The sequence below is a fragment of the Neobacillus cucumis genome, from assembly GCF_016908975.1.
In the GTDB taxonomy this organism is placed as follows: domain Bacteria; phylum Bacillota; class Bacilli; order Bacillales; family Cytobacillaceae; genus Neobacillus; species Neobacillus cucumis.
This window is the reverse complement of the sequence record NZ_JAFBEX010000004.1, coordinates 1-115,343: the sequence shown is the minus strand read 5'-3', so window position 1 is coordinate 115,343 and position 115,343 is coordinate 1. Positions and strand designations below refer to the sequence as shown.

Below are 115,343 nucleotides of genomic sequence, written 5' to 3'. Positions count from 1 at the left end.
CCAGCGACTAGTGTACTTCGCTCATCTCCCTACGATAAGTCAACACGAAAAAGCTGACGCTCTTCGTGTTTCCTTTATCTCAGTCGATGAGCTCCAGTCCATACGTCGCTAAACGGGTGCTTCCGCTTTTATTCTTGACTCTCTTTATCTATTTAAGTACACTAATTGTTGATGTATAAAGGGGGAATGTCTGGTGCATATGAGCATTGTAGTCCTAATTATCTCTATCGTGCTATTTTTTGTATTGTTTTTTGGAATCGGTTTTATTCTGAATATGCTCCTAAGAATGTCATGGGTAATGGCCATTATTTATCCAATTATCGCTATTTTTATTGTAGATAAAGTGGAATTCGTAGCATATTTTACCAATAGTAAAATGGCCTTTAAAGATCTTGGGACAAGATTCAGCTCGCTTGCCACAGCAGACATTCTCATATTACTTAGCGGTTTAGCAGGCGCCATTGCGGCTGGAATTACGATTAAGCTATTACGAAAAAGTGGATATCAAATGTTTTAAGACTTTTACCGTGTGTAAAGGTCTTTTTTGTTATAAATTTTTCCTCCATTTGTATATTTCCCTTCACTTTGGGGATGAATATTTTTGGAGGAGTGAAAAATTCAATGAACAAATTGAAAAATGGGACGAAGCGGTTCGCGCTTGTTTGCCTGTTTGTTTTGGCTTTAGCCGCGACCTTTCAGTCCATTACTGGCGTGAATATTAAATCCATGATCATGCCATTTATTTCTGTAATTTCGTTTACTAAACCTGTTTCAGCTGCCCCCTCAACACCCTTACTTGAGGATGCCTTTGATTGGTCCAAGTACCCTAAACAAACAGTGACAGCTACAGGTTATACGGCAGGATATGAATCCACTGGGAAAAACCAGGGTCATCCTGAATATGGAATTACTTACTCAGGTGTCAAAGTAAAACGTGATTTATTTTCTACTGTTGCTGCTGATTTAAACGTTTTTCCGATTGGGACCATTCTATTTATCCCTGGTTATGGGTATGGAGTTGTGGCCGATAAGGGAGGTGCTATTAAAGGAAATGAGTTAGACCTATATTATAAGACGGTTGAAGATGTTTATAAGCAATGGGGCAAAAAGCAGGTGGATGTATATGTCGTCCAAAAAGGAAATGGCCACCTTACCGAAGAACAATTACAAACTTTAAATAATAATAAATCGCTCCAGGTGTTCCGTCAACAATATATTAGCTCGGAGAAAAGATAATATTTTTAAAAAAGGCAGGCATTTCGCCTGCTTTTACTATGCTCGAAATAAATAATCCTTTTCGTTATAATGGAGTTGTATATTTTGGAGGTGAAGTAACTTGTTTGCTGCAAAAAAAGAGTTAGATTTAACGACAAGTCATGCAAGTTTGGTTATTGGTTTATTTGAAAAACCAGAAAAATTTACGGGTGAATTAGCAGGTTTGGATGAAAGATTTGAGGGGCAGTTAACAGAATTAGTTAGGTCCGGTGATCTTTCCGCTAAACTTAAAAACATAACAAAAGTACATAGTTTTGGGAAAATAGGGGCAAAACGCCTCTACTTTGTGGGGCTCGGAAAAGAAAAGGAATTATCCTTCGATAAACTTCGGTCATCTTTCGGTAAGGTCTTCAAACAATTAAAAGCAAGTAAACTCGAGGAAACAGCGGTTTATTTAGATACGTTTGTGACGGAGGAAATAAGTAGTTTAGATGCCGCTCATGCGTTGAGTGAAGCGATGGCGCTCGCCACTTATCAATTCGATGGATATAAACAAAAATCAAATGAGCCGGAGAAAAGACTTGAGAAGGTTACCGTGTATTGTGCTTCCTTGGTAGAAGAGGATGTGAAAGCCTCGTTATCGGTCGGTTATGCCTTTGGAAGGGGAACCAATTCGGCCCGTACACTTGTCAATACGCCAGGTAATTTACTTACTGCTACAGACATGGCGAACTATGCTACAGACCTCGCCGTTAAATATGATTTCGATTTAGAAATTCTTGAAAAAGCGGAGATTGAGAAGCTTGGAATGGGAGCATTTCTTGCTGTCAATAAAGGATCTGAAGAGCCGCCAAAAATGATTGTTTTGAAATATCAAGGCAAAGAAGAATGGACAGATGTTATCGGACTTGTTGGGAAGGGTATTACCTTTGATACAGGAGGATATTCGATTAAAACGAAGGCAGGCATTGTCGGGATGAAAACCGATATGGGCGGTGCTGCTGCTGTTCTTGGCGCGATGGAAATTATCGGGGAAATTAGGCCAGAGCAAAATGTAGTGGCTGTGATTCCTTCAACAGACAATATGATTAGCGGCGGTGCCTTTAAGCCGGATGATGTGATTACCTCCATGAATGGAAAAACGATTGAGGTGTTAAACACGGATGCTGAAGGCCGGCTTGTTTTAGCAGATGCGGTGACATATGCCAAGCACCATGGGGCGAATTATTTAGTCGATGTTGCTACCTTAACAGGTGGAGTGATTACTGCGCTCGGATTGCATACGACGGGTGCCATGACCAATCATGATGGGTTGTATAAACAGGTATTGGATTCTGCTGTCGAAGCAGGGGAGCAGATGTGGCAGCTGCCGTTATTTGAAACGGAAAAGGAACGTGTTCGCAACAGTAAAGTCGCAGATTTAAATAATTCACCTGGAAGCGAAGGGCATGCCCTTGTGGCAGGTGCCTTTATTGGCGAATTTACGGAAGGCACTCCGTGGGTTCATTTAGATATAGCTGGCACGGCTACCACCTCTAAAGACCATGATCTTGGTCCAGCGGGTGCCACTGGTGTCATGACCCGTACCCTTGCCCTATTCGTAGAACGCTTTGAACCAATTGAGATATAACCTAAAAGCTGCTGGATTAGTTCCAGCAGCTTTTTTTACATACACCAATACCGCTAAACGGGCGCTTTCGCTTTTCTATTTGCCCACTCAAAACCCGCTGTTCTCGCATATGAAATAGTGTAGGCAAGTATACAAAAAGGAGGTAATACGGTATGTACCCATATCGAAGCCCGTACCCATACCCGGTCCAGGATCAGCGATTTTTCGGTTTTGGGCTGCCTTTAGCGATAGGTGGACTTAGCTTTTTAGGAGGATTAATTGGCGGGGGATTAGGTGCTTCATTTGCTGCCCGGCCATTTTACGGTTACCCTGGATTCGGATACCCTGGGATTGGTTATCCAGGATTTGGTGGATTCGGAGGATTCGGAGGATTTGGATACACTGGTTTTTATTGATTTTATAAGAAAACAGCTCTCGCAGCTGTTTTTTCTTTTTCTATAAAAGTAAGATACATAAAGGAATATGCAGCCTAGTAAAGAATAGGTTAATATGGAATCAATAATATATATCGGAGGGTAAAGATGATGATTGAGAATACATTAATTGAAGCACTCGGAATCGAAATTACAAAAATGGAGCCTGGAAAAGTGACAGCCACCATGCCGGTTGACCACCGGACAAAACAGCCATTTGGTCTTCTTCATGGAGGGGCTTCTGTCGCCTTAGCAGAGTCCGTAGCCAGTCTTGGAGCCTATCACCTTGTTGACAAAGAAACAGAAGCCGTAGCGGGATTAGAAATCAATGCCAATCATGTCCGCCCAAAAACAGAAGGAGTGGTCACGGCAGTAGCAACCATTTTGCACCAAGGTCGAACAACGATGGTCTGGGACATAAAAATCACTGATGAACAAGACCGGCTCATTTGTGTGTCCAGATGTACAATGGCCATCATTAAACGTAAAAAATAACTGGTTTATAAAAGAATGGATTTTCCATTCTTTTTGTGCCCATTGTACAAAAATTTAAAAAATTCTTGAGTGATTCGTGTTATAATGATAGATATAAAAAAATAGACAAAACGCACAATTTTTTGTACAGGTATCTTTATATAATGATAGTAAGATGGAAAAAAAGGCGGTGAAGACGATGAGAGCAAAAAAACAATATTTATTTATTGATTTTGAGTTTACAATGCCAGAGCGAAATGTTCGTATGAAGGATTTCTTTGCGGAAATAATCGAGGTTGGAATTGTAGCTGTTGTAGATGATCAAGTCATCGAACAATTTTCATCCTATGTAACCCCATTAAAGTTCCCCAAATTATCTGAACGCTGCAAATCATTTTTACATATCTCCCAGCAACAGGTGGATATGGGCTTATCCATATACGAACTAATTAAGAAATTGGCGGAATTCAATCAGGATAATGTTGATACAACCATCGTTACTTGGGGAAACATGGATATGAAGGTACTACGACAAAATTGTTTAATGGCTGGGGTTAATTTCCCATTTCATGGAGCGGAACTAGACTTATCAATGGAATATAAGCGCTTTTTTGGCGACCAAAATCAAACCGGTCTCTGGAAAGCCGTTCAGGAGTATGGAAAAGAAGGAACTGGTAAACATCATCGGGCATTGGATGATGCATTAACTACCTACAATATATTCAAACTAGTCGAAAAGGATAAACGATACTTGGAAAAACCAAAACCAACAACAATCGGTGACCGAATTGATTTTTCAAAACTTCTCAATGAATTCGCATAAAAGGCCAAATCAACTAAACTGATTTGGCCTTTATGTTTTTAAAATAACTTATAAAAATCTTTTTCTAATGAGTCTAATGCCTGAAGGCTCATGCTTGCCCATTCTGAACCAGCTTCGATTAATTCTTTTTTCATCTTTTCTAATGCCTCTTTTAAGGATTCCTGATAATCAGGGACCTCGCCCTCAAAGGGTTTCACCATCTGCTTCGGAATATTTGCTTGCTCTCTGTAACTTAATGCTTTTCGTTCATGAAAAAAAAGGACATCTGCATCCTTTGGATTATGTAGGTCACCTTGCATCGGATGTTTCATAACGGCAAGTACCCTGACCAAATAATGCTGCGGGCGTACCTCTGTGATTTCCCCGATATATTTCCCTGTTTTATAAATACCTGTTACCACATTGCCAACTTGCAATTCTGTCACATAAACCACCCCTTATTGATAAATTAACTTGATTCCACTCTTTCATTATGACTAAATTAAAATCATAGTGCAAAAAGTTTAAAGTTATGAATTGGAGGGATGATAAATGAGAAAGAAATGGTCATTTATTTTTATGTTTTTAACAGCTGTATTTTTGCTAGCATCATGCGGGACAAGCCAGAAGGAAGAAGCACCCAAGACATCTAAAACTACAGCGTCCAAAACAGAACAAAAGGAAGGAGCAACGCAAGTGAAAAGTACAGGGTATCCACAGCTTTCCACAGAAGTGGCTGAAAATGAAAAACTAGTGGAAATGGAAACATCAATGGGGACGATAAAAATTAAACTTTTTCCTGAGTATGCACCTAAGGCAGTTGAGAACTTTGTGAAACATAGCCAAGATGGCTATTACGATGGTTTGATTTTTCACCGGGTTATTAAGGATTTCATGATTCAAGGCGGTGACCCGAAAGGAAATGGAACGGGCGGTGAAAGTATTTGGGGGACCCCATTTAAAGATGAATTTTCGACCCATCTTTTCAATTTGCGAGGTGCTCTATCAATGGCAAATTCCGGAGCTAATACAAATGGAAGCCAGTTTTTTATTGTTCAATCAAGTAAACTGGATGCTTCCATGAAATCGCAGATGGAACAGGCGGGCTATCCAAAGGAAATCATCGATGCTTATGATAAGAATGGTGGAACACCATGGCTAGACCATCGTCACACCGTGTTTGGCCAAGTCATTGAGGGGATGGATATTGTCGATAAAATTGCAGAGACACCAGTAGATGCCAAGGACAAACCGAAAAAAGATGTAGTGATTAAAGGAATTAAGGTATTAAAGTAATCTAAGTATGGTTTCCTTTATTGGTAAGGAATGTTATTTGTTGATATAATAAGGTGAACTTATTAGGGGCCTTTATAGAAAGGGAGAATAAAAATGTTCTTACCATCTGTACTTGCATTATTTTTATACTTTCCTAAAGATAAATCAGAATACATCCCTGCGGGTATTACCTGTTTCATCTTTTTAATTGGTGCGCTTTTAACCATGCGCCTGATTATAATAATTTCGAAGCGGGAAGAAAAAAAGGCAAAAGAGTTAGAGGAACAATTAATAAAGAACCAAACGATCCAAAGGAACAGTTGATGTCAGCTGTTTCTTTTTTCTTTCAATGGCGGCAACTAAGGGCATACTCAATAGCTTGATTGCTTCTACTAATCTCTAAAATTGAATGAGCAAGGTATTCGGACACACCAAGAAGAAATCCCGTGCTTCTTGTCCGAAAGAGCAAGGTATTCGGACACGCCCAAGAGAAATCCCGTCCCATCTGTCCGAAAGAGCATCACATTCGGACAAGCCAAAGAGAAATCTCGTCCCTCCTGTCCGAAAGAGCAAGGTATTCGGACACGCCCAAGAGAAATTCCGTCAGTCCTGACCGAAAGAGCATCAGCGTATTCGTACATCCAAAGACAAAAACCATCAAATCCACAAACTCCAACTAATTAATATTTTTTCACCTTCCATAGGTATTCATCTAAGCTTATCCAAAAAATGGTACATACACTAGTAGTGAAATATTAGGAGGCGATTTTATGGAAGAGAAAAGACAATTTGGCGGATTTCCAGGACAAATGGGAGGATTCCCGCAAATGGGTGGATTCCCAGGACAAATGGGTGGATTCCCAGGACAAATGGGTGGATTCCCAGGACAAATGGGTGGATTCCCAGGACAAATGGGTGGATTCCCAGGACAAATGGGCGGATTCCCAGGACAAATGGGAGGATTCCCAGGACAAATGGCTGGATCCCCGCAAATGGGTGGATTCTCAGGACAAATGGGAGGATTCCCACATATGGGTGGACAGCAAATGGGAGGATTCCCGCAAATGGGCGGACAGCAAATGGGAGGATTCCCACATATGGGCGGTCAGCAAATGAGTGGGTTCCCGCAAATGGGCGGTCAGCAACAAATGGGAGGACTTCCACAAATGAGCGGACTCCCACAAATGGGTGGATTCATGGGTCAGCAGCCTACTTCCTCCGGCCAACGGAAAAAAGATAAGTAAATCAATGTAAAAAGTGAACCTGTCGTCCTTCCGAAATAAAGAACTCACTTGTCGGGGGCACGAGGGCAAATTGACAGTTGAAAGGGCATGCAAATTGCAGCATGCCTTTTTTGTTTTTTAGATTAAGGTTTAACGTCAATTTAGATGTCAGATAAAATGCTAAAACAAGTGTCAATTTGAGGTAATCGACTTATGAGTGGCAAGGGTAGATAAGACGAGTTCATAACTACCGAATCGCAAAGAAAATCAGGGCAAGTGTAGATAAGACGGGTTCATAACTACCGAACCGCAAAGAAAATCAGGGCAAGGGTAGATAAGACGGCTTCATAACTACCGAATCGTTAAGAAAATCAGGGCAACGGTCGATTAAACGTGTTCAACACGACCGAACTACCAAGAAAATCGGAGCACCGGTCGTATTGAACAAATAGCGCCAATACAATTAATTGAGGCACTCTGCTTAATGTTTATTTCTAAGTCAAAAAGAATGTCATTTAAGTTGCCAGAATAAGGCCATCTATCTCTTAAGTGTATTCTTTACCTCCACCAAAAAGGACAGGTTTTCTCTTTCGCTTGCTTTCATCCACAACTTTATAGACAATGAATACATCCACACAAAAAATTTCAGGGAGTCACAGCATGAAATCTAAACTCTATTATCAAGACCCATACATACAAACCTTCACTGCCCGTATTCTAAAACAGGAAAAAGATGAAACAGGAAGAAATTATCTTATCCTCGACCAAACCGCCTTCTACCCGACAGGGGGAGGGCAGCCATATGATACCGGTTTGATTGCCGACCAAACCGTAATTGATGTAGAAGAAGTAAATGGAGAAATACGCCACTATGTCAATGCGCCATTACAGGAAAATATAACGGAAGTCAACTGCACCATAGATTGGGACAGAAGATTTGATCATATGCAGCAGCATGCAGGACAACATATTTTATCCGCTGCATTTGACCATTTATTTGGCTACAAGACGGTTGGCTTTCATATGGGAGTCGATAACCTAACGATTGATTTAGAAACGGAAGAACTAACACAGGAGGAAGCTGAGAAGGCCGAGGAACTCGCCAACAAAATCATCCTCGAAAATCGACCGATTGAAACCAAATGGGTCACAGAAGAAGAAGTATCACAATATGATTTAAGAAAAGAAACAAAGGTAAAAGATAATATTAGACTCGTCATCATCCCCCATTTTGATTACAACGGATGCGGGGGAACTCATCCCAAAGCAACGGGTGAAGTATGTGCTGTGAAGATTTTAGATTGGGAGAAACAGCGAAAAAATATTCGCCTGCAATTTGCCTGCGGCCGGCGTGTGCTGAAAAAATTGGGGGAGAAACAAACCGTATTACAACAGTTAACGAAACTTTTAAATGCCCCAGAAAAGGACATGCAGCAGGCAATCATCCGTTTGTTAGAAAACGAAAAACAATTGGTAAAAGCATTGGAACAATCGAATGAAAAATTACTTCAATTCGAAGCAACTGCATTAGCAGCCGAAGGTCAGGAAGTCCTTGCAAAGGCGTTTGAAAATCGAACCATTCAAGAGCTTCAGAAACTAGCACGAATGATCACAGCAGAATATGAAAACAGCTTGGTTATATTTGCTTCAACAGATGGAACTCGGTTACAGGTTGTTTGTGCAAGAGGCAAAGCAAGAACAGAAAATATGAAAAAATTAATAGGTGAGATTTTACCAAAAATAAATGGCAGAGGCGGCGGCAACGAGTCGTTTGCTCAAGGCGGAGGAGAGGCAATTCTGACCTCTGACCAAATCCTAGATCAAATCTTAAGCGTAATCCAAAGCAGCATCATCGAAAATCAGGGTAAGGAGATATAGACATGCGAAAAGAGGTAGCAACCAATTTGCAGTTTGTGGACCTATTAAATCAATGGGACCCTTTTCATTTAGAACATGGTGATTATGAACCGGAAATTGCCGATACAATCCAAGCTGTCCATGAACTAGACGATCCGTTAAACTTGGCTAAACGGATTCAATCAATCTATGAGTTTTCATTTGAAAAAGTAATACCTATCGAAGAGTGTCTTCAAATTTCCAAGGACTTACTCGTCATTAAAGCCAACCAATCTTGTTCATTCTAAGAATCAGTAAGGCACAAAAAAAGAGGACAACCTATAGGTTGATCCTCTTCAAAAAGGGGGAATACTAGAAAGCTTTATAGTTCAAGCTTTTCCAGTTTCCCTGTCTTTATACATAAAAAACAAAAAAACGGTAAAAATACCGTTTTCAAACTGTTTATGCTAGTTAGTAGTAGCTGAATTAACATGGTTTGTCTTTGCTAATTCCGAAGCAGGTATATCAAGAGCAGTCGATAATTTTAAAAGTGTCTGATTACTTGGAATTTGTTCACCTGATTCATATTTTTCAATCGTATGCGTTCCAACTCGAACCTTTTGAGCTAGTTCTTCTTGGGTCAAATTAAGCATCTTACGGTACATTTTAATGGTTTGCCCAATTGAATTCATACCGTTCACCTCTTTTTTGAAAAATATAATACTCACTATTAATATATCATGAAATCGGTGTCTGCATTTAAACATATTTGAACTTTATGTTAAGTTTTAAATTTAAGGATTAGCGACTATTTGGTAGTTTTTTGATTAAAGTCATTGTTTGTGGTATAATTTTTTAATGCGTATATATGGGAAAAAATAATTATTAACTTAGGAGTGTTTTCATGACAGAAAAAATGGAAGTTGGCAGTATTTTAACAGGTAAAGTGACAGGAATTCAACCGTACGGAGCGTTTGTTGCATTAGACGAAAATACACAAGGTCTTGTTCATATCTCAGAAATCACGCACGGTTATGTAAAAGACATTAACGAGCATCTTAAAGTTGGCGATGAAATCAAGGTTAAGGTTTTATCAGTGGATGAAGGGGCAGGGAAAATCGGACTTTCCATTCGTGCGACAGAAGAAGCACCAGTTCAAACAGCTCCAAAGGCAAAGAAACCGCGCAAGCGCCTTGCTGCTGCGATTATTTCTGAAGCAGAAGAACAACAAGGTTTTAATACATTAAAAGATAAATTGCAAGAGTGGATTGACCAATCTTCACGTGAAGAAATTAAAAAGTAATGACAATCTAAGCCTAGTTTAAACATTGCATATGTTTGAACTAGGCTTATTTTTTTGAAAAAGTTTCCATAAAGAATCTTTGATAATATAGGAAAAAAGTGTTCATTCTTTACTAAGGCTCAGCTACAATAGAAGTGACTATACATAAAATTCAGAGCCAAAGGGGAGGAAATACATTGCCAAGCAAAAACAACACCAAAAACCTGATCGAGAAAACAGAGAAATATGGTGCCAAAAATTATCATCCACTGCCAATTGTTATTTCCCGCGCTGAAGGAGTTTGGGTAGAAGACCCAGAAGGTAACAAATACATGGATATGCTGAGTGCCTATTCTGCATTGAATCAAGGTCACCGCCATCCTAAAATTATCCAAGCGTTAAAAAACCAAGCAGACCAGGTTACGTTAACCTCTCGTGCTTTCCATAATGACCAGCTTGGTCCTTGGTATGAAAAGGTTAGCCAGTTAACGAACAAAAATATGGTCCTGCCTATGAATACAGGTGCAGAGGCTGTTGAAACTGCTGTAAAGGCGGCAAGACGATGGGGGTATGATGTAAAAGGCATTTGTGAGGACCAAGCGGAAATTATTGCTTGTGTTGGAAACTTCCACGGTCGAACGATGACTGCTGTTTCGTTATCGTCTGATGCAGAATACAAGCGCGGCTTTGGTCCGATGCTTCCAGGGATTAAATTAATACCCTATGGCGATTTAGAGGCGTTAAAAGCGGCCATTACGCCGAACACAGCAGCTTTTTTAATGGAGCCAATTCAAGGTGAAGCAGGGATTATCATTCCTCCAGATGGGTTTATGAAGGCGGCACATACGGTTTGTCAAGAAAACAATGTTCTCTTAATTGCTGATGAAATTCAGGCAGGATTAGCACGGACTGGTAAAATGTTTGCCTGCGAATGGGAGGGGATTGAACCGGATATGTACATCCTTGGAAAAGCGCTTGGCGGTGGTGTCTTCCCTATCTCGTGTGTGGCTGCAAACAAAGATATTTTAGGTGTGTTTAATCCTGGGTCCCATGGTTCGACCTTTGGAGGAAATCCAATGGCCTGTGCGGTTTCCTTAGCGGCCATTGATGTCCTGTTAGATGAAAAGCTGGCACAAAAATCATTGGAGCTTGGAAATTACTTTTTGGACAAATTAAAAGAAATAGAAAATCCAAAGATTAAGGAAGTTCGCGGCCGTGGTTTGTTTATAGGAGTAGAATTGACGGAATCTGCCCGTAAATATTGCGAAAAGCTTAAAGAATACGGCTTGCTTTGTAAAGAAACTCATGATACCGTCATACGCTTTGCTCCACCTCTTATCATTACAAAAGATGAATTAGACTGGGCTCTTGAACGGATTAGAAAAGTACTAGCGTAAGCGATCATGAATTAAAATAGGGGTGCCAATATGGTGACAATTGATGAGGATAGGGCAGCATCAGAGGATTTAAACCTTCTTACATCAACAAAGATTGTAATACATGATGCCTTAAAAAAACTAGGCTATCATCAAGACATGTTTCATTTACTAGAGGAACCGTTAAAATCTGTCACTGTCAGGATCCCTGTGCGGATGGATGATGGATCAACCAAAATTTTTAAAGGGTTTCGGGCCCAGCATAGTGATGCTGTCGGACCTACGATGGGGGGAATTCGATTCCATCCTAAAGTTACAGAGGATGAAGTAAAGGCATTATCCATGTGGATGAGCATGAAATTCGGCATTTGTGATTTGCCCTTTGGCGGTGGCAAGGGCGGGATTATTTGCAACCCGCGGACCATGTCCTTTGGGGAACTGGAACGATTAAGCAGGGGCTATGTTAGGGCCATCAGCCAAGTGATAGGACCCGCTAAGGATATTCCTTCCCCTGAATTGTATACGAACTCACAAATTATGGCTTGGATGCTAGATGAATACAGCCGGCTCCGAAAAAGTGACACTCCCTGTTTTATTACAGGAAAACCTTTAGTATTAGGGGGATCGGCTGGCTGGGAAGAGGCAGGAGCAATGGGAATTACCATTTGTGTCGAAGAAGCCGCCAAGAGGCGTGAAATTCCGATAAAAGGGGCTCGGGTTATTGTCCAAGGCTTTGGAAATGCCGGTGGATTTGTGTCCAAGTTTTTACATGACGCTGGAGCAATCATTATCGGGATTTCCGATGTTTATGGTGCTTTATATAATCCGGATGGATTACCTATTGATTATCTGCTCGACCGGCGCGATAGCTTTGGGACTATCACGGCGCTCTTTGATAATGTTATGTCTAATGAAGAGCTGCTTACAAAGGAATGTGATATATTAGTACCCGCAGCTGTTGCTAATCAAATAACGGCAGAAAATGCTTATAATATCAAGGCAAAAATTGTGGTTGAAGCGGCGAGTGGACCTACTACTCTTGAGGCGACAAATATTCTCGTAGACCGGGATATATTACTTGTACCTGATGTGTTGGCAGGTGCCGGAAGTGTGATTGTTTCCTATTTAGAATGGATGCAAAACAATCAAGGCCTTTACTGGGAAGAGGAAGAAATAGAAGAAAAATTACGCGTAACCATCGTCCAATCCTTTGATAGGATATACGAGCTTGCCCAAAACCGTAATGTTAATATGCGACTTGCTTCCTATATGGTGGGAATAAGGAAACTAGCTGAGGCTTCCCTTTATAGAGGGTGGATTTAACCTTGCATTATCTCGATAATGCAGGGTTTTTTTGTAAGAAAAGGGAGTATAAATTTCTACTTCGAATATTGTCCAGCTCGAGGCCCCATCTGCTCGAGGTCACAAGCCACTTAGGGAATGAAGGCAAAGAACGCCTTCTTTCCCTGAGCGTCTTATGCTTGTCGGGGCTGTTCAAGGCGCTTGCGCTTTTGTTCCTCGCTTTATTTTTTGCAAAAAGAACCATAATAAATGATAATAGGAAAAGTAAAGGAAGGTGTGAATTCATTGCAAAATTTTACATTTTTGAATCCAACGAAATTAATCTTTGGCAAAGGTCAGCTTGACCAATTAAAATCAGAAATCCCTCAATACGGGAAAAAGGTATTACTTGTCTATGGCGGCGGCAGTATCAAGAAAAGCGGCCTGTATGATCAAGTAATAGCCATCCTCGATGAAATAGGGGCTCAAGTGTTTGAACTTCCTGGTGTTGAACCCAATCCGCGCTTAACCACGGCAAGAATTGGGGTTGAAATCTGTAAACAAGAGGGGATTGACTTCCTGTTAGCGGTTGGCGGTGGAAGTGTGATTGACTGCACGAAATTAATTGCGGCAGGTGCTAAATATGATGGAGATCCTTGGGATATTGTCACTAAAAAGACGTTGGCAAAAGAAGCTCTACCATTTGGGACGGTACTGACCCTTGCGGCAACAGGCTCTGAAATGAATTCCGGCTCCGTCATCACCAATTGGGAAACCAATGAAAAATATGGGTGGGGCAGTGCAGTGACATTCCCTAAGTTTTCACTTTTGGATCCGGTCAATACGTTTACGGTCCCTCGAAACCAAACCATTTATGGGATTGTTGACATGATGTCACATACACTTGAACATTATTTTCATCTCGAAGAAAATACACCGTTTCAAGATCGCATGTGTGAAGGCTTGCTGATTACGATCATGGAAGCAGCGCCTAAACTGCTGGCAGATCTAGAAAATTACGAACACCGTGCGACCATTCTTTATGCAGGAACCATGGCCTTAAATGGGATTTTAAACATGGGTTACCGGGGCGATTGGGCAACGCACAATCTAGAGCACGCGGTATCGGCAGTCTATGATATTCCACATGGGGGCGGTTTAGCGATTCTTTTCCCACACTGGATGGAACATAATTTAAACGTCAAACCTGAGCGTTTTAAACAGCTCGCTGAGAGGGTATTTGGCGTGAATCCTGAAGGAAAAACAGCAGAGGAAGCAGGTTTAGAAGGAATTCAAAAACTTCGAGCGTTTTGGGACAGCATTGAGGCTCCTTCACGCCTGGCAGATTATGATATTGATGACAGTAAGCTCGATCTTATGACTGACCGTGCCATGGTGAATGGGGATTTTGGAAACTTTAAAAAATTAAATCGTGACGATGTACTAGCCATTTACCGAGCATCTTTATAAAAAGTTAAAAAATTTTCGTAAATGTTTACGTTTTCATTGGTTTGGGATTCTTGATAAATTTCTCATCTTTCTGTAAAGTGAAAATTGAAAATAAAATATTGGAGGATCATTCATGACACACGTTCGTTTTGATTACTCGAAGGCCCTCTCCTTTTTTGGAGAACATGAAATTACATATTTCCGTGATGCAGTAAAAGTTGCCCATCATTCACTTCATGAGGGAACAGGGGCAGGAAATGATTATTTAGGTTGGATTGAACTGCCTACTAATTATGACAAAGAAGAATTTTCACGCATTCAAAAATCAGCTGAAAAGATTAAATCAGATTCTGATATTCTGCTTGTGATCGGAATTGGCGGATCTTATCTTGGAGCAAGAGCAGCCATTGACATGCTTTCGCACAGCTTTTATAACGTTCTTCCAAAGGAAAAGCGCAATACTCCACAAATTATTTTTGTTGGAAACAGTATTAGCTCTACTTATATGCGTGATCTTATGGATCTACTTGATGGCAAGGATTTTTCTGTAAACGTCATCTCCAAATCAGGAACAACAACTGAGCCTGCGATTGCTTTCCGTATTTTCCGCAAGATTCTTGAAGAAAAATACGGAGTAGATGAAGCGCGTAAGCGCATTTATGCGACAACCGACAAAGCAAGAGGAGCTCTTAAAACGTTAGCAAACGAAGAAGGCTACGAGTCCTTTGTGATTCCGGATGATGTCGGCGGCCGTTATTCTGTTTTAACAGCCGTAGGTTTATTACCAATTGCTGTATCTGGTGCTGATATTGAGAAAATGATGGAGGGTGCCCGTCAAGCACAAAACGACTTCAGTCATTCTGAAATCGAAGAGAATCCAGCTTACCAATATGCTGCAGTAAGAAATGTTCTTTACAATAAAGGTAAAACAATTGAAATGCTCATTAACTACGAACCAGGCTTACAGTATTTTAATGAATGGTGGAAGCAATTGTTTGGTGAAAGTGAAGGGAAAGATCAAAAAGGTATTTACCCATCTTCAGCTAACTACTCAACGGACCTTCACTCCCTAGGGCAATATGTTCAAGAAGGACGCAGAGACATATTTGAAACCATTGTTAAAGTGGACAAGCCTCGTCATGACTTAACGATTGAAGCGTTCGAAAATGATTTAGATGGCTTAAATTACCTAGCTGGAGAAACTGTTGACTTTGTGAATAACAAAGCATTTGAAGGCACTATGCTTGCCCATACGGACGGCGGTGTACCAAACCTAATTGTGACCATTCCTTCCATGGATGAGTATTCATTTGGTTACCTTGTCTATTTCTTTGAAAAAGCAGTTGCCATGAGCGGCTACCTGCTTGGTGTGAATCCATTTGACCAACCAGGTGTTGAAGCTTATAAAGTCAATATGTTTGCACTATTAGGCAAGCCTGGCTTTGAAGAGAAGAAAGCAGAGTTAGAGAAACGCTTAAAATAATTTTAATGAAGAGTGCTGATGCGATTTGCATCAGCACTCTTTTGTTTGGAAAAACTAAAAGAAAAGCGTAAGGCGCTAAGCTTTCGGTGACAAGCACAAGACGAGCCGGCCTTTAACCTTTTGGTCGTTTTGGCTTGTGACCTCGAGCCGATGGCGCCTAGAGCTGGACAATTCTTGAGGTCCAAACTTATCTTTTAAAAAGGGAGGAATTTGTTCATGTTCGAGATTCCATCAAAAGTAGAAGGCAAACAGTTTGAGTTATATAAGCTGGAATTAAAATTAAAACCAATCGGCTATACGATTGGCGGAAATTGGGATTATGATCATGGTGCATTTGATTATAAACTAAATGATGAAGATAGCTATCAGTTTTTAAGGTTGCCATTTAGTACGATTGATGGTGAACTTGATTCAGGGGGCTGCAAAGTCGAAATCGGCCGGCCATATTTATTGTCACATCAATACGAAGCTGGGATTGATGAACATGGAGATACAGGGAATTTTTCAGGTACCTTAAATCAGTTTCAAGCCCCCACTGATCAGGATGCAGATATCCCCTCACCCTATATCGATAGGGGTAAGCGATTAGTGGCAGAGTTAGAAAAAGTCCTTCTATCTACGGAATAATTATTTAAATGTTAATAATTGATCATCTTCTTCAATGACCATAGTGTGGGGCGGATTGAGAATCATATCATCCCCCCTTTTTAATCCGATTAGTAAAAGGCCATCTTCCAAATGAGCTAGATTTATATTCCTGAAGTTTTCCCCAATAGCTGCTTTTTTTACGGGAGAGGACAAAAGCCTGCCCCCTTCTTGCAGTTGGTGAATCAAATTTAATAATAGTCCGTCTTCTTCTGAATGTAGACTATTCATCATAAAAACACTTGTTAATTTATTTGATTGAATGACCTCATCGGCTCCTGCTCGTTTAGCATTGACCACTTGCTCTGCCGTTAATATTTCAATAATGCACTTTACTTGAGTACATAGTCCTTTAATCGTGAGTAATGTTAAGATGCTGTTCATATCAGCTTGGAGCTCATCACTTCCACGATCTGCTGTAATTAATACCTTATCCGCATTTCTAATATCACTTTTAATAATGGTTTCATCCACATGTCCTTTCCCTTGAATAAAATGAACAAATCTTGATTTTACGGGATTGGATTCAAGTGTTTCATCAATTAAAACAATGAATTGCTGGGAGTTTCCACTCGTGAGCTTATGGATCAGTTCCTTTGATCTTTCATTCCAGCCTATGATAATCATATGACCTGTTCCTTTAAATGGGATTTTCCCTTCTGAGAGAGCATCTTGTTTGGTCACAGCCGCGGCGGCTAAAGTTCCAAAATAGGAAGAGACAAAGGCCACACCAAATAAAATTAAGATTAAAGCGGTTAATCTTCCCAAAATGGAGTGTGGCACATAATCACCATATCCGACAGTAGAGGCGGTAATAATCGCCCACCAAATTCCATCAAAGATGGTTGGAAAGGTATCGGGTTCTAAAAAATGGATGGAAATTCCGAATATTAAAAAGACCAATAAGGCCATCATGAGGATACGAACTAGAAGCGGCAAGCGTAAAAAGCCAATATAAACTTTGTTTGGCAAAAACTTTCACCTCGATTCTCTATTTCTATTATGGTCAAAAGTCTTAAGTCTCATAATCCTTACCAGATGTTTTCGGTTTATGGGTCAAAGTTCACAAAATGTTGGATTATCCAGTGGCAAACCTACTTGTTTTCTTTTGCAAAAATGAATAATAATATGGTTAGGTCAAAAAGTGAAAGAGGGTTGGGCAGATGAAAACAAGTATGTCTTCACTATTACTAAATATTGAAAGCACCAGATTAGAAATGATTCAGTTAGCCCATCAATTTGGCTATTCTAACCCAAACGTAGTTAAATGCAGCCAGAAACTCGATTCACTATTAAACGTTTATCATTGTAAGATGATCAAAAGATAAGCTCACTTAAACGAAACCTTCCAGGTAAACTTAAAGGGTTCCGTTTTCGGGTACTATTTTATTTAAAGACACAAGAATTGACATACGTCTTTTTCTCTATTTATCAAGGTTTCTACAGAATTCTAATCACTTTGGCATAGTAATTTACATCATTATTATGATGGGCAATTAGTATTGTACAATTTAAAAAGAGAGTCAGCAGTGCCATTTTTAGTACCAATTTTATTGATCTTAAGCTGCTGATTCCCACATTTAGGATTGAGTGAGGCCGCACTTATCGGGTGGGGGATCAGATTAAGCAACTGATCAGATAAATAGACGGAAAAATTTCGCTTAATTATTAATTATAATAAAAAATAGCTTAAATAGACGGAGAGATTCCGCCTATTGACTCGAAAAAATACGAAAATAGGGAATTTTGCTTTGCATAAGCGGAAATCCTACGCTTATTTACCCCGAAACGAGCTCCATGCTACATCTAACCGGAAAATCTCCGCTTATTTTACTTATGCTGGTTACTTGATTAAGGACAAGACATCTTATTTAAAAGGGAGTGAGTTTTATATCAAAAATCCAAGAGAACCTTATTTTGATGTATTACGGTAAACCGTATCACAAGTAAGTGAGGTTTTACTTTTTTATATACCAATAACGATGCTATACGACTGTTATTTCGGCACCTATTTGTAGAAAGGCACTTCAAAACGGAAACCTTCCAGGCAAACTGGAAGGTTTTTCCGTAGACTGGGAAATTTTAGATTTAGTACTTGTGGATAACTATTTTACAGGTTCATACACGTCCAGCTCCAGCGCCCAGCGACTAGTGTACTTCGCCCATCTCTCTACGATAAGTCAACATCGAATCGCTGTCGCTCTCGGTGTTTCCTTTATCTCAGTCGATGTGCTCCATTCCATACGTCGCTTAACGGGCGCTTGCGCTTTTGTTCCTTTTTGGTATAATTTTCAACTCTTCGGTAAATTTTATAATGGAAGAATTCTTGAACATAGGGGTGTAGAAGTTGGTTATTGAAACGAAAAAGGAACGCAGATACATCCTTTTCGCTTTAATCGTGCTTGCGGTCTATCTCTCTCCACTGTTTATTTTGCAAGAAAATGCCCATATTCGGGTTCATGATAATCTTGATTCCAATTTAGCTTGGTATAAGGTATTAGCAAGAAGTGGAGAAATGTTTGGCGGCGTGAATGCCGTGATTCCGCAAATTATAAATGGACAATTATCGAGGAATGCATTCGGAACAGAATATAGTGTGATTGTCTGGTTATATGCTTTCTTCCCGACGATGATTGCCTACGGATTAAGTCAAGCACTTACAAGGGTTGTCGCTTTTTTTGGTATGTATTTATTATTGAAAGATCACTTTATGCAAAATTCAAAATGGCTTGCGATCAAAATCGGAACCTCCTTGGCTTTTGCGTTGACCCCTTTTTGGCCATCAGGAATGTTAAGTACTTTAGGAATGCCATTGGCGCTTTGGGCGTTTTTAAATATACGCAAGCATGAGGATACATGGAAAGATTATCTTGTTTTGACTTTACTTCCATTGTACGCAAGCATTGTGTTAGGTTTTTTCTTTTTTCTTAGCGCGATGGGGATTTTTTGGTTGTGGGATGTAGCCCGTGGAAGAGGATGGAACCTTCGCTTTTTATTTGGGATTGGTTATATGTCAGGAATTTTTATGCTGGTGGAATATCGGCTAGTTTATTCCTTTTTGTTTTCCTCCGCACCAAACAGCCGGGATGAATACTTTCATGCCCATCTGCCTTTTTGGCGTTCGGTCAGGCTGTTTGTGAAAAATTATTTACTTGGGCATACACATGTGATGACCGTTCACACCCTTATCATTCTCCCTGCTACTTTTATAGCAATTTACATTGTTTATAAGAAAAAACTTTGGGAGCAGGAAAAGCTGTTCGTCTTTTTATTCGGACTTAATATTGTCTTGTCCTTATGGTATGCGTTTTGGTTCTATCAAGGCTGGCTGCCCTTAACCAAAATCTTTCATTTTTTAGATACCTTTAATTTTGCCCGGTATCATTTTTTAAGACCTATGGTGATCTATAGCAGCTTTGCCCTTTCGTTAAAAATAATAGCTCTCCATGGGCTTGACGGAGTCAAAATTGCCAAATTGTTGGTGATTGCCCAAATTGTCTTTCTAGGCTCATTAAATGATGAAATTATTTATCGGGAAAAGCCTACGGTCAAGGAGTTTTTTGCACAAGATTTATTTACCGAAGTAAAGGATTACATTGGTCTAAAACCGGAGCAATACCGGGTCGCTAGTATCGGGATTCATCCAGCCATCTCCCAATATAACGGTTTCTATACGATTGATACCTATAATAATTTCTATCCATTAAGCTATAAGCATCAATTTAGGAAAATCATTGATAAAGAATTAGCCAAAAATAAAACGATCGAAAAATATTATGACAAGTGGGGCGGGCGCTGCTATCTTTTTACAGCCCAACTTGGAAAAAGATATATGATTAAAAAAGATTCCAAGAGGCACCTAAAAAATTTAGAGCTGAATACAGAAGTGTTTAAAGAGATGGGCGGGCGATTTATCTTTTCAGCCATCCCCATTGATAACGCCAAGCAGAATAAACTTTTGCTGGAGAAGGTGTTTGTTTCCAAAAATGCTGCTTGGAAAATCTATTTATATAAAGCGATGTAGAATAGGCCAGTATCTACTTCTGTTTTCTTTTGAAAATAGAAAAGCTTTTTTCAATTTTTGTCGTACAACCCTTCCTCTACGCATAAAAATGGATAGACAGGCATCTATCCGTTGCTTTGGGGGGAGAGGTATTTATGAATGTATTTTTAAGTTATATCCTATTAGGTTTATCGCTTGCCGCTCCAATTGGGCCCATCAATGCGGCCCAAATTGATCGAGGAATTCGAAATGGCTTTATGCATTCATGGCTAATTGGGGTAGGAGCGGTTGTAGCAGATGGAATATATATGCTTGTGGTGTACATAGGGGTGGTTCAATTCCTCGAAACAGATTTTATGCAAACCTTTCTGTGGTTCTTTGGCTGTTTTGTCTTGATGTATACAGGGATCGAGACCTTTATGAATGCCGGGAAAATCAATTTAGAATATGCTAGAGGGCAGGAACCGCTTTATAAATCGTTCTTTTCTGGATTTCTGATGTCCATCTCCAATCCCCTAACAATCCTCTTTTGGTTAGGTATATATGGGTCGGTACTGGCAAAAACAGCTGCTACTTACGAGACCAGTCAATTAATCCTTTATAGCAGTGCCATTTTTATTGGTCTATTAATTTGGGATATTACCATGGCAGGAGTATCCAGCAGTTTCCGTAAATTTTTAACCACCCACTTACTAGTGGTTATCTCTTGTCTATCCGGAGTCTCACTAATCGGCTTTGGAATATACTTTGGAATGCAAGCGTTTCATAACCTTTTTGGCTAAAATAAAAAGTCAGCCTGTATAAGCTGACTTTTTATTTTGGAAAAAAATTATAACTTTCGACTTTGAAAATTGTCTAGCCCCAGCGCCTAGCCCCTCGATGGTCTACAGCCACTCAGGGAATGAAGGCAAAGAACGCCTTCTTTCCCTGAGAGTCTTATGCTTGGCTACAGAAAACTATCGTTTTCTGTTCGCATTAAGGGAGACTAATCTTGGCTTCGCTTTGCTTGCCATCGATAACTCTCCCTATATCGGGGCTGACCAAGGCGCTTGCGCTTTTCTATGCTGTCGGCCAAGGTTTTAGTACTTTACGCTTACTCTTTTCTTTTGTTTGTTCCTTTCTCCATTTAAAACTCAGAATGAAGGTAATGAGCGCGATGACTCCGATAAAAGCTAAGCTGATAAAAAAGCCTGGCCGGCTAGTGGCATGAAATAAAGTTCCACTAACCGCAATTAAGATAATAACCGCTCCAATGGTATACATAAATTTTTCCTTTGCCTTTAATTCTAAAATTTTCCTTGAGGAGGCTAGGATAAACAGCCAATTATAAAGAAGCATTAATCCAGCAGCGGTTGTTACCCACTCATAAATTTTATTTGGCAGTAACAAGGCAGAGATAATCGAAGCCGTTACTCCGAGCATGGTAATGATTAGCGTCCATAATGGTACCTTTAGTTTTCCTTTTTTCGCAAAGCAGACAGGCGCATCGTTCTCTTTACCAAGGGTTTCAAGAACACTTGTAACTCCATATAATGAGGCGGTCATGGTTGAAAATCCAGCAATAATTAAAGTGGCATTAAAGAAATGAGGAACAAAAGACAGCCGGTAGGAATTCAAGGCGACGATAAAGGTGCTCTCCTCTGTGTTAAAGTGATTCCAGGGTACCATGATAACAGCCAAACCAATCGACAGCACATAAATAAACATGAGGGTAAACAGCATCACTTTCCCAGCCTTTGGTGCTTCACTTGGATCTTTTAATTGCATAGCCATTAACCCTAAAATTTCAATCCCTCCAAAAGCATAAAAGGCAAAAATAACAGCTGACCATAAACCCGTAAACCCATGCGGAATGATTTCATTGGCACTATTCGGAAACTGAATTGGACTCTCTCCATCAATCACTCCAAAAATGGCTAAAAAAGCAATCACAATAAACATGGTGATCGCTGAAATTTTTAAAATGGCTAAAATATTTTCGAGCCTATTTAACAGCTTTACACCGATTAAAATAATCGTTAATCCCAATACAGCGTAAATAGCCGTGAAAATCCATAAGGGAATATGAGGAAACCAAAAACGCGAAAAGATGGATAGGGCTGTCAATTGGCTTCCCATAATCAGCACCTCTGAGGACCAATAGACCCAGCCACTGGAAAAGCCAGCCCATCTTCCATAGGCTTTCTTCGCATAGGACCTGAAACCACCTTGTAAAGGTTCTTTTGCGGTCATTTTGGATAAGGCGTCATAAACAAAATACGTACCAAGCGCAGCCAGTAAAAAGGCAAGTAGAATAGCAGGTCCGGTCATCCTTATGGCTAGACCGGAACCCAGGAAGAATCCCGTTCCAATTGTACAGCCCACTCCAAATAGTGACAGCTGCCACCATTTCATATTGTTTTTTTCGTTTGCACCGGATTTGGATTTACTCATTGTACTCTCCTTTAGAGATCTCTACCTGTGGCACCTGGTGATTTATCGGTATTGGATTGATTATTATATTCAGGGTCATTCAGGCCGGGCTGTTGATTTTTGTCACTTCCGATATATTTACCTTGATGTTTAAGCTCGACTTTTCTAAATTGATCGAAGTTTTCATTTACCATAATAATCTCCTCTTTTCTCTTCATTTTCACTTTTTCATTCTTAAGATACACGACCCTTTAAATCTTATTCGATATGGTCTTTAAAAACAGAAGGGAAATTTATTGGAATTAAAATTTCATTACATAATCAACCATGAAAAAAATGAAAATAAAGAAGAACAGTAAAAAAAACATTAATGGTCCTATCAAAAGTTGAATTGTGTTTTCTGAAAGGGGTTATCACATGTTATCAACACAGCAGTTAGCTGAGTTACGGTTACAATTATTAAAGGAAAAAAGTGATGTGAAGGAAAGGCTTGACCAGAACGACCATTTCGGTTTTGAACGAGCTCATGATCATGAATCGATGGGGGAGTTATCCAGCTATGATAACCATCCAGCAGACGATGCGACAGAACTTTATGAACGTGAAAAAGATAATGCCTTGCTAGAACACTATAAATTGCAATTAAGTAACATCAACCGTGCCCTAGAGGCAATGGAGAATGGAACATACGGTAAATGTGAGGTATGTGGCCAAGAGATTCCTTCAGAAAGGTTAGAAGCATTGCCAAATACCACTTACTGTATTAAGCATAGTCCTGACCAAAATGTCTCACATGACCGGCCCATCGAAGAGGGAGTTCTCATGCCTCCATTTGGTAAGTTTGATATGGATGAAAAAGACGAAAATGTTGCCTTTGATGCAGAGGATTCTTGGCAGACCGTCGCGGAATGGGGAACGTCAGACACTCCATCCGACTTAGCGTTCCCTAAAGATCACTATAACGATGTTTATAGTGAATCTGAAGAGGGTATTGGCTACGTAGAGGACTACGAAAACTTTGTTGGGAATGATATTTATGGAAAAGAAATCACTGTTTATCCTAATGCCCAGCATGAAAAATACGAAGATGCCTTAGACGAGGAAGGAATCATGACCATCTTCGGTGATTTACCAGCTTACGAACATGACCCATATGTAGACGACGATAAATGATGGCTAAAAGAAAACAGCTTTCAAATGAGAGCTGTTTTCCTTCTTGAGAATTGTCCAGCTACAGGCGCCATCGGCTCGAGGTCACAAACTTATCCAGTTGCGGCTCCTTGGGACTTAGGTCATAAGCCACCCCCTGAAGAAGGCAAAAAACGCCTTCTTACAGGATGTGTCTTATGCCCTCGTCCCAGTACAGTCGCCTCCACATTTAGAGCAATCCGTCCAAAAGGTTAAAGAACAACCTTCCGGCCGGCTTGTCCTGTGCTTGTCGCCGATTAGCGGGCGCCTTTCGCTTTTCTTTTTTAGCTTTCTGTATTGCCGGTTTTTCCGATAGGAATATCCTTACCATTCACATCATCAATAACGGCGCCGATTTCTCCTTCTGTATACACGTCGCTCACTTGTTCATGAGAAGTAGCAATACCAGAAGATAGGTCGTCGTTTTCTTCGTAGTAACTTCGATGATAGAAACTTCCGGCTAGTTCTTTTTTCGGATTTGCTTTTTGATGTTCCGCCATGGTAAATCCTCCTTTTATTAAATGAATGGTACAACCGTATTTTTTCTTATTTCACATTTCTTACTCCTAAAAAATTTGAAAGGAGCATTGACAGTATGAAGCAAAAAGATGAATTTCCATCCCGTGAAGAATTAGACGAGGCATTTCATTACCTCCATGATCAAATTAACCGGATTTCCGTCGTGGAAGAAATGGAAATGGTTAAAAAAGAAAAAGACGGGCTTGAGGATTAGGAGGATTTTTTTGCCTAAGTCCAACATTGCTTGAATGATGCAAGAGTTTTTCTCTAGACCCATCAAGGTCATATTTGATATGATTTTTAAGCTAATAAGAATAAATGTATGAAAAGAAGAGATCACTGTTGGCTAAAATACCGGCAGTGACGGTTTTATCTTAAAGGTGGTTTACTAATGGTAATGAGAGAAGCTCTGGCTAAAAAAGTAGCCTGGATAAGTGTGATCAGTAATGTCATTCTAACGGTCGGTAAAATTGTGATTGGTTGGTATGGGCATAGTGATGCCGTCTTTGCAGATGGTATTCATTCAGCGGCAGATGTATTTGCCTCTGTGATTGTTCTTTTGGTCATTAAAATCTCCAATAAACCCGCTGACAAAGAACATCCATATGGACATGGAAAGGCCGAAGTCATTGTATCGGAGATTGTGGGAATCCTCCTGTTCTTGGTTGCCATTTATGTGGCATTTGAAGGAATTAGCGGTTTCTTTCACGAGGTCGAATCACCCAGTTTATTAGCGATGTGGGTGGCACTATTTTCGTTTGGGGCAAAGGTGCTTTTATATCGGAGTTCAATGAAGGTGGCCAATGAAAATAACAGTAAAGCGATTGAGGCGATCGCCTATGATCATAAAGCCGATATTGTCGCATCGATTGCCGCCGCTATCGGGGTGTTCCTAACTATCATCGGAGAAAAATTCGATATTCATTTTTTACTGTACGGTGATAGAGCGGCCAGTGTTTTTGTTGCCTATTTAATTTTTAAAATTGCCAAAGAAATGATGACCGAAGCATTTGATATTCTTTTAGAGCGAAATATTGACTCGGAAATATTACAGGAGTATATCGCGGTTATCAAGGATTTTCCTGAGGTGAGAAGGATTGACCGGATCCGGGCAAGAGAGCATGGTCATTACATATTAGTGGATCTCCGGATTGCGATCGACCATTTTAAAACCATTAAAGAAGGGCATGATTTAGCAAAATCGATTAAGGGTGCACTCATGGACCAAAATGACAATATTCGTGAAGTATTAATCCATTTAAACCCTTATTTTCCGGAAGACAAATAATTCCTAAAAAAACTCCTTTGTACTTTGAGGCATTTCGGTTTATGATAGGATAGGATATAAAGATTAAGGGAGTTGATATTTTTGAGTTATTCCGTAGACCCGGACCCAAGTAGGCGGGAGGAAGTCAATGTGATCTTAGAATTGATTGAATTGAATATCAAAATATCAACTCTTAAAAAGGTTGTTGGCTTCCTCAAACAATGATTAGAGGAGGTTTTGCTATGTTAGAGATTTTTAAAAGCTCTGAAACAAGGGTTCTCGAGCAGGTTGACATTGTCACAAAAGGCTGCTGGGTCAATATGTATGCCCCAACAGCAGAAGAAATAAATAAAGTTTCAAATGATGCTCAGGTTGATGTAGATATTATTAAAGACGCACTGGATGATGAAGAACGTCCGAGGATTGAACGGGATGACGGCCGAGTATATATTATCGTCGACTTTCCCTATATTGTCCAAGATGATTCAGGTCTCGCTGTGTATGAAACCATTCCGATTGGCATCATCTTAACGGAGGATAATATTATTACGGTTTCATTAAAGGATTCACCGATTATTGAAGAATTCCGGAAAAATCGTGTGAAAGATTTTTATACGTTTAAAAAAACTCGGTTTGCTTTGCAATTATTGTTTGTGATTTCGTCTTACTATCTTCGTTATCTTAAGCTTATTAATAAGAAAACAAACGACATCGAACGTGAAATACACCAATCATTAAAAAATAAAGAACTGTATGCGTTTCTAGCATTAGAAAAAAGTTTAGTTTATTTTACGACATCGTTAAAATCAAATAAGGTTGTCCTCGATAAAATCTTGCGCTTCAATTACTTAAAAATGTATGAGGAAGACAAAGATTTATTAGAGGACGTTATTATCGAAAAAACCCAGGCGATTGAAATGGCAGAAACCTATCGATCCATTTTATCAGGGATGATGAATGCATTTGCCTCCATCATTTCGAATAACTTGAACATTGTGATGAAGTTTTTAACGTCCATTACGATTATTTTGTCCTTCCCAACGATGGTGGCTAGCTTTTATGGGATGAACGTGGATATTCCTTTCCAGCACGCACGCCATTCCTATGCCTTCCCATTAATCCTCTCGGCATTTTTAACGAGCTTAACAGCATTTATTTTTTGGAAAAAGAAATATTTCTAATCTACCAGTCTTATAGGCTGGTATTTTTTTTATTTTGAATGAATAAAAACTGATGGCAGAGAATAAGGAAAACGCTACTTGTAGGAGATTTTCAAAGATGTCACATATAAAAGATTTTGAAATCGATAAACAGATTTGTATGCAATTTGAAGAAGACCGGGAGCGCTTTGCTGGGGCAGTTGTTCCGCCGACTTTTCAAAACACCTTATTTACGTACCCAACACTGGATGAGCTTTCGGAAGCAGTACAGTTCGAAAAACAACATTATGTATATGGAAGAGGCACCAATCCAACCGTTGAAATTGTTGAAAAGAAGTTAGCTGCTTTAGAACGAGGGGAGGAATGCAAAACCTTTGCATCTGGAATGGCAGCGATTACGGCAGCGATTATCAATAGTGTTCAAAGTGGTGACCATATCCTTTGTGTCAGTCATTTATATTACTCGACCATGGAACTACTCAAATATCTAGGGAAATTTAATATAAGTCATTCGGTTGTATATTCTACTAATACCGAGGAAATTTCTCAGGCCATCCAATCCAACACGAAAGTCATCGTTCTGGAAAGCCCCACGGATATGAGCTATCGTTTGGTTGACCTTCCAGCCGTCAGTCGACTGGCAAAGACAAACGGTATCCGCACCATTATCGATAATACATGGGCCACTCCATTATTTCAGAAGCCACTAACGCATGGGATCGATATCGTAGTTCACGCTGCCTCTAAATATCTTGGTGGTCATAGTGATGTTCTAGGCGGGGCATTAATAACTAGTAAGAAAATCATGAAGTCGATTTTTGATAAGGAATACCTGCTAATGGGTGCTGTCATGCCTCCCTCTGAGGTAACATTATTATTGCGCGGATTACGGACATTACCTTTACGGTTGCTCGCCCACCAGGAGAATGCTTTAAAAGTAGCCGCGTTTTTAGAGTCACATCCCCATGTAGCAAAGGTTCATTTTCCTGGACTAGCAACCCATTCGGATTATTTACTAGGAAAAAAGTTATTAACCGGTTACAGCGGCTTAATGAGTTTCGAATTAAGGGAAGCTCATTACCGCCAAGTGGAAAAAGTCGTTAACAAATTGAAAGCTTTTAAAATCGGGGTGTCCTTTGGTTCTTTTGAAAGTCTTGTGTCATCTCCTAACCTTAGTAATAATGAGGGACAGTTACTAAGAGAACATATAAGTCCGGGGACGATTCGTCTTGCAGTTGGTCTTGAAGATATCAATGTCTTAATTGATGATCTAAAACAGTCTTTAATGGATTAAAATGAATAAAGTAAACGAGGTGATCGAAATGAAAGAGCCAGATGCTAAGCAACTGTTTGAAGATGAGGAATGGGAAAAAAAGGCGATGGAGCAACTTTACGGTGTTGAACCAGAAATGAGTTTACAAACAGCCCGTTTCGCTACAACTGAAAATCCTCTTTTAACAGAATATAACCACGAGAGAATTGAAGACGAACAATAATCGCCTGAATGAAATGAATGCTAAAATGGGTATCCTATTTGTATGTGTGTTACTTTAGCAGAGGTTAAGGAGGATATCATGAAATCATTTATCGTTGGATTTCACCAAGAAGATAATGTAGACAGTATGCAGATACAGAAATTAAATCAGCAAGAGTTCGAAAAAGCCACTGCAGGCGGGACGAGACAATTATTTGAATTAGACACCAATATAGGCTTCTTTGTCTTTTTTGATGCTGCTGACATTGATGGGGCGCTTTCTTATATGGTTTTGCAATATCAGGAGGATCAAGAGGAGCCCATTGGCTGTTATTCTTTTCAGCTGAAAGATTTTTATGAATTTATGGCGCTATTTTTAAGCGATGTTTATGCTGGTGAGGAATCAGAGCAAGAAGAAGAAGAGGAAGCGTACGGTCCGGTTCATCATTTAGCTCATTTACTGTATCATATTGTGGCAGAGGGCAATGACCTCAAAGTATAACAAAGAAAGCACTGGCCCGTGGGTCAGTGCTTTCGTTATTTTAGTCCTTCGCTGTTTGTTTCGTTACTTCTACACGGGCTTTCCCCATGAAAAAGATGGTAATAGCTGCGAGGGCAATCGGAATGAGTGTAAGCATAAAGGTGTGTGTAATGGAATAGGACATGGCATGAACAATTTTATCTAAAATAAAATCCGGAATTTTCGTACGTTCACTGGCTTGGAAAATTTGCCGAGGGTCCCCCATTTGAAATGACGATCCACCATTTCCTTGCATCCCCTTAAATGCCTCTGTTAATTGATCGGTAAACATATTACCTTGCAGCGTACCAAATATGGTAACTCCTAATGTCATACCAAAAGAACGTAAGAAGGCATTAGTAGAATTAGCTGTTCCTCGGTATTGAGGTTCAAGATTATGCATCGAGGCAGTTGGAAGCAAGGAGAAGGAAAAGCCGACCCCAAATCCAACTAAAATCATATAGATGGTCAGTAAGTAACGGGCTGTATCAACCGTCATCGTACCCAGTAAATACATGCCGGCAATATAAGAAATAATCGATAAGAACATCAAATTTCGGAAAGACGTCTTCGTTAAAAAGATCCCTCCAATCGAGCTGCCTGCCACCGACCCTAACATCATCGGAGTTAAAATTAATCCAGCATTTTTAGCAGTGCCACCATAGACAGCTTGCACGAATATAGGAATAAACACGGTTAAAATAATAAATGTTCCTCCATAAAGGAACGAGAGAATTTGCGATGCGGCAAACAAACGCCGCTTAAACAGCCATAGCGGTAAAATGGGTTCAGCTGCCTTAAATTCGGCAATAAAGAAGGCTATAAAAAAGATAAAAAAGCTTGCAAATAAACTGATGATTTGAACTGAGTCCCAATCATATTCCTTACCGCCTAATTCCAGGGCAAACATCAGACTGATCACAGAGATGACAAGGGTAATCGCTCCTAGATAGTCAATTTTTTGCTTTGTATGCTGTAAGGATTCATGGTAGTACCGAACAATTAATATAATCGAGACGATGCCAATTGGTACATTGACATAAAAGACCCAATGCCAGCTGATATAATCGGTAATATAGGCACCAAGTAAGGGTCCTAATACACTGGAGGCACCAAAAACAGCTCCTAATAAGCCAGTCATTTTGCCACGGTTTTCAGGTGGGAAAATGTCAAAAACAATCGTGAACGCAATGGGCATAAGCGCACCGCCGCCAATTCCTTGAATGGCCCGATAAATACTCAATTGGATGATGCTCTGGGCAAGACCACAAAGAGCAGAACCAACAAGAAAGACGATTAAGCCAAAAAGAAAGAAACGTTTCCGGCCGTACATATCGGAGAGCTTACCGAATATCGGCATACCCGCCATAACAGCAACCATGTAGGCAGAAGTTACCCATACAAATTTATCAAATCCTCCAAGGTCTGAAACAATGGTTCCCATCGCAGTGGCAACAATGGTATTATCCATTGCGGCCATTAAAATGGCGAGTAGCAGCCCCGTAACAACAAGCTTAAGATTAGTGCCCTGTTTAATCATATTAAACTCCTTTTTTCTTCTGAAATGTAAATACAAATACTTCCTATGCACTCCTCTGCATTTATTTTAGCACCTCATTTTATCGAGTGAATGAAATAATTGTCAATTGTAATCCTCGCTTAAATGACACAAAAAAAGAGACTTTTACAAGCCTCTTTTCAAAATATAAGAATGTTTAAATTTGGACTTCGAGAATTGTCCGGCTTCAGGCACCGCTTTTCTAATTATCTCTGGAAGAACTCGACTTTTTCACGATCCGGACCTTGAACAAAGAAATTTCGATAACCATTTGGCAAAGTGTCCACTGCTTCGCTGAGGAAGTTTACCTCCAATTGCTTTAACCGTCCGAATTCCTCTTCAATATCATCGACTAAGAAGGCCACATGGTTGACTTTACCTTCACTTGGAAGATTAGGATCTCCGCCATGGACTAATTCTAATTCCGTTTCATCGGAACCATTGAAGCCAAGGAATGCTAATGTTATAGCCCCATCTGCAATCGTAAATTGATTCTTTAATTCCATGCCAACAATCTCTTGATAAAAGGATAGAGAAGCCTGTAGGTCGCTTACAAAGATACCAACATGGTCCATTTTTTTGACTGCCATTATATTGCTCCTTAGCTCATTAAGATTTTAAGACATCATGGTCCACATAGCGTTCACCATTGATTTCACTAATCACATTAATCGCTACTTTTGCACCGTCGCCTGCAGTAATGATGGTATGTACACTTACACCAGCAACTGTTCCTGCTGCCCAGATGCCTTCAATATTGGTTTTACCCGCTGCATCAACATCTAATACTGTTTTAATTCTTGGTTCTGTACCTGGCTTTGTATTGAGGCCGATGGTTTCCGCGAGCGTTACCAAAGCACCAGTTGCCACAATCACATGTTGGGCTTCGTATTCATTTTGATCTGTTACGACTTTAAAACCATTTTCCGATTTTTGAACATCGGTAACAGTAGCTTCTACTAATTCAGCCCCAAACTTAGTTATTTGCTTTTTACCGATTTCAATTAAATCTGGTCCAGTTATTTCAGCAACACCATAATGGTTTTCTATCCAAGCCCGTTTTGTCATGCTTTTGTCGTTATCAACAACCAGAGTTTTCTTACCTGCTTTGGCTGTGAATAAGGCAGCACTAGCCCCTGCAGCTCCTGCTCCAATTACCACTACATCAAACATCGAAATCCCTCCAATATTTAGTAATAATCATAGCTTAGCGCAATTGAAAACGATTGTAAAACGAAGTGCTTAACTAAGTATTTAGATTACTCTTGCTATTTTTCTAAATAATCTATATTTTAAAATCAAAGAAGAAAATAGGGGATTAGCATGATCGAAATCAAATTTCTAGGTGATTCAGCCATTCAAGTTTCTTTTGGAAACGAAATTAGTGAACAGACTCACTTCAAGATTCAGACCTTTATGACGAGGTTAAAAAAAGAGGATATTAAGGGAATAATTGAGTTGGTTCCAGCTTATTGTACTATCGCAATCTATTATCAACCGACTGTCATAAGATACGAAGAGCTAGTGATGATCATAGAAAAAATCTATGCTTGTGCTCTCATGGAAAAAGAAGCTACTCATCCAAAAGTATATGAAATCCCTGTTTATTATGGGGGGGAAACAGGGCCTGATTTATCGTTTGTTGCAAGGACGCATGATCTAAGTGAAGAAGAGGTTATTCAGCTGCATTCAAGCAAGGAATACCTCATTCATATGATGGGATTTGTGCCGGGGTTTCCCTATCTAGGAGGGCTGCCAGAAAAGCTTGCAGTTCCTAGGCTTGAACATCCACGCCCAAGGATTCCGTCAGGTTCAGTTGGAATTGGTGGAAACCAAACGGGCATTTATCCAGCTGAGGTCCCGTCTGGATGGAGAATCATCGGGATCACACCGGTAAAGCTGTTTGACGTAGAACGTCGGCCGCCATTTCTTTTTGAGGCTGGGAACTATATTAAATTTTACCCGATTGATTTTCATGAGTATAAAAGGATTCAAACATTAGAGGCTGATCAAACATACGAGTTAAATACAATAAAAAGGGAGATAAATAATGACTGTGATTGATTTGAATAGTGATTTAGGAGAAAGTTTTGGCGCCTATAAGATTGGGAATGATCAAGAGGTTTTACAGCACATATCATCAGCGAATATCGCCTGCGGTTACCATGGCGGAGACCATAATGTTATGTTTGAAACCGTTAGTCTTGCCAAACAATATGGAGTTCAAATTGGAGCCCATCCTGGATTCCCTGATCTAGCAGGATTTGGGAGAAGAGAAATAAAGCTTTCTCCACGAGAAATCTATCATCTTGTTATCTATCAAATTGGCGCCTTAGACGCTTTCTGTAAAGTGAATGAAACGAACTTAGTTCATGTAAAGCCGCATGGTGCATTATACAATATGGCCTCCGTCAGCCGCGATTTGGCCTATTCCATCGCCCAAGCCGTATATGATGTGAATCCTGATCTTGTGTTATTTGCCCTTGCTGGAAGTGAACTAGCAAAGGCTGGGGAAGAGAAGGGGCTAATAGTCGCCCATGAAGTGTTTGCTGATAGAACCTACCAGCCTGACGGTACATTAACCTCGCGCCAAGAACCAAATGCGATGATCCATGATGCAGAATTTGCCATCACACGAGTGATTCGTATGATTAAAGAAGGGAAAGTCGAGGCAGTTGATGGGACGGATATAGCGATTCAAGCCGATACCATTTGTGTGCATGGAGATGACCCGCAAGCACTTGAATTTGTAACCAAAGTAAGGCAGGCCTTACTTAAAGAAAACATTCAGATAAGAAAAAGTTGGGGACCAAAATGAAGGCTATTTTTAAAGTCGTGAAACCGGGACTGCAAACAACGGTCCAGGATTTAGGCCGATTTGGTTATCAGCAATATGGAATCAGTCCATCCGGGGCCATGGATATATTCTCGATGCAAGTGGCTAACATTCTGGTAGGAAATGTTGACGGTGAAGCGGTTCTAGAGGCAGCCTTGACAGGTCCCAGACTTGAAGCCTTATCTGATATAGTCATTGCGATTTGCGGCGGTGATTTTATTCCTAAAGTCGATGGGGTAGAGGTAAAGATGTGGAAAAGCTTCCTTTTACGAAAGGGACAAACTCTAGAAATTGGTTCTTCTCATCATGGAGCCAGAGCTTATATTGCCGTTGGCGGCGGTATTGACGTTCCGCTTGTTTTAGGCAGCAGGTCTACTTTCCTAAATGGAAAGTTCGGAGGATATAAGGGCCGGGCATTACAAAAGGATGATGTTTTATATGGTGCACCCAGCTTGCGGAAACCATTTAAGAGACTGCATCCGGAATTAGTACCAGAATATAGCAAAAGCCTGACCGTACGGGTTATTTTAGGTCCACATGAAAATAAATTTACGGAGCATAGTATCAATCGCTTTTTTAATGAAGAATTTATAGTTACCCATCAATCCAATCGGATGGGCTATCAGCTAAAGGGACCAAAGCTAGAACACATCGGTGGACCAGATATTATTTCCGACCCCATCCCATTTGGCGGAATCCAAGTCCCCGCAAGCGGGCAGCCCATTATTCTCCTCGCCGACCGGCAAACCACCGGCGGGTACACAAGAATCGCCACCATCATTTCCGTTGACATTCCTAAACTGGCTCAAGCGGTGCCTGACACCATTATTCACTTTACCAAGGTGTCAATCGAGGAAGCGCAGCGGCTGTATGTTCAAAGGCAGCGATTATTAAGGTATTTGCAGCTCGGGGCAGCGAATTAAAAAGAACCATCATGTCCGTTTAGGATTTGATGGTTCTTGTATTTAATAGAGGTATAAATTAGATTTCCTGTACATTTGTTTGCTTTTGGTTAGATTCTTTGGCAGAAGCACTTCTTTTGGTATGAAGGAAGTAAAATAAAACTAAGCCAATTAAGATATAAAAGGAGAAGAAGCAATATAAAGTACTATAATCCGTCTTTGAAGCAATAACACCGACGATAAACGAACCTAATGCAATTCCGGTATCATAAATAGATAGGAACGTTGCCGTTGCCAAACCTCTTTTTCGAGGTTCCGCATCTTGGATGGCAATGGTTTGGAAGGTTGGAAAAAGGGTTCCCCAGCCAATACCAATCAATCCTGCAGATGTAAGGAATGTAACAGCGCCATTACTTTGACTTAAAATAAACATCCCAATTGCAAAAAGAACAATACATGGGAACGTAATTACATTTGGACCATATTGGTCTAGCCACTTACCAGTAAAGGGTCTTGAGGCTAATAAAATAATCGCGTAGACAACAAAGAACATACTGGCGATGTTTTCTAAGTGAATTTCACTTGCATAAATGGATACAAACGATAAAAGAGCAGAATAGACGATGGCCATAAAGCTGCCCACAATTGAAATCGGTACAGCAGAAGCTTCGAATAAGCTTTTAACAGAAAAAGATGAATGAGATTTAGTTTCTACAGGTGTTTCAAATGTGTTGTGTTTCACAATAAGACCTGTAATTAAAGAACAAAAAGCCACAATCACACTAAGGGTAAACAAGGTGCGTGCGCCCCATTGCTGCATTGCCATTAGACCGATAAAAGGTCCAAAAACCATCGCCAAATTGGTTGACATGGCGAAATACCCCATTCCCTCACCGCGGCGAGAAGCAGGAATGGTATCGGCCACAAGGGTACCCACGGCTGTTGTCGCCATTCCAAAGCCAATTCCATGTAATAGACGGATGATTAAGAAACCAATCATAGTTTTAGGTAAGAAATAGAAAAGGGATGCTACAGCAAAAATAATGAGTGCTGTGAGCAGAACCTTCCTATTACCCGCCCGTTCGAGCCATTGACCGGCAATCGGACGAGAAATGATGGCTGATAATAAAAAGATCGTTGTCATCAGGCCTGCCATAGAAGAACTACTATGTAATTCATCAAGTGCGTAGGATGGAAGTGTAACAAGCAAGATGTAGAATGTTAAAAAGAGAAACAGGTTACTAAAGGAAATGCTAATAAAGTTTTTTGTCCATAATTTTGGTTTGTCCATTTGATGCACCTCTATTATAAAATTTGATTTAACCAGCTTTTTTGAAGTTTCAAGAGTTCTTGTTGTGAATCTGAGGGTAGATTTTTCATTAATTCATGGTTTACCGTGTTAACGATGTGTTCCCACTTTGGATACTCTTCTAAGGCTATATCTGTTAATTGAACAAATTTTTCTCGTTTGTCCTTACCTTGGATTTGGGAAACGTATCCTTGTTTAACAAGACGTTGAATGTTTCTTGTCATTGGCGGAGCTTCGACAAATAGGTATTCACATAGTTCCTTTTGTGTCAGGGAGCCTTTGGTTTTTAGAACATAGATTACCGACCACTGAGCACTGTATAATCCTAATGGTTTTAATGCTTCGTTAAGTTTGTTGGTGAGATGTCTAGATAGCTGATGAAGCGTATGGAATAATTCGTGGCTCAACATGATTCACTCCAGAATAATTGATTAATAGTTACCTAGGTAACTATAGTTGAAAAATGAAAGGAAGTCAAGGGAAGGACTTAACAATGGGCAAAAATTAGGCTATAGGAACGATTGATACCATCAACTGGGAAAATAAAAAAGGGGATAAAATTAGAAATAGGCGGAAATTCTCGAGAGTGGAGTTGAAATAATTCAAAAGAAGCGGAATTAATTAAAAAAGTGGCGGAAATAATCCAGGAACAGGTGGAAAAAATCGAAAAACGAGGGGAATTACGTCAAAGATCGTCCGGGTAAAAACGTAAAAAATCCGCCCGAAAAGGAACTCTAGCGGAAAAATATCAAATTCAGGTGGAATTAATCTAATAAACGGCGGAATTAATTAAAAAAGTGGCGGAAATAATCCAGATACAGGTGGAAAAAACCGAAAAACGAGCGGAATTACTTTTAAAAATTGTCCGGGAAAAACGCGAAAAATCCGCCCGAAAAGGAACTCTAACGGAAAAAAATGAAATTCAGGTGGAATTAATCTAATAAACGGCGGAATTAATTAAAAAAGTGGCGGAAATAATCCAGGAACAGGTGGAAAAAATCGAAAAACGAGCGGAATTACTTTTAAAGATCGTCTGGGTAAAAACGCAAAAAATCCGTCTGACAAGGAAATCTAGCGGAAAAAAATGAAATTCAGGTGGAATTAATCTGAAACACGGCGGAATTAATTAAAAAAGTGGCGGAAATAATCCAGGAACAGGTGGAAAAAATTAAAAAACGGGCGGAATTACGTCAAAGATCGTCCGGGTAAAAACGAAAAAAATTCGCAAGAAAAGGAACCCTAACGGAAAAAAATGAAATTCAGGTGGAATTAATCCGAAAAACGGCGGAATTAATTGAAAAAGTGGCGGAAATAATCCAGGAATAGGTGGAAAAAATCAAAAAACGAGCGGAATTACGTCAAAGATCGTCCGAGTAAAAACGCGAAAAATCCGCGGACCAAAAATCCGCGGATTCAATCTTATCTATTCACATTAAAATACCGAGCCTCAGGATGCGCAAACACAATCGCTGATACCGATGCTTCAGGCTCCATCATACAGCCTTCCGTTAACTCAATCCCGATTTCCTCAGGTTGAATCAACTTAAACAGCTTCTTCTGGTCTTCTAACTCCGGACAAGCCGGGTAACCAAACGAGAACCGCTGTCCTTGATACTTCGCCGTAAACCGATCCTGCATCGTGAAATCAAGTGGATCTGGGAAGCCCCAACGGTCACGCATCTGACGATGAATCAACTCGGCAAATCCTTCAGCTGACTCAAGCGCCAATGATTGAAGAGCATGGCTTTCAAGGAATCGTCCCTCTGCCTTAAACTCATCCGCTTTTTGACGGATTCCTCTTCCAGCCGTCACCGTAAAGAAACCAACATAATCCATCACGCCGCTTTCAACCGACTTCAAAAAGTCCGCTAAACAAAGGAATGGTGCAGATTCCTGACGAGGGAAGTCAAACGTTTCAATAATGGTCTTTTGATCTTCTGGATCATAGATATATACCTTATTTCCGTCCGATTGCGCTGGGAAAAATTGATAAGCTGCTGCAGGTGTAATCCAGTTATTTTTACTGGCATCTGCTAACAATTGATCAACAGTTCCTTTAATTTTTAAGGCTTTTTCATCCTTCTCTGCAAGCAGTTTAGAAAGTTTTCCTTTCAAACCAAGATGATGCCCTATTAACATTTGCATATTGATATAAGGCTCAATATGAGAAAGAGAATAAGATCTTAAAATATGCCTTTTCGTATCCATCGGCGTAAATACTGGGACTTCCGTTGAGACAGCCGGTTTTACTTTCACTGCCACAGCACTTCTATCCCGGGTCGGCAACTCAATTGGATTAGCCAAGGATGCCAATTTTTCATCTCGCTCATGAAGCAATTGTTGATAATCTTCCGGTGATTGCAATTGATTGGCTAGCGATAGACCGTTCATCGCATCCTTTGCATAAAGAACAAGTCCATCATATTCTTTCGCAATTCTCGTATCCGTGAACTTACGTGAAAGGGCAGCACCGCCAACTAGAATCGGCACAGAAATTCCAGCTTCCTTCATGTCTTGGGCCGTTAACACCATTTGCTGCGCTGATTTAACCAGCAAACCTGATAATCCAACCATATCCGGCTTCTCTTTCCGAATGGCTTGCACCAAATCTGTAGGTGTTACTTTAATTCCCAAGTCGACAACATCATAACCGTTATTGCTTAAAATGATATCAACGAGGTTTTTACCAATATCGTGAACATCACCTTTAACTGTTGCTAAAATAACTTTCCCCTTAGACGCAGACACATCGCCTTTTTCCATATGAGGCTCTAAGAAGGAAACCGATGCTTTCATCACTTCGGCACTTTGCAGAACCTCGGCAACAATTAATTGGTTGTCATTAAACAGGCGGCCGACTTCCTTCATACCGTCCATTAATGGACCGTTAATAATATCTAATGGAGCAGGGTAAGAAGCAAGTGCTAGTTCTAAATCCGGAAGCAAGCCTTCTTTTGTTCCTTCAATCACATAATAAGCAAGACGTTCCTCCAAGGTCATATTAGGAATGGTCGTCTTGGCTTCTTTCTTTTTCCCACGGTAAAACTCGGTAAAGGTAGCTAATGTTTCATCCGTTGTATCAAATAACAAAGCATCTGCTAATTGAACTTCTTCCTTTGAAATGGAAGCAAATCGCTCAAGCTTTTCTGTATTCACAATCGCATAATCCAAGCCAGCCTGCGTACAATGGTAGAGGAAGACGGAATTAAGCACCTCGCGTCCGACAGGAGGGAGCCCGAAGGAAACGTTACTAATTCCAAGAATGGTCTGCACTTTTGGCAAGGCTTCTTTAATCATCCTAATCCCATCAACAGTTGCTTTTGCAGAGCCGATATATTGTTCATCTCCAGTACCAACTGGGAATACAAGCGGGTCAAAAATGAGATCCTGTGACTTTAATCCATATTTATGAACTAACAAATCATGGGAACGTTTGGCAATCTCCAGTTTCCGTTCCGCTGAAACTCCCATTCCTTCTTCATCAATGGTTCCGACAACAACAGCTGCACCATAACGGTGAATTAATGGAACAATCGCTTCAAAGCGCTCTTCACCATCTTCAAGGTTGATTGAATTGATAATCGCTTTCCCTTGTGAATACTTTAGTGCTCTTTCAATGACCTTTTCATCAGTGGAGTCAATGACAAGTGGGACTTTGACCTTTTTAACTACTTCTTTAATGAAATTCTCCATATCGATCATCTCGTCGCGATCCGGGTCAGCAAGGCAAATATCGATGACGTGGGCGCCGCCCTTTACTTGAGCGCGGGCAATTTCAGACGCTTCTTCAAATTTACCTTCCGTAATTAATCGCTTGAACTTGCGAGAGCCGATAACATTTGTCCGTTCCCCAACCATGATGGGTCTTAAGGTAGGATCATCGTAAATGAATGGTTCAATACCTGACACCATATGTGTGTTGGATGATTCGAATTGACGAGGCTGATATTGTTTCATCGCTTCAGCAATCACCTTGATATGTTCAGGTGTCGTTCCACAGCAGCCGCCGACAATATTCAACCAGCCATGTGCCGCAAAATCAGCCAATTTTTTTGCCAGAATTTCCGGTGTTTCGTGATAATGTCCATCTTCATCAGGCAAGCCGGCATTTGGGTAACAGCTAACTGCCACGGAAGCTAAACCTGCAAGTGAACGAATATGATCCTGCATGAACTCTGGACCTGTCGCACAGTTAAGACCGACCGCAATCGGATTCATATGTTCCACTGAAATAAAGAACGAATCAATCGTTTGTCCAGCCAGGGTTGTTCCCATCGGTTCAATGGTTCCGGAAATAAACAGTGGCAAAGTCTTACCTGTTTTTGAAAAAGCATTTTGAATACCGACAAAACCAGCTTTTACATTCAATAAGTCCTGGCTTGTTTCGAGTAAAAGTAAATCAACGCCACCGTCGATTAATCCAATCGCCTGCTCTTCATAGGAGGCAGAAAGGGCATCGAAGGTGGTTCCGCCCGTCACACTTAATGTTTTGGTCGTCGGACCCATGGCGCCGGCTACATAACGAGGCCATTCATCGGTCGAAACGTCCATGACCTCGCGGACGGCGAGCATCGCAGCAATTTTATTAATTTCATAAGCTTTAAATCCAAGTTCATACTCGTCTAAAACAAGGCTTGCTGCCCCAAACGTATTGGTTTCAATGATGTCTGCGCCGGCCTCTAAGTATTCACGATGAATACGAGAGATGACGGATGGAGCAGTTAGAACGAGGTTTTCATTACATCCTTCATACTGCTCACCGCCAAAATCCTCTGCTGTAAGATTAGCTTGCTGCAGCATTGTACCCATTGCACCGTCCATGACAAGGATGCGCTTTTTAAGTTGTTCAGAAAATGGTGTTTTCGGCATAGCTGGCCCTCCTCGTCTCACTGGCTCGCTTATTAGTATAGGCTGCGAGCTCTGCTGTTAATTCATATCGTAAGAATGGTGTAATTAAATAAATGCCATTAAATAAATCCAATGCTGTGTCAATCAATGACTTGGTAATCGCAACGCCTTCTCTAGCTGCCTCAAGCGGGTTATCATTCAAACTTGCCATCCGCTCGCGAATGGAATCGGCAATTTTGATTCCTGGCACTTCATTATGAAGGAATTCTGCATTTTTACTGCCTGTTAACGGCATTAAGCCAATATAAATCGGAGCATCTAAATGTTTCGTATGTTCATAGACTTCGATTAATTTTTCCTCTGAAAAAACTGGCTGGGAGATAAAGTAATCAGCCCCCACTTCAATCTTTTTCTCTAAACGCTTTACCGCTTTTTCAAGCGAGCGTACATTTGGGTTAAAAGCTGCCGCTATACTAAAGTCTGTTTTTTGTCCTAATTCTTTGCCCGAATAGGAGAGACCTTCATTCATCTGCTTTATCATTTTGATTAGCTCGAATGAAGAAACATCATAAACGGATGAGGCCCCAGGGAAATCTCCGACTCTGGCCGGGTCACCTGTGATCGCTAGAATATCGTTCATCCCAAGGGTATGAAGACCCATTAAATGTGATTGCAAGCCAATAATATTTCGATCGCGGCAAGCAAGATGGATCAGCGGGCGCATTCCTAATTTTTCCTTCACCAGATATCCTAATGATTCATTGGAAATCCGTACAGTGGCAAGGGAATTATCCGCAAGTGTAATCGAATCAATGCCCGCTTCTTTTAGCGCTTTAGCCCCTTCGAAAAACTTGGTGGTATCTAGTTTTCTAGGAGGATCTAATTCTACAATCACCGATGGTCTTTCTTTGACGATTTCCTGCAGCGGTGTATGCTCTCTGACAGGAGAGGCTGGTTCAATAACTATTTTCTCCTGTTTAGGCTTTACTATTTTTTCCGTAATAGGAGCGCTATTCTTTAATTCAGAAGCAAAGGCTTTAATATGTGCTGGCGTGGTTCCGCAGCAGCCGCCCAGTAAACGAACACCTTGGTCTCGGAAAGCTTTGGCTGAATGACGGAAATAATCTGCATCCCCGTCATAATAAAACTTACCGTCCGTGAAAGCTGGAAGACTAGCATTTGGAAAGGCAGATAAAAAGGCATGTTCTGGCAACTCTACTTGCTCCAGCGCTGTCAGCATATGGTGCGGGCCTAAGCGGCAATTAAGACCAACCACATCTGCACCAAGTGCTTCCAATCTTTTTAAAGCCTCATTTACAGACATGCGATTCTGCAAATATCCAGGCTCCTGATGTGAGACCTGAGCGATAATCGGCAACTTTGTTTCCTTTCTCGCGATGGTGAGAACCGTTTCGAGTTCTTCAAAGTCATAATACGTTTCGAGCAATAAGCCGTCAACGCCTTCTAGAAGCAGGCAATATAACTGCTCACGGAAGCTGCGCTTTAATTCTTCTAGTGAAATAGAATCAGGCTTTACGCCTCGATTACCGCCAATCGTTCCTAAAACATACGTACCGTTCCCGGCAGCTGCCTTTTTGGCAAGTAATACAGCGGCACTGTTAATCTCCTTAACTGAATCCTCCAAACCATACCGCTGCAGCTTTAAGTAATTGGCTGCATAGGTATTCGTTTGAATAACATCGGCACCTGCTTCAATATAGGCTTTATGGATATTTTGGATATGTTCAGGCTGAGAAAGATTCAATTCCTCCAAACAGCTGTCTTTCCCAAAATTGTAAAGGAGAGTACCCATAGCCCCATCAGCGATTAAAATTTGCTGTTTTAATTTTTCTAAAAAGTTCATGATGATTCCCCTTGATGTAAGACCAAATGTTTCGCGCGAACTTGCTCAAGTGCTTGTGAAAAATCCTTAATCAAATCATCTGGATTTTCTAGTCCAACCGATAAACGCACAAGTCCATCCGTAATCCCACGCTGGTAGCGGTCTTCTTTAGACATAGCCGCGTGTGACATTTTCGCCGGATAAGATAGAATGGATTCAACCGCACCTAAACTTACCGCAAAGACTGGGATTTCCACATTCGCAACAAAGGTGCGAAGGGCATCTTCTGTTGCTAATTCAAAGGATAAAACCGCACCCGGTCCGTCTGCTTGGTCTTTTTGAATTTGATATTGCGGATGACTTTCAAGGCCTGGATAATGAACCTTCTCCACTAGCGGATGTTCATTTAAAAATTCTGCGATTTTGATTGCTGATTTTTGTGATTGTTCCAAACGAACAGACAATGTCTTGATTCCTCTTAAAACAAGCCAAGCATCTTGAACACCTAAAATGGCTCCAAAACTATTTTGCAAGAATCCTAGTCTTTTCGCTAATTCTTCATCTTTAACAACGGCAAGTCCTGCGACTACATCACTGTGACCCGCTAAAAACTTCGTTGCACTATGAAGGACAACATCTGCTCCAAGTGCTAACGGCTTTTGGTGGTAAGGAGTAAGGAATGTGTTATCAACAAATGTTAAGGCACCGATTTCTTGAGCAATTTCGCTAATCGCTCTAATATCAGTTACTTTCATTAATGGATTGGATGGTGTTTCCACATAAAAGGCCTTTGTATTCGACTGAATGGCTTCTTTTACTTCCTCTAAATTGGTCATATCGACAAAAGTATGTTCAATGCCAAGCCTTGTCAGAACTTGTGTAACCATGCGGAAAGTACCGCCATACACATCCTCGGTAATCACAATATGGTCACCAGAGGATAGAAGAAGGAAGGCAGTTGAAATAGCGGCCATCCCTGATGCAAATGCAAATCCTTTCACCCCGCCCTCAAGTTCTGCAATGACATCCTCAAGTGCTTCACGAGTCGGATTTAAACTGCGGCCATAATCGTACTTGCCAAACTGATCGAAATCAGCCTGATGGAAGGTAGAGGCATGCTGAATGGGCACACTAACCGCACCAGTTACTGGATCAATTTTATGTTTGTTGTGAAGCAGTCTGGTTTCAAAACTAAATTCTTCGTGTGCCATTAGGCAGTTACCCCTTCCTGAACTTTAGCAAAAGCGTTTTGTAAGTCTTCAATAATATCTTGTGAATCTTCAATTCCAACCGAGAAACGTAATAAACGATTGCAAACGCCGGCTTGAATACGAATCTCTTCTGGTATATCCATATGTGTTTGCGTTGCTGGGTAAGTAATGAAGCTTTCCGTTCCACCCAAGCTTTCTGCAAAACTGATTAAATTTAAATTTTGTAAGAATGGATTCACCCATGCTTCGTCTTTAATTCTAAAAGAAACCATTCCACCGCGTCCTGGGTAGAGAACATCTGTTACAGCATCATGCTTGGAAAAGAATTCTACGATGGCCTTTGCATTCTTTTCATGTCGTTCCATTCTTAGTGACAATGTTTTCATTCCGCGCATTAATAACCAAGAATCAAATGGACTTAAGACTGCTCCAGCACCGTTTTGATGAAAGGCCAATGCTTCACAAATTTCTTTTCCTTTTGCCACAACAAGACCGGCTAGTACATCGTTATGACCTCCTAGGTATTTCGTTGCACTATGGATGACAATATCCGCGCCAAGGCTGATTGGCTGTTGTAAAAGCGGTGTATAGAACGTATTGTCCACGATTAACAATAGGCCATGTTGCTTGGCAATCTTTGAAATCGCCGAAATATCCGATTCCTGCATAAGCGGATTGGTTGGAGTTTCTAGGAAAATCGCCTTTGTTTGTGCAGTGATTTTCTTTTCCACTTCTTCCGGACAACAGGTATTCACATATTGAGTTGTTAAGCCCCATTTTTTATAGCCTTTTTCTAGTAGACGATAAGTACCTCCATATAGGTCTTCACTTACGATCCATTCGTCACCAGATTCAAATAAAGAAAGAATCAGTTGAATCGCAGCCATACCAGAGCTGCAGGCAAATCCTTGATCGGCACCTTCTAAATCTGCGATTGTTTTTTCAAGGAGCTGGCGCGTTGGGTTCCCTGTGCGTGTATAGTCAAATCCAGTAGATTGCCCAATTCCCTCATGGCGGAAAGCTGTTGAGAAGTATACAGGCGGGTTTACGGTTCCAGTTGTTGTTTCACTGCGGTTACCTATTTGGGCAAGTTTTGTATCAATTTTGTACATATGAGACACCCCTTGTATTTGTTTAAGTTATAATGTTTCGCATTAACGCGATTGAGTGATAAAGCTTTTTGATAAATAAAAAAAGTCTTCTTATAAGAAGAAGACTTTTGTAGGCAGCACATTTGTCATTCTTCTTATCTTGCAAATTAGTAAATTTGCAGGACTTAGCACCTTTTCAATGAGAAAAAACATTGAAGGTTGCTGAGGCGTCGCAGGGCCCTTCCCTCAACCTCTCTTGATAAGAAACATTATTTAGATTATTTATAAAATTTACTACAAATCTCGTGTTATGTCAATTTGTTTTTTTGTATCTTACAATAATAATGATGAAAATAGGCACAAAAGCTTTTTAAAAAAATATATAAATTGTTAATTGAAAAATTGTTGACAGTGGTAGTTTATGGATTTATTATAAGGTTATAAGTTGTTCTTAATAGAGAACTAGTATAGGTATTATGTAATATTGATTTAGTAGTCAAAATACATAAAGTTGACAAAATTATACCATAGTTTCGGGAAATTTAATTAAAATAAATTTCTTTTAGTTTACTATGGAATCGATGTTCTATTTAGTGAACTTACATTTCAGTTAAAGGGTTGTAAAACTGTTGAAATGTATGGCAGGAGGAAAAGATGAGTGCGATAGCCGGAATATATCATTTAAACGATGAACCAATCAATCTAGAGCATGGAAACCGGATGATGAAAGAATTAGAAAAATATCCGGCGGATGATATTAAAACTTGGCAAAACGACAAAGTCTTCCTTGGCTGTCATGCTCAGTGGATCACACCGGAGTCGATAGGAGAGAAAATTCCCTATTATGATCATCAGCGAAAGCTAGCTATCACGGCCGATGCAATCATTGATAATCGAGATGAACTGATTGAAAGTTTACAGATTAATAAAAGAAGAAGGAAAGAAATAACTGATAGTGAACTAATTTTACTATCCTACTTTAAATGGGGTGAAGAAGCACCGAAGTATCTAATTGGTGATTTTGCTTTTATGATATGGGACCAGCAGAAACAACAACTTTTTGGTGCAAGGGATCCTTCTGGATATCGGACTCTTTACTACCACAATGATGCGTACCGATTTAGCTTTTGCACAACAATAGCACCATTATTATTAATTCCCAATATAAAGAAGAAACTGAATGAATTATATCTCGCAGAGTTTTTGGCGATAACCGGAATGATTGACACGGTTGATGCTCACATGACTCCTTATAGCGAAATTAATCAAGTTCCTCCATTTCATTCGATTACGATACACAAAGACAAGGTTAAGATTATTAAATACGGTGTTTTTACTCCGAAAGAAAAATTGAAATTAAAGTCATCTGAAGAATATGTAGAAGCTTTTCAGGAGGTATTTCAAAAGGCAGTAAATTGTCGTCTAAGGACACATCGTAAAATCGGTTCTCAATTGAGTGGAGGGTTAGATTCTGGTGCTGTGGTGGGGTTCGCTGCGCAAACTTTACAAAAAGAAAACAAAACATTAAATACTTTTAGTTATATCCCTCCAAGTGATTTTGTTGATTTTACGCGTAAAGAGTTAATGCCTGATGAAAGGCCGTTCATTAAGAAAACAGTGGGATATGTTGGAGGGATTTCAGACCATTATTACGATTTTGAAGGGATTAGTTCCTACTCTGAAATTGATGAAATTCTTGAAATAAATGAAATGCCGTATAAGTTTTTAGAAAATTCCTTCTGGTTAAAAGGAATGTTTGAGAAAGCCTATGAAGTAGGAATTGGGGTATTACTCAATGGTGATAAAGGAAATTTCACTGTTTCTTGGGGCTCAGCATTAGACTATTATGCAATTCTTTTAAAACGGTTAAAGTGGCTTAGTCTATCTAAAGAATTAAATCAATTTAGTAGGTTAATTGGCGGAGCAAGATTTCGATGGTTACCAACTATATCTAAAATAGGATTTCCTTTTCTTGTTAAACAGAATTCATTGAATCCAACTATGTTAATTAATCCTAGCTTTGCAAAACGCTCTGGTGTGTTCAGAAAACTTAAAGAGCATGGAATTAACGAGTCAGGATGGATTGCTTCACCTAATTTATATGAACAAAGGAGAGTTCTGTTTGAGGATATGGCTCCTTGGAATGCCGGTAATACACTAGATTGTAAACTTTCCTTAAAATACTCTTTATGGAAACGTGATCCTACCAATGATATCCGAGTTGTCCGCTTCTGTTTATCCGTACCAGAAGAACAATGTGTACAAAATGGGCAGGATCGCTCTCTAATCCGTAGAGCCACTGAGAATTATTTACCGGATGAAGTTAGGTTAAATCAACGTATAAGAGGGATTCAAGGTGTGGATTGGCTGCACCGAATGATTCCAGATTGGAAAAACTTCATTAATGATGTTAAGAAAGTAAGTAATGACTCGTTAATTCTAGATTATATAGATGGTAATGTTCTAAGTTCTGCTTTAGCTAAAGGTGAGAAAGGGGCACAGCCTAAAAATATTATTGACTCCGACTATAGAACTTTAATGCTTTGTTTAATAGTATATCGTTATATTAATAATTTTACTTGAAAGGGGGTGATAACATGAAAAAAGAATGGCAGACACCTGTTTTAGAAGTACTTGATGTCAATATGACAATGGCTGGAACAACTGGTGGTAATTTTGATGGGAATTTCGTACAAGGTAAACCTATTCCGACTGACGGAAAAGGGCATGATTTAATTCACCAAAGCTAAAAGATAGGTCCATTATCCTTATATTTGTTGAAATTAGATTTCTAACATATACTGGGATTTTATACTTACGATTTGCATCTGAAAGCCCTTATACATAAATGATGCTATAAGGGCTTTTATTTTTATTTGGAGTTGAATCAAAATGTTAAAAACAGATGAAAAGGTAATATATAAGGCATTTGGCTTCTCAATAATAAGTGATATCCCCATGCCGGAATTACCGAATCAGGATCTAAAGGCAGAATATATAGATGTAGAAATAAAGATTGAAAATTTATCAAGACAATGGCTTGATTCTGTAAAGGATCAGAATGATTTTATAATTAATGAAAATCTAGTAATGTTTAGGGTCCCGAGAATTGCTATATTTTTAATTAAAGAAGGGAAAAGGATTATAGTCTCACCTTTAGAAGAATACGATGTCGATGTAGCTAGACTTTATATTCTTGGAAGTTGTATGGGTGCGCTATTAATGCAAAGGAAAATATTTCCCTTACACGGTAGTGTTATTGCCATTAATGGAAAGGCATATGCCATTATAGGAGAATCTGGCGCTGGAAAATCAACACTTGCCTCAGCATTTTTAAATCGAGGATATCAAATATTGACAGATGATGTGATAGCTATTTCATTCTCAGATGGTGAAAATATACCGTATGTAACCCCGTCATACCCACAACAAAAGTTGTGGAGTGAAAGTTTACTAGAATTTGGTATTGATACAGAGGGTTACCGACCTCTTTATAAAAGGGAAACTAAATATGCTATTCCAGTAGGTTCAAAATTTTATTCAGAACCATTACCTCTTGCAGGTGTTTTTGAACTAATTAGATCAAAAGATGAAAATATTGAAATCTTTCCAATTCAAAAACTTACCCGCCTTCAAACGCTGTTTTCTCATACATACAGAAATACTCTAATTTCAAAGCTAGGTTTATTAGATTGGCACTTTAGAAATTCTACAAGTATTGTCTGTAAAATCGATATGTATCATTTGAGGCGGCCGGTTTCTAGTTTTACAGCAAATCAATTAGTTACTCTCATATTATCAACAATTCATAAGGAGGAAAAATAAGTGTTAAAAACAAAAAAACTATCAAAAGATATTAATATTGTACAAAAACAAGGAAATATTGTTAGTGATATGGATGGGGAAAAAGTAATGATGAGTGTTCAAAAAGGAAAGTACTTTAATCTTGGGGTAATCGGTGGGGTCATCTGGGATAATATTAAGTCACCAATTAGTGCAATCGAGATCATTGATCGTTTAACAACCGAGTATGATGTCGAGCGTAAAGAGTGTGAAGAACAAGTATTATCTTTTCTTGACCATTTGCTTGAAGAAGAATTAATTGAAATCTGTAAATAGGTATAAATATGGTGAATAAAAGCGATGAAAGGAATAGTTGATAGTGAAGAAGTTTAGAATATTTATTGCTATTGATCGGCAAACTAAATTTTTATTTCTGGAAGCTTTTATTCTATTAGGTTGGGCTCGTATCCTAAAAAGTATACGATTTTCAAAGATTGCAGACTCTTTAGGGGAACAAATGATGGAGACCTCGTTTGATACGAATGAATCTAACAAAAAAATAATAAGGCATATATCTGATTCAATTAATATTATGAGTCGACATACAATCTGGGAAAGTATGTGTCTAGTTAAAGCAATTGCAGCAATGAAAATGTTGGAAAGACGTAAAATTGAAAGTACTCTTTATTTAGGAACAGCAAAAGATGAGTCGGGAAAGATGATAGCTCACGCATGGCTTCGTACCGGTCCATACTATATTACTGGATTCGAAGTTATGGAACGGTTTACTGTGGTTAAAAAATTTGCAAAAAAAATTAGTAAGTAGAGTAAGCAAGGAGTTAACTATGGAAAAAAAGTTTAATCTCAATACTGACTTAATTCCTAATGAATTAAAGCTAATATTAAATATATTGAATATAACCGATGATAATAATTTGATAAGTGTAAAAAAAGAATTTCAAAATATAGATTGGAATTTTTTCATAGAACTTTCCATTCATCATCGAATTTATCCATTGCTGTATGGAAAACTTAAGAATTTGGATTGGATTCCTTTCAAGGTTTCCAAAACTTTAAGTCAATTATACAAAAGAAATACTTTTGAAATGCTTCGTTTAAGCAGTGAATTAGAACGAGTATGTGGAATCCTAAATGAAAATCAGATTCGTTTGCTTGTTTTAAAAGGGCCTGTACTTGCAAAAGACCTATATGGTGACCTTTCATTACGTACATGCGGGGACCTAGATATCCTTGTTTCAATTAATGATTTAGAAACTGTGGACACCCTACTTCAAATGCAAGGATATGTTAAACAAGATTATATTAACATGTCTCTAAATGATTGGAAGTGGAGAAATCATCATATAGAATATTATCATAAACAAAATAGGGTTAATATTGAAATACATTGGCGACTAAATCCTTTTCCTGGAAATGGACCGGATTTTGAAGAATTGTGGCTACGGAAAAGAGAAAGTACTCTTACTAGTTTTCCAATCTATTTTCTAGGTCGTGAGGATTTATTTTTATTTCTTGTTTCGCATGGTGCACGTCATGGCTGGTTCCGTCTTCGTTGGTTATTAGATATAAATCAAATGCTTAAACAAAAAATAAGATGGGATGTTTTAATAAAACAGTTACAAAAGTATCAATATTATTCTGTAGGTGGGCAGGCGCTTATACTTAACATGGAATTGTTAGATTTACCCTTCCTGAAAGAAATAGAGAATTTAGTTAAGGGAAAACAGCCAAAAAAGTTAGCACAAGCTGCTATTTTTTATTTAGAAAGAATGATCAATTTACATACTGATCCAGTCCCCGATGATGTCGCCATCTATCATAAGAAACATTTATTTAGCCTAATGACTAATAGACAGAAGTGTCTATATATCTTGAGTTTTTTACATCCGTATCCCCTTGATGTGGAAACATTGCCATTACCAAAACCACTTCATTTATTATATTTTCCGTTACGTCCTTTATTATGGGCATGGAGAAAAACTAGAAAACATGCCTTATCATAGGAGGAATTAACTGTGAGACATATCTGGCATTTTGCTAAAAGTATACATTCATTTGCAGGAAAAACTCTGTACCTTAATTTGGTAGGAATGATATTTATTAGTTTAATTGAAGGAATAGGTATTTTCCTATTGGTTCCTTTAATAAGTTTGACAGGAATATTTGATGTACAAATTGAAACAATTTCTATATTAACTTGGATTCAAAGCATTTTAAAAAAACTTCCTAATGCTGTTAGTTTGTTAATTATATTAACTAGTTATGTGTTATTAATTACAGGACAGAGCTTTCTTCAGCAAAATCAATCAATCTTAAATACAAAAATACAGCATGGATATTTACGTCATCTAAGAGAAGAAACGTATACTGCAATTATTCGATCAAACTGGGGCTTTTTTTTGAAAAAAAGAAAATCTGATATAGTCAATTTATTAATAACTGATATTGCTCGTGTAAGTGGGGGAACATTGATGTTTCTTCAATTTCTTGCTTCACTAGTTTTTACAATGATACAAATCGGTATTTCTTTTTGGTTATCAGCACAAATGACTGTTACTATTTTAATACTTGGTTTTGCCCTTATATTCTTTTCGAAAAGATTTGTAAATAGATCTGGGAAAATAGGCGCTGAGACAGTCGAATTAGGTAAGGTTTATCTTGCAGGTATAACTGATCATTTTAATGGTATAAAAGATATTAAAAGTAATACACTAGAAGAAAGCCATATTGAATGGATTAGTGTGTTAGGTTTAAAATTAGAAAAAAATGTTGTAGAAATGGTTAGATTAAACACAATCTCTCAATTTATTTTCAAAGTAGTATCCGCTATTTTAATGGCAGGGTTTATTTTTTATTCGATAAAAATGTTTCGAGCTCAACCTGCGGAATTAATGCTTATTATAGCTATTTTTACACGACTATGGCCAAGATTCAGTGGAATACAATCAAACTTAGAACAAATAGGAGCTATCGTACCTAGTTTTAAGACATTAATTGAATTACAAAATGATTGTTTAGAATCTCAGGAAACCTACATTAAATCCTATAAAAACTTAGACTCTATGAATTTAGAAATGGGTCTGGAATGCAAGGATATTTTTTTTCGTTATGAATTAACCAAACCAACGTTTGCTCTACAAGATATAAATATTTATATACCCGCAAAGCAAATGACAGCCATTGTAGGGCGCTCAGGAGCAGGAAAGAGTACTTTGATTGATTTGTTAATGGGATTAAATGGACCTGGGCATGGACAGGTTCTAATCGATGGAATACCTCTTTCACAAGAAAATCTGATGTCGTTTAGGCAATCTATTAGTTATGTACCACAGGATCCATTTCTTTTTAATACCACTGTAAGGGATAACCTTCTAATGATGAAACCTAGTGCAAGTGAGGAACAATTATGGGAGTCTTTAGAATTTTCATCAGCCGCTGAGTTTGTAAGGAAGCTCCCCCAAGGACTAGATACTTTAATAGGAGATAGAGGGATAAGATTATCTGGAGGTGAACGGCAACGTTTAGTGTTAGCGAGAGCAATTCTTAGAAAACCATCTATTCTTTTTTTAGATGAAGCAACTAGCGCTTTAGATACCGAGAATGAAGCGAAGATACAAGAAGCAATTGAGAGATTAAAAGGGAAAATGACTGTAATTGTTATAGCACATCGATTATCAACGATCCGTAATGCTGATCAAGTAATTGTGTTAGATCAAGGATGTGTCATTCAACAAGGGGAATTTAGCCAATTGGAATCAGAAAAGAAAGGGATGTTTAGTAATTTACTGAAGAAACAAATGGGCATAAGTGTTGGACAGTAATAATCCATCTACGAAGAACAATGAGATCTTAATAATTTATCATCTTGTATTGACATGTTCTATATAAAGAACTAAAATGATTTATATAAAGTTTTTTGTGAAATAGAATACTATTAAAGAGGGTATTTAAATGAAGCTAAAGAGTTTAAACTTTCTTAGATTATCCTTTATTTAGAACTTTTTTAGAGATGTAATAATAATGTCTTACAATAAGGTGGTAGAATGAATAGTTTTAAACAAAATGATCGTTACGAAAAAAGAAGAGCCAAGGATATTAATTTAAAAGCTGTATTTGCAGTTTTAATGAGGCGGTATCTAATTATTTTAATAATAACAGGAATGACAAGTGTTTTGGGAGTGTTTATTCAAATTAAATCAACCAATCCAATTCCTCAATATCAGTCTTCTTCTCGAATAATCATTGGTGCGGATGAAGAGTCTAGGAAAACACTACAGGTTATTGTAAGGGATTCAACAATTCTTGATAAAGTTATAAAAAAATTAGATTTAAAAATGACATCCGATTCATTAGCAGGAAAAATTACTGTTTCAAGTATTGAAAGTTCTCAAGTGGTTAGTATTGGTGTCATAGATCAAGATCCTATACTTGCTGCAAAAATTGCAGATACAACTGCTCAGGTATTTAAGGATGAAGTGCCAATTATTATTGGGCAGGATTATGTCCGGTTATTATCAAATGCAAAAGTAAGTCACATTCCAATAAATCAAACACAAAGTAATAAGGTAATGTACTTTTTAATATTTGGATTAGTGGTTGGAATAGGAATAGCTTTCTTAATAGAATCATTTGATGATTCTATTAAATCTGAATCGGATGCTGAAATGCTATTAGAAGTGCCGTTGTTAGGAAAAGTATCAAAAATGAATAAAAGGAATATTAAGAAAAAAAGTCATTTACAATATAATTTGGAGTTTAGGGGGGAGTCGATTGGTAATAAATAAAAGAAAATCAGTTAATTCTGGAAAGAGGAGAATGTTAGTTTCATACTCATTCCCTGACTCCATTATCTCCGAACAATTTCGCATGATTCAAACAAATATTAAATTTTCTGTAGCTGGAGATAGTCGTACATTCTTAATCACATCTGCGGAGGATGGTGATGGTAAATCGATTACGGCTGCAAATCTTGCAGTTTCCATGGCCCAACAAAAAGAGAGAGTTCTCTTAATAGATGCTAATTTAAGAGATCCTTCCTTACATTACTACTTTAAAATCTCTAATGACTATGGGTTAACTGATTTTTTAACCGGAAGGTTACCAATAGAAGATGTTATATATCAAACAGAAATTGGAAGATTAGATATACTAACTAGTGGTCCATACGCCCATAACCCAGTTGAATTATTAGGATCAAATAAAATGAAAGAATTATTAAATTCAGCTTTACAAACTTATAATTACATTTTAGTAGATTCAAGTGCACTACTAAATGTGCCGGATACCAAACTTCTTGCGAATCAATGTGACGGCGTGGTATTGGTCGTTCAAAATGGAAAGACAAAAGGAGAGAAAGCCTTCGAAGCAAGAAAGGTGTTAGAGTTCGCTAAGGCGCAATTGATTGGATTTATAATGAATCAATAATAGTATAATTGTATTTTTTTTGTCCTTTTCGTTCTTTTTAAAGAACGTATAGTTCTTGTTTTGGATTGTAAAAGGATGAAATGGTGATGCCTCCTTGCCATTATCAATGGAGACACTCGGTCATGCTGTGGGTTGAAAGACCTTAGACGCTAGTCGTCGAGGGCGTGATGTGAGGATGGGTTAGATGCCCAATATATTTAATAAAAATGTTAATTATGTGTCCTTGGAGGAGTTCATATAATTAACATTTTTATTGTAGGGGGAACAAAAAATTGAAGAATTTTGATAACTATCCAAAATCAATAAAAAAAGCAGTTAGGTATATTAAACAAGATGCTTCAAAAGAAGAGCTAGAGGAAATTTTTAAATTAATCAACAGTGCTATCAAATTAAGAAGAATAAAGTTGGAATAATTTAAAGGGGGGGAACTATGTCATACCGGCAACGCTTATCATTATTTTTAATAATAGATTCATGTATTGTAATAACAGCAATCTTTATAAGCTGTTTTTTAGTGAATGGAACTATTGATGTTATTACCTTTCCCATTGTACTAAGTTCAGTTGTTATTTTAATTAGTCATTATTTATTGTCATTTAAATTTCATTTGTACAAAAAGGCTTGGGAATATGCAAGTGTTGGAGAGTTACTAAGTATTTTAAAGATTGTAACCATTTCAGTCTTTCTTGCTGCAATTTGTCAGCAATTGATTGTTAAGGAATTGTTCTATCGACTATTAGCAGTAACCTGGTTACTTAATATGTCTATCATTGGGGGGTCAAGGTTTTGCTGGCGAATGTTACATGATTCACATCTAAACAAAATTGATAATAAAAAAAGAACATTAATTATTGGTGCTGGCTCAGCAGGAACCATGGTAGCAAGACAATTATTACAAAATAAAGAAGCAGATTTATTACCTGTGGCATTTATTGATGATGATCTCAGAAAATATCGGCTTGATATATTAGGGATTCCCGTTGTTGGTGGCATAGATAACATTGAGTCTTCAGTAACATCGCTAGACATTGAAAATATTGTAATTGCCATTCCATCACTAAGTAAAAAAGAGTTAAATGTCATTTTCAATGAATGTGCTAAAACAGATGCTAAAACTCAAATTTTACCGATGCTAGAAGACTTAATGACAGGAAAAGTATCTGTTAGTCAATTTCGTGATGTGCAAGTAGAAGATTTATTAGGAAGAGAACCGGTTGAATTAGATATAAATAGCATTTCTGAAAATATTACAAAAAAGGTTGTCTTAGTTACAGGTGCTGGTGGGTCTATTGGTTCAGAAATTTGTAGGCAAGTTTCAACCTTTAATCCTAAATCACTTATTTTATTAGGGCATGGTGAAAATAGCATTTATTCTATTGAAATGGAACTTAAAGAAACGCATAAACATTCTGGTATTGAATTTGTTCCAGTAATTGCGGATATACAAGATCAAAAGAAAATGATGACCATCATGAGCACATACCAACCTGATATTGTTTACCATGCGGCTGCTCATAAGCATGTTCCTTTAATGGAAGCCAACCCGGAAGAAGCTGTCAAAAATAACATTATCGGCACAATGAATGTGGCGAAAGCAGCCAGTTGGAATTCTGTTAAGACCTTCGTTATGATTTCAACTGATAAAGCAGTAAACCCAACTAGTGTTATGGGGGCCGCAAAAAAGTTAGCAGAAATGCTTATCCAACATATGGACGAACAAAGTAATACAAAATTTGTTGCTGTCCGCTTTGGGAATGTTTTAGGTAGTAGAGGAAGTGTAATTCCACTATTTAAAAAGCAGATTGAAAAGGGTGGTCCTGTTACTGTTACCCATCCTGATATGATACGTTACTTCATGACCATACCTGAAGCGTCAAGATTAGTACTTCAAGCAGGGGCCCTTGCTAGTGGTGGAGAAATTTTTGTGTTAGACATGGGAGAACCTGTAAAAATTGTAGATTTAGCAAAAAATATTATCAAACTCTCTGGTAATTCGGTTGAAGATATCGGAATTGAATTTTCAGGAATTAGACCAGGAGAAAAGTTATTTGAGGAACTATTAAAAGAGGATGAAATTCATGAGCAACAAATTTATCCGAAAATTTATATTGGAAAGAGATCTGAGCTTTTTACTCGAGAAATAGAAGAAATCATCTTGACTTATGAAAATTTAACGAAAGAGGAGATAAGAGATAGACTTATTAATCTTGCAAACTATAGAATTAGGACGAAACCTGAATTCAGCGTCTCAGTTTAATCATAATGCATCTACAAATAAAAAATAACTAATTTCTAGTTCTGTAGAAAGGAGGGGGATGATTTAGATGGTAAAAAAAGTATTATTTTGTGCAACGGTCGATTATCATATTAAGGCATTTCATTTGCCGTACCTAAAGTGGTTTAAGGAACAGGGGTGGGAAGTATTTGTTGCAGCATCTGGTGAAATAAAACTTCCTTATGTAGATAAAAAGTATAATATCCCTTTTCAAAGGTCACCTTTAGATAAAAAAAATATTAAGGCATATAAAGAGCTCAAAAAAATTATTGATAAGCATCAGTTTAATATTATTCACTGCCACACCCCAGTTGGTGGCTTCATTACACGGTTAGCCGGAAGAAAGTTGAGAAAACATGGAACAAAAGTAATCTATACTGCCCATGGATTCCATTTTTGTAAAGGTGCACCATTGATTAACTGGTTTCTTTATTATCCGATTGAGAAAATCCTTTCTTTCTTTACAGATTGTCTTATCACCATAAATCAAGAGGATTATCAATTAGCGAAAGATCACCACTTTAGTGCAAATACAATCAAACATGTGCACGGTGTTGGAGTAAATACTGAGATATTTAGACCATTAGAAAAATCAAAAAAAGATATTTTAAGAAAATCATTAGGTTATGGTGCTAATGATTTTTTAATGGTTTATGCTGCCGAATTTAATAAAAATAAAAACCAAAAGTTCCTAATTAATTCACTAGCACTATTAAAGGATGAAATTCCGAATGCAAGACTATTATTAGCCGGTGAGGGAGCTCTTTTACAAGATTGCAAGGAACTGGCAAGAACGTTACAGGTGGATAGTATGATCGATTTTCTTGGGTTTAGAAATGATATAGAAAAACTGTTGAAAATTAGTGATATTGCAGTTGCGTCAAGTCTAAGAGAAGGTCTTCCAGTAAATATTATAGAGGCAATGTCCTGCGGACTGCCAGTGATTGCAAATGATAATAGGGGCCATAGAGAATTAATTGATAATGGGCAAAATGGTTGGATTATTTATAATGATACTAATCAATTTTCAAAAAAAATTAAAGAGTTGGCTTGCAATAATGATTTAAAAATTAAGTTTGGAACAAAAGGTCGTAATATGGCTGTAAATATGTTTAGCGTTCAAAAGGTTTTAGAGGAAAAAAGTAATATCTACAGATCATATATGGTTGAATTGGAGGAGGAATTGTGGGCGGTCCATTAAGAATCTTACATGTAGTTGTCAATATGAACCGAGGAGGTGCAGAAACACTTATCATGAATTTGTACCGAAATATTGACAAAACCAAGGTTCAATTTGATTTCCTAACATGTAAAGAAGGGGTATTTGATTCTGAAATATTAAGAATGGGCGGGAAAGTTTATAGAATTCCATACATTACTGATGTAGGGCATTTTAAATATATAAAAGAACTAAAAGGTTTCTTTAAGGAAAATAAACATTATAAGATTGTTCATTCACACATGGATAAGATGAGTGGTTTTGTTCTTCGAGAAGCAAAAAAAGCTGGAATTCCTATAAGGATTTCACACAGTCATAACACTAGTAGTGAGGGTGGCATCATTTCGAAAATATATAAATGGTACGCTGGTAATTATATACTCACGACTGCCACTGACTTATTTGCATGCTCCGACTACGCTGCAAAATGGCTTTTTAAAATGAAATCATCAGAAGCAAAGATAATAAAAAATGGTATTGAGAGTGGTCAATTTATTTATTCTATGAAAAGCAGAAACAAGATAAGGCAAGAGTTGAATATTGACGAAGATAAATTTGTTTTAGGTCATGTAGGGAGATTTAACCATCAGAAAAATCATAACTTTCTAATTGACATATTTACTAAATTTAATGAAGTGAATAATGAATCGGTTCTTTTATTAATAGGTGATGGACCACTGCGTTCGACTATTGAAAAGAAGGTAATACAATTAAATATACAGGACAAGGTAAAATTTATAGGAATTCGGAATGATATTAATCAGATTCTCCAAGGATTAGATGTATTTGTCTTTCCTTCATTACATGAGGGATTACCTGTTTCTCTTATTGAAGCACAGGGAGCAGGCTTACCATGTTTTATATCTGAGAATATATCAAAGGAAGTGGATCTTGGGGGAAATTTAGTACATTTCTTACCTCTAGATAAAGAAGACCAGTGGTTAAAGAAAATAGTTGAAATTGATTCAACTAAACCAAGCAGAAAATTAATGTCAACTGTTTTAAAAGAGCAAGGATATGACATAGAGGATACTGTTGAAATTATCGTAAAGTACTACTTGAGTAAATCGGGGTGAAGAAGAATGAAAATGTTAACTGTATTTACTCCGACCTTTAATCGTGCCTATTGCCTTGATAAATGCTATCAAAGTCTAGTACGTCAGACGAGTAAAGATTTCATTTGGTTAATTATTGATGACGGTTCAACAGATAATACTAGAGAGTTAGTGAATCACTGGATTAAGGAAAATAAAATTGAAATTCATTATCACTTGCAAGATAATCAGGGAATGCATGGGGCTCACAATGCAGCATATGAGAAAATGAACACAGAATTGAATGTATGCATCGATTCAGATGATTATATGCCTGAGGATGCAGTAGAAAAAATCGTTTCTTTTTGGAAAAGGTATGGAAACGAGCATGTAAGTGGAATTATAGCGCTAGATGCTTTTGGTGACAATAAAGTAATCGGCACAAAATTGCCTGAACAAATTGAACAATCAACTTTATTTGATCTTTATTATAAGCATGGGGTTACTGGGGATAAAAAATTAGTTTATCGTACAGAACTTACAAAGGCGAATCCATACCCGATATTTGAAAATGAGAAATATGTTGGATTGGCATATAAATATTATCTTCTTGATAAGAAGTATAAAATGCTGTTAATGAATGAAGTTATTTGCCATGTTGAGTATCTTCCTGATGGTTCTTCTCTAAATATGTTTAATCAATATCGGAAAAATCCAAAAGGATTTGCATTTTATCGAAAAGAATTAATGAAGCTTCCATTCGCGAGTAAAAGTTTTAAGTTTAGACAGGCTATTCATTATGTTTCTAGTAGTTTAATGATAAAGGATTGGAAATTCTTATCGGATTCTCCTAAGAAACTTCTCACCTTTTTAGCCATACCATTTGGTGTTTTACTATTTTTATATATTTCAAATTCCTCTAGGAATGCATAGTCATCCAAGAGGTGTGACAGCCTTTTAAACCTTAAAATAAAATGGAATGAAAAATGAAAGGATCTTTCTTATGACTATCCTATGGATTAATCTTGCCATAGTTTTTATTTTGTCCTTTTTTTCGAGATATTTTTCAGTTCCAGCAACTGGAGTTTATACTTCCGTACCAATAAAGCCCAATAAACTTTTAGTTTTTGGTGTATTCTTAACACTTTCTTTAGTTTCAGGTTTGCGAACCAACATTGGAGATACTTTTTTTTATACGCACATTTATGAAACGAATAATTTTACGTGGAAATATATTCAATCCCAGAAAGATATGGGGTTTGGTGTCTTTCAAAGAATATTAAAACATTATTCTGATAATCCACAAATTTTATTACTCACTACTGCTATTATTACTAATTTACTGATTATAGCGGTCTTGTATAACTACTCCAGAATGTTTGAACTGAGTACCTATGTCTATATTACAGGAGGATTATTTTTAACCTCTATGAATGGGATGAGGCAATGCCTAGCAGCTGCAATTGTATTTTCTGCTACTAAATTCCTCATAGAGGGGAGCTTGGTACGGTACATAATAGTAGTTCTATTTGCTTCAACATTTCATGAGAGTGCTTTGGTATTAATTCCAATCTATTTTCTCGTTCGATATAAAGCGTGGTCCAAGGCGACATTTATACTTCTCTTTTTATCTATAATTATTGTTTTAGGTTTTAATCAGTTCTCTGCCTTATTATTCTCGGCTCTTAAAGACACTGAGTATGGACATTACCAAAATTTTAATGAAGGTGGAGCTAATATCATGAGGGTAGCGGTTAATGGTGTACCTTTATTGATTGCCTATTTAGGCAGAGAAAAGCTACGTGAAATTTTTCCTGAGAGTGACTTTATTGTCAATATGTCGGTTCTAGGTTTTCTATTTATGATTGTTTCGACACAGAATTGGATTTTTGCTCGGTTTTCAATATATTTTAATCTTTATCAGTTAATCCTCATATCATGGATTATTAAGCTTATAAATGTAAAGGATCAAAAATTTATCTATTATATTCTCTTAGTTTTCTATTTTTTATATTATTACTACGAGAGTGTGATATCCCTGAATATTATTTATAATAGTGATTTTCTGTAATCATAACAGTTTTCTGAAAGATGAGGTGATAACAATTGAATGCAGAGCCTAATCGAGTCCTTCATATTGTAAGTTCAATGGATCGGGGGGGAGCGGAAACCTTAATCATGAACGTCTATCGAAATATGGATAGAAGGAAAGTTCAATTTGATTTTGTTACACATTCTACCGAGAAGGGCGATTTTGAAGACGAAATCCTTGAGTTAGGTGGACGAATTTTTAAAATTTCAAGTTTAGGGCAATTGGGTCCATTTTTATATTTAAAAGAATTGATCAACATTATGAAATCTAACCATTTCAGTGCAGTTCATTCTCACACTGATTATCAAAGTGGTTTCCCTGCATTAGCAGCAAAACTATGTGGAATAAAAAATAGAATCTGTCATTCCCATAGTACATATTGGCAAAGAGGCGACAGCAGTTCTGAAAGGATTACCTTGAATTTTCTTCGTTCAATTATCAGAATTGCTGCCACAGAATATTGCAGTTGTAGTAAAGAAGCTGCACAATTTTTATTTGGTAAAAAAGTAGTCGATAAGGAAAAGGTGAGAATCCTAAATAACGGAATCATACCAGGTCATTTCATAAGAGATTTTAAAATTGATAGGAAAAGTATTATTAGAGAATTAGGCTTACCAGATGATTCGAAAATTGTTGGGCATGTGGGGCGCTTTTCCGATTCTAAGAATCATAGCTTTTTACTTAAGGTAATGAAAAAATTGATAGAACAAGATAACCGTTTTAATGCCTTATTGATTGGAGACGGTCCGATAAGAGGACAAATTGAACATGAAGCTTTAAAACTAGGGATTTATGATCATATTAAATTTTTAGGTGTAAGGACGGATATCGCAAGATTAATGAATGCTTTTGATGTATTTTTATTTCCATCAAAATTTGAAGGGTTTGGAATTGTAACCGTAGAGGCTCAATGTTCTGGAACTCCATGTGTCATTTCTGACACAGTTCCTAATATAACTGATATGGGTTTAGGTCTTGTGTCCTATCTAAGTCTTGATGCAAATATTGATTCTTGGTGTAGTAAGGTATCAGAAGTCTTAATAATTGAAAAGCCAGATCAAGAAAAGATAATGGAAGAGGTAACAAACCGCGGGTATAATATCCAGAATAATGTAAATGATTGGGTTAGCCTATACGGGTTAGCTACATAGAATATGTTTGAAATTGAGAGGTCTAGGGATGATGAAAAAAAAATTACTAATCACCTCATTTGATTTGGCTATAGGTGGTGTAGAACGAAGCCTTATAGGTCTTTTAAAACAAATTGATTATAACAAATATGATGTTGATTTAATGTTATTTAAGCATGAAGGAGAGTTCCTTTCCTTTATACCAAATGGTCCAAAGTTACTGCCCGAAATACCTGAATATACCACATTTAGGATGTCGGTGGCACAAATTGCAAAGGAAGGTCATTATCCTATCGCTATTACAAGAGCAATGGCAAAATATCTAGGGTCTTTTCAAGGTAAAGTAAAAAAAATGGATGAGCCTGGCTACCTTGTCATTCAATATGGATGGGAAATAACTAATCCTTTTCTTCCGAAATTACATAAGGAATATGATGTGGCCATAGGATTTCTATGGCCACATCATTTTATTGGGGAAAAAGTAAACGCGAAAAAAAGAATTGGATGGATTCATACAGATTACTCCAATATCCCCTTGAATCAAAAATTGGAAAAAAAAATGTGGGGGAAATTAGACAAAATTGTGGCTGTTTCTGAAGAGTGCTCCAATACATTTTTGAAATTATATCCTGATTTCAAATCTAAAACAACGGTGATAGAGAATATTCTTTCACCGGAGTTCATTAGGAAACAAGCTAATGAAGATGTATCAAATGAGATAATTAAAGTGCCTGGAAGAACCAATCTATTAACTGTAGGTCGTTTTTCTCACGCTAAAGGTTTGGATCGAGCTATTGAAGCGTGCAAGGAATTAGTTAATGAGGGGTTTGATATACATTGGTATGTGGTTGGTTACGGTCCACTTGAAAAAGACCTAAAAATTCTGATCGAAAAGAACAAATTAAAGGACAGATTCTTTTTACTTGGTAAAAAAACAAACCCTTATCCATATATTAAGGCTTGTGATATTTATGTACAACCATCGAGGTATGAAGGTAAAGCTGTGACAATTAGAGAAGCCCAAATATTAGGTAAACCAGTAGTGATTACTAATTTTCCAACAGCAAAGAGTCAAGCATGTGATGGCGTAGATGCAATAATTACACCTCAAAATTGTTCTGGTATAGTTACTGGAATAAAAAGATTAATTGAAGATCAAGGAATTAGAGAAAATTTAATTTCCAACGTTCGCTCCCGTAACTATGGAAACGAGACTGAAATCGAAAAATTATATGAATTAATTGAATCTTAAGTTGTTGGCAAAGTACTAAGTTAATGTGATGAGTAAACTAGGGGATAAAAATCATCACTTAAAAAAATATAACCTTTTTAATTTGAAATTTTATGGGGGATGAAAAAAGTGACATCCATATCGGATAAACTTACACAGCAAAAATTTCAAGAGATTTTACTAAATACATACTTAAAAGGAACGGAAGAAAAAAGTATTAAAGTTAGTGATTTAATTGAGGAAATTAAACAACAGGTTCTAAATATAAAAGCTGATAAAAAATAAAAAGCTAGGGGGAGAGAACTAATGAAGCGAGTATTTGATTTTCTCATTTCCTTTATATTGTTTATTGGTTTGTTACCTATTTTCCTACTAATTGCAATCCTAGTAAAATTAAAACTCGGGTCTCCAGTTATATTTAAACAGCAACGGCCAGGATTACATGGAAAACCATTTTATTTGTATAAATTTAGAACCATGACAGATGAACGTGATAATAATGGGCAATTGCTTCCGGATCGTTTTAGGTTAACATCATTTGGTAGGATGTTAAGAAAATATAGTTTGGATGAGTTTCCTCAGTTAATAAATGTAATCAAAGGAGACATTAGTTTAGTTGGACCTAGACCTTTATTGATGGAATATCTACCTCTTTATACTGACGAACAATCCAAGCGACATAATGTCAGACCTGGTATTACAGGTTGGGCACAAGTAAATGGTAGGAATGCGATTACCTGGGATGAGAAGTTTGACTTGGATATCTGGTATGTTCATAATCATTCATTTTTGCTTGATATAAAAATTATTTTTTTAACTGTATTAAAAGTGATTATGACAGAAGGTATAAATCAGCCAGGAAGCGCCACAATGGAAAGCTTTACGGGTTCCAAACCTACTACTAGGGGTGACCATCCATGAAGGTTGTTGTGATAGGTCATGGTGGTCATAGTAAGGTTATAACTGAAGCGATTTTATCTAATGATGATTATGAAATTGTTGGGTATTTAGATGATAAATACGAGGGTGTTAGTTTAGTAGGAAATATAATCTATGGACCGTTATTATCTGCAATTACATTAGTAGATCATTTTTATGATATTAATTTTGTCATTGCAATTGGAAATAATGAGATTCGTAAAGAAATTGTTCGAAAGTTGAATTTTTCTGATAATCGTTATGTAACAATCATTCATCAATCTGCAGTAGTAAGTCCTACTTCAAAAATAGGCGTTGGTACAGTGGTAATGCCAAACTCGGTAATTAATGCAGATAGTGAAATAGGTAAACATACAATAATCAATACAGGTGCTATCGTGGAACACGATAGTGAGATTAGTAATTTTTGCCATATTGCTCCTAGAGCAACATTAACAGGAGATGTACAGCTTGAAGAGGGAGTCTCCATAGGGGCTGGGGCAACTGTTATTCCAGGGGTCACTATTGGAAGTTGGTCAACCATAGGAGCGGGAGCCGTAGTAATTAATCAAATACCGTCCTATTGTACTGCGGTAGGTATACCTGCAAAAGTGAAAAAAGTAAAGAAGGGTGAACTAATTGATTAATGTGAATAAGAAGAGGATTTACTTATCTTCTCCACATATGTGTGGGAATGAACAAAAATATATTAATGAAGCCTTTGAATCAAATTGGATTGCGCCACTAGGACCAAATGTGGATGAGTTTGAAAGGGAGATTGCCAAGTACGTAGGAGCTAATGAAGCTGCTGCTGTAAGCTCTGGAACTGCAGCCATTCATTTGGCGCTTTCTTTATTAGATGTAAAAAAGGGAGATAAAGTTTTTTGTTCTAGTCTTACTTTTGTGGCAAGTGCAAATCCTATAATTTATCAGGGGGCAGAACCGGTTTTTATAGATTCAGAACCTGACACATGGAATATGTCATCAGAAGCACTACAAAGAGCCTTTATTGAATCGTTGAATGAAGGAAAGCTCCCTAAAGCAGTCATTGTAGTTAATTTATATGGACAAAGTGCAAAAATGGATGAAATTACGGCTATCTGTGATTATTATAATGTTCCAATAATTGAAGATGCAGCTGAATCACTAGGGTCTACTTATAAAGGTAAAGCAAGCGGTACATTTGGGAAATTTGGAATCTATTCATTTAATGGGAACAAAATTATTACAACATCAGGTGGAGGGATGCTGGTATCCAATGATGTTGAATCATTAAGGAGGGCAAGATTTTTAGCTACCCAGGCAAGAGACCCTGCACCACATTACCAACATAGTAATATAGGGTTTAATTATAGAATGAGTAATATCCTCGCAGGAATTGGAAGGGCCCAATTAGAGGTTATAGAGGAAAGAGTAGCTGCTAGAAGACGAATTTTTGATCGATACTATAATGAACTTTCTGACTTACCAGGAATTTACTTTATGCCGGAGTTAGAGAATACACGATCTAATAGATGGCTTACTGCATTGATTGTTAATGAAATGGAATCAGGAGTATCTGTCCAAGAATTATTGTATAAATTAAGTCTAGAAGAAATTGAAGCTCGTCCGGTATGGAAGCCGCTTCATCTTCAGCCTGTTTTCCAAGGATCAAGCTATTATAGACATAGTGAAAATGAAAATATTTCAGAATACTTATTTGAAAAGGGAATGTGCTTACCATCAGGTTCTAATATGACTGAAGAACAGCAATTGAGAGTCATAAAATGTATTAAAGATTCAATTTTTCTCAGAAAGGTAAATTCAAAGGGAAAGTTTAATATCTGTTAGTAAAACGGGGTATGTGTAAATGATAGGAAATAATATATTTGAGATCCGTAAAAAAAGAGGATTAACATTATCGGAATTAGCTGAAAGAGCTAGCATATCTAAGTCGTACCTTAGTAACATTGAACGGAATTTAAATCAAAATCCATCCATTCAAGTAATTCATAAAATTGCCGGTGTTTTAAATGTTGATTTAAAAACTTTGCTCAAAACTGAATTCACAAATATAGAACAATATCCTGATAAAGAATGGATAGATTTAGCTTATGAATTAAAAAATTCGGGGATTAAAAAAGAACAAATACAAGAATATAAGACAATAATTGAATTCATTAAATGGCAAAATAGCAATTTAGAAAAAAAATAAATATGGTTAATGAATGATTTGATAAGTTCAATGTAAATAGTTGGAGGTAAGGATGTCACCAAAAGTTAGTATTATTATTCCAGTATTTAATTGTGAAAAATATCTATCAGGTTGTATAGATAGTGTTTTGGAACAAACTTATTCAGATATTGAGGTATTAATAATTAATGATGGCTCTACAGACAATAGCGAAAAAATCATTAATAAATATTTGAATGTTAATAATAAGATTAAATATTTTTACCAGGAAAACAGTGGTCCATCTGAAGCTCGTAATCTAGGTCTTTATAAAGCATCTGGAGATTACATAGTTTTTATTGATTCTGACGATACGATTGAAAAGGATTATATAAAAAGTCTATGTGATAAAATAATTAACACTAATTCTGATCTAGCCTGCAGTGGATATACAGATTTGTCAAGGTATGGCATTGTTCTCCATTCAGATTTTGATTTTGGGGATATCATTACTGTACATCAATTTATTGAGATGGTATGTAATGGAACAGGCGGGGTTCTATGGGGGAAGATTTTTAAGAGGGAAATTATACATAAATATAATCTGAAAATGGACAAAAATATATTTATGTCTGAAGATTTAATTTTTGTTTTGCAATATGTTATTCAATGTAAAAAATTTGCTTCGATAAAAAGTCATCTTTATAACTATAACAGATTAAATAACTCTAGCATTAGTTCTAATATATCAATTAAATATTTACAAAATCATATTAAGGTTTGTGAAAAAATAGAGGAAATATTGAAAACTGCAAACTTAGATAAAATAAAAATAAAACAAATCCTAACTGCAAGAATGCAATCAATTGTACTCGCTTTAATAGAACAACAAGGTAAAAATATTAAAAATATAGGAATTAAGGAAGCAGCTCAAAATGTAGTTAATATCCTGTCTGTTAAATATGTTAACCAATATAAGAAAAATTTTAAATCAAAAAAACTTTATTATAAACTCTATATTTTTTTCTTGAAAAAGGGATTTATTAAAACACTCATATTTTACGGATATTATTCTGATATATTAAAAGATTTAAAAAATACATTTTTAAATAAAAAACATATGAGTGTATAGTAATGGAACCAGTTTATAAAATAAATAAACACTTGGTGGTAATAAATGAAAAAGATCTTTGTTGATATATATCTAATGTTCAATCTTGGAGATGATTTGTTCTTAGATATCCTAGCTAAGAAATATCCTAACTGTCAATTTACAATAAATTATTTGGGAAATAATTATGATGAGTTTATATCCCATTATAAAAATGTAAATAGGAGAAAATATACTTTTCTTAATAAAATTTGTCAGAAGTTAAAAGTATATAATACTATAACAAATTATAAAAATATAGCGGAAACACATGATGCTCTCTTATTTATAGGGGGGTCAATTTTTAGAGAAGAAGAATATCATCATACACTATATGAAGATAGAATGAAATTAGTTAAGGAATTCAAGGATAGACATAAACCAATTTTTATATTGGGAGCTAATTTTGGACCGTTCAAGAATCAGGAGTTTTTTTATGATTATAAAGATTTATTTCAGATTTGCGATGATGTCTGTTTTAGGGATTTATATTCTTATAATTTATTCAAAGACTTATCACATGTTAGATACGCACCAGATATTGTTTTCCAAATGGATTTAAAGGAATATCAAAATATCCCACATAAAAATAGGGTGGGGTTCTCAATAATAGATTTAGGACATAAAAACGGACTTTCCAAATATAATCATAAATATATTAAAAGTACGGTTAAAACTATAGAGTTATTAGTGAAAAGTGGATACGAATGCTACCTAATGTCATTCTGTGAACATGAGGGAGATACTAAGGTAATAAAAAGGATATTATCTATTCTCTCAAGAGCAACAATTAAGAAAGTTAAGATTTATGAGTATAAAGGAAATTTAAAAGAAGCTATTAGTTTAATGGCTACTTTTAAAATGGTTGTAGCTGCAAGGTTTCATGCGAATATAATTTCATTTTTATTGGGAATTGGGGTCATGCCTGTTATTTACAGTGAAAAGACAACCAATATGCTAAAGGACATAAAACTAGATAAAATTAAAATAGGAATGAAAAATATTAATCTACAGTACGATGAAGATATTGTCAGAGAAGCTTTTAATAATAAAACAAATTTAGAGACTATTAAGCATAGGGCAAAGGATCAATTTAATAAATTAGATGACTTTTTAGGAGCATATCAAGTATCGGAATATTAACATATTATTATAATTAAAAACTAATGGAGAAGGATATGAAAAAAAATCTATTATTTGTCATAGACTCATTAGATTGTGCTGGGGCGGAAAAAAGTCTAGTTACGCTTTTGTCTTTATTAGATTACTCAAATTACTCTGTAGACTTAATGCTATTCCGGCATGGTGGAACCTTAGAAGAATTAGTTCCGAAGGAAGTAAATATTTTAAAGCCACTTAAATATACAGATTTTGCTTTATTATCTTTTAAAGAAGCAACAAAGTACTCATTAATGAACTTTGATTTTAAAATGTACACTTCTAGAATTAAATATTCGCTGGGTATCCGCAAAAAAAAATATAGCCATGCACAAAAAGCAAGAATTTACTGGCAGTGTGTTTCAAAAGCAATTGAAAATAATCCAAAAAAATACGATATTGCTATTAGTTACGCACAAGGAATCCCTACATTTTATGTGGCTGACAAGGTACAGGCAAAGAAAAAAATTGCTTGGGTAAATGTAAGCTATCGATTGGATGAAATGGAAAAGGAATTTCAGAGAAGATACTACGATGTTTATAATCATATTGTGGCAGTTTCGGATTCCGCAATGGAGATCTTATTAGAAACATTTCCTTACTACGCCGAAAAAGTGAGCGTAATATATGATATTAATAACCCTAACTTCATTACTAAGATGGCAGATAAAGGCCACGATTATAATGATGATTTTGAGGGGTTAAAAATCTTAACAATTGGAAGGTTGGCGCACTTAAAAGGCTATGATGTAGCATTGGAGGCATGTGAAAAACTTAAAGAAAGAGGAATTAAATTTAGATGGTACGCTTTAGGTACAGGACCCTTAGAAAATGATATTAAGGAATCTATTATTAAGAATGGATTGACTGAACACTTTGAGTTGTTGGGGGTAAGGCCAAATCCATATCCATTTATAAAAAATGCAGATTTATATGTTCAAACTTCTAAATCCGAAGGCTTTGGCCTGGCTATTGCTGAAGCCCGAATGCTTAATATTCCAGTTGTGACAACTAGATTTGATGCAGTTTACAACCAGATGATTGATGGCAAAAATGGTTTAGTAGTAGATATGAATGCAGAAGCGGTTTACCAGGGGATTTTAAAAATTATAAATAATAATGAATTAAGGCAAAGTATTATACGTTACTTACAGACCGAGAAGAAAGGGAATATTGAGGAGATAGATAAGATTTATAAATTAATAGGGTAACGAAAGAGAGTAAAGTATGAAAAAACAATTACTATTTATGTTGCTAAATATGAATGTAGGCGGTACGGAAAAGGCATTTCTTAACATGTTAACAGAGATGCCACCAGAAAAATATGAGATTACCGTTTTACTTTTAGAGGAATCAGGAGGGTTTCTCCAATATATACCAGATTATGTTGATATTGAAGTTATAAAAGGCTATAAGTCGATTAAGAAGATTCTGAATGACCCTCCACATATAACCGCTATAAACCTATTGAAAAAAGGTCACTTAATAAAGGCTTCTATCCTAATTTTCCTTACTTTACTTTCTAAGGTTACTAAAGAGAGAAGTCAATTTTTTAATTATGTCCTAAAAGATATTCCTAATATTGAAACGAACTATGATGTTGCTGTAGCATATGCTGGTCCAATGGACATAATAAGCTATTTTGTTATAAATAAAATAAAAGCAAAAAAGAAGATACAATGGATCCATTTTGATGTAACAAAAATTGGGTTCAATCAACAATTTGCTGCTAAAATCTATAAGAAATTTGATAAGGTCTTTGTTGTATCAAATGAGGGGAAAAATAAATTACTAAATTACTTACCTTCTCTTAATGAAAAGACTGATATTTTTTTAAATGCAATTTCACCAAGTTCAATAATTAATATGGCCAATGCTGAAGAGGGTTTCAAGGATAATTTTAATGGAGTTAGAATATTAACGGTAGGCAGACTGACAAAAGAAAAAGGGCAGGATTTAACTATTCCAATTTTAGCTAAGTTAAAATTAGCCGGTTATAATGTTAGGTGGTATTGCATCGGAGATGGTGGAGCTAGAAAAGAATATGAAGATTTAATTAAAAAACATGGTTTAGAGAATGACTTTATACTCCTGGGAGCTAATCCTAACCCTTATCCTTATATGAAGCAGTGTGATCTATACGTTCAACCTTCTAGGCATGAAGGCTATTGTATTACCTTAGCAGAAGCAAAATGCTTTAATAAACCTATTGTAAGTACAAATTTTACAGGTGCAAGAGAACAAATAATCAATAATCAAACGGGATTAATTGTAAATTTTGATGAAATTGAAATGTATAATACAATTAAAAAATTGTTAGATGATAAAGGATTAAGAAGGGAGATTGTGAAAAATTCCCAAATATATATAAATAACAATACAACTGATATTCAAAAATTAATAAACTTAGTTCCAAATTAACTAATGTCTCAAGTTTTGATTAAAAAAAGAAACTAGGGGCATTTCTTTTTTAATCAAAACTTTATAGATAGGGGGAAAAACTTTGAAAAAGGTACTTTTTATGCTAAGTAGTATGAATATAGGCGGAGTTGAAAAGTCGCTACTTTCCCTATTATCCGAGATGCCTAGGAATGAATATGAAATTACTATATTATTGCTAGAAAAAAAGGGTGGTTTTTTAGAATATATCCCGGATTGGGTTAAAGTAGAAGAAGTTAATTGGTATCAAACTATCAAACCGATTATCATGCAGTCACCCCAACAAACCATTAAAAATTATGCCAAGTCTCATCAATATCCTAAAATATTACCTTTTATTTTTTCATATTATATTTCTAAGTATTTTAATAATAGATACTTATATTATAGGCAAGTTTTTCATGAAATCACATTTAACGATATAACGTACGATATTGCAGTTTCATATCATGGACCTACTGATATTATCGATTACTATATAGCAAACCATGTAAAGGCATCACAGAAAATTTCTTGGGTTCATTTTGATATTTCTAAACATCTGGTGAATACAAAATTATATGCCAAGCTATATAAGAAGTTTAATAAAATAAATGTAGTGTCTAATGAAGCTATGCTTAGATTAATTGAAAAAATTCCATCTGTACAAGGTAAAGCTGAGGTATTTATGAATTTAGTACCTACAAATTTAATTAAAGAGTTATCCAAAGAGTATGTAAAGTTTGATGATGATTACAAAGGCATTAAAATTGTAACTGTAGGAAGACTTTCAAAGGAGAAAGGGCAAGATCTAGCTATTGAGACATTATCTAGGCTGTTAAATAAAGGGTACGATGTTCGATGGTATTGTATAGGTGAAGGAAATGATCGAAAAGAATATGAGAGAATGATAGAAAATTACAATTTGAAAGAAAACTTTTTTTTGCTAGGCTCAACTATAAATCCTTACCCATATATCGCAAATGCAGATATTTATGTACAAACATCAAGGCATGAAGGATATTGCCTTACTTTAGCGGAAGCAAAATGTTTAGCTAAACCAATAGTTACTACCAACTTTACAGGTGCGAAAGAGCAATTAAAAAATGGTCTTAATGGATTAATTGTCGATTGCAATGAGCAAGATTTATACCAAAAAATAAGATACCTAATTGACTATCCCACAGAAAGAATTAAGTTATCTTCAAATCTACAAAACTTTACTAATATAACTAGAAAAATAAAAAAGATGACTATTTAGAAAGGAACTTAAGTATGAATCCCAAAATTAGTATTATTGTACCGGTATATAAAGTTGAACCGTATATACGTAAATGTGTAGACTCCATTTTGGCACAAACACTTACTGACTTTGAACTGATACTTGTTGATGATGGATCACCTGACAATTGTGGTGTAATTTGTGATGAATATGCAAATATTGATAAAAGGGTAAAAGTTATTCATAAAGAAAATGGAGGCCAAGCAACTGCAAGAAATGCAGCTTTAGACATTGCAAAAGGTGACTATATAGGATTTGTAGATAGCGATGACTGGATAGAACCAGATATGTATGAACTGCTTTATAATATGTGTGAAAAAAATCATTGTGAGATTGCGAATTGTTCTAGCATAATATATTTTAAAAATAAAATGGTGAAAAATGGAAAACACTCTCTAACAATACATAATAGAAACCAATCAATGAGGGCTATGCTTGAAGGAGAATTATATGATGAGGTAGTATGGACCAAATTAATTAAACGTAACTTATTGGAGGATGTACGATTTCCAGTAGGAGTCATGTATGAGGATACAGCTTTTACATATAAAGTAATTCATAAAGCTAATAAAGTATGTTGCATAGGTGCATCAAAATATCATTATATAAAACGAGATGATAGCACTATGGACAGGGCAATTAAAAATTTAAGGATTGATGGGGTTTTGATATACAATGAAATGTACCATTTTATTGAGAAACACTATCCAGCACTATGTGATTTAGTTATCTTAAAATTAGCTAATAGTGCAATGGTTATCTTGAATTTAATATCTCATAATTCCAACTTTACAAAATATAAAAAAGAATACTATATCGTTTCTAATTTATTAAATATTTATTTTAGAAAAACAATAAAACTTGCAGAATTTCCTAATTCAGTAAAAGTTTTATTAATGGCAACTAAAATACAGCCATTATTTTATAAAATGTTGATTAATTTAAGTAGTAAAAGAGGATGAAAAACTTCTTCTTGAAAATTTATTATAAAATATTAAAGCTTCAAGAGAATGTCTTAGTATTAAATAATTAAAACTTAAGTAAAACTGTTAAACCGCCTATGGTGCATTCTACGGATGATACTATTGATTATTTACTAAATGGGATATGGTGATGGGGAATTTGCATTAATGAATGGGCAGAGTTTATTATTTCAGGAATTAACCCCTGTATTTAGGTCAAGATTAAAGGACATCTATTTTTAGCGAATCAAAAGAACATATAGTATGTATTTCCAATGTATTTAAAAGTCTTAATTGGTGTAATGAAAACTCAAAAAATTACTGGATCAAATATCTAAATTTAAATCGAGGTAAGATATACAAAATCATAAATAAAAAAAAGAATACTATGAACTCAAGTTACTCGACTTTATATAGACCATAAGGATAAAAGTAAAGCTGAGGTACGTTTTATAAAAATATGGAACGATAGGGAGGAGTTATGGTCGAAGGTGAAAAAGTAGGTTTGGAATAGGAAATACTTATTTGATAATGCTCGTTCCATTAAAAGAGTACTAAGTCCTGCTACTAACGTATATACGAAATATTGGGAAATATTAAATAGGGTAAAAGATTCAATCAAAATAAACTAATTTTAATTGCACTTGGTCCAACAGTCACTATTTTAGCATTTGATTTATCGAAATGCGGCTATCAAGCAATTGATATTTGGCATATTGAAATAGGCGAGTGGTTCTTACAAAAGCTACTGAAAAATCTCCCGTGAAGAATAAATACATAGGAGAAGTTCCTGGTGGAGCAAATGTGAGCTAAATCGTGGATATGAAATATAAGGAGCAAATAGTTTCTATGATAGGATAATTAAAGTTCCTAATTGATAACCAAAAACAATTAAGAAGGAATAAAAAATGAGAACTGAACATTCGCTAAAAAACATAACTATAAGTATTTTTTCACAGGTTGTAATTGTTTTGTTAGGGTTTCTCTCAAGAAAAGTTTTTTTGGATAGTCTTGGAGCAAATTATCTGGGAGTTAATGGATTATTAACTAATGTCTTATCTATTATGGCATTAGTTGAAGGTGGTATAGGTATAAGTATTGTTTATAACTTGTATAAGCCACTGGCAGAGAATGATCGAAACAAAATAATTGCTCTTGTTCAGTTATATAAAAAGGCATATGGGATTTTAGCTATATTAATATTAATAATTAGTATTGTCTTATATCCTTTCTTGGGAAATTTAATGAAGGACAGTAGCCCTGTTTCATATCTTTCAATCATTTACATTTTATTTGTTGCAAAGAATATGATTTCATATTTAAATGCCCACAAATGGTCTCTTATAAATGCTGATCAAAGAGGCTATATGTTAGCTCGTACAAATTTAATTATTCAAATTATAACAATGATAGCTCGAATAATTCTATTATTATTAACTCAAAACTATATATTATACTTAGTAGTTGAACTTTTGTTTTTTGCTCTACAGAATATTATCAACGGTAGAATAGTAAATAAACGATATCCTTATATAAAAACAAAAGTAAAATATAGTGCCGATAAAGAAACAATAGACAGATTGGTAATAAATGTTAAAGCGATGTTCTTGCATAATATAGGTGGTTATTTAGTTTTCGGAACAGATAATATCTTAATTTCAACTTTTGTTAATGTTGCTACGGTGGGAATTTATTCGAATTATACAATGATAACCCAACAGGTTTCTGCTTTAGTTAAACCAATACTAGGCGGAATAGGGGACAGCGTAGGAAATTTAATCGCAACAGAAAGCAAAGAAAAAAATTATTCGGTTTTTAAGGTCTCCTATTTGGTCAATTTTTGGCTTTATGCATTATGCGTTGTCTTCTTATATAATTTATTAGAGCCATTTATTAGCTGGTGGCTAGGAAAACAATACCTTTTAAATCATTTAACTTTAATTTTTATTTTGGTGAATTTTTATTTAGATGGAATGAGGACAGCTATTTCAACATACAAAAATAAAGCTGGGTTATTTGTTCAAGATAAATACGCTCCTCTTATTGAGGGGGGGATTAATTTAATTTCATCTATAATTTTAGTAAAATATTACGGAATTGCTGGTATTATTATGGGAACAACAATTAGTACCATTGCTACAGTATTATGGACACAACCATATATTGTTTATAAGCATTTATTTAAAGAGCCTGTACTTACTTATTTTATTAAATATTTGTTCTATTTAGGTCTAACAATTTTTGCGTGCTTTGTCACAACAAGTATTTGTGATTACTTGGATGTCGGAACTAAGTTTATTTCTTTGGTTATTAGAGGTATAATCTGTTTAATCATTCCTAATATTTTATTTGTTTTAATTTTATATAAAACAAATGAATTTAAATATTTTAATGGATTGGTAAACCTTACTTTAACGAGAGTGAAGATGAAGTTTAAGAAAACGAAATATGAATATGATTTATAAGAAAAAAAGCATCCCAATTATGAGGATGCTTTTTTTATAAGTAATTTTTTATTATTATTATGCATTGCAGGGGAAAGTTGGTTAGGAGGAGAAAAATGGTAAAAGTTCAAAGATATTTTAATAAATTTGCAATATTGGTGTATTTCGTAATAGTAGTTTGTTTGGCTATTTATAATTTTATTAAACCGTACTATAGTTATGATCTAATTCCATACATTGCTTCCACAATTTCTCTGGAGCAAAGTAATAAGGAAATAATACACGATCAAACCTATAAAATTGTGAGGGATGCATTACCAGATGATGTTTATAAGGAACTCACCTCAGGGGACTTTGGGCATACAATGTTAACTGATTCTGTTTCATTTAATCAGCAATTAAACTTCTATACGGTTAAGCCATTATATATATTCTTAATTTATTTAATACATAAACTAGGATTAGGGATAGTAAGTGCAATAAACTTAATTTCAATGCTTTCTTATATTGGTATTTCAGTCCTACTATTTTTGTTTATTAATAGACTAAGATCTGGATATCTTGGTATGGTGATACTCTCTCTTTTAATGATATGTCAGCCATTAATCTTAATGGCTGGTAGAAATACTCCAGATACTCTATCTGCTTTTATAATATTACTTTCTATATTTTTAATCTTAAATAAAAAAATAAAGTTCTTGGCCGGAACTTTTTTAGTATTCTCAATTGCAATTAGGCCAGATAACTTAATTATATGTGGGATTTTATTAGTGTATTTTGGGTTACTCTCACCAAAAGAATACAGATTTAAACTTTACCAAGCTAGTGTTTTATTACTTTTATCAATAATCTTTTATTTCTCAATTGGCCATATTGAACAATCTTATGGCTGGAAGACTTTATTTACTATAGCTTTTTTACACTTCATTCAATACCCTGCAGATACAAATGTCCATATAACCGTTAAAGAATATGTGGATGTATTATTTACAAATGGAATAAGTGTATTAAGCACTCATCTATTATATTTTATAGTATTAGGTTTAACAGGTTTAATAGTACCCAATCTTAATCAAACCAATGTATATAAGCATTTAATAATGATTTCCACTGGGGTTATGATCTTTTACTTTTTATTATTTCCTAGTAAAGAAGTGGATAGATATTTCATTACAGAATATTTAATAATAATAGCACTTAGTCTTCGTATTCTTTGTGATAATTTTGTCATTGATAAATTAGTTCAACCCAAGGTATTAAATTAGGGTTTGTTTTCATAAAATTTCTCGCTGTCAGCTAAAAGTCTCGAATAATTATGCAGCACTTTTTTATTCAATATAAATTGAACTAATTTCAAAGGAAAGGAGAATATATATTGTACTTTTTTAATGGTAACTCACCAGTTTTAACAATTGTTGTTCCTTGCTTCAATGAGGAAGCAGTATTGCATGAAACAACTAGAAGACTTACCGAAATTTTGGATAAATTAATATATAATAATGTTGTTTCTAAAGAAAGCACTATGATGTTTGTTGATGATGGAAGTAAAGATAATACATGGAATATAATAGAAGAGCTAAATCGGAATAACAGTTTTGTAAAGGGAGTAAAATTGGCTCGGAATGTTGGGCATCAAAATGCATTATTAGCAGGATTACTAATAGCAAAGGAAAATGCCGATTGTGTTATTTCAATTGATGCAGATCTTCAAGATGATGTAAATGCTATTGAAAAGTTTATGGAAAAGTATTATGAAGGATATGAAATTGTTTACGGTGTAAGAGAGGAACGAAAGACTGATACATTTTTTAAGAGGAATACTGCACAGGCTTTTTATAAACTGATGGCAAAAATGGGTGTAAACATTGTATATAATCACGCGGATTACCGTCTTCTCAGTAAGCGGGTTCTGAATCATTTATCCGAATTTAGGGAAAGTAATTTATTTCTTAGAGGTATTATACCATTAATAGGTTTTAAGTCTATAAATGTATATTATGTTAGAAATGAAAGGTTTGCTGGGGAGTCTAAATATCCATTGAAAAAAATGATTAAATTTGCATTTGATGGAATAACATCTTTTAGTATAGCTCCCATTCGTATAATAACATTAATAGGATTCTTATTTTTTTTCTTGAGTATCTTAACTAGTGTTTATGCTGTAATTCAAAAGTTTATAGGTAATACACTCTCTGGTTGGACATCTATTATGTTATCTATTTGGTTTATAGGTGGTTTCCAGTTAATGGGTATTGGCTTGGTGGGGGAATATATCGGTAAGATATTTAACGAAGTAAAAGGGCGTCCCAAATATATTGTAGAAGTAAGTCATTACTCCAACAATGGTACTCAGCAGAGAAACCATCAGATTACTGCAAGCCTTTCAACATAATCAGGATACTTAAGAATGGTCTAAGGGGAATTGAAATATGGAATTAACAAAACAAGATATGAAAATAACAAAGGGAGTAGCTATTTTATTTATGCTGCTCCTTCATCTTTTTTGCAGGAAAGAAGTAAACGGTTTGTATGAAACGTTTCCAATTGTCAATGGGGTCCCATTAGTTTACTATATTGGATTATTTGGTGATGCATGTGTACCTATGTTTTGCTTCGCAAGTGGATATGGATTATATGTAAGTTTAAATAAGGAAAAAGGGTCAATCTTTAGAAAAAACATTAAAAGAATATTCAAATTTTTAATTAACTATTGGATTGTATTAATTTTATTTGTTCTTATAGGTACACTAGCTGGTAAATCAGATATTTTACCGGGGAATCCAGTTCAATTCCTTCTTAATTTTTTTGTTATATCAAATTCATATAATGGTGCATGGTGGTTTGTACAAACTTATATCATTCTCGTACTTCTAGCACCGTATATTTTTAAATTTTTTAAAAAATATAGTTTAATAACTTTATTGTTAGTTTCTGGTTTTTTTTATCTGGTAGCTTATGTACAACGGATTAAACATGTTATGGATTTCGGGGGTAGCACTCCCTTGAATATGGTAGTAAATGCAATCGTATTGGTAGGTACCTCACAATTGCCATTCATTGTAGGGGCCATTTTTGCAAAAGTTAATATATATTCCAAGATTCAAAAGAAATTAGGCCAGCTGGCATTTAAAAATTTAGTTTCTATTTTAGCGATACTTCTTTTAATCACTATACACTCATTTTATGAATCTATGATTATTGCACCAATTACAGGAATTTTATTTATTTGCATTTTTAACTTAATGAATAAGAGTACATGGCTTCTAAGACTCTTTGGCTTTATTGGTAACCATTCAACTAACCTTTGGTTAACACATATGTTCTTTTACATGACAATATTTCCTAAGTTGACCTTTGCACCAAAGTACCCAATCTTTATTTTTTGTTGGTTAATAATACTATGTTTAATTACATCATATATAATCAATTTGGTTTATATGCCGATATTAAAAATTATAGATAAAAAGAAAGTACACCAGCATACCAATTCAGATGATAATTTAATATTGTATAGGGAATAGAGGAATGTTTGGTCAAACTTTGAACCCTTCTTGGCTATAAAGCAGTAAATTTATCTTTTTTTACAAAGTGGTTATTTTTATTTTATCTCTGTTATTAGTAAAGTTTATTATGGTGGATGGAACTTGGCTGATAACGTGTAAAAAAGATTACTTTGATACCCTCTTTAATTCTACCCCTTCATAGGTTCAACTCGAATATTTTGAAATCAGCTAAATAAAACTTATCTGTTTTGGTTTGTATAGAGCTTTTACCGCTGCCAGGCTCACCATAAATTAAGAGGTTTGGACTGTTGGTTGCATCATAAATTGTAAATCTGCCTTTAAAATCAGCACCACAAACTCGAAACAGATGGGTTTATGTCGAGCGTAAACATGATGTCCTAGGTGGATAATTTATAAGCAAATCCAAGTTTGGAATATGTGGAGGATCTGGAGTAGAAATTTATTTTGATCAATTTAATTAACTTCAAAATGGTATGACTGTACAAGAAGTAATTTTGATCGTTGGATGAGAAGCATAGATTCCCGAATCTGGTGAAAAGGGAACTGAAATGCATACTGTTATTACTCATTTCCTGTTAAGGACAACATAGGAGCATAATTATACTTATGCTCATGGTAATAATCGTCAAAACAAGCCCAAATTTGGCTTTCAATAACATATAGAATTAAGCCCTCTCAAACGAGAAGGGCCTAAGGCTTTATTAACAGTTAATTAAGAGCAATCCAATCTGATAGTGCAGACTTACCCGCAGCTTGGTATATTTTTTTTGCGGAAGTATCAATATACACTTGTCCTATATATTGTGGGATTGCACTTGGTGCAGAATTACCTGTTATCGGCATTCTAATATATGGTTCAGAACTATCATATGTTATTACATTGGCAGGCTGATTGGTTAAAGAAAAATTAGTGAATTTATTATCAACTAATACAAGGATAGGAGAACTAACCGAATAAGAAGCTTGTGCAGGTGATGCACTTATTGTTGAATTCCTTATTTTTAATGCATTTTTAATACTCCCATAAAAATCAGCTAGAACGCTTGAATAATTGGTTACTAAATTAAAGTTTATTGTGGAATTATCAATGTCTAATTCTCCCCAATAAAAAGCATAAATAAGAGGTACTTTTGCAATAGGATACACATTCCATTGGACAGTTCCGTCAACGGTTACTGATCCTGTTGTTGTACTCCAATTTGGTTCACTTGTTCCCGACTTGCCAGGTGCAAAACATTGATAATAGTAACCATTGGGTTTAGTAGGAATTACAGTATCTCCTATATAGTAATTATGAGATGATTGCCAGCTTGATGGTGCAATACCTAAGGATATGTTGCAATTTTTAAGTTGCAAAATGTTGGTTGTTGTATAACCGGCAGGTTTGGGATTAGTGATTAAAGGTCTAGAAGTGTTGTTAATTGTGCAGTTAATAAGCGTATATGTGCCAGATGGACTACTATAATAAACATACCCATCATTGAATACTGAATCTCTTATAATAACTTGGGGGCTATTTTGCATCCTTATATAACTCCCATTATTAAAATTGCATCGTATGATCTTATCAAAAGGGTTTACTAAGCTATACATTTCAATATAACCGCCATTAACAAAAGAGCAACCGTCAATAAGAGTTTGGGTTTCTGTTACGGTATAATGTGAATTGTCGAATGTATTATTTTTAAAACTCAACGAGGCAACACTATTGCTAACAAAAGACCCTGAATGGAAACGGTTATTACTAATGGTTGTAATTGTTCCGGAACCGGCGAAAGTCATTTTCGAAGCATTGAAAATATTTTCTGTAATAATCCAATCTCTGTCAAAATTATAGTAATTAAAACACTGGAAGTTACCGTAATAAAAGTAGTTTTTCGTTACAGTAATATGACGTTGGTAATATAACTGTATTGCAATCGGGCAGTTTCGAAATTCATTTGACGAAACTTCGTTGTATTCCCCACGAAGGGCTATTGCAATCCTACAGTTATCAAAAGTATTATCAACAATATGGCAGTTTTGCCCAACATTATCTTCTGTGTTAATTGCATAACGGGTAAAGTCTGGGAATTGTGGCAATCCGTCAATGTCCATCCCATCAGGAGCGCCAGTATCATGGAAATAATTCTTTCTTATTAAGGCATTGTTAGTTCCAAGAAATAAACCGCCTCGATGACAGCGATGGATTTCGTTGTATTCTACCATAACATGATCAGCAACTCCATTTTGTATTAATATTGCCCAATATGGAGGATTATTCGGCAAAGTACCATCATCGACTGTACCATTACCTTCCCAAGATAGTTTTAACTTTGTTGCATTTGTAGGAACTTGGACAATATCCCTTGTTCGTGCATTCGTTTTAGCCATAATAAGCGTGTTATCGCTTCTATAAAAATATATATTGTAAGTGCCAGATGGAATAGAAGTAGCAGGGGCATACCCGAGACCAATCATTGAAAATTCTTTAAGCCCTGACGGAATAGAAATATAGTTAACACTTCGCACAGAGTTAGAAGTAACTCCTGTTATAGTAGCTCCAGTGGTGTTACTCAAACTACCAAATTCCATTGAACCGATACTCCCGACACCTGCATATGGGCTATAGTAAAGTGCTATTGCATCCCCCATATAATAAGAAATATTACAGTTTCTAATGGTCGAATAATGTGCTCCAGCTCCAAACTTAACCCCATTGGTAGACTCCATCGATCTTTCAGATGAATTTAACCAACTTCTATCGATTCGGTCCCCTATTAAAATCAGATTAATAATATGAGTTTGTGAAGTTGTACATAGAATGCTGTCACCTCCAAATTTATAAACTGGGTTCCCTGATTTATCAAATGGAGAACGGTTGTCAGAATCGTAAATGACCTTTAATGTGGAAAAGTTAAAATCTATTGTCATGTTAGGTTGCGTTTTAATCGGATTCGGATAACAAATTGCATAACTTCCTTTTGGTAAAACCACATAATCATATCCATTTTGATAAGCCCATGACAATGCATTATTTATACCAGAAATATTATTATTAGCCAAAGTATAATGGTCTTTTGTATATGGTTTAGACGGAATCCCCTGTGTTATCCCCCAGGTGGATAAATCTATTATATAAACATTAGCGCTGTTAATAGTCATCACTTGACCTCCAATTAATTATTTTTCAAATAATTTTTAATATAATATTCTTTTTTTTTAGTGTTTGATTGTACAATAGTGTATTAAAGCGTCGTGTTTAAATAAAAATTTAAAAGAGGCTCCTATAAACTACGTCCCTATAATGTTTGTTGATGCTGACGATTGGATTGATATCCTAGCTGTTGAAATACTATAAAATGAAACATTAAAGATGATAGTAGATATTACAGTTGTAAATATGTGGGAATCATTAAGGGGTGGACTACTGTTGGGACAACGTATCAATGAAATCATTCTTTGGTCATTTAAAAGATGAAGTTAACTATAAAGAATGATATAGTTTTGAAGCATTTCAGGGATTGATAGGTAATTATAATGAGGAATATAACAATGATCGTTATCATGGGGGGGAAATAAAATGACTCCGGCACAATTCCGGAGTCATCTACTAGGCTAATTATGAAAAGCTGCCTAGTGCTCTCCTTAAGGGGATTATTAGAAGGCTTGCTTTAATACCTATTAGTTACGGTGTTATGGAAGCTGCTTATGACTATGTCCCAATCTATAAACAGCGCAAAAGAGTGTAAAACCTGCCCTTTGCAGATTACCTATTAAAAGGGGAAACAAGATTGTGGATTGTTTTGATTCTATCTTTGATCCATAGTTATGTATAGTTTTAGATTTGATTTTAAAATAATTATATATAAATACGACCTTTGAAAAAGTCATCTTTCTTAAATTATAATGATATTTAAATTTTGTCGAATAATTGTTCTTTAAAAAGAATGTAAGTTGGTATATAATATTTTATTATTAGACTAATACGTATATTTAATATATATTAAAAAAATTTTGTTAATACGTTCTTTATAATGAACGTTTTTAAGCTTAGTAAGGAGGTGATAGAGTGATAAAGGAAAAATTCTATAATAAACCAATTATTCTCGGCCATCAACCACTTCAATTCGAAACCAGACATAGCTGGAATCCAGGAGTAGGGAATAGCCCCCCATCTGATGGAAATGGTGGGATAAAATTCCCTGTGGAAACTAATCCTAACCCACAACCATGTGGAGCAGGAACAGCAAGTAATGAAAATGGAAACAGTAATGGTCAAGGTAATGGGAATATTGGAGTTGGCCAGTGCAATCCTAAGGTAAACTAAGAAATTAAATGTATGGGGAGTTTGGTGAACTGGTGGTTTTTCGCCGACTTCCCTTTCACCTGTTAGAGAATTTAAAGGAGCCGAATATGGTACAAATACAAACAAAAATTGGCGACCATTTTATTAACATAATATCTGAATCCGAAAATTTTCATAAAATTTTAAAAAATTTCGTTATAACCGCAGGTAGATTAAACAGGTTACCTGATTTAGTTATTACAATTAAGTATAACTATGGTGTTCCTTTCAAGGATTATGAAGTAAAAATCACAAAAAAGAATAATAGAGTTATATACTCCAGAGCCGATTATCTGATTGATGTTGATTCGGAATTTAAATCTGCAACAGTAGCTGTTTATGATGATTTAGCTTTAAAACATGCATTAACCAACTTGTACAGCTCATTTATTGTTTACCATAATTGGGGCCTATTAATACATTCTTCTTGTGCTCTAGAAAATGGTAAAGCCCATCTATTTGCCGGACATTCTGGTGCAGGAAAATCGACTGCAGCAAAACTTTCATACCCTAGGAGTTTATTATCCGATGAAGCCACAATCGTCAAAATTACTCCAAATGAAGTTTCCGTGTATAATTCACCATTTCGAAGTGAAATAGCAGCGGAATCTTTCGAAGGGAATGTGGAGATTGCAAGTATGCAAATCCTCGTCCAAGCTTTTCAAAATAAACGAATCCGTTTAGAAAAAGCGGATGCACTGCTTCATTTAATGGATAAAGTATTTTTTTGGCCGCAGAATCAGGAAGAAACCCGAACTATTATGAAGCTATTAACTTTATTAGTAAAAGAAGTGCCTACCTATGAACTTCATTTTCAAAAAAATAATACCTTTTGGGAGTTAATATCATGATTACACAATTTATTCAAAAAGGAACTTGTGAAGCAACCGAGCTAGATGGAGAATGGGTTATTTTGGATACCAATCAGTTTACTGTAACGAAACTAAATGAGGTGGGGGGATTTTGCTGGGTGATGTTGCAGAAAGCCCAAACAGCAGAAACTCTTACACAATCAGTGGTCGAGAAGTTCTCCGTATCTGAAAGTCAGGATCAAGTAAAAAAGGATATGGAGGAATTTTTAAAGAATCTTGATCAGTGTGGGTTGATTCAACATGCAAATTGATATTCATACTTTTACACTTCTGAAAAAAGCAATAAATAAAGATGGCTGGTTGGAACTCCCTTCCTCTGGAAATAGTATGTATCCTCTAATCCAAAAAGGGAACATCTGCCGGTTCGTCCCATGTAAAACTTCATTATTTAAAAAAGGCGATGTTCTTCTCTATTATTCTCAAACAGGTGAATTAGTTGCGCATCGTTTTGTTAAAAAGGTAAAAATGAAGGATCAAACGGTATTAGTCCTAAAAGGAGATACCAACCTTGGTTACGACCAACCGATTGAAGAAAATTGGATTCTTGGAAAGCTAGTTAATGTACAAAAAAAGCATTTGACAATAACCACTAATCACGTGCTCTCCCGACTTTGGGGAACATTAATTCTTTCAAATCCATTCCTCTCAGGTATTTTACGTAACTATTTAAATAGGAAACTAGACGTACATTTTAATTAATGATGGAGTGTCCCTACCATGAAAAATCAGCTAAAATCGCTAATGATTCAATATTTCTCGATGAAGGATATTCGACGGGTTTTTTCTTTTGTCCTGCCCTATATTCTTAAAAGATGGAAGGCTTATCTTGCCATTCTTCTATTATTAGGTGTGGATATCTACCTAACCATAGCTTTTGCCAAGTTCTACGGAGAGATTACAGATGCTGCGATTCATGGCGGTTACAGTAAAATTTTATCCTTTATTCCATATGGTGCATTCCTCATCTTAATGAGTATTGCATCGAGTGTATCCTATACCTTTTTTAATATGATTGCCACCAATGGGGTGAAAATGGATTTGAAAAATCATTTCTTTAACCATGTATTAAGATTACCTTCCGGAGTTGTGTCCAATTATCGTTCCGGTGAATTAATGTCCCATTTTTCCAATGATATTCATGGTGTCGATGGAGTGATTGGGAGTAGCCTCATTAGCCTTGTTAGACTGCCGATAATTTATATTGTTGTATTTGTGTATTTAGTGCATATCAACCTCACACTATGCTTAGTAAGTCTAATCATAGCACCCATAGCAGCACTTTCTGGTTTAGGATTTGGCTTATTGCTTCGGAAAAATGGCAGATTAATTCACCGTTTAGTTGGTAATATTAATAGTCTTTTAAATGAGACCTTCCATGGTTTTATGGTAATTCGATCATTTACACTAGAAAAACTTCACTATAAAAAGTATGTAAAACAAAACCAAGAATTATATCATTTAGAATTAGAAAATGCTAAACTCCAGAGCTGGTACAAAACAGGAGAACAAATCATCGGCTCGATTACCTTTATTCTTAATTTATCGATTGGAGCTCTTTTTGTCTCTAAAGGGATTCTTTCAGTAGGAGCATTATTAACCTTTTTAAACCTGGTTACTCATTTATATTATCCAATTACAGGCTTGGCAAATGTTTGGGCAGGCTTTCAACGGTCTGTTGCTGCCCTGGAGAGGGTATTGGATGTTCTCGAAAAACCAGCAGACGTACAAGAACTTCCATCTTACTCTCAAAATAAATCCGTTAACGGTACGATTGAATATCGAAATGTTACTTTTAGTTATGTGGAAAATAAACCTGTCTTTAAACATTTTAATCTCGAAATTTCAGAAGGAAAGGTAGTAGCTTTAGTCGGGCCGAGTGGGGCAGGTAAGAGTACGTTGTTTAATCTCCTGCAAGGTTTTTATAAACCTCAATCAGGTGACATCTTAATGGCAGGAAAGTCCCTTCAGGACTTTTCAGCATCTGAATTAAGAAGTTCAATTGCTCTGGTTCCACAAGAGACGTTTCTATTTTCGGGAACGGTGAAGGAAAATTTACTGATTGCCCGTCCGAACATAACGGAAAGGGAAATGGTAGAAGCAGCCATTCTGGCTGAAATTCATGACTTCATACTGTCATTGCCAAAAGGATACGACACTGAAATCGGGGAAAATGGAATGAAGTTATCTGGGGGTCAAAAACAACGAATGGCCATTGCAAGAGCGATATTAAAGGATGCACCGATTCTTTTATTGGATGAAGCGACATCTGCCTTGGATGGAGAAACGGAGTATTACGTCAAAGAGGCATTGGATGAACTAATGAAGGGTCGAACCACGATCATCATCGCACATCGTTTGTCGACGATCCAGAATGCCGATGTCATAATGGTAATGGAACATGGGGAAATCATCCAACGAGGAACGCATAAGGAACTAATAAATGAAATGGGTTTATATCGAAAACTGTATGAATCATCATTTAGTTCAAAAAATGAAGGCACATTATCTTTGGTTGCAGCTGTGGAATAGAGGTGAAACCCGTGGGTTTAGAGATTGTTACATTACTATATAATCAAAGCACTGAGATGCCCCAAGAAGAAGAATTCTATAGGCGTGCGCTCTTCGAAATTGAAGAAGAAGGTATTTCCTCTCAAGTTTTCGTAATCCTAAAGCAGCAGGGGAGGCTAAGCCAAACTCCTGCTTTTTTTCAAAGTTGTTTAAAAGCAAGCTATGAAAAAGGGCTATTTCAAAATCTATTTATAAAAAACCAGATGAATTCCATTTTAACCAATTTTGAGGAACACAACATCGATATTATACCACTTAAAGGGGTCAAATTTGCTGAAGATTATTTTGGTCATATCGGAGCAAGGGCCACATCGGATATCGATCTTTTAGTTCGCCACTCGGACCTCGATAAAGCAATCGAAACCATAAAGTACTTAGGGTTTACTGTTGAAGAGGAGCAGGTCCCTAGTCACTTCCATTGCAGTTTTAGTAAAAAAATAAACGGATCGTACATGCCGTTAGTTGTGGAATTGCATTGGAATATTGTGAAGGAAAATACGTCCAACTTTAATATTGATGACTTATGGAGTCAAGCTGTACCAGTTGGCAAGTCTAAATATCTTAAAGAGTTATCACCCAATCATTTGTTTTACATGATCTGCCTTCATGGTTGGCGGCACAATTTGGATTCAGCGAAATACTTTATAGATATTATTCAATTAATCTACAAATTAAGAGGATTAATCGATTATGATTATTTATTAAAACTAGCTGCCTCACACAGAACGTTAACACGGTTTAAAAGGACCTTATCAATTGTCTATCAACAATTTCCTCATTTGAATAAATTAATAGAATTACCATTTAAATTGAAGCACACTAATTGGGAGTATCAAGACCGAAAAGGAATAAAGCAATATATGGACTTTATTGATTATCAGTTATTTAGCTACGATACTGCTAGACATAGCTTTATTGAACTCGTAAACTTGATTTGGCCTTCAAAATATGAACTTACTGCGGAAATTGGTGAGCAACAACATGGGATGTCGATGTTCAACATGTACATGGCTTTGTATAAAAAAAGATTCACCTCCATGGTAAAAGTTTTTTTTAGTCAATAGCAGCTTTAACATACTCTTGTATCGAAAAAAGGATAAGCAAATTGCTCATCCTTTTTTCATTTCAGCCTTATTTAATGAGGATAATTTCTTTGTAAGATAGTAAACGGAAAAAATCCCCAATGAATCAATAATCAAATCATAAAGTCTGCCATCCCTGCCGAAAAACAGTTGGAAAAATTCAGTGATAAACGCAAAAATTAATGCAATTATGACGGAGTATTTATGATTTTTTATAAAGCTAAAAAGAAGTAAATCCATAATCCCGAAACCGATAAAATGTCCGGATTTTACTTTAATAAATTCAGAATGAACCAAAGTAATATCATTAAAAATAAAGAAGGACGAAAAATCTGGAGTAGGTACCCATTTAAATCCGAATGTATGCAGATACATAAGCTTTTCGATACTCTCTGTCCATGTATTTAACAATAAAAATAGACCCCATAAAACAATTAATAGTAGTTTAATTAAAATTTGCTTTTTAGGTGAGTGCTTTTTAATTGTTTCTATCCCCAGTTTATCCATTAGTCTATCTCCATATATTTTCTTATGAATATCTATTTACAATGATAACATTGTTCTCTTATAAGAACAATGTTTATCCGTTTACATATAGCCTGAATTCATTTCGTAATATGACTTTAATACTATGGAAAATAGTAATATTATGGGTAAAATTAGCCCTAATGCATTTACAAAATTCCACACTTTCCTTATAATGAACTTATATTGTTCTTTATGAAGAACCAAACCAAGAAAAGAAGGAGAATCATGATATATCCACTAATAAAAGAAAAGGATCAAATACACATTGTTAAAGACTCATACTATTGTGTATGCGGACTTGAATTTAATACGGAAATAGTGATTAAAAGGAAGACTCTAAGAAAAATTAAATTCATTGAATTAGGACAGGTAACTTGTGAGAAATGTGTTCTAAAACTTCTTAACCAGAAATAGCTTTGTTTAGTATATCGAAATATTGTCGAAATTGTGTCGAAATTTTTGGAATTAATTCCATTTATTTCCCATGAAGACTATAGTACTATTAATATTGTTGTTTAATACTTTAATACTATATAAGACAAAGGCAAACCATTCGAAAGATTGGGACGCAAAGCTACAGGTCTAAGGTGTAATAACTAAGATGGCTGAGTTACCTAAATTAGTAATATTTTTAGGAGGATAAAATCGTGTCTGTATTAACTGTAGAAAAAGAGCTTGATCAAGAATGGTTAGATCTTATTAATGAGGCTAAAAATTTAGGACTTTCCATAGAAGAAATTAGAGAGTTTTTATCAAAGTCTAAATAATCTAGTTCTTATTAACAACTGCGCATTGAATTTTCTTAATATTCATTTAAAATGGGAATATCGCTTCATACATAGTATTATGGAGGAGAAAATACTTAATATGCTCTACATAAAAATAGAAACAGCTTAACCAATTATCTAAACAATTGATTAAGCTGTTTTTTTGTTTATATTAATAATTTAAAAACTTCACACAAACCCCATAAGGCACCGTAATATCCGAAGTAATCAGGGTCAATTTGCCTGAAGCCTCATCTCTTGAGTACAATACCACATTGCTTGACTCTTGGTTCGCTGCAACCACAAACTTCCCGCTCGGATCAATTTCAAAATCACGAGGCCAATCGCCTTCCGTTGAAGTACGCTCCACAAACGTAAGCTCTCCAGTACCTTGCTCCACACTGAATACCGCAATACTGTTATGACCGCGATTACCAGCATATACATAACGGCCATCTGCAGAAATATGGATGGCACTGCCTTGGTTATTCTCTTTAAAATCTTCTGGAAGTGTGGAAATATATTGAACCTCTGTAAACGAACCAGTTTCAGCGTTATAATTTAACACAATCACTTCAGAGCTGAACTCTGTCATTACATAAGCTACTTTTCCATTTGGATGAAAAACTAGATGTCTTGGACCGCTTCCAGCTTTTACAGGTAAAAGATTCACCTTTGTAAGAGTGCCATCTTCTGCCACAGTATATGTAATAACCGCATCACTTCCTAATTCACACACGGCAAGATATTTTTCATCTGGTGTAAGTTCGGAATAATGAGTATGAGGCTTTTCCTGTCTTGGGTCTGGACCTTTGCCTTCATGTTCTCTAATCGATGCATAAGGCAGGATAGAGCCGTCCTCTTGATTAATAAGATTTGATTGAACAAGCCCTTGGTGGTAGTTGGCACCAAATACGATACGGTTCTTACTGTCAACGCTAACATAACATGGTGGTGCACCATCTAATACTTCACTGTTAATAGCAGTCAGGTTGCCTGTTTCATCAATGGAAAAAGCTGCAATCCCTCCAGCTTCACCTTCTTTAACAACGGAGTAAAGGGAACGATTATCCTTACTGATTGCAAGATAGGTAGGATTCCCTAGTTCTGCTGCCACTTGAATATCTTCAATTTTTCCTTCAGTTGTGTCTAATGTAAAAGAATAAATTCCTTTACTGTCTCCCTTTGTGTAGGTTCCGATATAACCTTTGAATTTCGTGTTTGCCATTTTCTCTGCTCCTTAAATAGATAAAATTGTTTCTCTATTATAATATCCTATTTTTATCTAAAAATTAAAAATAATGCATTGAATAGAGGATACTACTTTTTATATTGAAAAAAATCATTAAAAGATTGTATTTTTTAAAATAAATGTATAGACATTTAAAATAAAATGTTTATAATAGGTTTTGTAAGCGGTTGTTGCAAACGCTTTTGAAAAACATATAATCTATTAAACTAGCAAGGGAGTTTGATCATAATGAAAAGAATTCTATTAGCTTGTAGTGCTGGAATGTCAACAAGTCTATTAGTAACGAAAATGGAAAAGCATGCTGAATCCATAAATGCAGATGTGAAAATTTGGGCAGTTGGACAAGACCAGGCAAAACAAGAAATGGCTAACGCCGATGTGGTCTTAATTGGACCGCAAATGAGCTTTTTAAAAGGTGAATTACAAAAAGAAGCTAATCAATATGGGATTAAAGTAGATGTCATAGACATGTTGGCTTATGGATTAGCAGATGGAAAAAAAGCCTACGAGCAGGCTGTTAAGTTAATGGGAGAATAATACTATGGAAAACATTGATTTTGAAACATTAACACCTGAACAAACGAATTTTATGCTTATTCTTCATAGTGGAAATGCGAGAAGTAAAATTATACAAGCACTACGTGAATATCGTGAAGGGAATGTAGAAGATGCAGATAATTTGCTTGTTCAAGCCGAAGAAGACTTACGTGTTTCTCACGAAATCCATTTTAAAATGATCCAAAAGGAAGCTTCTGGAGAGAAAGTGGAGTTCGCTTTGTTATTAATGCATGCTGAAGATCATTTAATGTCAACCATAACCATGAAAGAGCTTGTAAAAGAGCTTCTAGATCTTTTTAAACAGAAAAACTTATAAATCAGAGGGGGAAGTACTTTGTTTGAAAAACTTAGTGAATATCTTGTTCCAATCGCAGGAAAATTGAATAACAATCGATATTTAAGTGTATTACGAGATGCTTTTATGTTATCGTTTCCACTTACAATCTTCGGTTCCATCTTTGTAGTATTAACGAATTTACCATTTTTAAATAAGCTAATGAGTGAAGCGGCTATTAATTCATTCCGAGATATGTTCGGAATAGCATCATCTTCTACAATGGGCATTATGTCTGTATTTGTTGTATTTGGTATCGGGTATTATTTATCAAAAAGTTATAATGTTGAAGCGGTTTTTGGTGGTGCCATTGCACTCGTTTCCTTTTTAATTTTAACACCATTTGTGCTTCAACCAGAACATGGACAAGCCGTCACAGGGGTTATCCCAGTTGATCGCCTTGGTGCAAAAGGGATGTTCCTTGGCATGATTACCGCTTTTATCTCAGCAGAAATTTATCGAACCATCGTTCAGAAAAATATTACGATTAAGATGCCTCCCGGCGTACCGCCGGCAGTAGCAAAATCATTTGCTGCACTTATTCCAGCTATTATTACGTTAACCGTATTTTTAGCTATTAATATTTTTGTTACACAAGTATTTAAAACCAATATGCATGATGTCATCTATAAAGCGATTCAAGCACCATTAGTTGGTTTAGGAAGTGGAATCATCCCTACCTTAATTGCTATTTTCTTTATTCAAATTCTCTGGTTTTTTGGCTTACATGGTCAAATTATCATCAACTCTGTCATGGATCCTATCTGGAATACCTTACAAATTGAAAACTTGAATGCTTATACACATGGTCAGCCTATTCCACATATTATTTCCAAACCGTTTATGGAAATCTATACAGTTGGTATGGGTGGAACGGGGATGACTCTGGCAGTTGTGTTAGCCATTCTATTCTTTATGAAGAGCAAGCAGATGAAACAGGTTGGAAAGCTTGCCATTGGACCTGGGATTTTCAATGTTAACGAACCAGTTATCTTTGGTTTACCAATCGTAATGAATCCATTAATTATGGTACCTTGGATTCTTTCACCAATGATTGTGACATTGGTTTCCTATTTCGCCATGAAAACTGGATTGGTTCCTCCTCCAACGGGTGTTACTGTACCTTGGACTGTACCAATTTTTATCAATGGTATTATGGCAACGAACTCTTTAGCAGGCGGATTACTGCAGCTTGTTAACCTGGTAATCGTATTTGTCATTTGGTTCCCATTCCTAAAAGTAATCGATCGTGTAAACGTCAAGAAAGAACAAGCAGATAACAACGCAGCTTAGTTTTAAATGAAAGGGATGGGCAGGGACTTAAGTGGAGATGCAAATAAATGTTGCACGACCGACCTCTGCCCTTTTCGGTTAATAGAAAACAAAAGAGGAGAACACTACTTATGTCAAATATAAATGAAATTCAATACCGCTTTCCAGAAGGTTTTTGGTGGGGATCAGCAGCCTCAGCTACCCAAACGGAGGGGGCAGCAAATGTCGACGGAAAAGGAAAAAATATATGGGACTACTGGTATGAAATAGAGCCAAATCGTTTTTTTGATGGTGTCGGTCCAGAAAAAACATCTCAATTTTATTACAAATACAAAGAAGATATTAGACTAATGAAGGAAATTGGTCATAACTCTTTCCGCATGTCCATTTCATGGGCAAGGTTAATTCCCAATGGTGTGGGGGAAGTCAATCAAAAGGCTGTCGAATTTTATAATCATGTCATTAATGAATTTATTAAAAATAGCATTGAACCATTTGTCGGACTATTTCATTTCGATATGCCAATGGAGTTGCAAAAAATCGGAGGCTGGGCAAATAGAGAAGTAGTGGATGCCTATGAGGTGTATGCGAGAACCTGCTTTGGATTGTTCGGCGACCGGGTGAAAAAATGGTTTACACATAATGAACCGATTGTTCCAGTAGAAGGTGGCTACCTATATGATTTCCACTATCCAAATGAAGTGGATTTCCAAAAAGCTGTTCAAGTGGGCTACCATACGATTTTAGCAAGTGCAAAGGCGATTAAAGCTTATAGACAGCTTAACCAAGATGGTAAAATTGGGATTGTCTTAAATCTGACACCGTCTTATCCAAGAAGTCAAAATCCTGCTGATGTAAAAGCAGCTGTCCTTTGCGATGCCTTTTTCAATCGCTCTTTCTTAGACCCTTCTGTGAAAGGTGAATTCCCACAGGAACTTGTCCAAATCTTAAAAGAAGAAGGTTTTATGCCAGTGGTTGAAGATGGGGACATGGAAATCATTAAAAATAATACGATTGATATTCTAGGTGTTAACTACTACCAGCCCCGACGTGTAAAAGCAAAAGAGTATCTTCCAAATCCTGAAGCACCGTTTATGCCTGAGCGCTATTTTGATTATTATGCAATGCCTGGACGTAAAATGAATCCACACCGTGGCTGGGAGATTTACGAAAAGGGCGTTTACGACATCCTCACCAATTTAAAAGAAAACTATGGTAATATTGAATGTTTTATTTCTGAAAATGGGATGGGTGTCGAAGGTGAGGAAAAATTCCGAGATGAAAATGGAATCATCCAAGATGACTATCGAATTGAATTTATCAGCGAGCATTTAAAATGGGTACACAAAGCGATTCAGGAAGGTTCTAATGTGAAGGGCTATCATTTATGGACATTTATGGACAATTGGTCATGGACAAATGCTTATAAAAATCGCTATGGATTTGTTTCTGTGAATCTTAATAAAGATGGAGAACGAACCATTAAAAAGAGCGGTCATTGGTTTAAAAAGGTTTCGAAGAATAACGGTTTCTAATAATGGAATTTCAAGATTAACAATTATTAATGAACATAAATCCCGACTTTATATCGATCCTTATTTATTCTAATAGGCTCTGTTAAAAGACATCTTCTTTGTTTTTATTACTCTGTTGATTGGAGCGGAAGGCGCTCGACTCCTGCGGGAGTACGGGGCAGGGGAGACCCCACAGACGCTTTAGCGTCGAGGAGGCTCCCCGGCACGCCCGCGGAAAGCGAGCGCCTGGAGCGGAAATCAACATCCCAATTTAACAGAGCCATTCTACAGGATGGTCAATTTGGCCATTCTTTTTTTAAAAATAAATAGAACTGGAAGGAAACAATTATTATAATAAAATTAACAATACTAGTTGGGTGGTTCTCCGCATGAATAAATATGAATCAATCTCTTCAGAAATGAGACAAAGAATTATAAACAGAGAATATCCGATTGACCAACCCATACCAGACGAAATTTCTCTAGCGAAAGAATTTGGCTGCAGCCGAATGACCATGAAAAGAGCATTGGACCTTTTAGTCGTGGAAGGATTACTTTATCGGAAGAGAGGACATGGTACGTTTATTGTCCAATCCGCCATCAATAAAAATAAGGTAAATGTCGCATCAGATAAATCCTTAGGGTTATCGAACCTTTTAAAGGACGAGAATATCACAAGTAAAGTGATCAAGTTTGAGGTTCAATTTCCTAATGAAGAAGTGGCCATGCATCTTGCCATTGATGAGAAGACGCCCGTTTATTATATTATTCGTCTAAGGTTAGTTGATGGAGAGCCGTATGTGATGGAAAAAACATATATGCCTACCACTCTTATTCCAGGTATTAAAGATGAAGTGCTGCAAGGCTCTGTCTATAAATATATAAAAGAAGATTTGGGCTTAACAATGGCAGGATCTCATCGTATTATTAGGGCATGTAAATCGGATTCTTTGGATCAAGAACATTTAGAATGCCTTTCCGATGATCCGATTCTGGAGGTTGAACATATCGGTTTTTTGAATAACGGAGTTCCGTTTGAATACTCCTTTTCACGCCACCGATATGATAAATTTGAAGTAACAACGGTTAATCCAATTCGATAATATGGAGGTAAAAGGGATGTTAGGTGCAATTGAGGCTGGCGGTACAAAGTTTGTTTGTGCAGTAGGGGATGAATCTGGTAAGATTACTGAGCGAATTCAAATCCCTACCACTGTTCCTGAGGAAACAATGGAAAGTGTGATTCAATTTTTTAAGCAATATTCGGTTCAAGCAATTGGAATTGGTTCGTTTGGTCCAATTGATGTGAACACAGAAAGTCCAACTTATGGTAATATTACTTCTACACCTAAATTAGCTTGGAAAGACTTCCCGTTTGTTCAAACGATAAAAGAGACGTTTTCCGTTCCAGTTGGGTTTAATACTGATGTGAATGCCGCAGCCTTAGGAGAAGCTACATTCGGAGCTGCTAAAGGCTTGGATAGCTGTGTATATATCACAGTTGGTACAGGAATTGGCGCAGGTGCGATTGTACAGGGGAATTTACTTCAAGGACTTTCACACCCAGAGATGGGGCATATTCTAGTTCGAAGACATCCAAATGATAGCTATGAGGGAAAATGTCCTTACCATCATGATTGTTTCGAAGGACTTGCGGCAGGACCTGCGATCGAAGAACGCTGGGGTCAAAAGGGGAAAGATTTAGTCGAGCGTGAAGAAGTGTGGGAGATGGAAGGCTATTACATTGCCCAAGCACTTATGCAATATATTTTGATTCTTTCACCGAAAAAAATTATTCTTGGTGGCGGTGTGATGAATCAAAAACAAGTTTTTTCCTACATCTATAAGTTTTTGCCAGAGTTGGTCAATCAATATGTATCCTTACCAGAGCTTTCTGGATATATTGTTAGTCCTGGATTAGGAGACGATGCGGGGATAACAGGATCCCTCTTATTGGCTTATCAAGCATTACAAAACGAAAAATCTTACAAATAGGGGAATGAATGATGGAACCATTATTTTTAAAACCGGTTTTTAAAGAGAGAATTTGGGGAGGAACGGCACTACAAAGTGAGTTTGGCTACTCGATTCCATCTGACAAAACAGGAGAATGCTGGGCCATTTCAGCCCATCCAAATGGACCTTCTATCATTGAAAATGGTTCGTTTGCTGGTTACACACTGGACAAGCTTTGGAAGGAGCATCCGGAACTTTTTGGTAACCCACAGGAGGAAGTTTTTCCTCTATTAACGAAAATATTAGATGCCAATATGGACTTATCCGTGCAAGTTCATCCAGATGATACTTATGCGAAGGCTCATGAAAATGGGGAACTTGGCAAGACGGAATGCTGGTATATTATCGATTGTAAAGAAGATGCTGATATGATTTTCGGTCATACGGCGAAAACAAAAGAGGAATTTATTCAGCAAATTAACGAAGGAAACTGGGATGGTTTACTTCGTAGAGTGAAAATCAAACCAGGTGACTTTTTCTATGTCCCAAGTGGAACCATTCACGCTTTGTGTGAAGGGACGCTTGTGTTAGAAACACAGCAAAGTTCTGATACTACTTACCGAGTTTATGATTATGACCGTAAAGATGAGCAAGGAAATTTACGTGACTTACACTTGGATAAAGCCATTGAGGTAACGACGATTCCGCATCAAGTGGCTCAAAGTAATCCTTCTGTAGAGTTAAAAGGAAATGTTCAAATTACCAATTTTGTAGAATCAGACTTTTTTTCTGTCTATAAATGGGATGTAGAAGGACAAGCTTCGTTTTCATTCAATGATCAATACGTCCTATTTAGTGTGATTAAAGGTGAAGGCCAATTGTCCCATAATGGAGAGAGTTATGCTTTAACTAAAGGAACACATTTCATTCTACCTGTGGGACTAGGGGGATTTACCATTGATGGTGAATGTCAGCTGATAGTTTCTCATCCATAAGCAATAAAAAAATGCGCTCATCCAGATGGATAGAGCGTATTTTTTTATTTTTTTTTAAAATATTTACATTGTAATTGTCGGAAAATGTAAATGGTAACGTTTTCACTGAATAGTAAAACAAAATCTTATTTACTGTACTAGCACCTTAATACCCCTCTATCATTTTATATTTACATAATTTAGAAAAATAGAGTTGTCAAAAGAAGTCATAATTTTGGGAAAATTCATAATTGACCAAGCTATATAAAAGATGATAATTTTTAATCAAGGAAACCGATTTCCAAAATCGTTTTCCAAGAACGGTTTCCAAAATCGATTTCCAACATATGGGGGAATGGTTTGAAAGGGAGGAATGATTAATCTCTTAAATTTCAAACGCTTACATACCTTGGAGGTGAGGTTGCAGTATAATTTAGCGGTTTTTGAAGGTTGGCTATGGTCCTTGGAAAAATAAATCATTTTAAGGGAGAAGATAAGATGTCTGAAAATCTACAAAACCAAACTGCTGTAACAACAAAAGATGATCGCAAAGAAATCCTGGAACTGTATAAAGATTTACGTGTAACAGATGTTCGTGACGGAATGGACTGGGTTGGCATGCATGGATACGGGACGGTACACCACAGTATTAAACCTTTATACCGTACAAAAGTAGTAGGGATTGCTCGTACTGCCCGTTATTTACCATTTGAAGGGCCAGCTCCAAAGGTGACTGGTGATGAATATACCGAGTGGGTGAAGTGGTACTATAGTGAAGTTTGTAATGATCCATGGGGACATGACATTCAGGAAGGTGACCTTGTGGTTCTAGATGTGGCAGGAATCGATGTTGGTCTATTAGGTTCTAATAATACACTGGATCATAAGCACAAAGGTTGTGTTGGATACCTAACAAATGGCGGGGGCATCCGGGATACGGATGAAGTCATTATGCAAAAAATCCCTGTATGGTCTAAGTTTGTATCACAGCCAATGGACCAAGCTCGCATCCGTTATCATGAAAAAGATATCCCTGTAGCGATCGGTGGGGTGGCCATCTACCCTGGTGATGTCATTGTCGCAGACGGTGATGGTGTGGTAGTTGTGCCTCGTCATCTTGCCTATGAGGTGGCTAAATACGCTCACCAAGAGCTAAAAGGGGATAAAGCTGGCAGAAGACGCCTATATGAAAGATTAGGCTGGGAGTTAGATGAAACCGTTATGTAAACATAACCACTTAAAGACTAGTTTTTAATACGTAGGAATAAACCAAGGCTAATAGAATGCTAGAAGTATTCTATTAGCCTTCTATAAAGCAGGAGGATGGCTGGATGGATGTAAAAAGGATTGGTTTTATCGGGCTAGGTGCGATGGGATTGCCAATGGCAAAGAACCTGTTAAAAAATGGCTTTGAATTGCACATTGTTGCTCATCGAAATCGCGGGCCGGTGGAAGAACTAAAACAAGCGGGGGCAACCGAAGAAAGCTCAGCAGCTGAAATCGTTTCCAAATGTGAGGTTTTGATTAGTATTTTACCGGAAGATAGAGAGATGGAAGCCGTTTTGCTGTCTGAGGAGGTTTTACAGCAGTTAAAACCGGGACAAGTACTGATTGAAATGACCTCAGGTTCCCCGGATATGATGAAAAAGGTCAATGCGGTATATCAGGAAAAAGGTGCACGAGTTTTAGATGCACCAGTCAGTGGTGGGACAATTGGGGCTAAAAAAGGCACGTTAACCGTTATGGCAGGCGGGGATCCAGAGTTATTAGAAATATGCCGTCCTGTTTTAAATGCGATGGCAGAAAATATTTATTTAGTCGGAGCAGTTGGAGCCGGTAAGGCAATTAAAGCGATTAATCAAATGCTTGCCGGAATTCATATGCTGGCCTCTGCTGAAGCCATTGCACTTGCGGAAACATTGGAAATTGATAAAGAAGTGATTAAAGAAGTAATCGGCAAAAGTTCAGGTTCCTCTTGGATGCTCCTAAATAAAGCAGACACGCTTTCAAAACGAGATTACACCCCAGGCTTTAAACTCAGTTTGATGAAAAAGGATATTCAGATTGCCATTAATGAAAGTGCAGAAAACAATCTACCACTGGCCTCGTTTGCGTTAAATTTATTTGAATCTGCAGCAATAAAAGATGGGGAATTAGATTTTTCAGCAGTTGGTAAAACGGTATTATCTTAGTTTTATTAAATGTAAGCCCTATCATTTTTATAATCATGCATCTTTTATCAGAAAGATATTAATATGTGGGGGGAGAATCCTATATGAAGAAAATGAAACTGCTTTTGATTTCATTAGTATCTGTATTCCTTTTAATCGGAATGGCAGGATGCAGCAGCAGTGATAAAGCTTCGACCAGCGCTACTAAGAAAGATCCAGTAGAACTTCGCTTCGCCTGGTGGGGGGACACAAAGCGGAATGAAGTATACAATGCCATTGCCGATCAATTTGAACAAGAGCATCCAAATATTAAAATTAAACGGGAAGCAAGCGGATGGGGAGATTATTGGCAGAAGCTTTCCACTCAAACAGCAGGTGGGAATGCACCGGATGTATTCGGAATGCATGCAAGCTATGTAAGTGATTATGCGAACCGAAATACGTTACTAAAAATGGAAAGCTATGTTACGGATAAAACGATTGATCAAAGTAATTTTCCAAAGGCAGTTGTAAATAGTGGGAAGATTAATGGAAACCTTTATATGATTGCTCAAGGTGTTACGATGACAGGCTTCGTTTATAATCCATCATTATTCGACAAGCTTGGAGTGGCCCAACCTGCTGCTGACTGGACATGGGATGATTTTGCTAAAACAGCCCTTGCCCTTAAAGCGAAAGGGATTACTGGTTCGGCCGATATGGGCGGCGGAGCACTTCAGCCGCAATTCCGTTATTTCCTTCGCCAAAATGGACAAGATTTGTTTACTGAAGATGGTAAAAAACTAGCGTTTGATAAAGAAACATTAGTTAAGTGGTGGAGTTACTGGGATGATCTTCGTAAAAAAGGCGGCGTGCCAACAGCTGAAACTTCTACCGAATATCAAAATGCACCACTAGAGCAAAGTTTGTTTGTAACTGGAAAAATCGCTATGCAGCAAATCCCTGCTAATCAGCTTTATCTATATCAACAGCAAATCAAAGATGGGCAATTAAAAATGGCCAAAATGCCAGCCCTTGCAGGTGGAAAAAGAGGAGAATATATCGAAGGCGCATACTTAAGTGTTTCGGCGAAATCAAAACATCCTAAGGAAGCAGCAGAATTTATCAATTTCTTCGTTAACTCTGAAAAATCTCTTAAATTATTTAAGGTTGAGCAAGGTTCACCAGGTTCGACAAAAATGGCCGACTATGTAAAGCCACTTCTTGAACCAGCACAAAAGGATGCCGTTGACTTTATTCAAGAAACATTAAAAGTAGCTAAGCCTGCTGCTTATCCTCCAATGGGAATCGCACAAATTGAACAAGCCTATAAGGATGACTATAACGCTATTTCATTCGGCAAAATGTCCGTAAAAGATGCTGCTGACAAATTTATGAACGAAGCAAAGACCATTCTAAATCAATAGCCTTTCATTAATCTAGCAACTGTATAGAGGGGGGAAGTTAGATTCCCTCCGTCTATACATCTAGAGAGGAGTTGAATCATTCCATCATGAAAAAAACTTGGAGAAAAAATGCCGTTGGTTATCTCTTCCTGAGTCCATGGCTAATAGGTTTGATAGGGTTAAGTATCATTCCTATGGCCGCTTCCCTTTATCTTTCCTTTACTAATTATGATATGTTTACCACTCCAAAATGGATTGGTATGGATAATTATAAACATATGTTCGAGGATCCCAAGTACTTAACAAGTGTTAAAGTAACCCTTACTTATGTATTATTGAGTGTTCCATTACAGCTCATGTTTGCTTTAGGTGTTGCCCTTCTATTAAATAGAGGTTTAAGAGGATTAAAGATTTATCGAGCAGCCTATTATATTCCTTCCTTATTTGGTGGAAGTGTTGCGGTATCACTCTTATGGCGGCAGCTGTTTGGCGGTGAAGGGTTACTCAATAAAGTACTTGCCCATTTTGGAATTCATGGTATGAACTGGATTTCCACCCCAGATACGGCTTTGTATACCCTAGTTATTTTATCCATCTGGCAATTCGGTGCACCAATGGTCATCTTTCTCGCTGGTTTAAAACAAATCCCTCTTGAATTATACGAAGCGGCCAAAATAGATGGAGCCAGTAAAATAAGACAATTTTTTAGCCTTACCCTCCCAATGTTATCACCCATTATTCTCTTTAATCTAGTGATGCAAATTATTCACGCCTTCCAAGCCTTTACGCCAGCTTACATCATTAGTGGAGGAACTGGTGGACCATTAGATTCGACGCTTTTTTATACGTTATATCTCTTCCAAAAGGCCTTTACACTTTTCCAAATGGGCTACGCTTCCGCAATGGCATGGGTATTGCTTATTGCAGTAGCAATCGTTACGGCCATCATATTTGGAACATCAAAGAAATGGGTGTTCTACCAGGAATAGGAGGAGAATTCGATGGAAACCAGCAAAGCGATTAGTCAGCCCAATATTGCAGAAGTTCAAACGGATGATTCGATTAGAGTGAAAAGGAGACTCTCCAAACTGCTTTTACATGTTTTTATTATTGCAGTTGGAATATTAATGCTTTACCCCCTTATTTGGATGGTCAGTGCCTCTTTTAAAGAAAATACCGAAATCTTTCAAGGATCCAATTTTTGGCCTAAAAAATGGTTATTTGATAATTATGTTCAAGGCTGGAAGGGGGTTTCCGGAGTTACTTTTGGAAAGTTTTTTATGAATTCATTCTTCATCGTGATTATGGCGATCATTGGAAATGTCATATCGTGTTCAATGGCAGCTTATGCTTTTGCAAGATTAGATTTTACCTTTAAAAAGGTATTCTTTGCCATTATGTTAATTACATTAATGCTGCCGTTTCATGTCACTGTGATTCCGCAATATATCATGTTTAATAAGCTCGAATGGATTAATACGTATCTCCCATTAACAGTGCCGAAATTTTTAGCCACTGATGGATTCTTCGTATTTCTCATGGTTCAGTTTATGCGTACCATCCCAAAAGAATTAGAAGAAGCAGCTGAGATGGACGGATGTGGACCTATAAGGATGTATTGGTATTTAATTATGCCACTCTCATTACCAGCATTGATTACGACGATGATCTTTACGTTCATTTGGACCTGGAATGATTTCTTTACCCAACTTCTCTATTTAAGTGATATTCAAATGCAAACCGTTGCTGTTGGTTTAAGAATGTTTGTTGATGCAATGGGAGAAAGTTCATGGGGAGCATTATTTGCAATGTCTACCTTATCATTAATTCCTTTATTCGCTATCTTTATTTTCTTCCAAAAATATTTGATTGAAGGGATTACTGCTGGTGGGGTTAAAGGATAAAAGCTATGATAAGGGGAGGTTCCATAATTTAAGATTAATGAGGTCATAGATATGAGAGTAACGATTGCAGATGTTGCAAAGAAAGCCAATGTTTCCAAATCAACAGTATCAAGAATCATCAACGGCAACCTTGAACAGAACACGGAGGAAACGATTAATCGGGTTTTAAAAGTAATAGAGGAATTAGATTATAAACCAAATGCTTTAGCGAGAAGCTTGAAACTTACCAAGACGAATATAATTGGAATGATTCTTTCCGATCTCCAAAACCCTTTTTGGGCCAATGTATTGGAGGGTGTGGAAGATACCTGCCAAAGTTTAGGCTACAATTTAATGATTTTTAATTCCAATGAAAAAGCAGAGCTCGAGGCAGAGCATTTTCGCTCTTTTGATATAAGACAGTTAGATGGGATGATTGTAAACCCTACGTTAAAAAACATTGAATTATATCAAAAACTCGTCAAGAATGGATTTCCATTTGTCTCGATCAATAGAAGAATTTATGACATGGATGTCAATACGGTCACTGTTAACAATGTGAAAGGAGCTAAATTAGCAGTAAACCATCTAATCGCATCAGGACGAAAAAGAATTGCCATTTTTCTTTATCCTCCAGAAGGAATAAGCCCAAGAATAGAGAGATTAGAAGGTTATCAAGAAGCTTTAAAAGAAAATGGTATGAAAATCGATTCATCGCTCATTCATATTGTACGTGAACAAAAAGGGGAAATAGTATCGGCTGTTCAAAACCTAATAAAAGGACCCAACCCACCTGATGCGATCTTTTCTACTAATAATGTAATGACGCTCGAGGTTTTAGAGGGTATCAAAAAATTGAATTTAACGGTTCCCGGAGACATTGCCTTAGTGGGTTATGATGAAACCATCTGGTCGAAGCATTTAAATCCTCCCTTAACTACGGTAAAACAACCGGCATATGTAATGGGAGGAATTGCAGCTAAAAAGTTAATTGATTTAATCGAATCCAAAGACCCGGAAAAAATGAGCCCCGAAGTGGTTGCCCTTGAACCATTCTTGATTATCAGAGATTCGTGCGGAGGAAAAAAAGGAGGAATTGTATTTGACTAATATCGGCTTTCGTATATTACCTATTAAGCGAAGAGTGGAAAGAAGTCTTGTTGAACAATTTCGTAGTGTTGTGACCCCACATATTAGTGATAATTTAAATCGGATTCATGCGATTGGCAGTAATCTTAGACCTTATCATAAGGAAGGAAAACTGATTGGCACAGCGATTACGGTCAAAACCAGACCAGGGGACAATCTTCTCGTCCATAAAGCCATTGATTTGGCACAACCAGGTGATGTCATTGTGGTGGATGCAGGTGGAGATACAACCAATGCTATTGCTGGAGAAATCATGATGCAGCTTGCACGGAAAAAAGGAATTGCCGGTTTTATCATTGATGGGGCGATTCGTGATTTAGCAGCATTTCAAAACAGTGATTTCCCCGTTTATGCAAAAGGTGTGACCCATCGTGGTCCATATAAGGATGGTCCAGGAGAAATGAATGTGGCGATTTCGGTAGATGGCATGCTAGTGGAACCGGGCGACCTGATTGTCGGGGATGAAGATGGTCTTGCCGTTGTTCCCTATGATTTTGCTGAAGAAATTCTCCGCAAAGTAAGGGCACAGGAAATTCGCGAAAGAGAAATACTTGAGTCAATTGAAAATGGAACAGTAGATCGGAAATGGGTGGATGAAACCCTTAAACAGAGAGGCTGTGAGTTGAATGACCTTGCCCAACAAGTATGACTGGAAGAAACTCCAACTCTTTTGCCAAGAGGTATTTGAAAAAGCTGGAGTATTGAAAAAAAATGCTGAGATTGTGGCCGACTCTCTCATTCAAGCTGACTTACGCGGAGTTGATTCACATGGAGTCGTAAGGACCGCGATCTATGTTGAAAGAATTGAAAAAAATATGATCAATCCTTTTGCGGATCCAGAAATTGAAGCGGAGGATACTAGCACCGTCTTAGTAAACGGGAATAACAATTTAGGTGCTGTTGTCGGAACAAAAGCAGTAGAAATTGCGATGGAAAAAGCCAAAGCAAACGGTGCTGCGATTGTTGGAGTTAAAGGGTCGAACCATTTTGGGACGGGCGCCTTTTATACTTTAAAGGCAATTGAAAAAGATATGATTTTATTAGTCATGTCCAATGCCTCACAAACGATGCCGCCAACAGGCGGTAAGAGACCATTCATTGGCACCAATCCTCTAGCTATTGGCGTGCCGGCGGGGAAAGAAGCACCGTTTATTTTAGACATGGCAACAAGTGTGGTCGCAAGAGGAAAAATTATTGTCGCTTCCCAAAAAGGGCAGGATATCCCGCTTGGATGGGCAGTAGATAAGAATGGAAAGCCTACTACGAATGCGGATGACGCTTTAGAAGGAGCTGTTTTACCTGTTGGGGGGCCAAAGGGGTATGCCATCTCTATGTTTATTGATATTTTAGCAGGGGTGCTAACGGGCGCAGGTTTTGGAAAATACGTCCATAACATGTATGAAAATTGGGACGAGCCACAGAATGTAGGACACATTTTTATTGCGATTGATATTAACCGGTTTATTCCAATTGAGCTGTTTAAGGAAAGAATAGACCGTTATATAAGTGAAATAAAAGCAGAGCCAAAAGCCGACGGGGTAGAGGAAATTCTAATTCCTGGGGAAATTGAGTTTCGTAAGGTGATAGAACGAAAGAAAAATGGAATTGAACTACCTGAGAAGGTAGCTGCGGAATTAGACAACATCGGACAGAGATATGGTGTTGACCTCGCAAAGGCTGTTTTTTCTAAAAATGAGTTCGTAAACCAAGAGGAGGTTATTAATAAATGCTGACATTAACCAATTTCCGATATGAACTGCCAACAGTGATTGAATTTGGACGGGGATATGCTAAAAAGCTTGCCGAGCATGTAACCAAATTAGGTGGATCCAATGTACTCATCGTAGGTGACCCAGGGGTTAAACAGGCTGGAATTGTTCAGCGATTGGAGGCACCGCTTGAAGAAGCTGGTATTCCGTACACGATTTTTACTGAGGTCGGAATGGAGGCAACCATTGAATCAGTTGATAAAGGAACAGAAATTGCCAAAGAAATGGGTTGCGATCTTGTTGTCGGGGTTGGCGGAGGAAGTGCTCTTGATACGGCAAAAGCCATTGGTCTCATGATCAAAAACAAAGGAAATATCCGTGATTATGTTGGAATCGATTTGGTTCCTGCCCCAGGTGCCCCTGTCATTGCCATTCCAACTACAGCGGGAACTGGAAGTGAACTGACAAGATTTTCAGTTCTTTCAGATAAAGCCGCTAATTTAAAACTAAGTGTTGGCAGTATGTACAATTGTCCGTCATTAGCCTTATGCGATCCGGAACTTACGGTAACATTACCTCCTCATATTACAGCGGCTACTGGCATGGATGCATTGACACATGCACTGGAGTCGTACGTAAATAAAGCAACCCAGCCGATCTCAGAAGCCTTATCTCTTCAATCCATGAGTTTAATAGCCAAAAGCTTACGTTTAGCGGTGGTACAAGGAGAAAATGTTGAGGCACGGCATGATATGCTGCTTGCGAGTACGATTGCTGCAATGGCTTTTAATACCACGAGATTAGGTTTGGCACATGCCTTAGCGATGCCGCTTGGCGGGCAATTTAAAATCCCTCATGGTGTGGTAAATGCCATCCTTTTACCGGAAGTAATGAAATTTAATCTTATCGGAAATACAGCAAAATTCGCTAAAATTGCCAGAATATTCGGTGAAAAAACCGATCATTTAACGGAAAGAGAAGCAGCTGAACGCGCCGTTGAAGCGATTCGCCAATTAAACAAGGATATTGGAATTACTCAGACGTTATCTGATTATGGTGTCGAAGAGGAACATTTAGATGCGATTGTTGATGAAGCCATTTTATCTGGAAATGTTCCGGTTAACCCTGTGAGAACGACGAAGGAAGATTTAAAAAACATTTGCCGTACGCTAATGGCACCATGTGTGAAAGAGAAAGTATTAAATTAAGAAATTACATAGTTAGGAGTGCATGTCATGACGGTAGCACAAACTTCCAGTATGGTTGAGTGGCTTGAAGCAAATGAAGCAAAAGTGTATGGGAATTTGATTGACGGTGAATGGGTGAATAGCAACAGCGGGAAAACCATTTCCATCTATAATGCTGCAAAAAATAACCAATTATTAGCTTCCTTTCAAGATTCCAATGAATCAGATGTAAATCGAGCTGTGGAAGCAGCGCATGCGGCCTTTAAAAAATGGTCAAAGGTGCCAGGTCCAGATCGTGGTGCCGTGCTATACAAATTTGCTGATTTACTTGAGCGAAACGTGGATGAATTAGCCTATATGCTTTCGGCGGAGCAAGGAAAAACTTTGTCCGAATCAAAAGGCGAAGTTTTTCGTGCTGCCAAAGAAGCACGGTTTTGTGCAGGGGAGGCATTCCGGATTGAAGGAAATACGCTTCCAGGAGAAAGAGGAAATGTGTGGAATTCCACGGTTCGTAAGCCATTAGGCGTGATTGCGGCCATTGCCCCTTGGAACTTTCCGGTTGTAACTCCTGTTCGGAAAATTGCACCTGCTTTAGCATACGGTTGTACAGTTGTTTATAAACCAGCATCTGTCACGCCATGGACATCTGTTCGATTAATGGAGCTATTAGAAGAAGCGGGTGTACCAAATGGGGTTGTGAACTTAGTGGTTGGAAGCGGCACGATGGTAGGTGACCCGCTTGTTAATCATCCATTGGTAAAGGGGATTAGTTTTACCGGTTCTTCAGAGTTAGGCATAAAAATTAATCAAACAGCGGCTGGACGATTAGCCAAGACCCAATTAGAGCTTGGCGGGAAAAATCCTGCTGTTGTCCTGGAATATCAAGATGCTTCTGCTGTAGCAAAACAAATCGTTTCTGCCGCTTTTGCTTGCAGCGGGCAGCGATGCACCTCCCTTAGCCGTGTGATTGTCGTAAAAGAGAAAAAAGAAGAATTAACGGAGGCGCTTCTTCAGGAAATGAAGAAGATCAATGTTGGACCTGCTTGGGAACCAACGGCGACAATGGGACCTTTGGTCAATAAACGCCATTTACAATCGGTACAAAATTACTTGAAGATTGGTGTGAAAGAGGGGGCTCGCCTTCTGTTTGGGGGAGAAGTATTAACGGAGGGTGAGTATTCAGAGGGTGCTTACATGCATCCAGCCTTGCTTGATTTAGTAACCCCAAATATGTGTGTAGCGAAAGAGGAAATCTTTGGACCTGTTTTATGTGTCATTGAAGTAGACAATAAGGAACAAGCATTAGAAGTAGCGAATAATGTGGACTATGGGTTGGCCGCATCTATTTTTTCTACTAATCTATCCGATGCTTTCACCTTTGCGGATGAAGTAGAAGCTGGAATGCTTCATATCAACCATGGCACCGCAAGTGCAGCCCATATGCCTTTCGGCGGTATAAAGCAATCAGGTGCAGGATCCTACTCAATCGGCAGCTCAAATGCAGATTTCTTCACAGAAACAAAAGTTGTCTATTTTGAGTATTAGTTTTGTTAAAGGACACCTGTTAAACGATAGTATTAAAATTTATATTCTGTTGATTGGAGCGGAAGGCGCTCGACTCCTCGAAAATGCTGTCGCTTTTTCTTCGTGCGTGGGCAGATTCGAAGAAGTAATTTCAATGTCCTGCGGGAGTACGGGGCAGGGGAGACCCCACAGGCGCTTTCAGCGCCGAGTAATCATGACGAAACTAGCTCCTACTCGTAAATGCGTAGGTTAATTTGGTTAGAATGTTTAATAGAAAACCAACCAAATCAGAGCTACATTACGAAAGGAGCTAGTTATTATGAAGGATACCATAAAATATGTAGGTTTATACGTATCAAAAGAAAAAATTGCTGTTGCGATCGCAGATGAAGGTCGAGATGAGCCTAGCCCGCGGAAAGCGAGCGCCTGTAGCGGAAATCAACCAGAGAAACTGATCTAGCTTAAGAAAGATAAAATTCATGATTAGGTTACAGAACGGCTATGGCAAGAAAAATAACCGTTCTAGTAACCTTTTTTTAATAAATAGTTAAGTAGGGATGACGATGAAGGTAATTCCACCACATTGCCTATTAGTCACATCACCTGGACCGTGTTCCTTAGAGGAGGCCATAAGAAATTCATCGCAATGGTTAACCGAGCGAACCATAGCTTTAATGAATGTGATTAGCTGTTATCTTTCGCATAAGGTTAAGGTATAAAAAGGAGGACTCAAAATGAGACCCACAGTTTATATAACAAGAAGAATACCAGATGAGATTATCGCGAAAATCGTAGAACAATGCGACATTAGGATGTGGGATGAAACGGATATACCCGTTCCAAGGAATGTCTTAGAAAAAGAGATATCCAGTGTAGAGGGACTGTATTGTTTGTTAACGGAAACGATTGACAGGGAAATACTTGCGAAAGCTTCGCGATTAAAAGTGATCAGTAATATGGCAGTCGGCTACAACAATATTGATATTAAAGCAGCAAAGGAAAAGGGGATAACGGTAACGAATACGCCTGGTGTTTTAACAGAAACCACAGCTGATTTGACTTTTGCCCTTTTAATGGCGACCGCCCGTAGACTAATAGAGTCATCGGATTGTTTGCGGGGCGGAAACTGGAAAACCTGGTCGCCCATGCAATTAACGGGTCAAGATATATATGGCGCCACTTTAGGCATTATTGGGATGGGGAGAATAGGTGCCTCCTTGGCTAAAAGAGCAAAAGGATTTGATATGAACATGCTTTATTACAACCGTTCTCAGAAACCTGAGTTAGAGAAAGAATTAAATATGAAATATACAGATCTGGATACCTTGTTAAGGGGATCTGATTTTGTTTGTATCATGACACCATACACACCTCAAACAAGAAATCTAATTGGAAAAAGAGAATTTTCCTTAATGAAAAAATCCTCTATTCTAATTAATACGGCCAGGGGAGGAATTGTAAACGAAAATGATTTGTTCCAGGCATTGAGAGACGGTGAAATCTGGGCAGCAGGTCTTGATGTTTTTGAACAAGAACCTGTTTGTTTAGACAATCCCTTACTGACTTTGCCGAACGTGGTTACCCTGCCGCATATTGGCAGTGCCAGTATTAAAACGCGCATGAAAATGGCCGAATTAGCGGCGGATAATCTGCTTTTAGCTATCAAAAACCAGACGCCAAAGCATGTGGTAGTTTAGAAAAAGTTATTTTCATTTAATAATAGGTTAAGAGTGTTGGGGGAACAAGCCAATACTCTTTTTTATCGTATTAATAAGAAAATATTATGATTGAAATCTTTGCCTTTCAAAAAAGTTATCCCCAGTAAGCTCCCCATTTTTTCATCTCTTTTATCATTTTATGCAAGGCTTGTCCTTTTTCTGTAAGAGTGTACTCAACTGTGACAGGCACTGTTGGATAAACTGTTCGAATTAGTACATTATGTTCTTCTAAATGTCTTAATGTATCGGTTAATGCCTTTGGACTAACCTTTGAAATGGCTTTTTGTAATTCGCCAAAACGTTTTGTACCTTCAAACAGCTCTCTTAGTACAAGAAAAGACCATTTTCCCCCGATTACATTTAGTGCTTTTTCAATTGAACATTCAACTTGTATGTTCTCAGTTTCTATTACATGGCTTTCTGATTGTTTAATATGACTCATAACGTACCTCTTTCTTTTTATAGAAACTATATTTTTTAAAGTAACTATTGTTGATGTAATTATATCAAAAAAATTTCAGTAATTGATATTAAATTTAAGAAAACGTATACTTTTTTTGAAAGCGCTTTGTAAAATGAATCTGGCCATATTCTGATGACATTTATAAAGCATAGTAAAGAGCAAAAGGAATTTGCATGGGGTTAAATGTTTAGAAGCTAACACAAGTAGATTATCAAAAACTTTAGGGGGAACTGTTACCATGAAATACAGAAGATTAGGAAAAAGCGGCTTAAAAGTAAGTGAAATTAGTTTAGGCAGTTGGTTAACGTATGGGAAATCGGTGGAAGATAATGTGGCAGAAAAAACAATACATAAAGCGTATGAATTAGGTATTAATTTTTTTGACTCTGCCAATGTATATGAAAAAGGTCAAGGTGAGCGTGTAATGGCTCAAGCATTAAAGGAATATCCTCGTGAGTCCTATGTTATTACCACAAAAGCTTTTTGGCCTATGGGAGAAGGACCGAATGATCGCGGCTTATCTAGAAAGCATATAACTGAACAAGTAAATGCTAGTTTAAAGCGAATGAACTTAGATTATGTTGATCTTTTTTACTGCCATCGCTATGATTCAGAAACCCCAGTTGAGGAAACCTTACGAACAATTGATGATTTAATTCGTCAAGGGAAAATCTTGTATGCGGGTGTAAGTGAATGGAGCGCAGCACAAATTGAAGAAGCGATTCGTGTGGCAGATCAATTTTTGTTAGACCGTATTGTGGTTAACCAACCGCAATATAATATGTTTCACCGGTATATTGAGAAGGAGGTAATCCCTGTAAGTGAAAAATACGGTGTGGGACAGGTTGTATTTTCTCCGCTAGCTCAGGGCGTGTTAACTGGAAAATACAGCTCTAATCGCATTCCAGAAGATAGTCGAGCATCAAACGAATCTATCAACAACTTTATTAAAGGAATGCTAAATCAGGATATTTATAGAAAAGTGGAACAACTAGAAAATTTAGCGAACGAATTGGAAATCACATTGCCTAGTCTTGCTTTAGCATGGATCTTAAGACAACCCAATGTTTCAAGTGCATTAATTGGTGCAAGTAAACCAAGTCAGGTTGAAGAGAATGTAAAAGCAGTGGAGATTCAACTCTCAAATGAGGTTATTCAAAAAATTGAGGGGATTTTGGAATAGATTCTTAAAGAAGTAAGGGACCACCCTTGTGTTAGTCCCTATCCTTAAATGAATTAATAATAAAAAACAAGAGGTGCATATCATGAAGTATAGAAGATTAGGGAAAACGGATCTAAATGTTTCAGTGGTTGGTGTTGGTACTTGGCAATTTGGCGGAGATTGGGGAAGAGACTTCAATCAAGGCGAGGTAGATGCCATTCTAACTAGAGCAAAAGAATTGGGCATTAATTTAATTGATACAGCGGAATGTTATGGACCACATCATATGTCTGAGCGCTTCATAGGGGATTTTTTATCACGTGATCGCCGTGAAGACTGGGTTGTGGCTTCAAAGTTTGGACATATTTGGCATGATAAATGGGGGCATGCATGGAGTGTTGATGAAGTCCGTGTACAATTAGAGGAATCTTTAAAAGCATTACAGACTGATTATATTGATCTTTATCAATTCCATTCTGGATCAGATGAAGATTTTAATAACGATGCCTTATGGACCATGCTGGATAAGCAGGTACAAGCCGGTAAAATTCGTAACTTGGGTATTTCAATCGCTAACAATGATAATATCTATCAAACATCGAATGCAACAAAAGTTGGGGCGAAAGCCATTCAGGTGGTATATAACCGAATCGATCAAATACCAGAGGAGCAAGTATTTCCTTCTTGTATTGAACAGGATCTAGGTGTGTTAGCGAGGGTTCCTTTAGCAAGTGGATTCTTAAGTGGAAAATATAGACCAGGTGCCGTGTTTAGCGATAAAGTAAGAAAACGCCGTAGTCAAGAAGATATTGATGAAAAGTTACGCTTGGTTGAGGAAATTCAACAAAATGAAGTGCCAGAAGGAGTAAATATGGCAGAATGGGCATTGGCATGGTGCTTACAACACCAGGCAGTTACATGTGTCATCCCTGGCTGTAAAAGTGTTGAGCAAGTGGAAGTAAATGCAAGAGCCGCTCAACTAGATCTAGTAAAAGACATTCATCCGAGTGCAGTCATTAAATAATTAAATACAACTTAGTTGAGAAAAAGGAGCATGAATGCATGCTCCTTTTCTGTAAATTTTAATGAATTAAGTTTTGGGTTTCCGTTTCTTTAGCCAGATTCACCTTCTTAAAGGCAATATGGCATAAGAAATAAGCACAATAGGAACCTATACTAAAGATAAATAGTATAGAAAATGGAAAGATATATAGAATCAATCCAATAAGTAATGTTATTAAACAAATTCCCAAACTGATTGGAACATAGCAAATACCAAGTACTAGTGTATTCTTTAATAGGTTTTTTGTAGTCACCTTGTATTGGACCATCGTTGGAAAAAGGAAAGCGGTTACTAAAATCAGCAAGAAACCTAAAACAAATAAAATGGGTAGAATAATATTTTGAGCAAAAGCCAATTTTTGAGCAATGGTATAGTCTACATATAAGAAAAAGACAATCATGACCCAGAATATTTCAATGAAGATACTTTGCTTGAAGTTTTCTTTAAAATAGTGAAAAAAGGGTCTGAATATGCTTGGATCTTTATGAATAATCCATTGCCTCACTACTCCATACATCGCTGAAGTAGCAGGAAAAATAGTAATGATAGGTAGACACATCACAAGCCATAGTAAATTTAAAAGAAAAAAATTAGAAATAAATAAAAGGATAGAGTAAAATTTGCCGTCTATAAACCTCAAACCATCACCCCATTTCTTAATATCATTTACTTAAAAATAACATAAATTTAAACGATAATAAAGATAATTTAATATAGATTTACTTAATAGAAATTTATTTAAAACAGGTAGAACTGTAAGTTATAAACATTAGAATATCAAATTGACGTTGATGATTTATAGGTTTATAATAAAGTTATCGTTAAAGTAATGATTGAAAAGCGGACTAAGGGGGAAAATTATGAAATTTGACATGCCCTTGCATGAATTAAAAGAATATCAGGGAACAAATCCAAAACCTCGAGATTTTGATGAATTTTGGGAAAGGGGATTGCAGGAATTAAGCCGGCAATCGTTAGAATATGAATTAATTCCCGCGAAATTTACTAGTAGAGTGGCAGAATGCTATGATCTTTATTTTACAGGAGTGGGCGGAGCGAGAATCCATTGTCAGCTCGTTAGACCCAAAAATCAAATTGGACAAGGTCCAGGACTTGTCTGGTTTCATGGCTATCATGTGAGCAGCGGGGATTGGGTCGATAAGCTGGGTTATGCTGCAGAAGGATATACCATCCTAGCCATGGATTGCCGTGGTCAAGGTGGTCTTTCTATAGATAATAGTCAGGTTAGAGGAACGACGTTAAAAGGACATATTATCCGCGGGATTGAAGAAGAAAACCCAGAAAAACTCTATTACCGTCAAGTATTTTTAGATACGGTCCAAGCTGCTAGAATCTTATTTTCTATGGAGCATGTTGATGTTGATAGAGTAGGAGTTTATGGTGCTTCACAAGGTGGAGCTCTTGCCATTGTCTGTTCGGCTTTAGAACCTAAAATTAAGAAAACAGTCGCTGTGTACCCCTTCCTCTCCGATTATAAAAGGGCATGGGATTTAGATATTGCCAATTCTGCTTATGAGGAAATCCACTATTACTTTAAGTTTATTGATCCGAATCATGAGCGTGAAGAGGAACTTTTTAATAAGCTTGGCTATATTGATATTCAACATCTTGCAGAACGGGTAAAGTCACAGGTTTTATGGGCAGTTGGTATGGAGGATCAAATTTGTCCACCCTCCACACAATTTGCTGCTTATAACAAAATCCAGTCACCTAAACAATTGAAGGTTTTTTATGAATATGGTCATGAGCATATTCGGACATTTGGTGATAAAGCTCATTCGTTTTTTTCTGACCTTTTAGACAAATAAAGTAAAGATTGAAATGGAACCGTTCCTTAATGGCAGTACTGTTACTCCATAAAAAGGAGGGGTTCTTTCTGCTTTTTTCTTAATTTTAGTTAAATCCTATTTACTATTATCCTAAAAAAAAGTTATTCTAAAGTAAGATAATTTTGTACAAAATGAATCGGAGGAATTATTGTGAGAAGCAATGTTACAATGCGTGACATAGCAGAAAAATTAGGCGTCAGTAGTGTGACCATTTCAAAAGCACTGAATAATAAAGAAGGCGTCAGTGATGAATTAAAAGAAAAAATAAAATTAGTCGCAGAGGAAATGGGTTATCGCTTTAATACCCACGCAAAGTCCATGAAAGAGGGTTTATCCTATAACCTTGGAATTGTGATACAAGAACGTTTTACAGGGACAACTACATCATTCTATCTGCAATTTTATCAACTATTATCAAGGGTCCTTGAAAGTTATCATTATTCAGGGATCTTACACATATTAAGTCATGATGATGAGGCCGAGCTTGTATTGCCAAGAATATATACCGAAAAAAAAGTAGATGGACTCATTTTTCTTGGACAAATTCATAAGCAATATGTGGAGGAAATTCAAAAAATTGATATTCCGGCTGTTTTTTTAGATTTTTATACCGATCAGAATGAGATTGATTCTGTATTGACGGATAATTTTTATGGTGTATATGAGATTACCAATTATTTAATCCGAAATGGCCATCGGAAAATTGCTTTCGTCGGCGATGTTCATGCAACAAGCAGTATTCAGGATCGTTACCTTGGATACTATAAATCACTTTTAGAGCACCGGATGGATCTTAACCATGAATATGTCATAAAAGACCGTGATGAGCGTGGTCATTATATCGAGTTAGAAATCCCGAATGATATGCCTACTGCGTTTGTTTGTAATAATGATGAGGTGGCATATAACCTGATCAACGAGTTACAAAAGAGAGGGATTAGTGTACCGGAGGATTGTTCGGTGGTTGGTTTTGATAACTCAATCTTTGCGACCCTGACAGAACCGCCGCTAACAACTGTGGCAGTGGATATGGAAGAGATGTCAAAGGTTTCGGTTAAATTTATTATGGAAAAGCTAAATGATCCAACTAAAAAGTACGGAAGAACATTTATCAAAGGAAATATTATCTATAGAGATTCAGTAAAAAATCTACAAGAAAAGAGGCTGGGACAAAACCCCCTCTAGAACCTAAAAAGCCTGTGAAATTTTACGAGCAGTAAAATTTCACAGGCTTTGATTTTTTTTCAAAACAAAAAGGACATCTTCTGATAAAATTTAAGTACCCCTACCAAATCTTAATCAGAAAGAAGTGTCCTTATGTTTAAAGATTATA

Annotated in this window: 115 protein-coding genes and 2 riboswitches; of the genes, 95 read left to right on the top strand and 20 right to left on the bottom strand. The window is 36.8% G+C overall.

Annotated elements, in window-relative coordinates:
* The first annotated feature begins 193 nt into the window (after positions 1–193).
* The 6 genes from JOC76_RS06650 (at position 194) to kapD (ending at position 4,555) form a co-directional block, all read left to right on the top strand.
* Positions 194–517 carry a YuiB family protein gene (locus JOC76_RS06650; RefSeq protein ID WP_205176816.1) on the top strand — a complete coding sequence of 108 codons (324 nt, stop codon included), beginning with the start codon at positions 194–196 and terminating at the stop codon, positions 515–517.
* 104 nt (positions 518–621) lie between these two features.
* Positions 622–1,236, top strand: a complete 615-nt coding sequence (spsC, locus tag JOC76_RS06645) for a stationary phase survival protein SpsC (protein ID WP_205176815.1) — start codon at positions 622–624, stop codon at positions 1,234–1,236.
* Between the two features lie 100 nt (positions 1,237–1,336).
* Positions 1,337–2,845 (top strand): leucyl aminopeptidase, encoded by a 1,509-nt coding sequence (locus JOC76_RS06640; RefSeq protein WP_205176814.1) that lies wholly within the window; start codon positions 1,337–1,339, stop codon positions 2,843–2,845.
* Between the two features lie 152 nt (positions 2,846–2,997).
* Positions 2,998–3,240: a hypothetical protein gene (locus JOC76_RS06635; RefSeq protein ID WP_205176813.1), complete on the top strand. Its 243-nt coding sequence runs from the start codon at positions 2,998–3,000 to the stop codon at positions 3,238–3,240.
* A 126-nt stretch (positions 3,241–3,366) separates the two neighbouring features.
* Positions 3,367–3,753 (top strand): hotdog fold thioesterase, encoded by a 387-nt coding sequence (locus JOC76_RS06630; RefSeq protein ID WP_205176812.1) that lies wholly within the window; start codon positions 3,367–3,369, stop codon positions 3,751–3,753.
* 178 nt (positions 3,754–3,931) lie between these two features.
* Entirely contained in the window at positions 3,932–4,555 is a 624-nt protein-coding gene (kapD, locus tag JOC76_RS06625; protein WP_205176811.1) for a 3'-5' exonuclease KapD, read from the top strand.
* Positions 4,556–4,593: 38 nt separating this feature from the next.
* Here the strand turns inward: kapD and kapB are convergent, their stop codons facing one another.
* Entirely contained in the window at positions 4,594–4,980 is a 387-nt protein-coding gene (kapB, locus tag JOC76_RS06620) for a kinase-associated lipoprotein KapB (RefSeq protein WP_205176810.1), read from the bottom strand.
* A gap of 106 nt (positions 4,981–5,086) precedes the next feature.
* On the opposite strand from kapB, the gene JOC76_RS06615 reads away from it, so the two are divergent.
* From JOC76_RS06615 to JOC76_RS06590, 6 genes are all read left to right on the top strand, one after another.
* The gene (locus JOC76_RS06615) at positions 5,087–5,830 is read left to right on the top strand and encodes a peptidylprolyl isomerase (protein WP_205176809.1); all 744 of its coding nucleotides are present in this window, start codon (positions 5,087–5,089) and stop codon (positions 5,828–5,830) included.
* A gap of 93 nt (positions 5,831–5,923) precedes the next feature.
* On the top strand, positions 5,924–6,133 hold the full coding sequence (locus tag JOC76_RS06610; protein WP_205176808.1) for a hypothetical protein: 210 nt from the start codon (positions 5,924–5,926) through the stop codon (positions 6,131–6,133).
* A gap of 85 nt (positions 6,134–6,218) precedes the next feature.
* Positions 6,219–6,422, top strand: coding sequence for a hypothetical protein (locus JOC76_RS06605; protein ID WP_205176807.1), 204 nt, complete (start codon positions 6,219–6,221; stop codon positions 6,420–6,422).
* A 157-nt stretch (positions 6,423–6,579) separates the two neighbouring features.
* A complete protein-coding gene (locus JOC76_RS06600) occupies positions 6,580–7,053 on the top strand; it encodes a hypothetical protein (RefSeq protein ID WP_205176806.1) in 474 nt (157 codons plus the stop codon).
* 600 nt (positions 7,054–7,653) lie between these two features.
* The gene (locus tag JOC76_RS06595) at positions 7,654–8,910 is read left to right on the top strand and encodes an alanyl-tRNA editing protein (RefSeq protein ID WP_275591338.1); all 1,257 of its coding nucleotides are present in this window, start codon (positions 7,654–7,656) and stop codon (positions 8,908–8,910) included.
* 2 nt (positions 8,911–8,912) lie between these two features.
* Entirely contained in the window at positions 8,913–9,176 is a 264-nt protein-coding gene (locus JOC76_RS06590; protein WP_205176804.1) for a DUF1871 family protein, read from the top strand.
* A 159-nt stretch (positions 9,177–9,335) separates the two neighbouring features.
* On the opposite strand, the gene JOC76_RS06585 is transcribed toward JOC76_RS06590, so the two are convergent.
* Entirely contained in the window at positions 9,336–9,635 is a 300-nt protein-coding gene (locus JOC76_RS06585) for a helix-turn-helix domain-containing protein (RefSeq protein WP_205176803.1), read from the bottom strand.
* Between the two features lie 137 nt (positions 9,636–9,772).
* On the opposite strand from JOC76_RS06585, the gene yugI reads away from it, so the two are divergent.
* The 6 genes from yugI to JOC76_RS06555 all read left to right on the top strand — a co-directional run bounded on the left by yugI (position 9,773) and on the right by JOC76_RS06555 (position 16,366).
* On the top strand, positions 9,773–10,171 hold the full coding sequence (yugI, locus tag JOC76_RS06580) for a S1 domain-containing post-transcriptional regulator GSP13 (RefSeq protein WP_205176802.1): 399 nt from the start codon (positions 9,773–9,775) through the stop codon (positions 10,169–10,171).
* 176 nt (positions 10,172–10,347) lie between these two features.
* The gene (locus JOC76_RS06575) at positions 10,348–11,547 is read left to right on the top strand and encodes an ornithine--oxo-acid transaminase (RefSeq protein WP_205176801.1); all 1,200 of its coding nucleotides are present in this window, start codon (positions 10,348–10,350) and stop codon (positions 11,545–11,547) included.
* Positions 11,548–11,577: 30 nt separating this feature from the next.
* On the top strand, positions 11,578–12,849 hold the full coding sequence (locus JOC76_RS06570) for a Glu/Leu/Phe/Val family dehydrogenase (protein ID WP_205176800.1): 1,272 nt from the start codon (positions 11,578–11,580) through the stop codon (positions 12,847–12,849).
* Between the two features lie 264 nt (positions 12,850–13,113).
* A complete protein-coding gene (locus tag JOC76_RS06565; RefSeq protein ID WP_205176799.1) occupies positions 13,114–14,277 on the top strand; it encodes an iron-containing alcohol dehydrogenase in 1,164 nt (387 codons plus the stop codon).
* Positions 14,278–14,389: 112 nt separating this feature from the next.
* Positions 14,390–15,739: a glucose-6-phosphate isomerase gene (locus tag JOC76_RS06560; RefSeq protein WP_205176798.1), complete on the top strand. Its 1,350-nt coding sequence runs from the start codon at positions 14,390–14,392 to the stop codon at positions 15,737–15,739.
* Positions 15,740–15,955: 216 nt separating this feature from the next.
* Positions 15,956–16,366 (top strand): YugN-like family protein, encoded by a 411-nt coding sequence (locus tag JOC76_RS06555; protein WP_205176797.1) that lies wholly within the window; start codon positions 15,956–15,958, stop codon positions 16,364–16,366.
* Here JOC76_RS06555 and JOC76_RS06550 read toward each other — a convergent pair whose 3' ends face one another.
* Positions 16,367–17,356, bottom strand: a complete 990-nt coding sequence (locus JOC76_RS06550; protein WP_205176796.1) for a potassium channel family protein — start codon at positions 17,354–17,356, stop codon at positions 16,367–16,369.
* 191 nt (positions 17,357–17,547) lie between these two features.
* Between JOC76_RS06550 and JOC76_RS06545 the strand changes: the two genes are divergently transcribed.
* The 3 genes from JOC76_RS06545 (at position 17,548) to JOC76_RS06535 (ending at position 21,169) form a co-directional block, all read left to right on the top strand.
* Positions 17,548–17,712 (top strand): aspartyl-phosphate phosphatase Spo0E family protein, encoded by a 165-nt coding sequence (locus JOC76_RS06545; RefSeq protein ID WP_205176795.1) that lies wholly within the window; start codon positions 17,548–17,550, stop codon positions 17,710–17,712.
* 1,019 nt (positions 17,713–18,731) lie between these two features.
* Positions 18,732–20,408 carry a DUF6044 family protein gene (locus JOC76_RS06540; protein WP_205176794.1) on the top strand — a complete coding sequence of 559 codons (1,677 nt, stop codon included), beginning with the start codon at positions 18,732–18,734 and terminating at the stop codon, positions 20,406–20,408.
* 134 nt (positions 20,409–20,542) lie between these two features.
* Entirely contained in the window at positions 20,543–21,169 is a 627-nt protein-coding gene (locus tag JOC76_RS06535; protein WP_205176793.1) for a LysE family transporter, read from the top strand.
* 277 nt (positions 21,170–21,446) lie between these two features.
* On the opposite strand, the gene JOC76_RS06530 is transcribed toward JOC76_RS06535, so the two are convergent.
* The gene (locus JOC76_RS06530; RefSeq protein ID WP_205176792.1) at positions 21,447–22,820 is read right to left on the bottom strand and encodes an amino acid permease; all 1,374 of its coding nucleotides are present in this window, start codon (positions 22,818–22,820) and stop codon (positions 21,447–21,449) included.
* A gap of 11 nt (positions 22,821–22,831) precedes the next feature.
* Positions 22,832–23,017: a hypothetical protein gene (locus JOC76_RS06525; protein WP_205176791.1), complete on the bottom strand. Its 186-nt coding sequence runs from the start codon at positions 23,015–23,017 to the stop codon at positions 22,832–22,834.
* 199 nt (positions 23,018–23,216) lie between these two features.
* On the opposite strand from JOC76_RS06525, the gene JOC76_RS06520 reads away from it, so the two are divergent.
* Entirely contained in the window at positions 23,217–23,972 is a 756-nt protein-coding gene (locus JOC76_RS06520) for a TraR/DksA C4-type zinc finger protein (RefSeq protein ID WP_205176790.1), read from the top strand.
* 299 nt (positions 23,973–24,271) lie between these two features.
* On the opposite strand, the gene JOC76_RS06515 is transcribed toward JOC76_RS06520, so the two are convergent.
* Positions 24,272–24,487 (bottom strand): YozQ family protein, encoded by a 216-nt coding sequence (locus JOC76_RS06515; RefSeq protein WP_205176789.1) that lies wholly within the window; start codon positions 24,485–24,487, stop codon positions 24,272–24,274.
* Positions 24,488–24,582: 95 nt separating this feature from the next.
* Here JOC76_RS06515 and JOC76_RS06510 point away from each other — a divergent pair, with 95 nt between their 5' ends.
* From JOC76_RS06510 to JOC76_RS06485, 6 genes are all read left to right on the top strand, one after another.
* Positions 24,583–24,720 (top strand): hypothetical protein, encoded by a 138-nt coding sequence (locus JOC76_RS06510; protein WP_205176788.1) that lies wholly within the window; start codon positions 24,583–24,585, stop codon positions 24,718–24,720.
* Positions 24,721–24,897: 177 nt separating this feature from the next.
* On the top strand, positions 24,898–25,794 hold the full coding sequence (locus tag JOC76_RS06505) for a cation diffusion facilitator family transporter (RefSeq protein WP_205176787.1): 897 nt from the start codon (positions 24,898–24,900) through the stop codon (positions 25,792–25,794).
* Between the two features lie 221 nt (positions 25,795–26,015).
* Positions 26,016–26,954, top strand: a complete 939-nt coding sequence (locus JOC76_RS06500) for a magnesium transporter CorA family protein (protein WP_205176786.1) — start codon at positions 26,016–26,018, stop codon at positions 26,952–26,954.
* Positions 26,955–27,051: 97 nt separating this feature from the next.
* Positions 27,052–28,227 carry a trans-sulfuration enzyme family protein gene (locus tag JOC76_RS06495; protein WP_205176785.1) on the top strand — a complete coding sequence of 392 codons (1,176 nt, stop codon included), beginning with the start codon at positions 27,052–27,054 and terminating at the stop codon, positions 28,225–28,227.
* Between the two features lies 1 nt (position 28,228).
* A complete protein-coding gene (locus JOC76_RS06490) occupies positions 28,229–28,429 on the top strand; it encodes a hypothetical protein (RefSeq protein ID WP_205177024.1) in 201 nt (66 codons plus the stop codon).
* Positions 28,430–28,507: 78 nt separating this feature from the next.
* Positions 28,508–28,909, top strand: coding sequence for a cytosolic protein (locus tag JOC76_RS06485; protein WP_205176784.1), 402 nt, complete (start codon positions 28,508–28,510; stop codon positions 28,907–28,909).
* 40 nt (positions 28,910–28,949) lie between these two features.
* On the opposite strand, the gene JOC76_RS06480 is transcribed toward JOC76_RS06485, so the two are convergent.
* The 3 genes from JOC76_RS06480 to JOC76_RS06470 form a co-directional block, all read right to left on the bottom strand.
* On the bottom strand, positions 28,950–30,467 hold the full coding sequence (locus JOC76_RS06480; protein ID WP_205176783.1) for an MDR family MFS transporter: 1,518 nt from the start codon (positions 30,465–30,467) through the stop codon (positions 28,950–28,952).
* 224 nt (positions 30,468–30,691) lie between these two features.
* Entirely contained in the window at positions 30,692–31,075 is a 384-nt protein-coding gene (locus JOC76_RS06475) for a VOC family protein (protein WP_205176782.1), read from the bottom strand.
* Positions 31,076–31,094: 19 nt separating this feature from the next.
* Positions 31,095–31,658: an FAD-dependent oxidoreductase gene (locus JOC76_RS06470; protein WP_205176781.1), complete on the bottom strand. Its 564-nt coding sequence runs from the start codon at positions 31,656–31,658 to the stop codon at positions 31,095–31,097.
* Between the two features lie 150 nt (positions 31,659–31,808).
* Between JOC76_RS06470 and pxpB the strand changes: the two genes are divergently transcribed.
* From pxpB to JOC76_RS06455, 3 genes are read left to right on the top strand one after another with little or no spacing between them, the layout of a single operon-like run.
* Complete coding sequence (gene pxpB, locus JOC76_RS06465) at positions 31,809–32,549, top strand: 5-oxoprolinase subunit PxpB (protein ID WP_205176780.1); 741 nt, start codon at positions 31,809–31,811, stop codon at positions 32,547–32,549.
* Positions 32,536–33,303, top strand: coding sequence for a LamB/YcsF family protein (locus JOC76_RS06460; protein WP_205176779.1), 768 nt, complete (start codon positions 32,536–32,538; stop codon positions 33,301–33,303). The genes pxpB and JOC76_RS06460 overlap by 14 nt, the downstream gene beginning before the upstream one ends.
* A complete protein-coding gene (locus JOC76_RS06455) occupies positions 33,300–34,244 on the top strand; it encodes a 5-oxoprolinase subunit C family protein (RefSeq protein ID WP_205176778.1) in 945 nt (314 codons plus the stop codon). Before JOC76_RS06460 ends, JOC76_RS06455 begins: the two co-directional genes overlap by 4 nt.
* A gap of 58 nt (positions 34,245–34,302) precedes the next feature.
* Here the strand turns inward: JOC76_RS06455 and JOC76_RS06450 are convergent, their stop codons facing one another.
* From JOC76_RS06450 to JOC76_RS06425, 6 genes are all read right to left on the bottom strand, one after another.
* Positions 34,303–35,514, bottom strand: a complete 1,212-nt coding sequence (locus JOC76_RS06450; protein ID WP_205176777.1) for an MFS transporter — start codon at positions 35,512–35,514, stop codon at positions 34,303–34,305.
* A gap of 14 nt (positions 35,515–35,528) precedes the next feature.
* Complete coding sequence (locus tag JOC76_RS06445) at positions 35,529–35,942, bottom strand: MarR family winged helix-turn-helix transcriptional regulator (RefSeq protein WP_205176776.1); 414 nt, start codon at positions 35,940–35,942, stop codon at positions 35,529–35,531.
* Between the two features lie 1,009 nt (positions 35,943–36,951).
* Complete coding sequence (metH, locus tag JOC76_RS06440; protein WP_205176775.1) at positions 36,952–40,401, bottom strand: methionine synthase; 3,450 nt, start codon at positions 40,399–40,401, stop codon at positions 36,952–36,954.
* Positions 40,379–42,244: a bifunctional homocysteine S-methyltransferase/methylenetetrahydrofolate reductase gene (locus JOC76_RS06435; protein ID WP_205176774.1), complete on the bottom strand. Its 1,866-nt coding sequence runs from the start codon at positions 42,242–42,244 to the stop codon at positions 40,379–40,381. Before JOC76_RS06435 ends, metH begins: the two co-directional genes overlap by 23 nt.
* Positions 42,241–43,434 (bottom strand): cystathionine beta-lyase, encoded by a 1,194-nt coding sequence (metC, locus tag JOC76_RS06430; RefSeq protein WP_205176773.1) that lies wholly within the window; start codon positions 43,432–43,434, stop codon positions 42,241–42,243. The genes JOC76_RS06435 and metC overlap by 4 nt, the downstream gene beginning before the upstream one ends.
* Positions 43,434–44,546 carry a methionine biosynthesis PLP-dependent protein gene (locus JOC76_RS06425; RefSeq protein WP_205176772.1) on the bottom strand — a complete coding sequence of 371 codons (1,113 nt, stop codon included), beginning with the start codon at positions 44,544–44,546 and terminating at the stop codon, positions 43,434–43,436. The genes metC and JOC76_RS06425 overlap by 1 nt, the downstream gene beginning before the upstream one ends.
* Before the next feature lie 131 nt (positions 44,547–44,677).
* Positions 44,678–44,791: riboswitch (SAM riboswitch) on the bottom strand.
* Positions 44,792–45,179: 388 nt separating this feature from the next.
* On the opposite strand from JOC76_RS06425, the gene JOC76_RS06420 reads away from it, so the two are divergent.
* The 34 genes from JOC76_RS06420 to JOC76_RS06250 all read left to right on the top strand — a co-directional run bounded on the left by JOC76_RS06420 (position 45,180) and on the right by JOC76_RS06250 (position 78,739).
* Positions 45,180–47,108: an asparagine synthase-related protein gene (locus tag JOC76_RS06420; protein WP_205176771.1), complete on the top strand. Its 1,929-nt coding sequence runs from the start codon at positions 45,180–45,182 to the stop codon at positions 47,106–47,108.
* A 14-nt stretch (positions 47,109–47,122) separates the two neighbouring features.
* Positions 47,123–47,275: a paeninodin family lasso peptide gene (locus JOC76_RS29875; RefSeq protein ID WP_239557584.1), complete on the top strand. Its 153-nt coding sequence runs from the start codon at positions 47,123–47,125 to the stop codon at positions 47,273–47,275.
* Positions 47,276–47,417: 142 nt separating this feature from the next.
* A complete protein-coding gene (locus JOC76_RS06410; RefSeq protein WP_205176770.1) occupies positions 47,418–48,350 on the top strand; it encodes a phosphoenolpyruvate carboxykinase (ATP) in 933 nt (310 codons plus the stop codon).
* Entirely contained in the window at positions 48,351–48,644 is a 294-nt protein-coding gene (locus tag JOC76_RS06405; protein ID WP_205176769.1) for a lasso peptide biosynthesis PqqD family chaperone, read from the top strand.
* A 37-nt stretch (positions 48,645–48,681) separates the two neighbouring features.
* Positions 48,682–49,134 carry a lasso peptide biosynthesis B2 protein gene (locus tag JOC76_RS06400; protein WP_239557583.1) on the top strand — a complete coding sequence of 151 codons (453 nt, stop codon included), beginning with the start codon at positions 48,682–48,684 and terminating at the stop codon, positions 49,132–49,134.
* A gap of 19 nt (positions 49,135–49,153) precedes the next feature.
* Positions 49,154–50,332, top strand: coding sequence for a nucleotidyltransferase domain-containing protein (locus tag JOC76_RS06395; RefSeq protein WP_205176767.1), 1,179 nt, complete (start codon positions 49,154–49,156; stop codon positions 50,330–50,332).
* 12 nt (positions 50,333–50,344) lie between these two features.
* Entirely contained in the window at positions 50,345–52,150 is a 1,806-nt protein-coding gene (locus tag JOC76_RS06390) for an ABC transporter ATP-binding protein (protein WP_205176766.1), read from the top strand.
* A 222-nt stretch (positions 52,151–52,372) separates the two neighbouring features.
* The gene (locus JOC76_RS06385) at positions 52,373–53,113 is read left to right on the top strand and encodes a YveK family protein (protein ID WP_205176765.1); all 741 of its coding nucleotides are present in this window, start codon (positions 52,373–52,375) and stop codon (positions 53,111–53,113) included.
* 31 nt (positions 53,114–53,144) lie between these two features.
* Positions 53,145–53,753 (top strand): CpsD/CapB family tyrosine-protein kinase, encoded by a 609-nt coding sequence (locus tag JOC76_RS06380; protein WP_205176764.1) that lies wholly within the window; start codon positions 53,145–53,147, stop codon positions 53,751–53,753.
* 272 nt (positions 53,754–54,025) lie between these two features.
* Positions 54,026–54,166, top strand: coding sequence for a hypothetical protein (locus JOC76_RS06375; protein WP_205176763.1), 141 nt, complete (start codon positions 54,026–54,028; stop codon positions 54,164–54,166).
* A gap of 17 nt (positions 54,167–54,183) precedes the next feature.
* A complete protein-coding gene (locus JOC76_RS06370; protein ID WP_205176762.1) occupies positions 54,184–56,010 on the top strand; it encodes a polysaccharide biosynthesis protein in 1,827 nt (608 codons plus the stop codon).
* Positions 56,011–56,077: 67 nt separating this feature from the next.
* The gene (locus JOC76_RS06365; RefSeq protein WP_205176761.1) at positions 56,078–57,229 is read left to right on the top strand and encodes a glycosyltransferase family 4 protein; all 1,152 of its coding nucleotides are present in this window, start codon (positions 56,078–56,080) and stop codon (positions 57,227–57,229) included.
* Positions 57,214–58,323, top strand: coding sequence for a glycosyltransferase family 1 protein (locus tag JOC76_RS06360; RefSeq protein ID WP_205176760.1), 1,110 nt, complete (start codon positions 57,214–57,216; stop codon positions 58,321–58,323). The genes JOC76_RS06365 and JOC76_RS06360 overlap by 16 nt, the downstream gene beginning before the upstream one ends.
* 6 nt (positions 58,324–58,329) lie before the next feature.
* Positions 58,330–59,214, top strand: a complete 885-nt coding sequence (locus JOC76_RS06355) for a glycosyltransferase family 2 protein (RefSeq protein WP_205176759.1) — start codon at positions 58,330–58,332, stop codon at positions 59,212–59,214.
* A 70-nt stretch (positions 59,215–59,284) separates the two neighbouring features.
* Positions 59,285–60,352: an EpsG family protein gene (locus tag JOC76_RS06350; RefSeq protein ID WP_205176758.1), complete on the top strand. Its 1,068-nt coding sequence runs from the start codon at positions 59,285–59,287 to the stop codon at positions 60,350–60,352.
* A 77-nt stretch (positions 60,353–60,429) separates the two neighbouring features.
* Positions 60,430–61,524: a glycosyltransferase family 1 protein gene (locus tag JOC76_RS06345; RefSeq protein ID WP_205177006.1), complete on the top strand. Its 1,095-nt coding sequence runs from the start codon at positions 60,430–60,432 to the stop codon at positions 61,522–61,524.
* Between the two features lie 28 nt (positions 61,525–61,552).
* Positions 61,553–62,755: a glycosyltransferase gene (locus JOC76_RS06340; protein ID WP_205176757.1), complete on the top strand. Its 1,203-nt coding sequence runs from the start codon at positions 61,553–61,555 to the stop codon at positions 62,753–62,755.
* 99 nt (positions 62,756–62,854) lie between these two features.
* Positions 62,855–63,019 carry a YwzD family small protein gene (locus JOC76_RS06335; protein ID WP_205176756.1) on the top strand — a complete coding sequence of 55 codons (165 nt, stop codon included), beginning with the start codon at positions 62,855–62,857 and terminating at the stop codon, positions 63,017–63,019.
* A gap of 21 nt (positions 63,020–63,040) precedes the next feature.
* Positions 63,041–63,655, top strand: a complete 615-nt coding sequence (locus JOC76_RS06330; RefSeq protein ID WP_205176755.1) for a sugar transferase — start codon at positions 63,041–63,043, stop codon at positions 63,653–63,655.
* Positions 63,652–64,299, top strand: a complete 648-nt coding sequence (locus tag JOC76_RS06325) for an acetyltransferase (protein WP_205176754.1) — start codon at positions 63,652–63,654, stop codon at positions 64,297–64,299. The genes JOC76_RS06330 and JOC76_RS06325 overlap by 4 nt, the downstream gene beginning before the upstream one ends.
* Positions 64,300–64,336: 37 nt before the next feature.
* Entirely contained in the window at positions 64,337–65,482 is a 1,146-nt protein-coding gene (locus JOC76_RS06320) for an aminotransferase class I/II-fold pyridoxal phosphate-dependent enzyme (RefSeq protein WP_239557596.1), read from the top strand.
* Between the two features lie 19 nt (positions 65,483–65,501).
* Complete coding sequence (locus tag JOC76_RS06315) at positions 65,502–65,846, top strand: XRE family transcriptional regulator (RefSeq protein WP_205176752.1); 345 nt, start codon at positions 65,502–65,504, stop codon at positions 65,844–65,846.
* A gap of 52 nt (positions 65,847–65,898) precedes the next feature.
* Positions 65,899–66,936, top strand: a complete 1,038-nt coding sequence (locus JOC76_RS06310; protein ID WP_205176751.1) for a glycosyltransferase family 2 protein — start codon at positions 65,899–65,901, stop codon at positions 66,934–66,936.
* A 45-nt stretch (positions 66,937–66,981) separates the two neighbouring features.
* Entirely contained in the window at positions 66,982–68,097 is a 1,116-nt protein-coding gene (locus tag JOC76_RS06305; protein WP_205176750.1) for a polysaccharide pyruvyl transferase family protein, read from the top strand.
* A 35-nt stretch (positions 68,098–68,132) separates the two neighbouring features.
* On the top strand, positions 68,133–69,323 hold the full coding sequence (locus JOC76_RS06300; RefSeq protein ID WP_205176749.1) for a glycosyltransferase: 1,191 nt from the start codon (positions 68,133–68,135) through the stop codon (positions 69,321–69,323).
* Positions 69,324–69,339: 16 nt separating this feature from the next.
* A complete protein-coding gene (locus JOC76_RS06295; RefSeq protein WP_205176748.1) occupies positions 69,340–70,533 on the top strand; it encodes a glycosyltransferase in 1,194 nt (397 codons plus the stop codon).
* An 82-nt stretch (positions 70,534–70,615) separates the two neighbouring features.
* On the top strand, positions 70,616–71,791 hold the full coding sequence (locus tag JOC76_RS06290; protein WP_205176747.1) for a glycosyltransferase: 1,176 nt from the start codon (positions 70,616–70,618) through the stop codon (positions 71,789–71,791).
* A gap of 14 nt (positions 71,792–71,805) precedes the next feature.
* Positions 71,806–72,774 carry a glycosyltransferase family 2 protein gene (locus tag JOC76_RS06285; protein ID WP_205176746.1) on the top strand — a complete coding sequence of 323 codons (969 nt, stop codon included), beginning with the start codon at positions 71,806–71,808 and terminating at the stop codon, positions 72,772–72,774.
* 235 nt (positions 72,775–73,009) lie between these two features.
* Entirely contained in the window at positions 73,010–73,198 is a 189-nt protein-coding gene (locus JOC76_RS30830; protein ID WP_205177005.1) for a GT-D fold domain-containing glycosyltransferase, read from the top strand.
* 207 nt (positions 73,199–73,405) lie between these two features.
* The gene (locus JOC76_RS31060; protein ID WP_205177003.1) at positions 73,406–73,540 is read left to right on the top strand and encodes a GT-D fold domain-containing glycosyltransferase; all 135 of its coding nucleotides are present in this window, start codon (positions 73,406–73,408) and stop codon (positions 73,538–73,540) included.
* 142 nt (positions 73,541–73,682) lie between these two features.
* A complete protein-coding gene (locus JOC76_RS06265) occupies positions 73,683–75,239 on the top strand; it encodes a lipopolysaccharide biosynthesis protein (protein ID WP_205176745.1) in 1,557 nt (518 codons plus the stop codon).
* A gap of 95 nt (positions 75,240–75,334) precedes the next feature.
* Positions 75,335–76,483: a hypothetical protein gene (locus JOC76_RS06260; RefSeq protein ID WP_205176744.1), complete on the top strand. Its 1,149-nt coding sequence runs from the start codon at positions 75,335–75,337 to the stop codon at positions 76,481–76,483.
* A 110-nt stretch (positions 76,484–76,593) separates the two neighbouring features.
* Entirely contained in the window at positions 76,594–77,610 is a 1,017-nt protein-coding gene (locus tag JOC76_RS06255; protein ID WP_205176743.1) for a glycosyltransferase family 2 protein, read from the top strand.
* Positions 77,611–77,647: 37 nt separating this feature from the next.
* Entirely contained in the window at positions 77,648–78,739 is a 1,092-nt protein-coding gene (locus tag JOC76_RS06250; RefSeq protein ID WP_205176742.1) for an acyltransferase family protein, read from the top strand.
* Positions 78,740–79,450: 711 nt separating this feature from the next.
* Here JOC76_RS06250 and JOC76_RS06245 read toward each other — a convergent pair.
* The gene (locus JOC76_RS06245; RefSeq protein ID WP_205176741.1) at positions 79,451–81,886 is read right to left on the bottom strand and encodes a right-handed parallel beta-helix repeat-containing protein; all 2,436 of its coding nucleotides are present in this window, start codon (positions 81,884–81,886) and stop codon (positions 79,451–79,453) included.
* A 907-nt stretch (positions 81,887–82,793) separates the two neighbouring features.
* On the opposite strand from JOC76_RS06245, the gene JOC76_RS06240 reads away from it, so the two are divergent.
* From JOC76_RS06240 to JOC76_RS06215, 6 genes are all read left to right on the top strand, one after another.
* Positions 82,794–83,051, top strand: coding sequence for a hypothetical protein (locus tag JOC76_RS06240; protein ID WP_205176740.1), 258 nt, complete (start codon positions 82,794–82,796; stop codon positions 83,049–83,051).
* Positions 83,052–83,137: 86 nt separating this feature from the next.
* Positions 83,138–83,920, top strand: a complete 783-nt coding sequence (locus JOC76_RS06235; RefSeq protein WP_205176739.1) for a hypothetical protein — start codon at positions 83,138–83,140, stop codon at positions 83,918–83,920.
* Positions 83,917–84,192, top strand: a complete 276-nt coding sequence (locus tag JOC76_RS06230; RefSeq protein WP_205176738.1) for a PqqD family protein — start codon at positions 83,917–83,919, stop codon at positions 84,190–84,192. Before JOC76_RS06235 ends, JOC76_RS06230 begins: the two co-directional genes overlap by 4 nt.
* Positions 84,182–84,640, top strand: coding sequence for a signal peptidase I (locus tag JOC76_RS06225; RefSeq protein WP_205176737.1), 459 nt, complete (start codon positions 84,182–84,184; stop codon positions 84,638–84,640). The genes JOC76_RS06230 and JOC76_RS06225 overlap by 11 nt, the downstream gene beginning before the upstream one ends.
* A gap of 18 nt (positions 84,641–84,658) precedes the next feature.
* Complete coding sequence (locus JOC76_RS06220; RefSeq protein WP_205176736.1) at positions 84,659–86,470, top strand: ABC transporter ATP-binding protein; 1,812 nt, start codon at positions 84,659–84,661, stop codon at positions 86,468–86,470.
* Between the two features lie 11 nt (positions 86,471–86,481).
* The gene (locus tag JOC76_RS06215; RefSeq protein WP_307784695.1) at positions 86,482–87,573 is read left to right on the top strand and encodes a nucleotidyltransferase domain-containing protein; all 1,092 of its coding nucleotides are present in this window, start codon (positions 86,482–86,484) and stop codon (positions 87,571–87,573) included.
* Positions 87,574–87,618: 45 nt separating this feature from the next.
* Here JOC76_RS06215 and JOC76_RS06210 read toward each other — a convergent pair whose 3' ends face one another.
* The gene (locus JOC76_RS06210; protein ID WP_205176735.1) at positions 87,619–88,098 is read right to left on the bottom strand and encodes a VanZ family protein; all 480 of its coding nucleotides are present in this window, start codon (positions 88,096–88,098) and stop codon (positions 87,619–87,621) included.
* Between the two features lie 554 nt (positions 88,099–88,652).
* Positions 88,653–88,737: riboswitch (cyclic di-GMP riboswitch) on the top strand.
* A gap of 29 nt (positions 88,738–88,766) precedes the next feature.
* On the opposite strand from JOC76_RS06210, the gene JOC76_RS06205 reads away from it, so the two are divergent.
* A complete protein-coding gene (locus tag JOC76_RS06205; RefSeq protein WP_205176734.1) occupies positions 88,767–88,886 on the top strand; it encodes an anti-repressor SinI family protein in 120 nt (39 codons plus the stop codon).
* A gap of 172 nt (positions 88,887–89,058) precedes the next feature.
* Here JOC76_RS06205 and JOC76_RS06200 read toward each other — a convergent pair whose 3' ends face one another.
* Positions 89,059–90,114: a lactonase family protein gene (locus JOC76_RS06200; protein WP_205176733.1), complete on the bottom strand. Its 1,056-nt coding sequence runs from the start codon at positions 90,112–90,114 to the stop codon at positions 89,059–89,061.
* Positions 90,115–90,366: 252 nt separating this feature from the next.
* Here JOC76_RS06200 and JOC76_RS06195 point away from each other — a divergent pair, with 252 nt between their 5' ends.
* The 19 genes from JOC76_RS06195 to JOC76_RS06105 all read left to right on the top strand — a co-directional run bounded on the left by JOC76_RS06195 (position 90,367) and on the right by JOC76_RS06105 (position 109,451).
* Positions 90,367–90,675: a PTS sugar transporter subunit IIB gene (locus tag JOC76_RS06195; RefSeq protein ID WP_205176732.1), complete on the top strand. Its 309-nt coding sequence runs from the start codon at positions 90,367–90,369 to the stop codon at positions 90,673–90,675.
* A gap of 4 nt (positions 90,676–90,679) precedes the next feature.
* Positions 90,680–91,012, top strand: a complete 333-nt coding sequence (locus JOC76_RS06190) for a PTS sugar transporter subunit IIA (protein ID WP_205176731.1) — start codon at positions 90,680–90,682, stop codon at positions 91,010–91,012.
* A gap of 18 nt (positions 91,013–91,030) precedes the next feature.
* Positions 91,031–92,323, top strand: coding sequence for a PTS cellobiose transporter subunit IIC (celB, locus tag JOC76_RS06185; RefSeq protein WP_205176730.1), 1,293 nt, complete (start codon positions 91,031–91,033; stop codon positions 92,321–92,323).
* A gap of 110 nt (positions 92,324–92,433) precedes the next feature.
* Complete coding sequence (gene gmuD / locus JOC76_RS06180) at positions 92,434–93,837, top strand: 6-phospho-beta-glucosidase GmuD (protein ID WP_205176729.1); 1,404 nt, start codon at positions 92,434–92,436, stop codon at positions 93,835–93,837.
* A gap of 368 nt (positions 93,838–94,205) precedes the next feature.
* Complete coding sequence (locus tag JOC76_RS06175) at positions 94,206–94,919, top strand: GntR family transcriptional regulator (protein WP_205176728.1); 714 nt, start codon at positions 94,206–94,208, stop codon at positions 94,917–94,919.
* 16 nt (positions 94,920–94,935) lie between these two features.
* Positions 94,936–95,811: an ROK family protein gene (locus JOC76_RS06170; protein ID WP_205176727.1), complete on the top strand. Its 876-nt coding sequence runs from the start codon at positions 94,936–94,938 to the stop codon at positions 95,809–95,811.
* An 8-nt stretch (positions 95,812–95,819) separates the two neighbouring features.
* Positions 95,820–96,767: a mannose-6-phosphate isomerase, class I gene (gene manA / locus JOC76_RS06165; RefSeq protein ID WP_205176726.1), complete on the top strand. Its 948-nt coding sequence runs from the start codon at positions 95,820–95,822 to the stop codon at positions 96,765–96,767.
* Between the two features lie 477 nt (positions 96,768–97,244).
* Positions 97,245–97,973 carry an RraA family protein gene (locus JOC76_RS06160; protein WP_205176725.1) on the top strand — a complete coding sequence of 243 codons (729 nt, stop codon included), beginning with the start codon at positions 97,245–97,247 and terminating at the stop codon, positions 97,971–97,973.
* Between the two features lie 104 nt (positions 97,974–98,077).
* On the top strand, positions 98,078–98,938 hold the full coding sequence (locus tag JOC76_RS06155; protein WP_205176724.1) for an NAD(P)-dependent oxidoreductase: 861 nt from the start codon (positions 98,078–98,080) through the stop codon (positions 98,936–98,938).
* A gap of 83 nt (positions 98,939–99,021) precedes the next feature.
* On the top strand, positions 99,022–100,323 hold the full coding sequence (locus tag JOC76_RS06150; RefSeq protein WP_205176723.1) for an ABC transporter substrate-binding protein: 1,302 nt from the start codon (positions 99,022–99,024) through the stop codon (positions 100,321–100,323).
* Between the two features lie 86 nt (positions 100,324–100,409).
* Positions 100,410–101,291 (top strand): carbohydrate ABC transporter permease, encoded by an 882-nt coding sequence (locus tag JOC76_RS06145; RefSeq protein ID WP_205176722.1) that lies wholly within the window; start codon positions 100,410–100,412, stop codon positions 101,289–101,291.
* 12 nt (positions 101,292–101,303) lie between these two features.
* The gene (locus JOC76_RS06140) at positions 101,304–102,206 is read left to right on the top strand and encodes a carbohydrate ABC transporter permease (RefSeq protein WP_205176721.1); all 903 of its coding nucleotides are present in this window, start codon (positions 101,304–101,306) and stop codon (positions 102,204–102,206) included.
* Between the two features lie 51 nt (positions 102,207–102,257).
* A complete protein-coding gene (locus JOC76_RS06135) occupies positions 102,258–103,295 on the top strand; it encodes a LacI family DNA-binding transcriptional regulator (protein ID WP_205176720.1) in 1,038 nt (345 codons plus the stop codon).
* The gene (locus JOC76_RS06130) at positions 103,288–103,983 is read left to right on the top strand and encodes an RraA family protein (RefSeq protein WP_205176719.1); all 696 of its coding nucleotides are present in this window, start codon (positions 103,288–103,290) and stop codon (positions 103,981–103,983) included. The genes JOC76_RS06135 and JOC76_RS06130 overlap by 8 nt, the downstream gene beginning before the upstream one ends.
* Positions 103,961–105,067 (top strand): Ldh family oxidoreductase, encoded by a 1,107-nt coding sequence (locus JOC76_RS06125; RefSeq protein WP_205176718.1) that lies wholly within the window; start codon positions 103,961–103,963, stop codon positions 105,065–105,067. The genes JOC76_RS06130 and JOC76_RS06125 overlap by 23 nt, the downstream gene beginning before the upstream one ends.
* Entirely contained in the window at positions 105,061–106,251 is a 1,191-nt protein-coding gene (locus JOC76_RS06120; protein ID WP_205176717.1) for an iron-containing alcohol dehydrogenase, read from the top strand. Before JOC76_RS06125 ends, JOC76_RS06120 begins: the two co-directional genes overlap by 7 nt.
* A 27-nt stretch (positions 106,252–106,278) precedes the next feature.
* Positions 106,279–107,775 (top strand): aldehyde dehydrogenase family protein, encoded by a 1,497-nt coding sequence (locus JOC76_RS06115; RefSeq protein WP_205176716.1) that lies wholly within the window; start codon positions 106,279–106,281, stop codon positions 107,773–107,775.
* Between the two features lie 298 nt (positions 107,776–108,073).
* Positions 108,074–108,214 carry a hypothetical protein gene (locus JOC76_RS06110; RefSeq protein ID WP_205176715.1) on the top strand — a complete coding sequence of 47 codons (141 nt, stop codon included), beginning with the start codon at positions 108,074–108,076 and terminating at the stop codon, positions 108,212–108,214.
* Between the two features lie 274 nt (positions 108,215–108,488).
* Positions 108,489–109,451, top strand: a complete 963-nt coding sequence (locus JOC76_RS06105) for a 2-hydroxyacid dehydrogenase (protein ID WP_205176714.1) — start codon at positions 108,489–108,491, stop codon at positions 109,449–109,451.
* A gap of 115 nt (positions 109,452–109,566) precedes the next feature.
* Here the strand turns inward: JOC76_RS06105 and JOC76_RS06100 are convergent, their stop codons facing one another.
* On the bottom strand, positions 109,567–109,914 hold the full coding sequence (locus JOC76_RS06100; RefSeq protein ID WP_205176713.1) for a winged helix-turn-helix transcriptional regulator: 348 nt from the start codon (positions 109,912–109,914) through the stop codon (positions 109,567–109,569).
* Between the two features lie 259 nt (positions 109,915–110,173).
* Here JOC76_RS06100 and JOC76_RS06095 point away from each other — a divergent pair, with 259 nt between their 5' ends.
* Positions 110,174–111,118, top strand: a complete 945-nt coding sequence (locus JOC76_RS06095) for an aldo/keto reductase family protein (protein ID WP_205176712.1) — start codon at positions 110,174–110,176, stop codon at positions 111,116–111,118.
* An 82-nt stretch (positions 111,119–111,200) separates the two neighbouring features.
* Positions 111,201–112,121 carry an aldo/keto reductase gene (locus JOC76_RS06090; RefSeq protein WP_205176711.1) on the top strand — a complete coding sequence of 307 codons (921 nt, stop codon included), beginning with the start codon at positions 111,201–111,203 and terminating at the stop codon, positions 112,119–112,121.
* Between the two features lie 58 nt (positions 112,122–112,179).
* Here JOC76_RS06090 and JOC76_RS06085 read toward each other — a convergent pair whose 3' ends face one another.
* Positions 112,180–112,800, bottom strand: a complete 621-nt coding sequence (locus JOC76_RS06085) for a YesL family protein (protein WP_205176710.1) — start codon at positions 112,798–112,800, stop codon at positions 112,180–112,182.
* A 220-nt stretch (positions 112,801–113,020) separates the two neighbouring features.
* Here JOC76_RS06085 and JOC76_RS06080 point away from each other — a divergent pair, with 220 nt between their 5' ends.
* Positions 113,021–113,989 (top strand): acetylxylan esterase, encoded by a 969-nt coding sequence (locus JOC76_RS06080; RefSeq protein ID WP_205176709.1) that lies wholly within the window; start codon positions 113,021–113,023, stop codon positions 113,987–113,989.
* Positions 113,990–114,160: 171 nt separating this feature from the next.
* Positions 114,161–115,195, top strand: a complete 1,035-nt coding sequence (locus JOC76_RS06075; RefSeq protein WP_307784694.1) for a LacI family DNA-binding transcriptional regulator — start codon at positions 114,161–114,163, stop codon at positions 115,193–115,195.
* The last annotated feature ends 148 nt before the right edge of the window (positions 115,196–115,343 follow it).

Coding starts and splice junctions, on each gene's coding strand:
- JOC76_RS06125 (WP_205176718.1), top strand. CDS start 103,961: ATGACCTTGCCCAACAAGTATGACTGGAAGAAACTCCAACTCTTTTGC.
- JOC76_RS06510 (WP_205176788.1), top strand. CDS start 24,583: ATGAAGCAAAAAGATGAATTTCCATCCCGTGAAGAATTAGACGAGGCA.
- gmuD (WP_205176729.1), top strand. CDS start 92,434: ATGTCAAATATAAATGAAATTCAATACCGCTTTCCAGAAGGTTTTTGG.
- JOC76_RS06315 (WP_205176752.1), top strand. CDS start 65,502: ATGATAGGAAATAATATATTTGAGATCCGTAAAAAAAGAGGATTAACA.
- JOC76_RS06195 (WP_205176732.1), top strand. CDS start 90,367: ATGAAAAGAATTCTATTAGCTTGTAGTGCTGGAATGTCAACAAGTCTA.
- JOC76_RS06515 (WP_205176789.1), bottom strand. CDS start 24,487: ATGGCGGAACATCAAAAAGCAAATCCGAAAAAAGAACTAGCCGGAAGT.
- JOC76_RS06110 (WP_205176715.1), top strand. CDS start 108,074: ATGAAGGATACCATAAAATATGTAGGTTTATACGTATCAAAAGAAAAA.
- JOC76_RS06230 (WP_205176738.1), top strand. CDS start 83,917: ATGATTACACAATTTATTCAAAAAGGAACTTGTGAAGCAACCGAGCTA.
- JOC76_RS06485 (WP_205176784.1), top strand. CDS start 28,508: ATGAAATCATTTATCGTTGGATTTCACCAAGAAGATAATGTAGACAGT.
- JOC76_RS06455 (WP_205176778.1), top strand. CDS start 33,300: ATGAAGGCTATTTTTAAAGTCGTGAAACCGGGACTGCAAACAACGGTC.
- JOC76_RS06560 (WP_205176798.1), top strand. CDS start 14,390: ATGACACACGTTCGTTTTGATTACTCGAAGGCCCTCTCCTTTTTTGGA.
- JOC76_RS06595 (WP_275591338.1), top strand. CDS start 7,654: ATGAATACATCCACACAAAAAATTTCAGGGAGTCACAGCATGAAATCT.
- JOC76_RS06610 (WP_205176808.1), top strand. CDS start 5,924: ATGTTCTTACCATCTGTACTTGCATTATTTTTATACTTTCCTAAAGAT.
- JOC76_RS06520 (WP_205176790.1), top strand. CDS start 23,217: ATGTTATCAACACAGCAGTTAGCTGAGTTACGGTTACAATTATTAAAG.
- yugI (WP_205176802.1), top strand. CDS start 9,773: ATGACAGAAAAAATGGAAGTTGGCAGTATTTTAACAGGTAAAGTGACA.
- JOC76_RS06435 (WP_205176774.1), bottom strand. CDS start 42,244: ATGAACTTTTTAGAAAAATTAAAACAGCAAATTTTAATCGCTGATGGG.
- metH (WP_205176775.1), bottom strand. CDS start 40,401: ATGCCGAAAACACCATTTTCTGAACAACTTAAAAAGCGCATCCTTGTC.
- JOC76_RS06535 (WP_205176793.1), top strand. CDS start 20,543: ATGAATGTATTTTTAAGTTATATCCTATTAGGTTTATCGCTTGCCGCT.
- JOC76_RS06250 (WP_205176742.1), top strand. CDS start 77,648: ATGGAATTAACAAAACAAGATATGAAAATAACAAAGGGAGTAGCTATT.
- JOC76_RS06350 (WP_205176758.1), top strand. CDS start 59,285: ATGACTATCCTATGGATTAATCTTGCCATAGTTTTTATTTTGTCCTTT.
- JOC76_RS06605 (WP_205176807.1), top strand. CDS start 6,219: ATGAGCAAGGTATTCGGACACACCAAGAAGAAATCCCGTGCTTCTTGT.
- JOC76_RS06355 (WP_205176759.1), top strand. CDS start 58,330: ATGAAAATGTTAACTGTATTTACTCCGACCTTTAATCGTGCCTATTGC.
- JOC76_RS06210 (WP_205176735.1), bottom strand. CDS start 88,098: ATGGATAAACTGGGGATAGAAACAATTAAAAAGCACTCACCTAAAAAG.
- JOC76_RS06160 (WP_205176725.1), top strand. CDS start 97,245: ATGTCTGAAAATCTACAAAACCAAACTGCTGTAACAACAAAAGATGAT.
- JOC76_RS06245 (WP_205176741.1), bottom strand. CDS start 81,886: ATGACTATTAACAGCGCTAATGTTTATATAATAGATTTATCCACCTGG.
- JOC76_RS06155 (WP_205176724.1), top strand. CDS start 98,078: ATGGATGTAAAAAGGATTGGTTTTATCGGGCTAGGTGCGATGGGATTG.
- JOC76_RS06295 (WP_205176748.1), top strand. CDS start 69,340: ATGAAAAAACAATTACTATTTATGTTGCTAAATATGAATGTAGGCGGT.
- JOC76_RS06530 (WP_205176792.1), bottom strand. CDS start 22,820: ATGAGTAAATCCAAATCCGGTGCAAACGAAAAAAACAATATGAAATGG.
- JOC76_RS06410 (WP_205176770.1), top strand. CDS start 47,418: ATGTTAAAAACAGATGAAAAGGTAATATATAAGGCATTTGGCTTCTCA.
- JOC76_RS06305 (WP_205176750.1), top strand. CDS start 66,982: ATGAAAAAGATCTTTGTTGATATATATCTAATGTTCAATCTTGGAGAT.
- JOC76_RS06100 (WP_205176713.1), bottom strand. CDS start 109,914: ATGAGTCATATTAAACAATCAGAAAGCCATGTAATAGAAACTGAGAAC.
- JOC76_RS06105 (WP_205176714.1), top strand. CDS start 108,489: ATGAGACCCACAGTTTATATAACAAGAAGAATACCAGATGAGATTATC.
- JOC76_RS06545 (WP_205176795.1), top strand. CDS start 17,548: ATGAAAACAAGTATGTCTTCACTATTACTAAATATTGAAAGCACCAGA.
- JOC76_RS06115 (WP_205176716.1), top strand. CDS start 106,279: ATGACGGTAGCACAAACTTCCAGTATGGTTGAGTGGCTTGAAGCAAAT.
- manA (WP_205176726.1), top strand. CDS start 95,820: ATGATGGAACCATTATTTTTAAAACCGGTTTTTAAAGAGAGAATTTGG.
- JOC76_RS06395 (WP_205176767.1), top strand. CDS start 49,154: ATGGAAAAAAAGTTTAATCTCAATACTGACTTAATTCCTAATGAATTA.
- JOC76_RS06505 (WP_205176787.1), top strand. CDS start 24,898: ATGGTAATGAGAGAAGCTCTGGCTAAAAAAGTAGCCTGGATAAGTGTG.
- spsC (WP_205176815.1), top strand. CDS start 622: ATGAACAAATTGAAAAATGGGACGAAGCGGTTCGCGCTTGTTTGCCTG.
- JOC76_RS06310 (WP_205176751.1), top strand. CDS start 65,899: ATGTCACCAAAAGTTAGTATTATTATTCCAGTATTTAATTGTGAAAAA.
- JOC76_RS06460 (WP_205176779.1), top strand. CDS start 32,536: ATGACTGTGATTGATTTGAATAGTGATTTAGGAGAAAGTTTTGGCGCC.
- JOC76_RS06175 (WP_205176728.1), top strand. CDS start 94,206: ATGAATAAATATGAATCAATCTCTTCAGAAATGAGACAAAGAATTATA.
- JOC76_RS06190 (WP_205176731.1), top strand. CDS start 90,680: ATGGAAAACATTGATTTTGAAACATTAACACCTGAACAAACGAATTTT.
- JOC76_RS06300 (WP_205176749.1), top strand. CDS start 68,133: ATGAAAAAAAATCTATTATTTGTCATAGACTCATTAGATTGTGCTGGG.
- JOC76_RS06420 (WP_205176771.1), top strand. CDS start 45,180: ATGAGTGCGATAGCCGGAATATATCATTTAAACGATGAACCAATCAAT.
- JOC76_RS06555 (WP_205176797.1), top strand. CDS start 15,956: ATGTTCGAGATTCCATCAAAAGTAGAAGGCAAACAGTTTGAGTTATAT.
- JOC76_RS06140 (WP_205176721.1), top strand. CDS start 101,304: ATGGAAACCAGCAAAGCGATTAGTCAGCCCAATATTGCAGAAGTTCAA.
- JOC76_RS06095 (WP_205176712.1), top strand. CDS start 110,174: ATGAAATACAGAAGATTAGGAAAAAGCGGCTTAAAAGTAAGTGAAATT.
- JOC76_RS06150 (WP_205176723.1), top strand. CDS start 99,022: ATGAAGAAAATGAAACTGCTTTTGATTTCATTAGTATCTGTATTCCTT.
- JOC76_RS06225 (WP_205176737.1), top strand. CDS start 84,182: ATGCAAATTGATATTCATACTTTTACACTTCTGAAAAAAGCAATAAAT.
- JOC76_RS06635 (WP_205176813.1), top strand. CDS start 2,998: ATGTACCCATATCGAAGCCCGTACCCATACCCGGTCCAGGATCAGCGA.
- JOC76_RS06260 (WP_205176744.1), top strand. CDS start 75,335: ATGGTAAAAGTTCAAAGATATTTTAATAAATTTGCAATATTGGTGTAT.
- JOC76_RS06320 (WP_239557596.1), top strand. CDS start 64,337: ATGTGTGGGAATGAACAAAAATATATTAATGAAGCCTTTGAATCAAAT.
- JOC76_RS06490 (WP_205177024.1), top strand. CDS start 28,229: ATGAATAAAGTAAACGAGGTGATCGAAATGAAAGAGCCAGATGCTAAG.
- JOC76_RS06385 (WP_205176765.1), top strand. CDS start 52,373: ATGAATAGTTTTAAACAAAATGATCGTTACGAAAAAAGAAGAGCCAAG.
- JOC76_RS06265 (WP_205176745.1), top strand. CDS start 73,683: ATGAGAACTGAACATTCGCTAAAAAACATAACTATAAGTATTTTTTCA.
- pxpB (WP_205176780.1), top strand. CDS start 31,809: ATGATCGAAATCAAATTTCTAGGTGATTCAGCCATTCAAGTTTCTTTT.
- JOC76_RS06615 (WP_205176809.1), top strand. CDS start 5,087: ATGAGAAAGAAATGGTCATTTATTTTTATGTTTTTAACAGCTGTATTT.
- JOC76_RS06480 (WP_205176783.1), bottom strand. CDS start 30,467: ATGATTAAACAGGGCACTAATCTTAAGCTTGTTGTTACGGGGCTGCTA.
- JOC76_RS06570 (WP_205176800.1), top strand. CDS start 11,578: ATGGTGACAATTGATGAGGATAGGGCAGCATCAGAGGATTTAAACCTT.
- JOC76_RS06600 (WP_205176806.1), top strand. CDS start 6,580: ATGGAAGAGAAAAGACAATTTGGCGGATTTCCAGGACAAATGGGAGGA.
- JOC76_RS06450 (WP_205176777.1), bottom strand. CDS start 35,514: ATGGACAAACCAAAATTATGGACAAAAAACTTTATTAGCATTTCCTTT.
- JOC76_RS06425 (WP_205176772.1), bottom strand. CDS start 44,546: ATGTACAAAATTGATACAAAACTTGCCCAAATAGGTAACCGCAGTGAA.
- JOC76_RS06445 (WP_205176776.1), bottom strand. CDS start 35,942: ATGTTGAGCCACGAATTATTCCATACGCTTCATCAGCTATCTAGACAT.
- JOC76_RS06365 (WP_205176761.1), top strand. CDS start 56,078: ATGGTAAAAAAAGTATTATTTTGTGCAACGGTCGATTATCATATTAAG.
- JOC76_RS06525 (WP_205176791.1), bottom strand. CDS start 23,017: ATGAAGAGAAAAGAGGAGATTATTATGGTAAATGAAAACTTCGATCAA.
- metC (WP_205176773.1), bottom strand. CDS start 43,434: ATGGCACACGAAGAATTTAGTTTTGAAACCAGACTGCTTCACAACAAA.
- JOC76_RS06345 (WP_205177006.1), top strand. CDS start 60,430: ATGGATCGGGGGGGAGCGGAAACCTTAATCATGAACGTCTATCGAAAT.
- JOC76_RS06590 (WP_205176804.1), top strand. CDS start 8,913: ATGCGAAAAGAGGTAGCAACCAATTTGCAGTTTGTGGACCTATTAAAT.
- JOC76_RS06170 (WP_205176727.1), top strand. CDS start 94,936: ATGTTAGGTGCAATTGAGGCTGGCGGTACAAAGTTTGTTTGTGCAGTA.
- JOC76_RS06090 (WP_205176711.1), top strand. CDS start 111,201: ATGAAGTATAGAAGATTAGGGAAAACGGATCTAAATGTTTCAGTGGTT.
- JOC76_RS06495 (WP_205176785.1), top strand. CDS start 27,052: ATGTCACATATAAAAGATTTTGAAATCGATAAACAGATTTGTATGCAA.
- JOC76_RS06135 (WP_205176720.1), top strand. CDS start 102,258: ATGAGAGTAACGATTGCAGATGTTGCAAAGAAAGCCAATGTTTCCAAA.
- kapD (WP_205176811.1), top strand. CDS start 3,932: ATGAGAGCAAAAAAACAATATTTATTTATTGATTTTGAGTTTACAATG.
- JOC76_RS06475 (WP_205176782.1), bottom strand. CDS start 31,075: ATGGCAGTCAAAAAAATGGACCATGTTGGTATCTTTGTAAGCGACCTA.
- JOC76_RS06220 (WP_205176736.1), top strand. CDS start 84,659: ATGAAAAATCAGCTAAAATCGCTAATGATTCAATATTTCTCGATGAAG.
- JOC76_RS06235 (WP_205176739.1), top strand. CDS start 83,138: ATGGTACAAATACAAACAAAAATTGGCGACCATTTTATTAACATAATA.
- JOC76_RS06120 (WP_205176717.1), top strand. CDS start 105,061: ATGCTGACATTAACCAATTTCCGATATGAACTGCCAACAGTGATTGAA.
- JOC76_RS06325 (WP_205176754.1), top strand. CDS start 63,652: ATGAAGGTTGTTGTGATAGGTCATGGTGGTCATAGTAAGGTTATAACT.
- JOC76_RS06200 (WP_205176733.1), bottom strand. CDS start 90,114: ATGGCAAACACGAAATTCAAAGGTTATATCGGAACCTACACAAAGGGA.
- JOC76_RS06370 (WP_205176762.1), top strand. CDS start 54,184: ATGTCATACCGGCAACGCTTATCATTATTTTTAATAATAGATTCATGT.
- JOC76_RS06630 (WP_205176812.1), top strand. CDS start 3,367: ATGATGATTGAGAATACATTAATTGAAGCACTCGGAATCGAAATTACA.
- JOC76_RS06340 (WP_205176757.1), top strand. CDS start 61,553: ATGATGAAAAAAAAATTACTAATCACCTCATTTGATTTGGCTATAGGT.
- JOC76_RS06470 (WP_205176781.1), bottom strand. CDS start 31,658: ATGTTTGATGTAGTGGTAATTGGAGCAGGAGCTGCAGGGGCTAGTGCT.
- JOC76_RS06285 (WP_205176746.1), top strand. CDS start 71,806: ATGAATCCCAAAATTAGTATTATTGTACCGGTATATAAAGTTGAACCG.
- JOC76_RS06145 (WP_205176722.1), top strand. CDS start 100,410: ATGAAAAAAACTTGGAGAAAAAATGCCGTTGGTTATCTCTTCCTGAGT.
- JOC76_RS06585 (WP_205176803.1), bottom strand. CDS start 9,635: ATGTTTAAATGCAGACACCGATTTCATGATATATTAATAGTGAGTATT.
- JOC76_RS29875 (WP_239557584.1), top strand. CDS start 47,123: ATGAAAAAAGAATGGCAGACACCTGTTTTAGAAGTACTTGATGTCAAT.
- JOC76_RS06330 (WP_205176755.1), top strand. CDS start 63,041: ATGAAGCGAGTATTTGATTTTCTCATTTCCTTTATATTGTTTATTGGT.
- JOC76_RS06335 (WP_205176756.1), top strand. CDS start 62,855: ATGAAAAAAGTGACATCCATATCGGATAAACTTACACAGCAAAAATTT.
- JOC76_RS06500 (WP_205176786.1), top strand. CDS start 26,016: ATGTTAGAGATTTTTAAAAGCTCTGAAACAAGGGTTCTCGAGCAGGTT.
- JOC76_RS06380 (WP_205176764.1), top strand. CDS start 53,145: ATGTTAGTTTCATACTCATTCCCTGACTCCATTATCTCCGAACAATTT.
- JOC76_RS06080 (WP_205176709.1), top strand. CDS start 113,021: ATGAAATTTGACATGCCCTTGCATGAATTAAAAGAATATCAGGGAACA.